The 115343-nt window shown below is 35.2% G+C and carries 100 protein-coding genes and 1 riboswitch (2 of these 101 cut by a window edge); of the genes, 12 read left to right on the top strand and 88 right to left on the bottom strand.

Annotated features, from left to right (window positions below; translation table 11 throughout):
- The 7 genes from trxB to hprK all read right to left on the bottom strand — a co-directional run.
- Positions 1 to 84 carry the 5' portion of a thioredoxin-disulfide reductase gene (trxB, locus tag NST63_RS06545; RefSeq protein WP_058002867.1) on the bottom strand. Its footprint begins 870 nt before the window's first position, so the window shows 84 of its 954 coding nt (coding positions 1-84); the start codon lies at positions 82 to 84; the stop codon falls past the left edge of the window.
- Between the two features lie 150 nt (positions 85 to 234).
- A complete protein-coding gene (locus NST63_RS06540) occupies positions 235 to 1749 on the bottom strand; it encodes a tetratricopeptide repeat protein (protein WP_341041631.1) in 1515 nt (504 codons plus the stop codon).
- Positions 1750 to 1898: 149 nt separating this feature from the next.
- On the bottom strand, positions 1899 to 2423 hold the full coding sequence (locus NST63_RS06535) for an acyltransferase (RefSeq protein ID WP_341041630.1): 525 nt from the start codon (positions 2421 to 2423) through the stop codon (positions 1899 to 1901).
- A complete protein-coding gene (gene ppaX / locus NST63_RS06530; protein ID WP_341041629.1) occupies positions 2423 to 3073 on the bottom strand; it encodes a pyrophosphatase PpaX in 651 nt (216 codons plus the stop codon). The genes NST63_RS06535 and ppaX overlap by 1 nt, the downstream gene beginning before the upstream one ends.
- Positions 3074 to 3377: 304 nt before the next feature.
- Positions 3378 to 4325: a nucleoside recognition domain-containing protein gene (locus tag NST63_RS06525; RefSeq protein WP_212944576.1), complete on the bottom strand. Its 948-nt coding sequence runs from the start codon at positions 4323 to 4325 to the stop codon at positions 3378 to 3380.
- 24 nt (positions 4326 to 4349) lie between these two features.
- The gene (lgt, locus tag NST63_RS06520; protein ID WP_341041627.1) at positions 4350 to 5159 is read right to left on the bottom strand and encodes a prolipoprotein diacylglyceryl transferase; all 810 of its coding nucleotides are present in this window, start codon (positions 5157 to 5159) and stop codon (positions 4350 to 4352) included.
- A gap of 35 nt (positions 5160 to 5194) precedes the next feature.
- Complete coding sequence (gene hprK, locus NST63_RS06515) at positions 5195 to 6133, bottom strand: HPr(Ser) kinase/phosphatase (protein WP_212944578.1); 939 nt, start codon at positions 6131 to 6133, stop codon at positions 5195 to 5197.
- A gap of 394 nt (positions 6134 to 6527) precedes the next feature.
- Between hprK and NST63_RS06510 the strand changes: the two genes are divergently transcribed.
- The gene (locus NST63_RS06510) at positions 6528 to 7223 is read left to right on the top strand and encodes an N-acetylmuramoyl-L-alanine amidase (RefSeq protein WP_212944579.1); all 696 of its coding nucleotides are present in this window, start codon (positions 6528 to 6530) and stop codon (positions 7221 to 7223) included.
- 135 nt (positions 7224 to 7358) lie between these two features.
- Here the strand turns inward: NST63_RS06510 and NST63_RS06505 are convergent, their stop codons facing one another.
- The 21 genes from NST63_RS06505 to allC all read right to left on the bottom strand — a co-directional run bounded on the left by NST63_RS06505 (position 7359) and on the right by allC (position 32961).
- The gene (locus NST63_RS06505) at positions 7359 to 7712 is read right to left on the bottom strand and encodes a phage holin family protein (protein ID WP_071977029.1); all 354 of its coding nucleotides are present in this window, start codon (positions 7710 to 7712) and stop codon (positions 7359 to 7361) included.
- A 176-nt stretch (positions 7713 to 7888) separates the two neighbouring features.
- The gene (locus tag NST63_RS06500; RefSeq protein ID WP_212944580.1) at positions 7889 to 9022 is read right to left on the bottom strand and encodes a DUF4097 family beta strand repeat-containing protein; all 1134 of its coding nucleotides are present in this window, start codon (positions 9020 to 9022) and stop codon (positions 7889 to 7891) included.
- A 20-nt stretch (positions 9023 to 9042) separates the two neighbouring features.
- Positions 9043 to 9357, bottom strand: a complete 315-nt coding sequence (locus NST63_RS06495) for a DUF4870 domain-containing protein (protein WP_058002877.1) — start codon at positions 9355 to 9357, stop codon at positions 9043 to 9045.
- 221 nt (positions 9358 to 9578) lie between these two features.
- A complete protein-coding gene (gene tagH, locus NST63_RS06490; protein WP_212944581.1) occupies positions 9579 to 10379 on the bottom strand; it encodes a teichoic acids export ABC transporter ATP-binding subunit TagH in 801 nt (266 codons plus the stop codon).
- A 20-nt stretch (positions 10380 to 10399) separates the two neighbouring features.
- A complete protein-coding gene (locus tag NST63_RS06485; RefSeq protein ID WP_212944582.1) occupies positions 10400 to 11230 on the bottom strand; it encodes an ABC transporter permease in 831 nt (276 codons plus the stop codon).
- Positions 11231 to 11376: 146 nt separating this feature from the next.
- Positions 11377 to 13494, bottom strand: coding sequence for a CDP-glycerol glycerophosphotransferase family protein (locus NST63_RS06480; protein WP_212944583.1), 2118 nt, complete (start codon positions 13492 to 13494; stop codon positions 11377 to 11379).
- A 91-nt stretch (positions 13495 to 13585) separates the two neighbouring features.
- Entirely contained in the window at positions 13586 to 14683 is a 1098-nt protein-coding gene (locus tag NST63_RS06475; RefSeq protein WP_341041625.1) for a CDP-glycerol glycerophosphotransferase family protein, read from the bottom strand.
- A 67-nt stretch (positions 14684 to 14750) separates the two neighbouring features.
- Positions 14751 to 15149 (bottom strand): glycerol-3-phosphate cytidylyltransferase, encoded by a 399-nt coding sequence (gene tagD, locus NST63_RS06470; protein ID WP_212944585.1) that lies wholly within the window; start codon positions 15147 to 15149, stop codon positions 14751 to 14753.
- Between the two features lie 644 nt (positions 15150 to 15793).
- Positions 15794 to 18661 carry an excinuclease ABC subunit UvrA gene (gene uvrA / locus NST63_RS06465; protein WP_341041624.1) on the bottom strand — a complete coding sequence of 956 codons (2868 nt, stop codon included), beginning with the start codon at positions 18659 to 18661 and terminating at the stop codon, positions 15794 to 15796.
- A 7-nt stretch (positions 18662 to 18668) separates the two neighbouring features.
- A complete protein-coding gene (gene uvrB, locus NST63_RS06460; protein ID WP_071977035.1) occupies positions 18669 to 20648 on the bottom strand; it encodes an excinuclease ABC subunit UvrB in 1980 nt (659 codons plus the stop codon).
- A gap of 361 nt (positions 20649 to 21009) precedes the next feature.
- Complete coding sequence (locus NST63_RS06455) at positions 21010 to 21267, bottom strand: CsbA family protein (RefSeq protein ID WP_071977036.1); 258 nt, start codon at positions 21265 to 21267, stop codon at positions 21010 to 21012.
- Positions 21268 to 21350: 83 nt separating this feature from the next.
- Positions 21351 to 21995: an HD domain-containing protein gene (locus NST63_RS06450; protein ID WP_180212514.1), complete on the bottom strand. Its 645-nt coding sequence runs from the start codon at positions 21993 to 21995 to the stop codon at positions 21351 to 21353.
- Positions 21996 to 22159: 164 nt separating this feature from the next.
- Positions 22160 to 23416, bottom strand: coding sequence for an MFS transporter (locus tag NST63_RS06445; protein WP_212944588.1), 1257 nt, complete (start codon positions 23414 to 23416; stop codon positions 22160 to 22162).
- 597 nt (positions 23417 to 24013) lie between these two features.
- On the bottom strand, positions 24014 to 24391 hold the full coding sequence (locus NST63_RS06440; RefSeq protein WP_341041623.1) for a RidA family protein: 378 nt from the start codon (positions 24389 to 24391) through the stop codon (positions 24014 to 24016).
- A gap of 95 nt (positions 24392 to 24486) precedes the next feature.
- Positions 24487 to 25425 carry a carbamate kinase gene (gene arcC / locus NST63_RS06435; protein WP_212944590.1) on the bottom strand — a complete coding sequence of 313 codons (939 nt, stop codon included), beginning with the start codon at positions 25423 to 25425 and terminating at the stop codon, positions 24487 to 24489.
- 103 nt (positions 25426 to 25528) lie between these two features.
- Positions 25529 to 26803: a YlbE family protein gene (locus tag NST63_RS06430; RefSeq protein ID WP_341041622.1), complete on the bottom strand. Its 1275-nt coding sequence runs from the start codon at positions 26801 to 26803 to the stop codon at positions 25529 to 25531.
- Positions 26804 to 26862: 59 nt separating this feature from the next.
- Complete coding sequence (gene fdrA, locus NST63_RS06425; RefSeq protein WP_341041621.1) at positions 26863 to 28611, bottom strand: acyl-CoA synthetase FdrA; 1749 nt, start codon at positions 28609 to 28611, stop codon at positions 26863 to 26865.
- Between the two features lie 103 nt (positions 28612 to 28714).
- On the bottom strand, positions 28715 to 29764 hold the full coding sequence (gene allD, locus NST63_RS06420) for an ureidoglycolate dehydrogenase (RefSeq protein WP_058002891.1): 1050 nt from the start codon (positions 29762 to 29764) through the stop codon (positions 28715 to 28717).
- Between the two features lie 50 nt (positions 29765 to 29814).
- The gene (allD, locus tag NST63_RS06415; protein WP_058002892.1) at positions 29815 to 30864 is read right to left on the bottom strand and encodes an ureidoglycolate dehydrogenase; all 1050 of its coding nucleotides are present in this window, start codon (positions 30862 to 30864) and stop codon (positions 29815 to 29817) included.
- Positions 30865 to 30889: 25 nt separating this feature from the next.
- Positions 30890 to 31654 (bottom strand): (S)-ureidoglycine aminohydrolase, encoded by a 765-nt coding sequence (gene allE / locus NST63_RS06410; RefSeq protein WP_212944592.1) that lies wholly within the window; start codon positions 31652 to 31654, stop codon positions 30890 to 30892.
- A gap of 44 nt (positions 31655 to 31698) precedes the next feature.
- Entirely contained in the window at positions 31699 to 32961 is a 1263-nt protein-coding gene (allC, locus tag NST63_RS06405; RefSeq protein ID WP_058002998.1) for an allantoate deiminase, read from the bottom strand.
- 395 nt (positions 32962 to 33356) lie between these two features.
- Between allC and NST63_RS06400 the strand changes: the two genes are divergently transcribed.
- Positions 33357 to 34232, top strand: a complete 876-nt coding sequence (locus NST63_RS06400; RefSeq protein ID WP_180212498.1) for an alpha/beta fold hydrolase — start codon at positions 33357 to 33359, stop codon at positions 34230 to 34232.
- 212 nt (positions 34233 to 34444) lie between these two features.
- Here NST63_RS06400 and NST63_RS06395 read toward each other — a convergent pair whose 3' ends face one another.
- Together NST63_RS06395 and NST63_RS06390 are read right to left on the bottom strand one after the other, a co-directional pair.
- Positions 34445 to 35755 carry a uracil/xanthine transporter gene (locus NST63_RS06395; RefSeq protein WP_278891613.1) on the bottom strand — a complete coding sequence of 437 codons (1311 nt, stop codon included), beginning with the start codon at positions 35753 to 35755 and terminating at the stop codon, positions 34445 to 34447.
- Between the two features lie 63 nt (positions 35756 to 35818).
- A complete protein-coding gene (locus tag NST63_RS06390; RefSeq protein ID WP_341041618.1) occupies positions 35819 to 36736 on the bottom strand; it encodes a DUF2877 domain-containing protein in 918 nt (305 codons plus the stop codon).
- 259 nt (positions 36737 to 36995) lie between these two features.
- On the opposite strand from NST63_RS06390, the gene NST63_RS06385 reads away from it, so the two are divergent.
- Entirely contained in the window at positions 36996 to 38639 is a 1644-nt protein-coding gene (locus NST63_RS06385; protein WP_212944595.1) for a PucR family transcriptional regulator, read from the top strand.
- 73 nt (positions 38640 to 38712) lie between these two features.
- Here the strand turns inward: NST63_RS06385 and NST63_RS06380 are convergent, their stop codons facing one another.
- The 16 genes from NST63_RS06380 to NST63_RS06305 all read right to left on the bottom strand — a co-directional run bounded on the left by NST63_RS06380 (position 38713) and on the right by NST63_RS06305 (position 57574).
- A complete protein-coding gene (locus NST63_RS06380) occupies positions 38713 to 40047 on the bottom strand; it encodes an allantoinase (protein WP_341041616.1) in 1335 nt (444 codons plus the stop codon).
- Between the two features lie 130 nt (positions 40048 to 40177).
- Positions 40178 to 41533 (bottom strand): allantoinase AllB, encoded by a 1356-nt coding sequence (allB, locus tag NST63_RS06375; RefSeq protein WP_058002899.1) that lies wholly within the window; start codon positions 41531 to 41533, stop codon positions 40178 to 40180.
- A gap of 226 nt (positions 41534 to 41759) precedes the next feature.
- Positions 41760 to 43157, bottom strand: coding sequence for an NCS1 family transporter (locus NST63_RS06370; RefSeq protein ID WP_212944597.1), 1398 nt, complete (start codon positions 43155 to 43157; stop codon positions 41760 to 41762).
- A gap of 562 nt (positions 43158 to 43719) precedes the next feature.
- Positions 43720 to 45044, bottom strand: a protein-coding gene (locus NST63_RS06365; RefSeq protein ID WP_139254896.1) for an IS3 family transposase whose coding sequence is annotated in 2 segments (ribosomal slippage) — positions 43720 to 44666 and positions 44666 to 45044 — 1326 coding nt in all. Because the reading frame shifts where the segments join, the coding sequence is not laid out codon by codon here.
- A 140-nt stretch (positions 45045 to 45184) separates the two neighbouring features.
- Positions 45185 to 47272, bottom strand: coding sequence for a heavy metal translocating P-type ATPase (locus tag NST63_RS06360; RefSeq protein WP_212944598.1), 2088 nt, complete (start codon positions 47270 to 47272; stop codon positions 45185 to 45187).
- Between the two features lie 142 nt (positions 47273 to 47414).
- Positions 47415 to 47744: an ArsR/SmtB family transcription factor gene (locus NST63_RS06355; protein WP_212944599.1), complete on the bottom strand. Its 330-nt coding sequence runs from the start codon at positions 47742 to 47744 to the stop codon at positions 47415 to 47417.
- Positions 47745 to 48099: 355 nt separating this feature from the next.
- Positions 48100 to 48756: a phosphate signaling complex protein PhoU gene (gene phoU / locus NST63_RS06350; RefSeq protein WP_212944600.1), complete on the bottom strand. Its 657-nt coding sequence runs from the start codon at positions 48754 to 48756 to the stop codon at positions 48100 to 48102.
- Between the two features lie 28 nt (positions 48757 to 48784).
- Positions 48785 to 49570 (bottom strand): phosphate ABC transporter ATP-binding protein PstB, encoded by a 786-nt coding sequence (pstB, locus tag NST63_RS06345; RefSeq protein WP_071977045.1) that lies wholly within the window; start codon positions 49568 to 49570, stop codon positions 48785 to 48787.
- A 69-nt stretch (positions 49571 to 49639) separates the two neighbouring features.
- Positions 49640 to 50467 (bottom strand): phosphate ABC transporter ATP-binding protein PstB, encoded by an 828-nt coding sequence (pstB, locus tag NST63_RS06340; protein ID WP_341041614.1) that lies wholly within the window; start codon positions 50465 to 50467, stop codon positions 49640 to 49642.
- A 17-nt stretch (positions 50468 to 50484) separates the two neighbouring features.
- Positions 50485 to 51369, bottom strand: a complete 885-nt coding sequence (pstA, locus tag NST63_RS06335) for a phosphate ABC transporter permease PstA (RefSeq protein ID WP_212944603.1) — start codon at positions 51367 to 51369, stop codon at positions 50485 to 50487.
- Positions 51369 to 52316, bottom strand: coding sequence for a phosphate ABC transporter permease subunit PstC (pstC, locus tag NST63_RS06330; RefSeq protein WP_242598214.1), 948 nt, complete (start codon positions 52314 to 52316; stop codon positions 51369 to 51371). The genes pstA and pstC overlap by 1 nt, the downstream gene beginning before the upstream one ends.
- A 189-nt stretch (positions 52317 to 52505) precedes the next feature.
- On the bottom strand, positions 52506 to 53417 hold the full coding sequence (locus NST63_RS06325) for a phosphate ABC transporter substrate-binding protein PstS family protein (RefSeq protein ID WP_341041611.1): 912 nt from the start codon (positions 53415 to 53417) through the stop codon (positions 52506 to 52508).
- Positions 53418 to 53613: 196 nt separating this feature from the next.
- Positions 53614 to 54183, bottom strand: coding sequence for a GNAT family N-acetyltransferase (locus NST63_RS06320; protein WP_341041609.1), 570 nt, complete (start codon positions 54181 to 54183; stop codon positions 53614 to 53616).
- A 123-nt stretch (positions 54184 to 54306) separates the two neighbouring features.
- Entirely contained in the window at positions 54307 to 56079 is a 1773-nt protein-coding gene (gene pnpS / locus NST63_RS06315; protein WP_212944606.1) for a two-component system histidine kinase PnpS, read from the bottom strand.
- Positions 56072 to 56779 carry a response regulator transcription factor gene (locus tag NST63_RS06310; RefSeq protein WP_212944607.1) on the bottom strand — a complete coding sequence of 236 codons (708 nt, stop codon included), beginning with the start codon at positions 56777 to 56779 and terminating at the stop codon, positions 56072 to 56074. The genes pnpS and NST63_RS06310 overlap by 8 nt, the downstream gene beginning before the upstream one ends.
- Positions 56780 to 56935: 156 nt before the next feature.
- On the bottom strand, positions 56936 to 57574 hold the full coding sequence (locus tag NST63_RS06305; protein ID WP_341041607.1) for a helix-turn-helix transcriptional regulator: 639 nt from the start codon (positions 57572 to 57574) through the stop codon (positions 56936 to 56938).
- Positions 57575 to 57756: 182 nt separating this feature from the next.
- On the opposite strand from NST63_RS06305, the gene NST63_RS06300 reads away from it, so the two are divergent.
- The gene (locus tag NST63_RS06300) at positions 57757 to 58293 is read left to right on the top strand and encodes an NADPH-dependent FMN reductase (RefSeq protein ID WP_212944608.1); all 537 of its coding nucleotides are present in this window, start codon (positions 57757 to 57759) and stop codon (positions 58291 to 58293) included.
- A gap of 152 nt (positions 58294 to 58445) precedes the next feature.
- Complete coding sequence (locus NST63_RS06295; RefSeq protein WP_058002912.1) at positions 58446 to 58682, top strand: indolepyruvate ferredoxin oxidoreductase subunit alpha; 237 nt, start codon at positions 58446 to 58448, stop codon at positions 58680 to 58682.
- Between the two features lie 140 nt (positions 58683 to 58822).
- Here the strand turns inward: NST63_RS06295 and NST63_RS06290 are convergent, their stop codons facing one another.
- Entirely contained in the window at positions 58823 to 59653 is an 831-nt protein-coding gene (locus NST63_RS06290) for an undecaprenyl-diphosphate phosphatase (RefSeq protein ID WP_058002913.1), read from the bottom strand.
- A gap of 173 nt (positions 59654 to 59826) precedes the next feature.
- On the opposite strand from NST63_RS06290, the gene spoIIP reads away from it, so the two are divergent.
- Positions 59827 to 60945, top strand: a complete 1119-nt coding sequence (gene spoIIP / locus NST63_RS06285) for a stage II sporulation protein P (protein WP_212944610.1) — start codon at positions 59827 to 59829, stop codon at positions 60943 to 60945.
- Between the two features lie 833 nt (positions 60946 to 61778).
- Here spoIIP and NST63_RS06280 read toward each other — a convergent pair.
- Positions 61779 to 62960: a GNAT family N-acetyltransferase gene (locus NST63_RS06280; protein WP_242598243.1), complete on the bottom strand. Its 1182-nt coding sequence runs from the start codon at positions 62958 to 62960 to the stop codon at positions 61779 to 61781.
- A 173-nt stretch (positions 62961 to 63133) separates the two neighbouring features.
- Between NST63_RS06280 and NST63_RS06275 the strand changes: the two genes are divergently transcribed.
- Positions 63134 to 63754 carry a flavin reductase family protein gene (locus NST63_RS06275; RefSeq protein ID WP_212944612.1) on the top strand — a complete coding sequence of 207 codons (621 nt, stop codon included), beginning with the start codon at positions 63134 to 63136 and terminating at the stop codon, positions 63752 to 63754.
- Positions 63755 to 63966: 212 nt separating this feature from the next.
- Here NST63_RS06275 and NST63_RS06270 read toward each other — a convergent pair whose 3' ends face one another.
- Together NST63_RS06270 and NST63_RS06265 are read right to left on the bottom strand one after the other, a co-directional pair.
- The gene (locus NST63_RS06270) at positions 63967 to 64938 is read right to left on the bottom strand and encodes a ring-cleaving dioxygenase (protein ID WP_341041603.1); all 972 of its coding nucleotides are present in this window, start codon (positions 64936 to 64938) and stop codon (positions 63967 to 63969) included.
- A gap of 154 nt (positions 64939 to 65092) precedes the next feature.
- The gene (locus NST63_RS06265) at positions 65093 to 66034 is read right to left on the bottom strand and encodes a nucleoside hydrolase (protein ID WP_212944613.1); all 942 of its coding nucleotides are present in this window, start codon (positions 66032 to 66034) and stop codon (positions 65093 to 65095) included.
- 185 nt (positions 66035 to 66219) lie between these two features.
- On the opposite strand from NST63_RS06265, the gene NST63_RS06260 reads away from it, so the two are divergent.
- Both NST63_RS06260 and NST63_RS06255 read left to right on the top strand, forming a co-directional pair.
- Entirely contained in the window at positions 66220 to 67566 is a 1347-nt protein-coding gene (locus NST63_RS06260) for a TrkH family potassium uptake protein (protein ID WP_212944614.1), read from the top strand.
- Positions 67567 to 67740: 174 nt separating this feature from the next.
- Complete coding sequence (locus NST63_RS06255; protein ID WP_212944615.1) at positions 67741 to 68397, top strand: potassium channel family protein; 657 nt, start codon at positions 67741 to 67743, stop codon at positions 68395 to 68397.
- A gap of 53 nt (positions 68398 to 68450) precedes the next feature.
- On the opposite strand, the gene NST63_RS06250 is transcribed toward NST63_RS06255, so the two are convergent.
- The 20 genes from NST63_RS06250 to NST63_RS06155 all read right to left on the bottom strand — a co-directional run bounded on the left by NST63_RS06250 (position 68451) and on the right by NST63_RS06155 (position 92731).
- Entirely contained in the window at positions 68451 to 69215 is a 765-nt protein-coding gene (locus NST63_RS06250) for a DUF4931 domain-containing protein (protein WP_212944616.1), read from the bottom strand.
- Positions 69216 to 69299: 84 nt separating this feature from the next.
- A complete protein-coding gene (locus NST63_RS06245; RefSeq protein WP_341044155.1) occupies positions 69300 to 70478 on the bottom strand; it encodes a PDZ domain-containing protein in 1179 nt (392 codons plus the stop codon).
- Positions 70479 to 70809: 331 nt separating this feature from the next.
- The gene (locus tag NST63_RS06240; RefSeq protein WP_212944618.1) at positions 70810 to 72264 is read right to left on the bottom strand and encodes a S41 family peptidase; all 1455 of its coding nucleotides are present in this window, start codon (positions 72262 to 72264) and stop codon (positions 70810 to 70812) included.
- 309 nt (positions 72265 to 72573) lie between these two features.
- On the bottom strand, positions 72574 to 73569 hold the full coding sequence (locus NST63_RS06235) for a homoserine dehydrogenase (RefSeq protein WP_212944619.1): 996 nt from the start codon (positions 73567 to 73569) through the stop codon (positions 72574 to 72576).
- A gap of 50 nt (positions 73570 to 73619) precedes the next feature.
- Positions 73620 to 74915 carry an O-acetylhomoserine aminocarboxypropyltransferase/cysteine synthase family protein gene (locus tag NST63_RS06230; protein WP_058002925.1) on the bottom strand — a complete coding sequence of 432 codons (1296 nt, stop codon included), beginning with the start codon at positions 74913 to 74915 and terminating at the stop codon, positions 73620 to 73622.
- 191 nt (positions 74916 to 75106) lie between these two features.
- A riboswitch (SAM riboswitch) is annotated at positions 75107 to 75219 on the bottom strand.
- 193 nt (positions 75220 to 75412) lie between these two features.
- Positions 75413 to 76552 (bottom strand): trans-sulfuration enzyme family protein, encoded by a 1140-nt coding sequence (locus tag NST63_RS06225; RefSeq protein WP_341041599.1) that lies wholly within the window; start codon positions 76550 to 76552, stop codon positions 75413 to 75415.
- A 160-nt stretch (positions 76553 to 76712) separates the two neighbouring features.
- The gene (gene cls, locus NST63_RS06220; protein WP_341041598.1) at positions 76713 to 78158 is read right to left on the bottom strand and encodes a cardiolipin synthase; all 1446 of its coding nucleotides are present in this window, start codon (positions 78156 to 78158) and stop codon (positions 76713 to 76715) included.
- 160 nt (positions 78159 to 78318) lie between these two features.
- Complete coding sequence (locus NST63_RS06215; protein ID WP_078109834.1) at positions 78319 to 79620, bottom strand: murein hydrolase activator EnvC family protein; 1302 nt, start codon at positions 79618 to 79620, stop codon at positions 78319 to 78321.
- Between the two features lie 88 nt (positions 79621 to 79708).
- A complete protein-coding gene (gene ftsX, locus NST63_RS06210) occupies positions 79709 to 80593 on the bottom strand; it encodes a permease-like cell division protein FtsX (RefSeq protein WP_071976514.1) in 885 nt (294 codons plus the stop codon).
- Positions 80583 to 81269 carry a cell division ATP-binding protein FtsE gene (ftsE, locus tag NST63_RS06205; RefSeq protein WP_058002930.1) on the bottom strand — a complete coding sequence of 229 codons (687 nt, stop codon included), beginning with the start codon at positions 81267 to 81269 and terminating at the stop codon, positions 80583 to 80585. Before ftsE ends, ftsX begins: the two co-directional genes overlap by 11 nt.
- Positions 81270 to 81614: 345 nt before the next feature.
- Positions 81615 to 81992, bottom strand: coding sequence for a cytochrome c551 (gene cccB, locus NST63_RS06200; RefSeq protein ID WP_242598216.1), 378 nt, complete (start codon positions 81990 to 81992; stop codon positions 81615 to 81617).
- A gap of 408 nt (positions 81993 to 82400) precedes the next feature.
- Positions 82401 to 83502 (bottom strand): peptide chain release factor 2 gene (gene prfB, locus NST63_RS06195; protein WP_152984724.1). Its coding sequence is split into 2 segments (ribosomal slippage): positions 82401 to 83429 and positions 83431 to 83502, totalling 1101 coding nucleotides; the frame shifts between segments, so codons are not numbered across the junction.
- Positions 83503 to 83581: 79 nt separating this feature from the next.
- Entirely contained in the window at positions 83582 to 86095 is a 2514-nt protein-coding gene (gene secA / locus NST63_RS06190; RefSeq protein WP_078109831.1) for a preprotein translocase subunit SecA, read from the bottom strand.
- A 448-nt stretch (positions 86096 to 86543) separates the two neighbouring features.
- Positions 86544 to 86966 carry a hypothetical protein gene (locus NST63_RS06185; RefSeq protein WP_341041594.1) on the bottom strand — a complete coding sequence of 141 codons (423 nt, stop codon included), beginning with the start codon at positions 86964 to 86966 and terminating at the stop codon, positions 86544 to 86546.
- A 132-nt stretch (positions 86967 to 87098) separates the two neighbouring features.
- Entirely contained in the window at positions 87099 to 87632 is a 534-nt protein-coding gene (locus NST63_RS06180) for a chromate transporter (protein WP_058002934.1), read from the bottom strand.
- Positions 87629 to 88189, bottom strand: coding sequence for a chromate transporter (locus NST63_RS06175; RefSeq protein ID WP_180212482.1), 561 nt, complete (start codon positions 88187 to 88189; stop codon positions 87629 to 87631). The genes NST63_RS06180 and NST63_RS06175 overlap by 4 nt, the downstream gene beginning before the upstream one ends.
- A gap of 134 nt (positions 88190 to 88323) precedes the next feature.
- Positions 88324 to 89928, bottom strand: a complete 1605-nt coding sequence (locus tag NST63_RS06170) for a gamma-glutamyltransferase family protein (RefSeq protein WP_341044154.1) — start codon at positions 89926 to 89928, stop codon at positions 88324 to 88326.
- 454 nt (positions 89929 to 90382) lie between these two features.
- Positions 90383 to 90832 carry an Lrp/AsnC family transcriptional regulator gene (locus NST63_RS06165; protein WP_212944624.1) on the bottom strand — a complete coding sequence of 150 codons (450 nt, stop codon included), beginning with the start codon at positions 90830 to 90832 and terminating at the stop codon, positions 90383 to 90385.
- 144 nt (positions 90833 to 90976) lie between these two features.
- Positions 90977 to 91528, bottom strand: a complete 552-nt coding sequence (hpf, locus tag NST63_RS06160) for a ribosome hibernation-promoting factor, HPF/YfiA family (protein ID WP_212944625.1) — start codon at positions 91526 to 91528, stop codon at positions 90977 to 90979.
- Between the two features lie 204 nt (positions 91529 to 91732).
- On the bottom strand, positions 91733 to 92731 hold the full coding sequence (locus NST63_RS06155) for a phosphotransferase (protein ID WP_180212480.1): 999 nt from the start codon (positions 92729 to 92731) through the stop codon (positions 91733 to 91735).
- A 234-nt stretch (positions 92732 to 92965) separates the two neighbouring features.
- On the opposite strand from NST63_RS06155, the gene NST63_RS06150 reads away from it, so the two are divergent.
- Positions 92966 to 93235 (top strand): hypothetical protein, encoded by a 270-nt coding sequence (locus tag NST63_RS06150; RefSeq protein ID WP_216384749.1) that lies wholly within the window; start codon positions 92966 to 92968, stop codon positions 93233 to 93235.
- A 180-nt stretch (positions 93236 to 93415) separates the two neighbouring features.
- Here the strand turns inward: NST63_RS06150 and NST63_RS06145 are convergent, their stop codons facing one another.
- From NST63_RS06145 to NST63_RS06125, 5 genes are all read right to left on the bottom strand, one after another.
- A complete protein-coding gene (locus NST63_RS06145) occupies positions 93416 to 94714 on the bottom strand; it encodes a globin-coupled sensor protein (protein WP_341041592.1) in 1299 nt (432 codons plus the stop codon).
- 46 nt (positions 94715 to 94760) lie between these two features.
- Positions 94761 to 95042 (bottom strand): late competence development ComFB family protein, encoded by a 282-nt coding sequence (locus tag NST63_RS06140; RefSeq protein WP_180212477.1) that lies wholly within the window; start codon positions 95040 to 95042, stop codon positions 94761 to 94763.
- Positions 95043 to 95161: 119 nt separating this feature from the next.
- On the bottom strand, positions 95162 to 95533 hold the full coding sequence (gene flaG / locus NST63_RS06135) for a flagellar protein FlaG (protein ID WP_212944628.1): 372 nt from the start codon (positions 95531 to 95533) through the stop codon (positions 95162 to 95164).
- A gap of 125 nt (positions 95534 to 95658) precedes the next feature.
- A complete protein-coding gene (locus NST63_RS06130; protein WP_341041591.1) occupies positions 95659 to 97407 on the bottom strand; it encodes a methyl-accepting chemotaxis protein in 1749 nt (582 codons plus the stop codon).
- The gene (locus tag NST63_RS06125) at positions 97404 to 97733 is read right to left on the bottom strand and encodes a hypothetical protein (RefSeq protein WP_212944630.1); all 330 of its coding nucleotides are present in this window, start codon (positions 97731 to 97733) and stop codon (positions 97404 to 97406) included. Before NST63_RS06125 ends, NST63_RS06130 begins: the two co-directional genes overlap by 4 nt.
- 385 nt (positions 97734 to 98118) lie before the next feature.
- On the opposite strand from NST63_RS06125, the gene NST63_RS06120 reads away from it, so the two are divergent.
- Positions 98119 to 98229 (top strand): YjcZ family sporulation protein, encoded by a 111-nt coding sequence (locus tag NST63_RS06120; protein ID WP_071976525.1) that lies wholly within the window; start codon positions 98119 to 98121, stop codon positions 98227 to 98229.
- Between the two features lie 82 nt (positions 98230 to 98311).
- Here NST63_RS06120 and NST63_RS06115 read toward each other — a convergent pair whose 3' ends face one another.
- Both NST63_RS06115 and fdhA read right to left on the bottom strand, forming a co-directional pair.
- The gene (locus NST63_RS06115) at positions 98312 to 99979 is read right to left on the bottom strand and encodes an ATP-binding protein (protein WP_341041590.1); all 1668 of its coding nucleotides are present in this window, start codon (positions 99977 to 99979) and stop codon (positions 98312 to 98314) included.
- 292 nt (positions 99980 to 100271) lie between these two features.
- Positions 100272 to 101486, bottom strand: coding sequence for a formaldehyde dehydrogenase, glutathione-independent (fdhA, locus tag NST63_RS06110; protein WP_058002945.1), 1215 nt, complete (start codon positions 101484 to 101486; stop codon positions 100272 to 100274).
- Between the two features lie 248 nt (positions 101487 to 101734).
- Here fdhA and NST63_RS06105 point away from each other — a divergent pair, with 248 nt between their 5' ends.
- Positions 101735 to 103492, top strand: coding sequence for a sigma-54-dependent Fis family transcriptional regulator (locus tag NST63_RS06105; protein WP_341041589.1), 1758 nt, complete (start codon positions 101735 to 101737; stop codon positions 103490 to 103492).
- A gap of 240 nt (positions 103493 to 103732) precedes the next feature.
- On the opposite strand, the gene NST63_RS06100 is transcribed toward NST63_RS06105, so the two are convergent.
- The 11 genes from NST63_RS06100 to NST63_RS06050 form a co-directional block, all read right to left on the bottom strand.
- Entirely contained in the window at positions 103733 to 104308 is a 576-nt protein-coding gene (locus tag NST63_RS06100; RefSeq protein ID WP_341041588.1) for a hypothetical protein, read from the bottom strand.
- 185 nt (positions 104309 to 104493) lie between these two features.
- Entirely contained in the window at positions 104494 to 104967 is a 474-nt protein-coding gene (locus tag NST63_RS06095; RefSeq protein ID WP_341041587.1) for a hypothetical protein, read from the bottom strand.
- Positions 104968 to 105121: 154 nt separating this feature from the next.
- On the bottom strand, positions 105122 to 105469 hold the full coding sequence (locus tag NST63_RS06090) for a flagellar protein FliT (RefSeq protein WP_212944635.1): 348 nt from the start codon (positions 105467 to 105469) through the stop codon (positions 105122 to 105124).
- A complete protein-coding gene (fliS, locus tag NST63_RS06085; protein ID WP_212944636.1) occupies positions 105469 to 105873 on the bottom strand; it encodes a flagellar export chaperone FliS in 405 nt (134 codons plus the stop codon). Before fliS ends, NST63_RS06090 begins: the two co-directional genes overlap by 1 nt.
- Positions 105874 to 105899: 26 nt before the next feature.
- A complete protein-coding gene (locus NST63_RS06080) occupies positions 105900 to 107375 on the bottom strand; it encodes a flagellar hook-associated protein 2 (protein ID WP_212944637.1) in 1476 nt (491 codons plus the stop codon).
- Between the two features lie 818 nt (positions 107376 to 108193).
- Complete coding sequence (locus tag NST63_RS06075; protein ID WP_212944638.1) at positions 108194 to 109243, bottom strand: DUF1015 family protein; 1050 nt, start codon at positions 109241 to 109243, stop codon at positions 108194 to 108196.
- Between the two features lie 23 nt (positions 109244 to 109266).
- Positions 109267 to 110427, bottom strand: coding sequence for an NAD/NADP octopine/nopaline dehydrogenase family protein (locus tag NST63_RS06070; RefSeq protein ID WP_212944639.1), 1161 nt, complete (start codon positions 110425 to 110427; stop codon positions 109267 to 109269).
- A complete protein-coding gene (locus NST63_RS06065) occupies positions 110424 to 112235 on the bottom strand; it encodes an aminotransferase class I/II-fold pyridoxal phosphate-dependent enzyme (RefSeq protein ID WP_341041584.1) in 1812 nt (603 codons plus the stop codon). Before NST63_RS06065 ends, NST63_RS06070 begins: the two co-directional genes overlap by 4 nt.
- A gap of 53 nt (positions 112236 to 112288) precedes the next feature.
- Positions 112289 to 113761: a hypothetical protein gene (locus tag NST63_RS06060; protein WP_212944641.1), complete on the bottom strand. Its 1473-nt coding sequence runs from the start codon at positions 113759 to 113761 to the stop codon at positions 112289 to 112291.
- Between the two features lie 351 nt (positions 113762 to 114112).
- Positions 114113 to 115177, bottom strand: a complete 1065-nt coding sequence (locus NST63_RS06055) for a glycosyltransferase family 2 protein (RefSeq protein ID WP_251345377.1) — start codon at positions 115175 to 115177, stop codon at positions 114113 to 114115.
- Between the two features lie 39 nt (positions 115178 to 115216).
- Positions 115217 to 115343, bottom strand: partial view of a tetratricopeptide repeat-containing glycosyltransferase family 2 protein gene (locus tag NST63_RS06050; RefSeq protein ID WP_212944643.1) — the final stretch only. The gene runs 1796 nt beyond the window's last position; 127 of the gene's 1923 nt are visible here — the last part of the coding sequence; the start codon falls outside the window, past its right edge; its stop codon occupies positions 115217 to 115219.

Raw genomic sequence — 115343 nt, 5'->3', positions numbered from 1 at the left:
AGCACGAGATGTATAAACAGCTGCGGTCATTCCAGCAGGACCCGCACCAACAATTATAACATCATAAATTTTTTCCTCTGACACAATCAACACTCCTTTTACAATGACAATAACTTAGTAGATGTAGGCAATGGCCTAGTCATAAAAGTTACACGCCTATACACATAGATGGTGATAGCATTCCCTAACTACTTATATCCTATAAGACAATGACGTTTCCGTCCATACATCTGCTTACTGGTAATAAGATCTGATAACTTTTGTATACTTTTGTAAAGTAGATGTTGATATTTTATATTTATTCGAGATTTCTGCTTGTGATTTTTTCTCATTTTTTAACTGGTGCCAAACATATTCTGTTGCAGCAGCAAATGCTTGTTGGTTAGAAAACTCTTGTCCTCTTTTTACCCCTTCGAGGAATATAGAAAACCACATTAGGAATAATCCAGATGAAACTGCACTAATTGGGTGATGGTTTTCATAGAGGATATTTGCAACATGATGTGCTTTAGATATTACTCCATCTGGATCAAATTGATCTTTTAGTTCGGAATCAAGTACATTGGCTAAATAAACCTTTTCCGTTAAAGAAAACTCTTCTAATGATTTAAAGTCAGGATGTCCGATCATCTCTTCTTTACGCTTAGATTTGGATAAAATAAAAATCCCAAATAAACGTTCTTCCATATATTCACTACGCAATTTTTTTATGGTAGAAGTGACATGATCCTCAAAACCTACATCAATTTTTGCTAGGTCATTCCACGGTTCTTGTCCTGCCTTTTCAGGATTTATTTCCACTACTTGTTTCCACGCATTCTTTGCCGTTTGTTCATGGCCAGTATAATGGGCAGACTGGGCTAACCAATAATAGTAACTAGAATCACCATCAAATCCGATTTTTTTCAACTTATTAAGCCATAGATAGGCCTGCTGATATCTCCCAATTAATGCAAATGTTGCACCAAGCTTGTACTGATGCTCTATTAGTATTGGTTGAACTTTTTCTAGACCTTTGAGCAAATCATCCAATTCAATATCTCTTCGCTGGTGATAGAGAAAAACTGCCAAATTGCAAATCCCATGTAAATTACCTGGATTCTTAACAAGGAGATCATCCAATACTTTGGCAGCCATCTCCATTTCACCAAGATAGAAATAGCCTAAAGCTAAATTATTATATGCCGACCAAAAATCTGGGAACTCTTGAATAACTCCCTTAAGAATTTCAACTGCTTTTTGAAAATTGCCTGATTCTAATAATTGCCGTGCTTTATCTTGCTTTAGAATCAATTCATCTTTTATAAAAAAAGAATCTTCGCCATCCTCGTCTTCAGTTCCAATAATATATAATAAATCTTCCGCATCTTCAACAAAATCGCCGTATGGATCGGCCTCTAAATAAGCAGTTACATGCTTATGAGCTTCATTAAATAGCCCAAGCTCAGCATAGTTATTTGCTAAAAAATATAAACACTCTGCCATACTTGGATCCAATTCATCAATAATACGTTTAAATAATTCATTAGATTGTTGATATTCTTCTAACTGCATATAGACCAATCCAAGCTGACAGGCAATCATCGGTTCGTAAGGATCTAAATGGACCGCACGCTCCAAATATTTTTTCGCTCCTGCCAAATCATGGCGATTAAATGCATTTAATCCTTTATTAAAATAATATTCTCCTGTCGGTATGAATGACAGGACTATTCCATTCTCCTGTCTAACCTTTGAGTCTTTTGCCATGATAGTCCCTCACAAATCGTACATAGTTAACTTCTGTAGTATAACATATAAACTAAAAATGATTAACAGGTAAACTAATTAAGTATAATGACAAAACGTTTCTTTCGCCTTTAGCTCAAGAAAACCAAGGAGGATTCCTTTTTAAAAGGTTATCCACCCTGGTTTTCATTTTTTTGACGTTCTATCATTTCTTCTTTTGTATAAATAATCCTCATCGGATTGCCACCAACAAATGAGCCTGAAGGGACATCTTTGTGAACAAGGGTCCCTGCGGAAACGATCGCTCCGTCCCCAATAATAACTCCAGGTAATATCGTTGTATTGGCACCAATCATTACTTCACTGCCTATTTTCACTTCACCTAGACGATATTCTTTTATTAAGTATTCATGGGCAAGAATCGTTGTGTTATAGCCAATCACAGTATTTTTGCCCACTGATATTTTTTCAGGAAACATAACATCCAACATGACCATTAATGCAAATGAAGTTTTATCTCCAATTTTCATTCCCAGGAAGTTTCGATAAAGCCAATTTTTCACAGATAGAAATGGTGTGTATCTTGCAAGTTGTATGATAATAAAATTCTTCACTACCTTTAAGAAAGGAACCGTCTTATATACATGCCATAATGAATTAGCACCAGTAACAGGATAACGGGTTGTCCGTCTCATTAAGCAGTCACTCCAAGAATCTTCAAGAGATCGGCCATTTCGTCTATGATATAATCCGGTTGAAAGCTCTCAATATACTCTCGTCCCTTTACAGACCATGCAACACCGACTGAGGCAGTTCCAGCATTCTTCCCTGCTTCAATATCATGATAATTATCGCCAACCATCATTGCCTCTTGTGGTGTAGAATTCAATAATTTTAAAGCTTTTTCAATTGGTTCCGGATGTGGTTTTTCATGCTCTACTTCATCTAATGAGATGATCACTTTAAAAAACGGATCAAGTTTCATTAGCTTCAAGCCCTTAATAACGGTATCTCTTTTTTTAGTAGATACAATCCCCAATTTATATCCCTTTTTATCCAAGGTTTTAATCGTCTTAAACACACCTTTAAATTCTTTTACCAATGAATCATGATGCTCGATGTTATAGGTACGATATTTTTGAATCATCTCTTCTGTTCGATCTTTGTCTATAGATGAAAAGGTAACAAACAGTGACGGTCCAATAAAAGGAAGAACATCTTCCCTTTTATAACGGTCTGGATAGTAACTATTTAATGTATGTAAAAATGAAGCAATGATTAATTCATTTGTATCGATTAATGTTCCATCTAAATCAAAAAGAATCGTTGTAATATGACTGTTCATAAAAATAATCCTTTCATTTTACTGAACTAAAAATAAAGTACTGCCGAGTGAAACGATCTGAAATTTTGCAGACATTCGTTACGTTACTTTAAAAGACTCCATTCTCAAGCCTAGTTATTTAGGTACATTTTAACTTAGAAATAAGGTTGAAAGTCTGTCCAATGACTTCATTCCACTGAGAAAAAAGCTTGTAAGCCCTCAACCTTTTATACTAGTAACTATACTATACAAAATCAGCCTTTTATAACAAGTGGTTTTTCAATAATCAGCGTACTGAATATCCACTACCATTTTTCTCTTCTATTTAGCTTTCAAGAGCACTAGAAGATTTATTTTTCGCGATCACTCTACGATTCCAAATGAATCCGATAATGACAGTTAAAAGAATCGCAGTAACCAATCGAATAAATAATAATGGTAGTACAGGAATCCCTAATGGAACAAAAATTAATGTATCCTCTACCACTGCATGACAGCCAACTAAAAAAATAAATGCAAGTGTAATATCTTTTTTGCTGACACCATCTTCTTTAACCGCTTGTATCATTACGCCCGCTCCATAGGCCAAGCCAAATAACAAACCCGCAGCTAGCGTAGTGGAAGTGTTTTCCCTCATTCCCAACATGCGTGTAAATGGAGACATTATTTTCGAAAACCATTGTAAAACCTTTAAATCCTTTAAGAGCTGGATTCCTACCATAAGAGGAATGACAATAATTGCTAGTTGATAAACACCTAATGCGGCTTTTTCTAGGGCATGTAACCCAATCTCCAAAATACCCGATAGCTGTTGCTCCTGTGGTGCTATCATTCCATAATGAGCAGTCTGTTGCCCTCCATGCCAGACAAGATTAATAATCATAGCTGAAATAAACGCTAATCCGACCCTAACAAGAATCATAATCCATACCTTTACTCCAACCTTAACGGCGACACTTGATTCAATTAGTAGATTATGAGCAAAGGAAAGCATCACAGCAATTGTAAATACTTCCTTTACTGTAAGTTCCACTGATAAAATCCCAGCTATTCCAGCATAAAGATTCAGAAAGTTTCCTAGAACAAGAGGAATCGCTGCATCACCAGACAATCCAAAAATCCCCATCAAAGGCGAGATTAGTTGAATAATCCAGGGTAGTACCGGGGTGTACTGTAAAATGGCAACGATTAATGTGACTGGAAAAATAATTTTCCCCAATGTCCAAGTTGTTTTAAGTCCTGACAATAAACCAGTTTTGAACGTTTGAACCATTAGCTTCTCTCCAGTGCCTAGTATTTAATCACGATAATGTTCTTTCGACATACCCGTAACCCTTCTACCAATCCATAGAACAAGGGCCGCAGCAATTAAAACGATGGAAATAACTTGAGCAATCCTCAAATTGCTTGTTAACATTAGACTATCAGTACGCATTCCTTCAATAAAGAAACGACCAATCGAATACCAGATGACATAGCTTAAGAAAAGCTCACCTCTTCTTAAATTTACTTTTCTGAGCATGATAAGTAGGATGAACCCCACAATATTCCATATGGATTCATATAAAAAGGTTGGATGATAGTAAGTTCCATCAATATACATTTGATTTATGATAAAATCAGGAAGATGTAAATTTTCAAGAAATGCTCGAGAAACTTCCCCACCATGGGCTTCCTGATTCATAAAATTACCCCAGCGACCAATTGCTTGTCCTAAAATTATACTTGGTGCTGCAATATCTGCTAGCTTCCAAAACGAAACATTTTTTATTCTTGAAAAAATAATTGTCGTCAATATTGCCCCAATCAAAGCACCATGAATGGCTATTCCACCATTCCATATTTTGATAATATCTCCAGGGTGCTGTGAATAATAACTCCATTCAAACAAAACATAATAAATTCTCGCGCAAATAATTGAAATAGGAATGGCCCAAATCAATAGATCAGCAAAAGTATCCTTATTTAAGCCGCGTCTTTCTGATTCTATCATTACTAAATAAAGGCCAAGTGCTATTCCTATACCTATTATAATTCCATACCAATGAACCTCAAGTCCCCCAAGACGGAGGGCAATTGGATTTAATGGCTTGATAGTTGACTCCATATGTAAATCTCCTTCCCTGGTACTTAATACTCCTATTACATTTCTTCACGATCCCCTTCATCGATAATTACATCGGCAAGACGATCAGTAAATTGCTGAGCTGCATTTACGCCCATTCGTTTCAGGCGAAAATTCATAGCTGCCACTTCAATAATAATGGCCAAGTTCCTTCCTGGACGTACTGGAACCGTTAGCTTTGTAATTTCTGTATCGATTATTTTCATTTTCTCCTCATCAAGACCTAAACGATCATAATGCTTACTCTGATCCCAAAGCTCAAGATTAACAACTAAAGTAATTCGTTTATGACTTCTTACTGCCCCAGCACCAAACAATGTCATTACATTAATTATTCCAAGTCCTCTAATCTCCAATAAATGCTCAATCAAGTCAGGAGCATTTCCTACAAGTGTATCGGTATCTTCTTGACGAATTTCTACGCAATCATCAGCTACAAGACGATGACCTCTTTTTACAAGTTCTAAAGCAGCTTCACTTTTACCTACACCACTTTTCCCTGTAATTAATACACCAACCCCATATATATCAACGAGTACGCCATGAACAGCAGTAGTCGGAGCAAGTTTAAATTCAAGATAATTGGTTAAATGACTAGAAAAGCGCGTTGTTTTCTGTGGAGTGCGCATCAGTGGAACAGAGTATTCTTCAGATGCTTCGATCAATTCTTCGGGAATTTCCATCCCTCTTGAGATTATTATTCCTGGAGTAATATCATTACATAATTTCTCAAGGCGAATCCGTCGATCCTCTGGATCTAATTTTTGACAAAACGTAATTTCTGTCATCCCAAGGAGTTGGATTCGATCTGCAGGATAATAATTAAAAAAACCTGCCAATTCTAAACCAGGGCGTGAGATATCACTAGTTGTAATCGGACGATGGATACCTTCTTCTCCACTAATTAACTCTAAATCAAATTTTTTTATAATATCCTCAACACGAACTTTTGCCAAAATGGCTCCTCCTTAATAATTTGAAATAAAAAGAAAAGCATCTTACTCAGCCCATACAAGTAAAAAAGGAAAAGCCGCATTTTATTATTGCCAAGGATTTCTGTATGTTGATTTCCTGATAAAGAGGCTATTTGACCTCGAGCGGCTAGACGATAGAGCTGGTCAGGACTGCATGAATAGTTGAAACTGTATTGAATTTTTTACTTCTTCATCTTATCAAGAAAAAACACATCAAACAGTTTTCTTTATTTTAGCATTATCAACCAACACAACACCACCCTAAATACATGATCATAAAAACAATGGTGTCGAATTAGACGAATGAAACATATATATAGGTAAATTATGAAAGGTTATGGGGAAAAGGAAAATTAGACACAGGGAGGAGACTATGATGAAGATTATGCTAGATGCTGGACATGGTCCAAATACTCCAGGAAAGAGAAGTCCTGATCAATTTAAAGAATTCACTTTTACCAGTTCAGTAGCTGATCACGCAAAAACTTTACTAGAAGCTTATGAAAATGTCACGATTTACTTTGCCCATTCTAAAAATGAGGATATCCCTTTAAAAGAAAGGACAGACAAAGCTAATCGACTGAATGTAAATTGTTATGTCGCCATCCACGCAAATGCCTTTGGAAATGGAACAACGTGGAATGATGCAAACGGAATTGAAACCTATGTTTATTTGTCAAAGCCGAAAGAAGCATTGGAGTTAGCAGAGCGGGTACAAAAAAACCTCGTAATTGCAACTGGTTTGACTAATCGGGGAGTCAAGTCAGCAGATTTTCACGTCCTACGAGAAACAAATATGACTGCTATTCTTGCAGAATGTGGATTTTACACAAATAAAAATGAGTTACAACTAATCAAAACAGACTCCTATCAAAAAACCTGTGCTGAAGCAATAGTCAAAGGAATTGTCGACCAATATAAATTAAAAAAGAAAAAAAAGACAACATCAAATCAAAAAACAAAAACCTTATACAAGGTTCAAATAGGAGCGTATTCAAATAAAAAGAATGCGGAAAAAATTGTAAAGGCCCTTCAAGAAAAAGGGTATGATCCGATCATTGTTAATGATTAAAATATTGAAGCACAATAAATCCAATGATTAGTTTTAAACTTAATCAAGATAGCAACAAGGTTTGAAAAGTGCGTTTATTAAAAAAGGGAGATGTCTTCTAATAGTCACCCCTTTTATAGACATCTCCCTCCATTATCAACGATCATTTTTATCAAAGACAGCTTTTTGAATAATAAGATTCGCAACAGACATAATGACGGCCACTATAAACGCAGTTCCAAAACCATCAAAATCAAATGAGTCACCCATAATTCTATCTGTCATTAATAATGTAAATGTATTTATGACAAACAGAAAAATTCCAAGCGTGAGAATCGTAATAGGAAACGTTAAAATAATTAAAATTGGTCGAACAAGAATATTTAGGATGGATAAAATAAAACTAGCAATGATTGCAGAACCAAAGCTTGAAACTTCAAATCCATCAAAATACCCTGCCATCGCAACAAATAAAAGGGCATTAATTAAAATACCTATTAACCATTTCATCGAACAACAACCTTTTCTTTTCTATGACTTTTTGGATTACATTTACATGCTTGTACATGCACTTATTATTATTCTATGCTAGAAAAATAGATTTATAAATAAAATTTTTAGTGGGAAGTGTCAAAAATATAAAGGGGGCCGACCCCGTATTAGACCCTCCCCCTTACTTAATGATTTTATTCCTTCTCTTCTTTTGTTTCATCTAATTCATTCTTTTGCACATATACTGTACCCGTTCTTGTCTCAGCAAAAAGATGAAGTGGTTTTTCCGTAAGACCTGAACGTTTAAACCTTAATTGCTTCAACATCACCTCTTTTTTCTCCTCTAATACATCCATATTCTCTAATTGTACTTTTACATTACCTAAGTTGGATTTACATTGTCCTTCAATCATTAAATCATCAGAAACATAAACATGAATATTTCCTGATACAGCTTTCATATGCAGAGTATCTGTTTCATTATTATTTAAGACACAGCTTAGATTCCCATTTAATGTTTGAAGATCGACCATATGGTATTTTCCTTCAACATCTATACTTCCATGCATCGTCTCAGCTGTTAATCGATTTGCCTTTGACTCTTGGATTAAAATTTTACCATTTGCTGTTTCCATATCCACTTTATCCGTTTCCACCTGTTTAAGATGGATTTTACCATTAGCCGTTTTTGCACGTAGATCCGTTACTTCTAATGATTCACCTAAAACACTACCGTTAAAAGCACGAATAGACGCTTTCTCATAAGTTGATCGTGGTACATAAACAACAGTGTCTACTTTCATCCATTTAGATTGTGTCGAGAATCGTAATAAACCATTTTCAAGATAGAAAGAGCTATTATCCATAAAGAAAACTCTTGCCTCATCACGGTTATCCTTTCGATAAACCTTCGCTTGGCATTCTACGCGAATGTCTGGTTGATCCCATGCTTTGACTTCCACATGTCCATTTGCAACATCAATATCAATAGTGGAAACTGTTGCATTTGCTTGTTGAAATACATGTGGAAACTCAACCGATTGATTAAACTGAAGATCAATATCCTTAATCTTTTTCATTGCAGAATTAACAAAATCCATGATTTTATCTTTCGCTTCATTAAACTGAGAGGAAAACTTTTCCTCGGAACTTTCATTTGTATTTTGAGACTGCTCTTCAAAATACGTTGTATGTTCTATTTTTTCCGATTCCTTCTGATCCTCTGTCTGTCTCTTGTTTTGGATTGAGTCTAATAGAACCAGAGCTTCTTCCGTTGTTAACTTTCCTTCCTTAACCATCTCAATAATTCGCTTTCTATTCTCTTGCATAAACCATTCCTCCTTAGTCATTAAAGTAATACCTTAACACCTCGATAAATATTCCAAATTACAATAAATAAACTGATGACTCCGAATAGCAGAAAGAAACCAATAAAAAATACAGGAAACCCTCCAATTGATAAAACCCCTATATCAAATAATACTGACAATATAACGATTGGAATAAAAATTACCGGAATAATATGCGAAATGATCGCACTCACTGCATGCCTTTTGACTTCTTTTTCATTACTGACAAAATAGACAATAAGCGGAAAAATAAAACCCGCAAAAAACAGACTAAAATAACATAAAGCAGCAAGTACTTTATTTGTAGAATCCATATTTACCAACTCCAATATTCATGTGACTATTATAAATACGATTATATGCTGCTTTAGTTTCATTAACTTATTCTTTTTTCATTTTCACATGAAAGCTATAAATATTCCTCGGTCTTAAGTTGGAGTTTCCGTAGGTTTATTAATTGATTTTTATTGAGCTAAAGACAAAATGGAGTAGTTCATTTAGGTATTCACCCTCCTAAATAAACTACTCCATCCATTTATTTCGCAGCTAGTTTACTTCGCTTCTCCAATACTAATTGCTTAAAATTCCTTTGCTCTTCTTTCGTCATTGCTTTGTATTCTTTTAGAAATTTTTCATATTGCGGAATGATTTCTTTAATTGTTCCGTATGCCTTTACTTCACCTGCTTCAAGCCAGAGAGCCTTTTGACAAAACTTTTTCACCTGTCCTATTGAATGGCTGATGAAGAAAATTGTTTTTCCTTTTTCCTTAAACTCATTCATTTTATCTAAACATTTATCAGCGAAGGTTTGATCACCTACTGATAATGCTTCATCAATCACAAGAATATCTGGGTCAATATTAACTGAAATGGCAAATCCTAGTCGCGATTTCATTCCACTTGAATAGCTTTTTACTGGTTGGTCGATAAATTTACCGATATCCGCAAAGTCAATTATTTCTGGCATTAATGCACGGATCTCTTTTTTATTAAATCCAAGCATTAAACATTTGAGTTCAATATTTTCTCGCCCTGTTAGTTGATTATTTAAACCAGAATTAATTGCAATTAGGGATGCTTGACCAACAATTTCAATTTTTCCAGAGGTAGGGGGAATAACACCAGTAATCAAATTAGATAAGGTCGATTTCCCCGCTCCATTCACACCAATAACTCCTATGACATCCCCTCGATCAGCTGTAAAGCTGATATTTTGCAGGGCATAGAAATTTTCACCATAACCATCTGGAAAGAGAATATCCAATAGTTTCTCTGAATTTTTTTTATACATTTTGTATTTTTTCACTACATGTTCAAAAACTACGGAATGACTCATTGCTCCATCCCCTTTTTCAATTATAGAAAATCAACAAAACGATCTCTAAATTTAATGTGTAAAATCGAACCTATGAATAGAAGAATAAATATAACCACCCAGAAATAAAGTGTATATTGCCAATGATCAATAGGGTACCAAGATAAACCTAGTATTGAAGCACGATATCCCTCTACTAAATAGTAGATTGGATTAAGCTTCATAATGGTTTGTATGATCGCTGGTTGCATATGGTAAGGTGGCCATAGTATTGGCGATAAATAAATTAAAATTCGTACTGTTGACGTAATAAGCATTTGAAAATCTCTTACAATTGTTGTTAATGTTGATGTAATAAGTGATAGGGTAACTAAAAAAATAACTGTTGCTATTATAAAATACGGTAGCTGTACATAATGAATATTAATAGGGTACCCAAGAAATTGAAACATTACAAGGATGACTCCAAGTAGCATTAAATGTTGATAAAACTTAGCAAATATCACATACGTAGGAATTACACTCATAGGAAAACTCATTTTTGAAATCATTTTAATTCGGGTATAAATGGACTTTGACCCCTGAGTGATTGCCTGATTGACAAAAAACCATACTACAATCCCTGATAACATCCACGGAAAATAGGGAACCCATTCATCGCCCATTTCCACGTTTCCACGTCCGTTACTATGAAAAATACCAAACCCAAATACAAACCAGTAAATGGATATTTGAATCATTGGATTAATAATTTCCCACATTATTCCTAAATAATGATTACGATTCGCACTTTTTAATTCATACACAGACAAACGTCTAACTAAATAAAAGCTTTTTATTTGTTCTTTAATAATAGTGATTATCGAACGCATAAAATAATCCTTCCTACAAATGGTATTAAATCTAAATAAAAGTTCAATCTCTTTTCTGTTCATCATTCTATACTTAGTGGTTCTATATGTAAAAAACGAATCGAAAAGAGATCGATTTCGATTCGTCGTCTATCTATTATAGCATGTTATTTTCCAAATACCGTTTCAACTACTTTTCTCGAGGATTGCCCGCTTTCTAAGTAGCAAAACTTCTGGTAAAAAGGTTCAAATGATGGAGGAAGTGTAAAGCCTTCTGTTTCAACCTTTTTAATTTCAGCAATGACTTCCTCGGTTGTTTTTACAAGTGGACCTGGTGCATTCTGTTCAAAATCAAAATAAAATCCACGGAGCTTATCTCGATAAGATTCTATATCATAGACATAAAAAATCATTGGCCTTCTTAAATTGCCATAATCAAAAAATACAGAGGAATAATCAGTAATTAATAAATCAGCAATTAAATATAATTCCCGTATATCTTCATGATTAGAAAAATCAAAAGCAAATCCTACATAAGGTGACAAATCGAAATTTTCCGCTACTAAATAATGCATACGTAAAATAACGACATAATCTTCCCCAAGTTCATTTCTTAGTAATGATAAATCGAGATCTAAATCAAATTTATATTTTCCTTTGCCATAAAACTGATCATCTCGCCAGGTCGGTGCATATAAAAGAACTTTTTTCTCCAGTGGAATACCGAAACGCTTTTTCAAATCAATCATTGTTTCTTTATTATTACTGTTCAGTAAAAAGTCATTTCTCGGATAGCCTGATTCTATCATTACTTTATCAAATTGAAAGGCTCTCCGGAAAATTTCGGATGAATATTCATTTGGTGAAACAAGGTAATCCCAATTGCTCGCTTCTTTAGTAAAGTTTTCCTTGTATTTTTGTGTAGATGTACCTGGCATATGCACTTCATCCATATCCGATGCCAAACGTTTAAGTGGAGTTCCATGCCATGTTTGTAAGTAAACGGTGTTTTTTGGCTTAGGTATCCATAATGGCATACGGCTATTCGTTACCCAGTATTTCGCTTGCGCGAGAGTAAAGAGCCATTTTACCGAAAATCTTCTAATATACTGAAGATCTCTTCCCTCAAAATTATGAACAAACTTTTTATTTGCACTCCAATACATTTTATAATGCGGATATTTTTCCTTTAAGTACTCATATAGAGCACGTGGATTATCGCTATATTGTTTTCCTAAAAAGCTTTCAAATACAATGACATTCTTTTTTCTTGGAAGATAACCAATCCATTTAAATGCTGTTTGATACATTTTCTTTGTAAGAGGATGACGGCGTATTTGAATGATCTTCCTTCTAATCTTTGATTTGATTTCTTGCTTCAGCTGATAATCCCCAATGGATATAGTCAAATACTTTGCTTTTTTGGAACGGCTTAATCGAATTTTTTTCTTCGCATGATCTGTTTTAATAATATTTAATTGAGCTGCATATTTTTTCTCAGAAACAGGAAATTTTAACGGATTACTGAGGAAGACTTGTGAACGGTTTTCCCCATAATATGTATACTCCACATAGATTTTTAAGGACTGATTCGTGTGAAAATGTCCAAAAAACTTCTTTAGGTCAATATTAATGTTAAAGCCCGCATGATCAAAGTTCCAATCATCATGTCCGTATTTTTCTGTTAAGTCCTTTCTCTCAACCGAATCGGGGACTAAATTTGTTTCAAATTCATCATCATTGCTTTTGATAACTATTTTCTTCTCTAGTTTTTCTCCTAATCTATCTTTATCTGGATAGATGGCAAATCCACTAAGAGAGAGGATTCCTTGCTCTGATAGTTCTGTATGGTCAACATGTGTGATCATTTCTAAATCAGTAAGTTTAATAGACACATTTCCTTTATGGGTTGTGTAGGGAATAAACACTCTTTCTTGTTCAGCATCTACTGAAAAGAGAGTTTCAAGCTCAGAATAATCACTGTGAACTCTAAATTTTTCCTGCTCCCCTTCAGCTAGTGTTCCAACATATAAATCCCAATACAAATCTCCAGTGAAGATTTCTTCTTTTCTAATTCTCCCCACAACTAGTACAAACTGATCCTGTTCACTTATTTTACGTAAGGGGAAGCTTTTCACTTGCTCAGTTTGTCTTTCGATTAAAAGTAAATAGCATTCCTGCATCGTTGCCATTTTTTCAACAGGGACAAGTATTTGTACGACCAATTGATCATCAGCATATCCTAGTTGTTTGAGTGTACATTTAACAGAACTTTGTACATTCATAAATGATGTATACTCCTCTCATAGCTGCGGTAAATTCTTTAACTTTATTTAAATATCATTATCATCATCTGTTCTACGAAATAGCGAATAGTTAATCCAGTTTCCTACAAAGATAATCAACTAAATTTTTACTGGAATAGCCTTCAGAATATTTATTCCATATATTTGAAAACTCTTTGACTCTATTTAAGTCGAATTTATTTTCTTTAATGACATATACCATTTGTTCTGTATTAAAAACGACTGGTCCAGGGACCAAGTCCTCATATTTTCCCCATAAGCCTCTTTCAATTTCATATTGTTCTAAATCGAAAGGATAAAATATCATTGGTTTTCCCAACAATGAAAACTCATATGGGATTGATGAATAGTCAGTAATTAAATAATCAGTAATTAACAGAATATCATTAACATCTTTATAATAAGAAAAATCATATATAAATCCCTTATATAAGTCATAGTCAAAATCAAGCTTTTCTTGTATAGTTGGATGAAGTTTTATTAAAATGACATATTCTTCTCCAAGAGAATGATATAAATAATTGATATCCAAAATTGATTCAAAATGTTTTACATTTCCATCTCTAAAGGTTGGAGCATATAAAATAACCTTTTTATTTTTTAAAAAGGGATGAGAATGCATCCATTCTTTTTTTCTTTTTTCTTGTTCATTTATTTGATAAAAAAAGTCAGTACGAGGAATGCCCGTACGTATAATATGATCTTCAGTTAGCTTAAAAGCCTCCATAAAAATACTAGCCATTAAATCAGAACCTACGACTATTTTATGAAACTGCTGATAAACCTTAGTAAATCTTCTATTAGCAGAATTTGTACGGCTTTTAATTGAATGATCCCTAAACCCAAAAGTTTTAATTGCCCCCGCTGCATGCCATAATTGTATACACTGTGCCTCATCTTTAAATTTTACAGTAGATAAGAATGCAAAATAATTATCAATAATAATAAATTTTGATGTGGCTAAATGATAAATACCTTTCGCCATTTTAAAGACATTTTGATTTTTTAGTAGCAGGGCATCTCCATCTATACGATCTTTCACATCTTCATAACATGATGGTTCACATAAAAAAACGATCTTTAAAGGGACCTTCCTTCTTTTTAGTTCTTCATAAATAAATAAGCTATTTTGACTAAAAGAAACGATAAAGGTTATTTTCTGTTTCAACGGTAACCATTTAAAAAGATTAAATTGGAATTTAAAAAAAATTAAGTACAACCAGATTAATACTTCTCTAACCATTTTTGATAGAAAATAAATCCTTTTTTATTTTGGTTGTAGATATTCCTAATGTTCGTGGTAAATAAACCACCTCACAATGCTCGTTTAAAAAATCAAATTTTCCTTTCCAATCGTCTCCCATAACAAATACATCAACATCATGTGTGTGGACATCTTGCACCTTTTGTTCCCACATGTTTTCTGGAATAACCTCATCCACATAACGAATTGATTCCAAAATTAATTTACGATTTTCATATGAATGGTAAGATTTTTTACTTTTCACATCGTTGAATTCATCTGTAGATAACCCTACGATTAAATAATCTCCTAAATCCTTTGCTCTTTTCAATAAGTTGATATGCCCCCAATGAAGCAAATCAAAGGTTCCATATGTGATGACTTTCCTCATACACGTAACATCTCCCTACTATTTCGGGCAAATTTTTTTAATGCTCTTCTCTAATACTCTATTACTAATTAACTAACTTCTTACTTTAATTTTTATGTTACTATCTCCCACTGATTTAAGTTTAGGATGCTATTCATTCTCCAAATCAGCTTAAATAAGACCTCAAGCCATTTTAGAGAAGTAACATACCTTTTACAAAGTGCCTGAATAAAGCATACATTTCTATTAAACTAGGTAATTCTAAATAGGAAAACTTATTCATTATTATAAATCGAAATGGATTTCCATACAAACTTTATATATTCAATAATTATGCACATTCTTTACTGATTAATATTAACAATGAAAGTATGTCCAAAACATTAAAAATAGATTTCATTTTGATTACAATCTGTCCTTTTTGAGACTGTAATGTTACACAATATTGTATACATAAAAAAAAGATGACATTTCGTCATCTTTTTTTTAATTTGGCTATTTTCTATAGTTTGTAGCTTTTGTAGGAGCCCATTTGCCTTCTTTTACACCAAAAAGGATGATGAGGTCCTAAGAAGTTTGCAGCTCGTTTCTCAGTGAAATGAAAAACGGAGCGATCTTCAATCGTTAGTTATTAGTTAAAACTTTCCTTAAATGAGAAAAGTGACTTAAATATTAACAGTTTCATTAATTTTTTTCTTCATTCTTAGTCGATCTCGATCGAGGATTGGTTTTAAATATTTTCCTGTATAAGATTCAGGAGTTTCAGCGATTTTTTCAGGTGTTCCCGTTCCTACAATGGTACCACCTTTTGCTCCTCCTTCAGGTCCAAGATCAATTAAGTAATCAGCTGTTTTAATAACATCTAGGTTATGTTCAATAACTAGTACGGTATCTCCATTCTCTACAAGTCGTTGTAGTACTTCTAATAATCTTGAAATGTCATCAACATGTAATCCTGTCGTTGGTTCATCTAAAATGTAGAGTGATTTTCCGTTAGATCGACGATGTAGTTCTGAAGCTAATTTCACACGTTGAGCTTCCCCACCAGACAATGTGGTAGCTGGTTGGCCAAGTTGAATATAACCTAATCCTACATCTAAAATAGTCTGTAACTTACGTTTAATTTTCGGGATATTTTCAAAAAACTCAACCGAATCTTCTACAGTCATATTTAATATATCTGCAATATTTTTACCTTTATATTTCACTTCTAATGTTTCTCGATTATAACGTTTACCATGACAGACCTCACATGGAACATACACATCAGGCAGGAAGTGCATTTCAATTTTAATGATCCCATCTCCACGGCATGCTTCGCAGCGACCGCCTTTAACATTAAAACTAAATCTTCCTTTTTTATACCCTCGAATTTTTGCCTCATTTGTTGCAGCAAAGACATCACGGATATCATCAAATACCCCTGTATAGGTGGCAGGGTTTGACCTTGGCGTTCGACCGATTGGGGATTGATCAATATCAATTACCTTTTCCAAATAATCGATTCCTTTAATCTCCTTGTGCTCTCCTGGTTTTGCTTTTGCACGATTCAGCTTTTGTGCTAAAGTCTTATGCAGAACCTCATTAACAAGTGTACTTTTTCCTGAACCGGAAACTCCTGTTACAGCAACAAAACTACCTAATGGAAATTTTACATTTATGTTTTTTAAATTATTTTCCTTGGCACCTTTAATCTCAATGAATCGTCCATCTGGCTTACGTCTTTCAATAGGCAATGGAATAAATTTTTTGCCGGATAAATATTGACCAGTTAAAGAATGAGGATCATTCATCACTTCTTCTGGTGTACCGGCAGAAACAATTTCCCCACCATGTACACCTGCTCCTGGACCAATATCAATTAAATAATCGGCTGCTAGCATAGTATCTTCATCATGCTCAACTACGATTAACGTATTTCCTATATCCCTCATATTTTGAAGTGTTTGTATTAAACGATCATTATCCCTTTGATGCAAGCCAATGGAAGGTTCATCCAAAATATAAAGAACACCAGTTAATCTTGAACCAATTTGCGTAGCCAGACGAATTCGTTGTGCTTCACCGCCCGATAATGTTCCAGCAGCTCTTGATAAAGTGAGGTAATCCAGCCCCACATTGATTAAAAACCCCAGACGCTCACGTATTTCACGGAGAACGAGATTGGCAATTGTACGTTCCTTTTCTGTTAGATCCAACTCTGTAAATAATTTATCTGCATTTTCAATCGATAGCTCAGTCATTTCACCAATATGCATATTGTTTATTTTCACAGCAAGGGTTTCCTCTTTCAATCGGTACCCTTTACATTTTGGACACGCTTGGTGGCCCATATATTTTTCCATTTGCTCACGTATAAAATCCGAACTTGTTTCGCGGTAGCGTCTCTCTACATTTCGAACCACACCCTCGAATTTCACATTACCTTCACGAATCTGACCAAAATCATTTTCATAGCGGAAATAAATGGATTCCTCTCCCGCGCCATATAATATTTTATTCAATTGATGTTCTGGAAGCTCTTTTACCGGCACATCCATATCAATTCCAAAGTGATTACATACTGCTTCTAGAAGTTGGGGATAATATTGCGAACTAACCGGTTCCCAAGGCGCAATGGCATGCTCCTTCAATGAAAGCTCGGGATTTGGAATAATTAACTCACGTTCCACCTCTAATTTTGTTCCAAGTCCATCACAATCTGGGCAAGCACCGAACGGACTATTAAAAGAAAACATTCGTGGCTCTAATTTATCTACGGAAAAACCACAATGTGGACAAGCTAAGTGCTCACTGAATAATAATTCCTCTTCTCCAATCACATCAATGATAACTTTTCCATCAGCCAATTTTAGTGCAGTCTCAAGGGAATCTGCTAAGCGAGAGGCTATTTCCTCTTTTATGACAATCCGATCAATAACGACTTCAATGGAATGTTTTTTATTTTTCTCAAGTGAAATTTCTTCCCCTAAATCAAGCATTTCACCGTCAACCCTTACACGAACAAACCCTTGCTTTTTAATATCTTCTAGCACCTTTACATGGGCTCCTTTTCGTCCAGAAACGATTGGAGCAAGGACTTGAAGCTTTGTTCTTTGCGGATATTCCATAATTCTATCCACCATTTGCTCAATGGTTTGTGAACTGATTTCTATCCCGTGAATCGGACATATCGGTCTCCCAATTCTTGCAAAGAGTAATCGTAAATAATCATATATTTCAGTAACCGTTCCAACCGTGGAACGAGGGTTCCTGCTTGTTGTTTTTTGATCGATGGAAATAGCAGGGGATAAGCCCTCAATGATATCGACATCAGGCTTATCCATTTGTCCTAGAAACTGTCTAGCATAAGCGGATAATGATTCGACATATCTTCTCTGACCTTCTGCATAGATCGTATCGAATGCTAATGAGGATTTTCCAGACCCCGATAAACCGGTTAAAACGACTAATTGATCTCTAGGTATAGTGACATCAATATTTTTTAGATTGTGTGCCCTTGCCCCTTGAACAATAATTTTATCTTGTGCCATATATGTTTCATCCTTCCGCTTTCAGTTCTAATAATGTATCACGAAGTTGTGCTGCTCGTTCAAAGTCGAGGGCTTTTGCCGCTTCCTTCATGTCATGCTCCAACTGCTCGATAAGTTTTTCTTTCTCTTTTTTAGTTAATTTTGGCGTTTTGGCTGTTGCTACATATTCTTCTTGATCCTCTGCTGCTCGTGTTGCCCGAATAACATCACGGATATCCTTCTGGATTGTTTGTGGTGTTATTCCGTGTCGAAGATTATATTCTTCCTGTACTGCTCGACGACGCTTTGTTTCTTCAATCGCTTTTGCCATCGAATCCGTTATCTTGTCAGCATACATAATAACTTGGCCATTGGAATTACGTGCAGCACGGCCAATTGTTTGAATGAGTGAACGCTCTGAGCGCAAAAATCCTTCTTTATCTGCATCTAATATGGTTACTAATGAAACTTCTGGAATATCCAGGCCCTCGCGCAGCAGATTTATTCCAACTAGAACATCATATTTTCCGAGTCGAAGCTCACGAATAATTTCAATTCTCTCTAATGTCTTCACTTCTGAATGAAGATACTGAACCTTTATACCAACTTCCTTTAAATAGTCTGTTAAGTCCTCAGACATCTTTTTCGTTAATGTCGTAATAAGTACTCTTTCATTACGTTTTACCCTCTCATTTATTTCGCCTAATAAATCATCAATCTGTCCTTCGATTGGACGTACCTCAATCGTCGGATCAAGTAAACCTGTAGGACGAATGATTTGTTCAACCATTTCAGGAGTATGATCCAATTCATAGGGACCTGGTGTAGCAGAAACATATACAATTTGATTCACATGGGACTCAAATTCTTCAAACCTTAAAGGTCGATTGTCTAATGCAGAAGGCAAACGAAATCCATGATCAACAAGAACCTGCTTTCTCGCCTGGTCACCATTATACATTCCACGAATTTGTGGAAGGGTTACATGAGATTCATCTACAACAATTAAGAAATCCTCAGGAAAATAGTCTAGTAGCGTATAAGGTGTAGAGCCAGCAGGGCGAAGTGTTAGATGACGTGAATAGTTTTCAATGCCAGAACAAAACCCCATTTCACGCATCATTTCTAAATCATAGTTCGTACGCTGCTCCAGTCTCTGGGCTTCTAGTAATCGATTATTTTCCCTTAATTCCTTTAAGCGCACTTCTAATTCCTTTTCAATGTTCTCAATTGCAACCCGCATTTTCTCTTCTCTTGTGACGAAGTGGGATGCTGGGAAGATGGCTACATGTTCACGTTCTCCAATAATCTCACCTGTTAATGCATCCACTTCACGAATCCGATCTATTTCATCTCCGAAAAATTCTACTCGAATACAATGTTCATCTTTTGAAGCTGGGAAAATTTCTACTACATCGCCTCTAACCCGGAAAGTACCTCGCTGAAACTCAATATCATTCCTTGCAAACTGAATATCTACAAGTTTACGAAGAAGCTGATTGCGTTCGACTTCCATCCCGGTCCGAAGGGAAAGGACCATTTCTCGATATTCCTCTGGATTACCTAAACCATAGATACAGGAAACACTCGCAATAATAATGACATCTTTTCGTTCAAATAGTGAAGAGGTAGCTGAGTGGCGTAATTTATCAATTTCATCATTAATACTTGAGTCTTTTTCAATATAGGTATCCGTTTGTGGGACATACGCTTCCGGTTGGAAGTAATCGTAGTAGCTCACAAAATATTCAACTGCATTATTTGGAAAGAATTCTTTAAACTCACTATATAATTGTCCTGCTAATGTCTTATTATGAGCAATAATTAATGTTGGCTTATTTACTTCTTGTATTACATTAGAAATCGTAAATGTTTTTCCAGTTCCTGTTGCCCCTAATAGGGTCTGATGCTTTTTACCATTATGTATGCCTTCAACAATTTTTCGAATGGCTTCTGGTTGGTCCCCTTGAGGCTTATACTTAGAAACTAATTCAAACTGATCGTTCAATCCTATTCCTCCCATCCTCTTTCCCATAAATCTCCGTATTATTTATACTATTTATTTTACCACAAACAGGTGTTTCTTAACCAGAAAAAAGCGAACAAATTTTCGGTTCGAGAGTTACCACCAATGATAAAATCTTCTTTTTAAGTGAAAATACAGGTAGTTTGTTGCTTATGTAAAAGCCCGGCTACCGGCTTTTACTCCCAATTAAGGATTCTAGCGATTCTTATAGAGATTGCATCTTTTCTCAGTAAAATGAAACATGTAGATCCTCAGTTGATATTTATTAGTTATAACTATACTTAAATAGCAACAATGTGTGAGAAAAGAGCAAAAAAAAAACGTCTAACAATGAGATCATCAATTAAACGTTTTTACTTTCTGATTTTTTGCCCTTATTTTTATTTCGATTCACCATTTTATTGGCATAGTAAAAGCCAATAGTTAATGATGCAGCATCAATAATAAACAATGCCCATGTATGAGTGTAGCCTTTATAGACAGAGGCTACAATTAAGGCAACAGTCAAAATCAAGCCGACAAAATGATTATAAGTGACCCTGGTAAAAAAAACAACGAGAATACCAGGTAAAAAGATAGCTGCAATGATTTTATCTAACACATTCTTTCACCTCTAAGGTTAAAAAATCCTACCTCTATTTTTTTATAAATCGTAAAAAAATACAAGAGGTAGGAAGCAATTTCTTAAGACTCTAAATTGGCTTTAATCAATTTTTTAGTAACCTCATTTAACTCACTATGCTTAATGAATTTTTCATCAAGCATATCTGGTAGTATTTCTTGAAGAAAATATTTAACACTTTCCATTTCTTTAAACTGAAGAATGGTTAATAATGACTCTTCATAAATCTCTTGAAAGAGTGGTTCTGGATTTCCTTTTTGTATTTCTCCAAAAGATTCATAAAGTAAGTCCACTTTATCGGCAACAGATAGTATTTTCCCTTCTAATGTGTCATCCTTACCTTCTTTAAATCGCTCAAGATAGATGTGTTGATATTCTTTTGGAAATTCCTTGAGGATAAAATTTTGGGTCATTTTTTCTTCAACTTGACTAAATAAGTCTCTTAACTCTGCAGATGCATATTTAACAGGCGTTTTTATATCCCCAGTGAAAAGTTCGTTATAGTCATGATTAAGAGCTTTTTCATAGAGAGCCTGCCAATTCACCTGGTTACCTTTTTGCGCCTCTACTGTCCCTAAGAACTGAGCAATCTTTGTAACTTTAAAAGAATGGCTCGCTACAGAATGTTCTTGAAATTTAAATTTACCGGGACAACGATAAATTTTTTCTAAATCAGATAAGCTTTTAAAATATTGATGTACTCCCATATGATCACCTTTTTTCATGCTATCTTAGCTCCTACACCTATCAAAGGAGCATATGCTGTATTTATATTTCGTGAGATTGTATCATAATTTCATAGCCAACTGCAAATCTAAAGGTTCATATTTGAAGCCTAACTTATAATTATTAGTTGAACATCAATACTGTTTTAAACACGGACATTTTTCTTTCCTTCTTTAAAAAACATCATAATGACAAGTCCTAAAATAAGAATGATTACTGCAGAGTAAAAGCCCGAAGCCATACTACCTGTTAGATCTGCGAGCAGACCTGTAAAAAATGGTGCAATGACTGAAGAAAGCATCCCCATAAAGTTATACAGACTAAATGCAACACCATAATTCTTTTGTTTAACATTCTCTGAAACAGCAGCAATTAGGAGTGGATCAAGGGCTATTTTACCAAATAATCCATAGATCACTAATGCAATAATAAGAAGTGGAACACTCTTAACATACACCGTTGCCCATAATGCGATGGCTGCAATCGGAATCAAAATAAATGCAAATGGCTTCTTCTTCCCCCATTTATCAGTTAAATAACTAAATAGCAAAGCACCAGGTATAGCAGTTAATGGTACTAAAGCTGAAATCAGCCCAACTTCACTACCGACAAATCCCCTTTCAGTTAATAAAAATTTCGGAAGCCATGTTACTACAACAGTAAAACCATAGATTGAGCAAAATAGAACTAAAAAGACGACCAATAGATTACGATTCTTTAATAACGAAAAAACCGATACCTTCTCTTCAGATTCAGCAGATCCTATTAGAGGGGCTTTTTTCATATCCTTTTTCTCTTTAACCATTAGTGAAATAAAAATACCGATGAGAACGGTTAGTACTCCAAAAATATAAAAAGGAATTCTCCAGCTCATCCCCATATCCAATACTAATGTACTTGACAGAATAAAGCCCAATGCAATTCCTATCCCTGATCCGCTATTGATGATAGCACTTCCCACTGTTCTATTTTTTGCAGGAATTGCTTCAGAGGATAAGGCAAATTGTGGACCATAATAAGTTGCAGAGGCTAGTCCCGCAACTGCCCTAGCAACTAAAAACCCGGTAAAACCAGCCATTAACCCAGAGATGCCCGTCAATACCCCATATAAAATAAAACCAATTACAAGAAGCTTCTTCCTGCCAAATTTATCACTAAAAGAGCCAGCTGGTATTTGTGCTATTGTATATGTTAAAAAGAAAATACTATTTACCAAACCTAATTGTGAATTGTTAAGATGGTACTCTAGACCAATATTGTCCAAAATTGGATTTAAAAAATACTTATTTGCGTTTATAAACATCCAACCTAACGAAAAGGCAAGTACTACTTTCCACCAATATGGTATTTTAGACTTTGTTTTAACATAATCATCTTTTTTTCTTAATACATCTGTATCCATATTTAGTTCCCCCTTTGAATGTCCTATCACCCTTTATTATAATCGCATATATATCTATATTTTGAATTAAAAGGAAACGAATTACATTAGCTAAATTGGACAATATTCCGGAGAAACTGTTGTTAGATATGTGTGTTTATTCTGATTTTTTATCACTTATAAACAAAGAATTGTTTATAGTAACTATTTTTTTTAAATAAATTCTACTAAACCTAGTTATTAAAACTTCTAGAAGAAAATGGTCTATTTGAAGAGGCTCTTTTCTCAAATATTGTTACTATTTATGTAAAGTTTTAACTAAAAACTACATCTTTCATTTCACTGAGAAATAAAAAAACTGCCTAACACTATTTAGTGTTAAAAGCAGCTTCTGTGGAATTATATATAATTAAGATTTCTAAACTTAGCTATTTTCGTATAGTTTGTTGCTTTTGTAAAAGCCCAGCTGACAGCTTTTACACCCAATAAAAGATTCAACGATTTTTATAAAGTTTGTAGTCTTTTCTTAATGAAAAATAAAGGGTGTAACGATTTTCAGTCGAGGCTATTTCTTAAAAATTCACTTTACTAGCAACAATGTTTAGAAAAGAGCCTTAATTATGATCTTTTTGCAATCATTTCAATTTCAACATCTGCCCCTAAAGGAAGTGCTGATACTGCAACACAGGTTCTTGCAGGAAATGGCTTTGAAAACTGTTTTTCATATACTTCATTCATTGCAGAAAAGTTTTTCATATCGGTTAAATATACATTAACTTTTACAACATCATCTAGAGTTAGGTTTGCCTCTTTTAACACCGCTAATAAATTTTCAAAGCATTGTTCTGTTTGCTCTGCAATATCACTCGGCTTGTTCTCTGTTGAGGCCGTGTTCATTGCCGTTTGTCCGGATAAAAATATGTAATCTCCAGCATCTACCGCGTGTGAATAAGGTCCTGAAGCAACTGTCCCCTTTGCTTGAATTGCCTTTCTCATCATCCTCTTCCTCTCATTATGTATTAAAAAGGCTGCTACCTAGTAACAGCCTTTTTATTTATTTACTGCTTAATGCCTTAATTATAACATTTAAATTATAATGTGACACGTGTACCAGTTTTACCTTCTAATGCATCTTGAAGCTTATCCATTGATGTAATAATGACGTTTTTGCCACCTTTTTTCAAGAATAAAATGGCAGCTTCGATTTTTGGACCCATGCTTCCTTTTGGAAAATGTCCTTCATCCATATAACGAATTGCTTCATCAATTGTCATTTCAAATAAATTTTGTTGTTGAGGTGTACCAAAATGAATCGCTACTTGCTCAACACCTGTTAAAATGAATAAATAATCTGCATTGATTTCTGCAGCTAATAATGCACTTGCAAAGTCTTTGTCGATAACTGCATCTGTACCCTTAAGAGCTCCATTTTCTTCAATGACAGGAATACCGCCACCACCTGCAGTAATAACTGTAATCTCTTTGTCAAGTAAAGCTTCAATTGCTTCTTTTTCAACAATGTGAATTGGTTTTGGAGAAGGAACAACACGTCTATATCCACGACCACTGTCCTCAACAAAAGTAATTTCTTCTGTTTCAAGAATCTTATCCATTTCTTCTTTTGTATAGAATGGGCCAATCGGTTTTGTAGGATTATTGAATGCAGGATCATCCTTAGACACTACTGATTGTGTAACAACTGTTGCAACAGTTTTATTGATGTTACGTTCTTTCATTTTATTTCTAAAAGCTTGTTGAATTAAATAACCTAAATTACCTTGAGTCTCTGCATCTAAAACATCAAGTGGATATTCAGGGATCACAGATTTAGCCATTTCTGTTTTGATTAATGAATTTCCAACCTGTGGACCATTACCATGAGTGATAACAACTGTATTTCCTTGTTCAATTAAACCAAGAACAGGTTCACAGCTTTCATTAATATTTGTTTGTTGTTCTTCAAGAGTACCTTTTTGGCCTTCTTTAATAATGGCATTTCCTCCGATGGCTAGTACAATCTTTTTACTCATAAATGCATCTCCTTGTATAATCATTTGTTGTAATAATCTAAATTTTCAGTTTTTATCATAGGGAGAGGAGCTCAAAAAGCTACCTCCCTTTTGGAAAATTTTATTATTCTGCTTCAATTAAACCTAATTTTACTGCATATGCATCAATTGCTTTTTCAAAGCAAGCTAATGGCGCGCGTACTGTACCTGCACCGATTTGGCCAACTCCAGCTTCTTTATGTGCAATACCAGTGTTGATAATTGGTTCAATACCAGTTTCAACAACTTTTCTTGCATCGATTCCAAGACAAGAACCTTGGAAATCCCAAGTTGGGATAGAGAAGTTAGGGTTATGGTCGATACAAATTTCCATCATATCATTACTTGTGCTAACTGCATCATCCATACCACCAGCACCTACGAAACGTGTAACACCAGGAGCAGCGATCATCGCCATCGCGCCAACACCGAAAGTTTCAGTGATCGCACTGTCACCCATGTCACGGCAAGCCATATCTTGATCGTATCCAGTAAAGAATAAGCCTTGAGGTGTATTAACAGGAGCTGTGAACCATTGATCACCCATACCTGCAATACGAATACCAAATTCGTAACCGTTACGGCACATTGCTGTTACAACCGTACCATGCTGAATTTGTCTTGCTGTATCCATAATTGCTTTACTTGTAGCCATTGCAATATTTAAAAAGAATTGGTCTGTATCAGCTAAGAATTGGATAACATCTTGTTTATCTTTTTCAGTAGTATCCGTTTTTAAAATGTATGGAGCGATGTCTTTAAGGAAAATAAGTGATCCAGCAATGTTACGTTGGTGGAATTCATCACCCATTGTGATTGCTTTAGCGATCATAACGTTAATATTTAATCCGTCACCTTTAACTTTAAGTGCTTTAGAAAGTGTTGGACCAAGAACATCCCTAAACCATCCAAGACGGTTGATTACTTCCTCGGAGTATGCTCCGAAACGAAGAACTGCCCCAATACCTTCATTCATTGTGCAGTATGCTTGATTATCGCCGTCACGATTTTCTACAACAAGAACTGGCATATTTCCTGATGTAATTCCACCCATTGGACCAACAGCATTTACATGGTGGCAAGGAATGAATTCAATTTCTCCATTTTTAAGCATCTCAAATGCTTCGTCTGCATTAGAAGCCCAGCCTTCAAATAATGTAGCACCTACGCATGATCCTTGCATTGGGCTTGTCATGTTTTCCCATTTAATTGGCGGTCCTGCATGAAGTAATACTTTTCCATTTAATTCTTTAATAACAGATTTAGCCGGAACTACATCCACTAAAAATGGTGCGCCTGACACAACTTTATCAATAACCGCTCTATTTGCTTCATCAATTGTTTTAAATTGTCCGTACATTTTGCTTCCTCCTGATTTCAATGTTTGTGTAAAATCGCTTTTTTTCAATCAAAATAAAATTAACGAAGTACACTTAACACTTTGCGTAATCTTGAATTACCTCCAGCAGCTGGGCGCCAGTCGTATTGAACAACTTTACCACCATTTGCTGTAATGGATTCAGTAAATTTCTTTAATCCAACGTTAATTACTCTAGGTTTTTCAGTTAAAAATTGTTCAATTGCTTCAGAAACTGTAATTTCTACTTTTTCAACAGCTTCCTTAACTGGCACGACTTTTTTATCTTTTTCTTCTATTTGAATATTAAGCATAGCTAGAGCTGTGCGAATTGCTTGGTTATTACTGTCTCTTAAGATGACGCCTGCTTCTTCAAGCTTAGCTTTTTGTTCATCTAAACCTTGTGGATCGATGTCAGTACCACAAACAGTTCCTACGAAGTAAATGTTTTTGCCTTTTGCTTTTGCATCTTCTTGGATTTTTTGGATGCCAGGGATTAATGCACCAGCCATATCTTCATGAGAACCGTAACCAAGAACTACATCAAATAAGATAATAGCAGTTGAATCATCTTGTGCTGCTTTTTGGAAGAATTTAATTCTTGTATCAGGGTCGATCATTGGATGTGGTTTACCCTGTGTATAAATATCATCACCTAAGTCAGCTACTTCAAAGCCGTTTGCTTTTAATAGGTATCCATCTTCATGATGATCGCTAGATTCAAGGTTTAAACCTCTGCTGATAAGAGTTGCTGCTTCATATCCAAGAGTACCACCAGAATATAGTCCTTTAATTGTTTTTTGTTCTGGTTTTAAATCTACAGCTGGTACTTCAATGTTAGTTGTATAGTAGTTTGGTTTCACTGCATTTCCTTTAGCAAGATCTACAGAGATTGCTGCTGTTTCTTCTAATGTATTTGCATAGTAGATATTTCCTTCGTGATCATGTGGCTCTTCTCCAAGGAAAATAGCAACAACTGGTTTAGAAACACTTTGAAGTAATTGAACAACCTCATCACGAACTTCTTTTGCAGGTGGCTTAGAAATAAGAGTAATGATTTCTGTTTGTTTGTGTGCCGCTAATGCTCTGATAGCATCTAACATTGTAATCGCACCAATTTTTTCTGAAAGGTCACGACCACCAGTTCCGATTGCGTGGCTAACACCACCGCCTAAACGATCAATTTCTTTTGTAACTTCTTGAATACCAGTACCTGAAGCTCCAACTACTCCAATTTTTCCTTGTTTAACAACGTTTGCGAAAGCTAAAGGAACACCCGAAACAATTTCAGTACCACAGTCAGGACCCATTACAAGTAAACCTTTTTCATGAGCTTTTTCTTTAATACGGCGCTCGTCTTCAATTGATACGTTATCACTGAAAATAAGAACGTGTAGATCATTATCTAATGCTTTTTCTGCTTCTTCAGCAGCATATTGACCAGGAGTTGAAATGATGGCAATGTTAGCATTTGGTAATTCTTTAAGTGCTTTATTCCATGTATTTACAGTTTCAAAATCTTGCTTGCTGCTGCTGATTGCTTGGTTATTTAAATAGTTGTCTACTTCTTCAAGTAATACTTGAACTGTATCTTCAGAATCAGTATCAACTACGATACACATATCATTAGCTGCTGCCTTTTCAAGTTCTTCTGTGTGAAGACCTGCACTTTTAAAGATATCCTTATTTGCAGGTGTCCCCATCATAATTTGTACTTTGTTTACGCCATCCATTGTTGAAATTTTATTTGTAAGAAGCATAAGATTCACTGAATCTTGATATGAATTCTCTTTAATGATCGTTTGAAGCATTATTTCATGCACCTCTTCTTATATTTTTTACTTTAATAATGGAATTAACTCCATAGGAAAAGGGTGGCTACCATAGCAGACCCCCCTTTATTTTTTTCACCTTTTATTTAGCGAAAGGGCTTTTGTGATCATACACATTGTTGTGAATAACATCAGAAATTAAATACTCGTAAATATGGTCAACTATCTCAATACCGTTCTCTTCATAGGCCTTTTCTCTTTCAGCACTTCTTTGTCCAGGATAGGAGACCTGTTTAAAGCCAGAGGCAGGTTTAATATTATTTAAATCCTTCATTGTAGTTGAGATTCCTTCTTGAAAACTTTCAAGACCCACGAAGTATTCAGGGTTAATGACAATATGAAGCTGTCCAAGGTTTCTGTATTCTGTTAAATCGTGATACATAGATGAAACCTTATTTCCAAATGGAAGTCCTAATAAAATACCAGATAATACGTCGACCATCATCATTAGTCCATAACCTTTAGGTCCAGCAATTGGCAGTAAGGCATTTACTTTAAATGGATCGGTTGTCGGTTCTCCGTTACTGTCAACAGCCCATGTATCAGGAATAGGTTCATTTTTCGAACGGGCATGAAGAACTTTCCCCCATGCTTGTACTGTTGTAGCCATATCAAAAGTAATATGCTTTCCATCCTTACCAGGAGCAGCAAAGGCAATTGGATTCGTACCATAGTATGGTTCTGCTCCACCGAAAGGAACAACCATTGGATCAGACTGACATACAGAAATACCGATTAAATTCTCATTTGCAGCTTGTTGTACAAAATAAGAAAGGGCTCCACTATGTCCAATTCTTTTTACTCCTACAATAGCCACTCCGTTTTCCTTTGCCATTTTTATCGCTTCATCCATTGCTAACTTTGCAGCAACATGACCTACACCATTATCTCCATCAAAAATTGCTGTACTTGGACCCGTTTTTTCAAAATGAAAATTCGGTTTATTATTTAATCCACCCTTTGCAATTCTTTCTGCATAATACTCCACTCTCATTGCTCCATGGGAATGAACGCCTCGTGCATCGGCATGGACAAGGACATCGGCTACTCCATCGGCATGTTCAGTTGAAAGTCCTGCTTTATGAAGTTTATTAGCAATTAGTTCCTTTAATTTTTCCTTAGATAACCTCATATTCATTCACCCCTGTTCAAATAGGAAAAAGCTGATTTTTAATTTACGATTTATTTTGCAAATGCACCTTTATGATCATACTGATTGTTATGAACAACATCAGACTTTAAATAGTCAATGATATCATCAACAATTTCGATACCATTTTTACTATATTCTTCAATAATTACGTCATTGTTTTGACCTGGGTAAAGAACCTTAGAGAAACCAGGAGCTGGTTTAATTTGATTTAAGTCTTCCATTGATTGAGAAACATTGTCCTTAAAGTTTTTTATTCCAGTAAAGAACTCAGGATTAATTACAATGTGAAGTTGACCTAATTTGCGATATTCGGATAAGTTCTCATACATAGAAGAAACTTTATTTCCAAATGGTAATCCAAGAAGAATTCCAGATAATACGTCTACCATCATTGCTAGGCCATATCCTTTTGGACCAGCAATTGGTAATAAGGCATTCACATTAAATGGATCCGTTGTCGGTTCGCCATTTTTATCTACTGCCCATGTATCAGGAATTTCTACATTTTTTGAACGAGCATGTAGAATTTTTCCCCAAGCCTGAACAGTTGTTGCCATATCAAGAGTAAGGCTTTTATCATCATTTCCAGGTGCTGCAAAGGCAATTGGATTTGTACCATAATAAGGTTCCGCACCACCGAATGGAACAACCATTGGATCAGATTGGCATACAGAAAAACCAATTACATTTTCTTTTGAAGCTTGATGAGTAAAGTAAGAAATAGCACCACTATGTGAAATATCTCGTACCCCTACAATCGCCACTCCATTTTCCTTTGCCATAGCAATTGCTTCATCCATAGCTAATTTAGCTGCAACATGTCCTGAACCACCATCGCCATGAAAAATACCTGTGCTCGGGCCAGTTTTTTCAAATTTGAAATCAGGATTTGTATTAATTCCACCTTTTGCAATTCTTTCTGCATAGTACTCTACACGCATTGCTCCGTGGGAATGAATACCTCTTTCATCCGCGAATGCTAAAACATCTGCTGTTAATGCTGCATGATCTTCTTTAAGACCAGCTTTTTGAAGTTTATTTTTTATTAAACTTTTTAATTCATCTTTAGTTACTCTCAAACTGAGACACCTCTTCGTTTAATTTTTAAAGGTCCGCATCACGATTGCAGTCTTTAGAGTAAACATATGTTAATGGCTCTCTACCAACTGCATAAGCTGCTTGATGAACATATGGTCCCATAAAAATGTAATCGCCTTTTTTAACTGGAATCCATTCATTATCAAGGTTATACATACCTTCACCAGATAGTAGATATGCACCATGTTCTTGAACATGTGTTTCGATAAATGGATGGCTTGCAGCAGGATCAAAAGATAGAATATGGAAATTCATATCGAAATCTAGTTCCATAGGTAATAGATCTTTAATATGAACATTATGCATATCATCATAATCTCTGTATTCGATATCGTTAGCATGACCAGAAACAACCCATGGCTTGCGTCCTTCTAGTGGTTTATATTTTTGTTTATATAAGAATAAACGAGAATCACCAGCTTCAAGGTTTTCTAAGTACATTTTTACTCCAGGTGGGCAATATACATAGCCGCTTTCTTCAAGAACGAATTCCTCTTCACCAGCTGTTACTTTTACTTTTCCACCAAGGATATAAACAAATGATTCTACATTATCTTGTCCACAGAATCCCTCACTGTTTTTTCCACCTTCGTGCATAGTGATAATATAATCAACAAAGCTTGCACCAAGTTTTGGTGATCCTAAAATAGACATTGAGCAGTTTTCAAAACCAGGAACAACATTATTTACTAAACCTTCTGGTGCAATTAATGCATATAAGCCATGTTTAATAATTGATCTGCTTGAAAGTAAATCCTTTGGATAACCCATTTGTAACATTCTCCTTTGTTTTCGCTATTTTGATTAAATTACTCTTATTCTTTATATCCTAATTCATATAATGAACCAATTAATGCCTTTACACCTTCAGCTAAATCAGCTGGATGTGTATATTCAGCAGGATTATGACTAATCCCTTTAACACTTGGTACGAATAACATTGCTGTTGGAACAAACGGTGCAAAAATTTGTGAGTCATGACCTGCACCACTGTGCATTACCTTATAAGTCAAACCATTTTCCTTACACTGTTTTTCCATCACTTCAACAATTTTCTCATCCATTGGAACAGGATCTGCATCCATCCACATATCGATTTTTGTATCAACTTCGTGATTTTTAGAAATCTCATTCATACGATCAGTAATCTGTTTTGTGAATGAAACAATCGCATCTTTATCCGTATGACGAACATCTATTGTAAAAATTGCTTTTCCAGGTACAACATTAACAATGTTAGGTTGTGCTTCAATTTTACCAACCGTTGCAACAAGAGGATCGCCAACTTCTTTTGCCATGGAAATAATATCAAAGATCATTTGACTTGCAGCAAACACAGCATCTTTTCTATATCCCATTGGAGTTGTTCCTGCATGGTTAGCTTCCCCTGTTACTTCAATAGTAAAACGACGTTGTCCAACAATATTATTAACAACAGCGACAGGAATCTTTTCTGTTTCAAGGACACTACCTTGTTCAACATGAATTTCAACAAATGCTTTCAAATCTTGACGTGCTGGTTTTGTTTCATCTCTGAAACCAAAACCTGCTTCCTTCATCGCTTCGACAAATGGAACACCATCAAAGTCTGCAATCGTTTCAACATCTTCCCGTTTCGCTAATCCAACGATGTTTTTAGATCCCCAGAATGCATAAGGGAATCTGCTTCCTTCTTCTTCAGCCATTGAAACAACTTCAATATTTCGTAATGGTTGACCATATGTTTCTTTCAAGTATTTTAACGCTAAAATACCGGCAATAATTCCATATTGCCCATCATATTTCCCACCATTTTTTACTGTGTCAACATGTGACCCTGTAAGAATTGTCTCATTCGTATTTTTACCTTTTAATGTACCAAACAAATTTCCAATTTCATCAAATCGAGCTTCTAGCCCTTCATTCTCTATCCATTCTTTTAGAGCATGTTGAGCTTCTACCCATTCCTTGGAATAAAGAAGACGCGAAACGCCACCATCTGGATCCTTACCAAACTCCCCAAGCCAATTCAATTTAGCTTCTGCATCTGCGGCAAGTGTATCTAGCTGAGGAACTGTTCCGTTTGTTCCGTCTGTCATTCTCATTCATCCCTTTCCTAGTAATATATGTTGGTTAAATTTGCTAGAACATATCAATGTTCGTATTAAAAAAAATCAGTAAAAAACAATGACTTTGCATAGAAACATTTTCATTGTTTTAAGGAATTAGTAAGTAAGTATTCTTTGTTTTTCATGTATAAACTATACAAGGGAGAAATCATGTATAAATCTGATTAAAACCTTATTCAAGCTTACTCATTTCTTTATTAACCTCATATCTATTGTAAGCGTATCATACCTTGATAGTCTTTATACGATATAGATAAAGTTTATTTATCATTTTGTACATAATAAACAAATGGTACAAATCAATTTTATTATACAATATGAGTAAATAGTTTTTATTCAACCGAGAAAGGAAGATCATCTATAGTATGAACAAAACAACAGTTATATACAAAAGCACCACCCAATTTGAGCTGAAGGGTGATTTCTATACAGCTTCACAAGAAAATCGTCCTGTCATTGTTTATATCCATGGAGGAGGACTTTTTTGGGGTTCAAGGGAAGATTTAAAAAAAGAACAAATTGACTTTTATCATCAAGCTGGTTTCAATATTTTCTCCATTGATTACCGTCTAGCACCTGAAACAAAACTTGCTGAGATTCAACAAGATGTAGCAGATGCACTTTCATGGCTTGAAAATGAGGGAATAGAAAAATTTAATTATGATCCAAATAAAATTGCCGTGATCGGTGGTTCTGCTGGCGGGTATTTAGCTTTATTAGCAGGAACATTCAAAAACAAGCCTAAAGCAATTGTTTCTTTATATGGGTATGGCGATATCACTGGAGATTGGGCTACAAAGCCAAGTCCACATTATCAAAAAATGACCCCTGTTCCAAAAGAGCTTGCACAAATGCTTGTTTCAAATACCGTTATCTCAGAGGGACCTATCCAAAAGCGTTATGCGATTTATATGTATGCTAGACAGAAGGGAACATGGATTGAAGATATAAGCGGAGCTCTTGTTATCCCAGGTGGAAGCTTAGATGAACTTAAACCGTATTGTCCTCTCTACTATTCAGATAGTGATTTCCCTCCTACCTTATTGTTGCATGGCACAATGGATGAGGACGTTCCGTATGAACAATCTGTATTAATGTCCAAAAAATTAAGTAACTCAGGCGGTTCATGCAAACTTATTACAATCCCTGATGGAAAGCATGTATTTGATGAGGATTGGGACAATCCTGTTGTTCAAAAAGCCTTTGAAGAAATCATTTCTTTTTTAAATTCTCATTTATAAAAAGGATGTTTTCGTATAATGTTACTTTTTTAAAATCCTTACTGGCAGCTGTTACACTTAAGTATGCTTTTAGTAGCGTTTTTTTATTGAGTATTTTTTCTCAGTGAAAAAAGGAGTTAACAGTCTTCAACCTACTGTGATTAAAAGAGAAAAAAATAAAGGCCATCTCATAATTGACTATTATGAGATGGCCTTTTCATATATCTAAATATCTATGATGCCATATTTTCACTTTCTGATTGAATCTTTTCAGTTTTTCCGTAGCGATCCCATTTAAATAAATTCTCTAGAATAAGTGATAATATAATCCCTACCATTAAGCCGCTACTTAAAAGTGGACGGATAAAACTAGGAATTGTTTCAAAATAGGATGCAGGTAATGTCATAATAACAATTCCCACAAATAATGGAACAGCAGAACGATAGACATTTAATGTATTAAATTCAATCTGTTTAAAAAATGCAAAGGATGAATTTAATAAAAGTAAATAAGAAACAAATAATACCGCACTACCTATGCTCAATGGCAACTGTGAAAAGAAGTGTCCCACAGGCGGAATTAATCCCATTACTAAAAACATAAATCCACCTAGTACAAAAGGAATTCTTTTGATAATCCCTGTTTGACTTAAAAATCCGATTGAAGACACATATGGTGAGTAAGGCACAAGACCAAATACACCTGCAATAGCTGTGAAAATACCTGTTATTGTAAATGATGTTCGATATTGAGTTTTAGTTGTTTCAGATTTGTACATTTCATCTGTACCCTTTAACGCACCAAATGTATTCGCTGTATTCAATAAACCAGCTAAAACAGTTGTAATAATGATCCCAGTATTCCATGTTGGTTTTCCTAATGGGAATAAATCTAAACTAAATGATGATGCCTCACTTACAGCCGCTTCAGATTTAAAAATAAGAACATAAGCAATCCAACCAATAATAATACCAATTAATAAACCATATTTTCTTATCGCTGGTGGAGCTTTAATACTAACAATAATAACGATAATTGCAATAATAATAGATAATAATGAAATAGATAAATCAATATGTGCACCTTGTGCTTGATTACCAAAAGGAATACCTAGCATTCCTTTTAAGAAGATACCGATCAACTGACAACCAAAAAGAAACATAAATACACCCATAACAGCAGGTTTAAATAAATTTGAAATATGCGGACCTATACCCGTTAATCCAATTATCAACGTCAACACTGCTGAAATGATAATACCAACCGTTAAACTTCCACCCAACTCAGTTAATGACATTCCTTGTGCAATAGCTGTATTACATAAGGTTAAGATTACTCCCCACCAAAGACCAGACTGTCCTTCCATGATTGCTCTTTTATGTCCTAAAAATGCCTGAACAATACACGCAAGACCAGTCACAATGAATGAAAGCTGTAATAGATTAACAATCTTTCCACCAGGTAAGTCAAAAGCCGCTCCTACTGTAATAGGTATGACAACAATGTTAGTAAAAATGAAAAAGAGCCATTGTAAGCCTGATATCCAATTGGATGATTTTAATAATTCTTTTATGATAATCGCCTTCTTTACTTAAAATTTAAAGGCTCATTTCAAAACTAAAGCCTTAATTCCTAATAAAATTCCTAGTAAGGTGTCTGCACCTGATGTATGACCAATTTTTTTCATTTCCTCAACAGCTTGGAAAAATTCAATATCACTTCGCGAATCCATCCCTTTACACATCTGGATAAGATGAGTATGAAATTTAGCATTTGTAGCATATAATAAATACTCATATGCAATATGCGTCGTCCTTTGTCTACCTTTAGCTACTAAATAGCTTTTCAATCGTTCTTGAAACTCACCTTTTGATCCATTAAATGCTGAAAGAAATGCACACACACCTGTTAATACATCGTCCCCACTCGGTGTAAGTCCAAGACCCCTCCCCATCCAATAATCAAATACGGATTCATATTCAGTGGATATCTCACCTTGAATAAGCTGGATTAAACGATTCACTTCATTTATAAATTTACTGCTAGTGACTACTTGCGTTGAGGATAGTAAGTATTGGTTTAGTTCTTGTTTTTCATCAGGGGTTTGTGCCAGACCAGTTTGCCAGTCTGATTGTAGAAATAAATCTGCAATATATCGAAAATGATCAATTATGATTGAATGATTTGTTAAGCAGTCAGAAAACGAATGCTTTGTCCACTTAACTTGCTTCATATCAAGTACTGCTTCATTTGAAAAAATGAGCTTTCCAGATGCAGGATCCCAACGGACAAGCAGTCCATTCTGGATTTGTCTAATCAGCTGTTGTGCATCCATTCGACTTAAGCCAATACCGAAAGGCGCTAATCCATTTTCATAGACACCAACATGTACAAGGCTTTTATCAAACGCGATGTTAAAACTATTGGTAAATACACTATGGATACTACCCTGAGGATTTTGTTCAAGGATTTTATAAACTTCATTGCTCGAAAAACACGCCATCCATTCCATCCTTATCAACACTTCCCTTCCTCATTATCCATTTACCCAATAACAGTAGTATAACATCAAAATAACGAAGCACTAAAACAACATCCGCTTCGTTTTTCCGTCTACACTATCCTTCTAAGATTCTTTAATCCCAGTGTAGTTTTTTTGGTGAAAAAAGTCATTGTTTAAAATGACTAAATTATCACTTGCATTTTAGCTATATTAAACGTATGATAAGTAAGTTAAGCTAGAATTAATTTTGTACAAACTTTAATGTATTTGAGGGATATTCATGAAAACAATGAATGATTTATTTATCTTAGAAGGTATGAAAGAATCAATTGTTTTAGCAGGTCATAGAGGACTTACCCGAAATGTACAGTTTGTTAATATATCAGATACACCTGACATCATTAAGTTTTTAAATAAAGATCACTTACTGTTAACTACTGGCTATGCTTTTAAAGACGATACACAAAAGCTCTGCGAGTTAATAAAACAAATGCATGCATTAAATTGTTCTGGAATAGTCATTAAGATCAATCGTTTCTTAAAGACTTTGCCAGCAGAGGTGAAATTACTAGCCGATGATTTGGCTTTTCCGATTATTGATTTGCATACAGACCATTCATTAGGTGAGGTCTCACGTCATATTTTGAATTATTTAAATGACCATGAAGCAGAGCAACTTTATTATGCTTTACATGTTCAAAAGGAATTTTCAGATATGATGATTAAAGGATATAGTTTAAATGCTCTTGTTGAACAATTAGGTCATTTTTTATTACGTCCAACTCTTTTGCTTAATCATCGTGGAGAAAAGATTGCACAAAGTCATGATTTCCGCAAAGAATCGATGAAGATAATTGAGCAAGAAATAATCGAGATAATTAAAAAGGATTTAGATGCAGCTCGTGAAGGAAATACGTATGCTATTCCTTCTAAGGAAAATCAATCCATCTCTACATTTCCTGTGCAAACAAAGCGTCAGGATAATAGCATGCTAGTAATCATAGATTCTCTAACCTTGCCATATCCTTCTTCACAAATGGCCATTGAACAAGCTGGGAATGTGGTTTCTTTCACAATTATTAAGGAACAGGCTATTGAAGAAAACTCAAGATTATTGAAGAATAACTTTTTCGCCGATTTAATCGAAATGAGAATTCAATCAGATGAGGAAATCATTAGTCGTGGAAATTTTTATGGCTTACAAGAGGATCTGAATAATATATGTATTATTTGTACCGTTGATCCAAAAGGTGAAAATTACGAAACTCTACAACTTTATGAAAAAAAGGTTGGTGAGCTTTATCATAGTATTTACGATAAGCTTGAAGATGAAATTATCGATGCACAAGTAAATGCGACATTATTTACTAAAGAAAAGTACTTTGTTATGATTGTGCAATTTCCTGATATTACCGAGACTGAAATGAAGCATATAACAAAATTTGTTGAAACGGCTCAAAGTCATTTACAAGGAGATTATTCTATTTCATTCGGTGTAAGTAATGCTGTTCACTCTCTAAGGGACATTCCAACTGCTTATCATGAGGCGGTTGAAGCGATTATGAACGGATATGATCTAAATATGTTCGGGTTCATAAACTTCTACCGAACAAGAGAACTTGAGGAATTGCTAAAAATTATTCCGAAGAAGGATTTAAAGGCTCTCTATGAAAATACATTAAAATCATTGGCCTATCCTAAAACGAAGGAAGATCAAGAATTGGTAAAAACCATTCAAGTATATCTTGACTGCCAATGTGAAATTTCGGAAACATCAAGAAAATTATTTATCCACCGTAATACAGTGAAATATCGAATTGAAAAAACAGAAGCTTTACTTAACTGTTCTTTCCGTGACCCTGCCTATTCACTTCGGATTCGAGTCGCTTTAATCATAGGTTCCATTCTCGAAGAATCCGAATGAGTAACTTATACCTTCTAAAACGAAGAGAGGTAGGCTGAGTATTGATTATTCAGCCTACCTCTCTTTTTACATGTTATTTTTCAGCAATAATTTTTCCATTTTCAAACACAATTTGTCCATTCACAATTGTTGTTTTTACTTTTCCTTGATATGTTTTTCCAACATAAGGTGAATGTTGATGACGATAGAATAGATCTTCTTTCTTTAATTCAAAGCTTTCGTTTAAATTCACAATTGTTATATCTGCATCATAATTAGGTGCAATGGTACCTTTATTTTCAAGTTTAAATAATTTTGCAGGATTTGTTGCTGTCAATTCAACAATTTTTTCTAAAGGAAGGTTACGTTTAAAATGGCCTTCAGTCAATAAGATATTTAAAGTAGATTGTGCACCTGAAATTCCGCCCCATCCTTCAAAAAAGTTGCCTTCTATTTCTTTCATTGATGCGGGTGCTGGTGAATGGTCGGAGCCAATGACAGTAATTTCCCCATTAGCTACAGCAGCCCATAAATCTTCAACCTCATCTTCATCTCTTAATGGTGGACAGCATTTTGCTACCCCACCTTTTTCTTCCAAATCTTTTACTGTAAGAGATAAATAATGCGGACAAGTTTCTACTGTCACATCTACACCTCTCAGTTGTGCCTCTTTAATAACTTGTACAACTTTTCTGCTGCTTGCATGAACAATATGAAGCTTACAGCCTGTTGCCTCAGCATAAGAAATTATTCTTCTAACTGCTTCAATTTCAGAAATAATTGGTCTTGATTCAACAAAATCTCTTGCTGATGTCTTTCCTTGGCTTTGCTTCTCTTGAGCAAGTTGATCGCAAATTACTGTACTCTCAGCGTGAACAGCTAAAAGGGAACCAAATGAAGCGATCTCTTTCATTCCTTTATATAGTGTTTCATCATCCGCATTATCAAAATCTGCAATTCCACTCGGTGACATAAATGCTTTAAAACCAATTACACCATTTTCGTGAAGTTCCTTCAAATCTGCAACGTTTTGAGGAACAAGTCCACCCCAGAAACGAGGATTAACAATTGATTTTTCTTTAGCAGCTGCTCGTTTCAACTCTAAGTTTTCTTTATTAATTGTTGGTGGTGTACTATTTAATGGCATATCAAAGAATGTTGTTACTCCCCCAGCTGCCAAACTTTTACTACCAGTTTCCAATCCTTCCCATTCTGTTCGACCAGGTTCATTAAAATGAACATGTGAATCGATTAGGCCTGGGAAAACATGAAGACCTTCCGCCTCAATAACTTTCTTTGCAGTTCCTTCGATTGACTTACCGATAGAAACTTCCGCAATTTTACCATCCTTAATTCCGATATCCCCTTGAGCATTTGAATCAGCTGTCACAATAGTACCATTTTTTATTAATAAATCGAATGTAGCCATTTCCTTTTTCCTCCTTGCTTATTTCTTGAGCAGTCAATCATACAAATGAAACCGCTCCAATCCATGAATAAGGGACTGCATAAAAAGCTAAGGGGTCAGACTTATTAAAAGACTAACCCTTAGACAATTATTATTTTGCTGACATTAGCTTACCAATTGGTTCGCCAACGATTCCTTCTTCTAAATCAAAAACTACATGTCCACGAACAATCGTTTTAGTCACGCGGCAGTCGATTTTTCTTCCTTCGTAAGCACTATGCTTATTTTTATAATATAGATCTTCTCTTTTTACTGTATAAGACTGATTTGGATCAAGTAGGATAATATCTGCATCCTTCGAAACAGCAATCTCACCTTTATTTGGTATGTTGAAACGTTTAGATGGATTTGTTGCAATAAGATCAACAAATTTTTGAACTTCTAGGCCACGCTGTTTCACTGCCAAATCAAACATTAGGTCAACATTATTTTGAGCTCCACTAATTCCGCCCCATGCTTCAAAAATATTTCCTTGCTTCAAATCTTCTGTACATGGAGAGTGGTCTGAAGTTAACCAATCAATATTTCCATTAAGAAGCTCGTCCCATAATTTGGCTTGATCCTTTGCTTTTCTCAATGGTGGTTGACATTTTGCTCTAGGACCGATTTCTTCAACCATTTCAGCAGTCATCGAAAAATAATGTGGGCATGATTCAAGAGTGACGTCCACCCCTTCCGCACGTGCTTTTAGAATCGCCTGTACGGCCTCAGAAGTGCTAATATGCACTAAATGTAATTTACAGCCAGTTTCTTTTGCAAAAAGTAAGGCACGTTGCACGGCTTCAACTTCTGTAAATATTGGTCTAGAGTTAACGTAATCCATTGCAGTTGTTCTTCCCTCACGGACCATTTCCTCCGCAAGTTTAGAAGTTACAGATGGATTCTCTGCATGAATACAAAGTATTTGATCTAACTCTGCTAACTTTTGCATTCCTTTATATAAAGTATAATCATCAACATTTGTAAAGTCTCCAGGAATATCACTTGTTATATCAGATAAGAAGCATTTAAAAGCAAGAACACCTGCATCATCTAGCTCTTGTAACTTATCTAAATTTTCAGGAACAAGTCCACCATAAAAACCGTAGTCTACATAGTTCTGATTTACTGCTGCTTCAAGTTTTAAATCCAAGGCTTCCTTATTAATAGTAGCTGGAAGTGCATTAAGTGGCATTTCAACATAACTTGTTGTACCACCAGCAGCAAGTGCTTTTGATCCAGTCTCAAACCCTTCCCATTCTGTACGACCAGGTTCACTGATATGTACATGTGTATCAATCATTCCAGGCATAACATATTGCCCACTTGCATCAATAATCTCCTTTGCATCCTCTGTAATTTGTTCTGCTATGCAAGAGATTTTTTCATTTTTAACACCTATGTCTACTTTACGTACACCATCGCGAAAAACGACATTTCCATTTTTAATAATTAAATCATATGACATAATTAACTCTCCTTCCTATTTATCATCATTTATTCTTTCCCTAAGTCATTTTGTTTTAGTTTCTTTCTTTGAAGAAAGCTCTTTTCTAATTTTTTGGGATTGAAATCAATTAGAAATTAGAGCCTTGGATATAACTGACTAAAGAAAAAAGATTGCATTGTGGTGATGATAAAAACCATCCACTACAATGCAATCTCTTACTTATAGATTTGATTTTCATCAATCATTAATTCTCAAATATCGTACCTTTTTTAAACTTAGAATTTTTAAATGTAAACTTCATTAATAAGATGTAGGCAATTGCTGCTACCACTGCACCAACTATCCAAGCTAAATCCACTTCTATGAAGGCTGCTGCTGCACCAATGACCATCGCGATTAATGCACAAGGGTTAAATCCAGCAAATTGACCATCTGGCTTATAAATTTCTGCTACATCCACTTTTTGTTTTCTCAAAATATAAAATTCCACTAATAAAATCGCTACTACTGGTCCTAAAAATGCAGAGTAGATCAGTACGAAAAGGTTTAAGCCCTCAGCTGATGAATCCTTTACAAGTTCCCAAGGGAATGCAACTAATGCAAGCAATCCAGTAATGATAGCTGCAGGCTTATATTTCAATTTAGTAAGCAATGTAATAACATATGCTGGAGGAATAATATTGGCAACCATATTTGTTGCAATAACACCAATTACAATAAAGATTGATACAAATACTGTAATATATGAATTATCAACGATAATTGCTAATGCTTTAGCAGGGTTAGTTACTCCTGTTGCTGAAGCAAGCATAGCACCAATTGTAAGAACAAAACCATACGCTACAAAAATAGAAACAAAGTATAAAGTTCCACGTTTTCCATTACTGATACCAGTTTTCAATTCTCTTGAGTAATCTGCTGCACTTAAGAAAATTGCTGCGTAGTTTCCAAGGAATACCATGATAAATCCAAAGAATGGTAAGCCCCAAGAGCCTTTTGTATGAACCCATGTATCGGCAATTGCATCTCTATGTGAAGTTAAAAGAATAACAAACACATATACAAGTGCTAACATAATAATAATCGATGCAAGTGATTCTACCCATTTAATGGCATGGAAGCCAAATAGTGAAAGAACAATTTGTAATAATACCAAGGCTACAAAGCAAATAGCAACATGATCAAAGCTACCATTTGTAGCAATCTTTGCAATTTCATTTAATGCTGTAGCACCAATCCAACTTTGTATTCCATACCAAACGATGGCCGGTATACCACGTAAAAGGGATGAAATGATTGTTCCTTTAATACCAAAAGACATTCTAAGTTGTGCAACATATGGGATACCTGTTTTGTATCCAAGTCTGTCATTTAAAGCAAAAATAGTTGAAATAATAGCGATTGCGATAATACCTGCTAAAAATGTTTGATAAATATTTAGTGTTGCAATTCCAGCTACAACTAAGCTGGCACCTAGAGTCATATTCCCTAAGTTTACTCCATCACCAATCCACATAAATGCATAAGAGATTGGACCTACCGTTCGTTCGTTATTTTTTTTCGGATACAGCGATTCATCTACACCTGGAGCGTGTTCGATCTGTATCTCATTTGAATCATAATTATCTAACTTCGTAGACATTATACACCCTACCCCATTTCTTAATTTTTTCTAACGTGCATTGGCTGACCACCAGTCAATGGTTGTCCATCTAAAAACAATAGATAATAGTATTATGTCCTTTTCTATATGTTTAAGCTCCCGATTTTCCAATGCTTATTTAGGATATTTTGGCAAAATATTCACGTTTTGCCTAAAGAGTTTATTTTACTTCATTTTTGCTGTAAAATGGTATACCCCTTTCAAATTTCTTATTACGTAAACATTTAAGTAATCGAGACCAATACTTAAATTTCTTGACCAATTCCCTTTAATATTTAACAAAAAGAGAAATTTGTCGAAAAAGCGTTTACAGCTCATATAGTTTATTATACCTACACGGTCCATTCAGGTCGTTATTTCATTTAAACAAAAAAGAACAAACCAGTTAGTTAGCATGCATAAACAACTTTTTTATTTTGTGCCTTTTGTACAAGAAGTTGTCGAATTTACCTATGAATTTTCTTCTCCAATAAAAAAAACGCCCTATTAATGTGAACTGCGCCCTAAATTTCGGACAGTTTAATAAAAGTAACCCTGCTATTTAAGCAGCGATTAGATGACTTCGGTATTCTGCCGGAGTCATCTTTTTTAAATTCCATTGTCTTCTTGATGCATTATAGAAAATCATATATTGATTAACTAATTGTTTTAGTTCTTCAAATGTATGAACTTCTTTATAGTCCATTTCATCTTTCATATGTCCAAAGAAGGATTCCATTGGTGCATTATCGATACAGTTCCCTCTACGTGACATAGATTGTTTCAAATTCATCTGTTTCACCCTTTTTTGAAATTCTGGATGCGTGTAATGGAAACCTTGATCAGAGTGTATCATGGCTTCTGGATGTATATTATTCCCTAATTTCTCTTCTAATTTTGCTAGAGTATTGTAAACAATCGACATTTTCAATGTTTGTGATAATTCATATGCCACTATTTCACGTGTAGCGACATCCTTAACACAGGATAGATAGGCTGTTTTTCCTCGATACTTTAAATAGGTAATGTCAGTTAAAAATACTTTTTCCGGCTCGTCTTGTGTAAATTCACGGTTTAATCTATTTGGTAATGTCTTATGTTCTTGAGTAGCTTTTGCAATATTTTTATATGGGTTTGCACGTCGCACTTTCGCAAAGAAATTATACTTGCGCATTAGACGGCGTATTTTCTTTGGGTTCATTGGGTTTTCAAGTAATTCACATACTTTCATATAAAGTCCACGATAGCCAACTTTCCCTTTGAATGCATCATAGATGCACTTTAAAAAGAGATAATCCTCATAATCATTGTTCTCTCGAATGGCATGTTTTTCAGTATTCCGCAGCCATGCATAATAACCACTGCGACTAACATGTGCGACAGTACATAGCTCAGAGACACTATTGATTAGTTGATATTTACGAATTACTTCATTGATGACTGCGTATTTTTCATGTGGAGCTACTTGTGTTTCTTCGCCTTCCTTTCGAGTTCCTCTAGCTTTTTTAGTAATTCAATTTCAGCTTCGAGATAACGAATACGAGCCTCTGCTTTTTCTAGCTTCTTATCAGCGGATAACTCACTAGTTGTTGGTCTTCCCGTACTTCCTTTTCCTCGACGTTCTTCCAAAAAACCATTTTCTCCATATTGATTAAAAGTATTTCTCCAACGCTTCAAAGCTGATTTAGCTTTTTTAGGGCCAATCATTTCAAGATCAAACCCATTTTCTATAAAGATTTGAGTAGGTCCTTTCCCAGCTAAGTTCTCATTTACTGCTTTAATTTTAAATTCAGGTGTATATTGAATCGCTCGGTCAGATACTGAAGCAACATTGGGATTGGCTTCTAATAGTTGACGTTGATGTTCATTAAAATAGATTTTACTCATAAGATAACTCCCGTTCAAATTAATTATGTTAAGTATAACGGGCTTTTCCCATAGAAAAAACCCCGAATAGGGCACTTTTTTTTAAGTGTCTACTATTCGGGGTTCAGTTCAATGTCGAATTAAGGCGATTTTTCTAAAACTTATGCATGATGTTTCTGTTGAATCAAAACTGTCAAACTGATTAGTGTCACTAAAACAGTTGCTCCCATATCAGAAAGAATGGCAATCCATAAGGTTAACCATCCTGGAATAGTTAACAATAAGGCAATTAATTTTAATCCAAGGGCCAATGATATATTTAATTTAATGATGCGATTAACTCGCTTAGAAATTCTAATTGCAGAAGGAAGCTTACCTAAATGGTCTTGCATTAGTACGATATCTGCTGTTTCGATTGCACTATCCGTTCCTTTCCCCATCGCAATTCCTAAATCTGCTGTAGCAAGTGCTGGAGCATCATTAATTCCATCCCCTACCATAGCCACTTTTCCACTTTGAGTGAGCTCTTTAACTTTAGCTACTTTTTCATCTGGCAAAAGTCCAGCAAAGTAATTCGTTAATCCAATTTGTTTAGCCACTTTTTCTGCCGTTTTTTCATGATCACCTGTTAACATAACCGTATGTTTAATTCCTAATTGCTGGAGTTCATCTATAATTACTTTACTTTCCCCACGTATTTCATCCGAAATTCCCATTATTCCAAGAACTTTTTCTTCATTTGCAACCGCCACTAATGTATAGCCGTGATTTTTCATCTCAGAAATTTCTTTCTTTATTTGTTCGGTAAGCGCAGATTGCGGTATTCCTTTTTCATTACCGACAAAATAAATACTCCCATTTACATTAGCAACGATTCCCTGGCCTGATAATGTATTTACATCAGATACCTCATAAATAGAAGCCGAAACTTCCTCAACCTTTTTCATGACCGCTTTTGCTAAAGGATGTGATGAAGCATTTTCTACTGAGCCAGCAACTGATAAAAATTTTTCATCATATTGCTTTATTGCTTCAACTATTGGTTGCCCTTTTGTTAATGTACCTGTCTTATCAAAGGCAATAGTATTAATCTTTCCCAATTGTTCAAGGAACACTCCACCTTTAATAAGAATCCCATTTCTTGCATTGCGCGTAATTCCCGAGACAATTGCAATAGGTGAGGATAAAACTAGTGCACAAGGACATCCAACAATTAACACGGCTAATCCTTGATAAAACCATTTCCCCCAATCTCCTCCTGCAAATAGAGGTGGGATTACCATAACTATAATCGCAATTAATATAATGATAGGTGTGTAATATTTAGCGAAATGATTGATAAACTGCTCAGTTGGAGTCTTTGTTTCTTGTGCCTCTTCCACTAAGTGTAAAATTTTCGCTAATGAGGAATCTTCATAAGACTTTGTAATACTAATTTTAAGAATTCCTTCATTATTAATACTTCCACCATATACTGCTTGGTTTATCGATTTTTCAACCGGTAGAGATTCACCCGTAATTGCCGCTTCATTGACGGAGCTTTTCCCTTCAAGGACAACACCATCTGATGGAATCTTTTCTCCTGGCTTTACTAATACAGTATCACCTGCCCTCAATGATTCAATAGAGACAATTCTTTCTCTTCCCTCCTCGATTAGAAGAGCTTCTTTAGGTGCCACTTTAAGCAAGGATGCCATAGAATTTCTTGCCTTTTCCATTCCCAATCCTTCGAGGAATTCATTGATACCGAATAATATCGCAACGAGGGTTCCTTCTTTCCATTCCCCGATACTGAAAGCGCCTATTAATGCTATCGTCATTAATGTATCAATATTAAATTTTAATCTGAATAAGTTCTTTATCCCTTGAATAAATGTTTGGTACCCACTAATTGCCGCAGCAATAATAAATAGTGCAATCGCTGCCCCCTCACTTGCTTTACCTACAAACATAGCCACAAAGTAGAGAACAGCTGAAATGATAATAAATAGTTTTAATAAACGATTAGAATGGGCATGGGAGTGTGAGTGGGCATGATCATGGCCATCATGATCATCCTTTTGAATTGCTGCTCCATCAGTTGCAAGGATCCTTTCAACTTGTGTTAGTGATATTTCATCATTAACAATAAGCTTGCTTGTATTATATAAAACCCTTGCATCCTCTCCATGCTCAAGCTTCTGTATCTCTTCCTCCATTTCCCTCGCACAATTGGCACAGGAAAGGCCTTGTAATTTATATTCTGCCATTATTATTCCCCCTACCTTTACCATTTGCCATCATGGTTTGTAATTTGTCTAATTCGGCAGCTAGGCTTATAAATCACTACTATTTGAGTATTAATCGGACCTGACTTTCTTATACCCTATCGGAATACTTCTCCCTTTCCCATTAATGATGTCTTGCGTGGCTTATAGTCTGTTTAAGAATGTCCATCACATGGTTATCATCATGGGAATAGTACAATGTCGTTCCTTCTCTTCTATATTTCACTAACCTTAAGTTTTTTAAAAATCGTAGTTGATGTGATACAGTGGTTTGTAGCAAGGAGAGCTTTTCCGCAATTTCATTCACTGAATGCTCCTTGTCTGAAAGTAAATGTAGAATTCTTATACGCGTCGGCTCTGACAATGCCTTAAAGGTTTGTGAAACAATAAATAATGTCTCCTCATCAAGCTCATCATGATCTTGTTCGAACGAAATTTGATTATCTTTCTCCATGCTATCACTCCTATTATATGTCTTATATGCGCATATGTTCATATATTATATTTTTAATTTTACTAAATATTTATTTTCGAATCAAGGGTGATTTTATCATTAGAATGAATATGCGTTTTTTATGAGTAAATTCTATTTTAGAGTATGAATTTGTCCTTCATCACGTTCCTAAAGGACAATTGGGTTGCTTGTTTTATTCTATTTTGTCCTTGAAGTTTATGAAGGACATTTTCCTCTTTAGATCTCCTAAACCTGTCCCTCTAGCAAAAAACCTTCCAGATCATTCAAAGCTGAACTAAGCTACCCAACAAGAAACTACAACAAAAAAACAGACGATTCATCGTCTGTCCGTACCTTATTTATTCAAATCAACTAGCTGGCCGGTTTTTAAATAAACAATCCACTCACAAACATTTGTTACATAATCACCGATTCTTTCCAAATGTTGTGCTACTAAAAGAAAATGAATGGCTTGATGAATTCTTTCCTTGTCTTGTTGCATAATTTCCACCAATTCCAAAAAGATCATTGAAAAATATTTATCAATTTGATCATCCTTTTTGGATACTTCAATGGCCGCCTCCCGATCCAAAGCGATATAGGCGTCTAAGCTTTCACGAACAATTTCTTTGACTAACTCTGCCATTTTCGGGATATCTATTAATGGTTTGAGATACGTTTCGTTTTTTAACCGAATTGTGGCTTTGGCAATACTAACTGCATGATCAGCCATTCGTTCTAAATCCGTTGCTACTTTTAACATAGTAGCAATTCGTCTTAAATCCGTTCCAACTGGTTGTTGTAGTGCAATTAATTCAAAACATTTCGTTTCAATTTCAATTTCATATTCATTGATTTGCTTATCGTCAAGAACAACCTCTAAGGCCAATTCTACATTTTTATCAACTAAAGATTTTACACTTTTGTAGATAGCCTCTTCCACAAGTAATCCCATTGCCATTAATGTCTCATGGAGTTCTGTTAAGCGATCTTCAAACACACGTCTAACCACACTGCTGCCCCCTTTATTCCGTGATTTATTAACCAAATCTCCCTGATATATAATCCTCTGTTTCTTTCTTTTTTGGATTAGTGAAAATCGAATGTGTTTGATCAAATTCGATAATCTCACCGTTTAAGAAAAAGGCCGTATCATCAGAAACACGCGCTGCCTGTTGCATACTATGAGTCACAATGATAATTGTATATTGCTGCTTTAATTCAATAATTAATTGTTCAATTTTGGATGTAGATATAGGATCAAGTGCAGATGCTGGTTCATCCATTAAGATCACATCTGGTTGTATAGCAAGAACACGAGCAATTACAAGTCTTTGCTGCTGTCCACCGGATAACCCCATAGCGGATTTGTGTAATCGATCCTTTACTTCATCCCATAAGGCAGCCTGTCGTAAGCTTTTTTCAACGATTTCATCCTGTATTCCTTTTTTCTTTATTCCATGTATTCGAAGGCCGTATGCTACATTATCATAAATTGACATCGGAAAAGGATTGGGTCGTTGAAACACCATCCCTACTTGTTTACGAAGTTCCACCACATCCATAGTAGGACTGTATATGTCTTGATTGTTATATGAAAGTTGACCTTCTACACGAAATTTTGGAACTAAATCATTCATTCGGTTTAATGTCCGTAAAAAAGTAGATTTTCCGCATCCCGAAGGACCAATTAATGCCGTCACAGTATTCTTTTTCATATCAATGGTAATATCTTTTAGTGCTTGAAACTGATCATAATATACATTTAATGAATGACTCCGAATGATTGTACTTGTTGCTTCTAGTTGCTCGATTGAAATTGCCATGCTTTCATTCACCTGCTTTACAATTTAGTTTGATTCAAGACTCATCTTTTTTACGCACGAATCCCCAACTCATCCGAAATTTCCAGTCACATAATCTTCTGTTTGCTTCTCTTGAGGATTCGTAAAGATTTGTTTCGTCTCGTTGTATTCAACCAAATCCCCCATATAGAAGAATGCTGTTTGATCAGAGATTCTCGCCGCTTGTTGCATATTATGGGTCACAATGACAACGGTAAAATCTTTTTTCAAATCAATGATGAGCTCTTCAATTTTACTAGTCGAGATAGGATCTAAAGCTGAAGCAGGTTCGTCAAGCAATAGGACATCAGGTTCCATAGCTATTGCACGTGCAATACAAAGTCTTTGCTGCTGTCCACCAGATAAAGCTAATGCTGATTTATTTAAGCGATCCTTCACTTCATCCCAAAGGGCTGCTTTTCGTAAGCTTTTTTCAACAATTTCCTGCAATACTTTTTTGTTTTTCTCTCCATGTTGTTTCGGTCCAAACGCCACATTATCAAAGATAGACTTGGCAAACGGATTGGGACGTTGAAACACCATTCCAATGTTTTTTCTAATCTCAAATACATTCACATTGGATTGATTGATATCAAAATCTTTATAGATGATCTTTCCTTCTACACGACAACCCTCAATTTCATCATTCATTCGATTTAAGCTTCGCAAATACGTAGATTTCCCACAACCAGATGGTCCTATAAATGCAGTCACTTGATTTTTATAAATTGGCATAGATATATTCTTTAAGGCTAAATGATTACCGTAGTATACATGTAAATCTTTTGTTTCAAGTGCTGTTACCTTTTTTGTCTTCAATTTATGACTACTCACAGCAATCGCCGTCTTATTCTGCTTTCTTTCCATTGTCGCTTCCATTCTCATCACTCCTTCGATTAAGAGGCAGTCATTCGTTTATAAATGAATTTGCCGATCCAGCGTGCACTTATATTAAAAACTAATATCAATAAAACCAATAAGGCTGAAGTACCGCTTGAAACTTCTTTTACATCAGGCATAAGTCCTTCAGAATTAATTTTCCATATATGCACAGCTAGGGTTTCAGCCGGTCTCATAGGATTAAGCGGTGATGTTGGACTGAATGGATTCCAATTTGAAAAGTCGAGAATTGGCGTACTCATCCCCGCTGTATAAATAAGTGCAGCTGCCTCACCGAACACCCTTCCAGAAGCAAGAATAATTCCTGTAACAATGCCTGGAATAGCAGCTGGAAGAAGAATTTTTTTGATCGTTTCCCATTTCGATATTCCTAATGCTAATCCTGCTTCCCTTTGTGCGTCTGGAACTCCCTGCAAGGAGGTTTCTACGACGCGAACCATTAATGGTAAATTGAAAATGGTTAATACTAGGGCACCCGTTAAGATCGAGAATCCCCATCCCATATAGATAACGAAAAATAAGAATCCAAACAACCCTACAACGATAGAAGGAAGAGAAGATAAAACCTCGATAACCGTTCGCAGAATATCGGTAAATATATTTTTCTTTGCATATTCTGACATATAGATCCCAGCACCCAATGCTAATGGAACACTGATAATCATTGTTAGAACTAACAAGTAAAAGGAATTAAATAATTGTGGTCCAATTCCTCCTCCTGCACGAAATGATTGTGGAGGTGAGGTAATAAATTTCCAGCTAATATGACTAACACCATTGACAAGAATATAACCAAATAATCCTGCTAGAAGTAAGATGATAAATCCAGCAATTGCATAAAAAATAATGGTAGCTAGTCGATCTGCTCGTTTTGCATTCATTAATAAACCCTCCTACGACCTAAGATGCGAATAATGATAATAAAGATGAGTGACATTAGTAAGAGGACTAAGGCTAATGACCATAGTGCATTGTTTTCTGCTTTTCCCATTACTGTATAGCCCATGCCCATCGTTAAAATACTTGTTAAGGTCGAAGCGGGCTCAACTAATGAACTAGGTATAACGGTAGAATTTCCAATGACCATTTGAACAGCTAATGCTTCACCAAATGCACGAGCCATTCCGAAGACGATAGCTGTCAATAAACCAGGTAAGGAAGTTTTTAGAATTACACGATAAATCGTTTGCCATCTTGTCGCGCCTAATGCTAATGATGCCTCCCTAATTTGCATAGGAACTGCCTCAATTGCATCAACGGAAAGACTCGTTATCGTTGGTAAAATCATAATCGTTAACACGATTGTTCCTGCTGCAATTCCAAATCCACTCCCGCCAATATTTTCACGGAGAAAAGGTACCACCACACTTAATCCAACAAATCCATACACAACTGATGGAATTCCGACAAGTAGTTCAATGACCGGCTGTAAAATTTTTTTACCGAATTTTGGAGAGATTTCCGTCATGAAAACTGCGGCACCAATGGCAAGCGGTGCACAAATGATCGCTGCTAGCAATGTCACAGCAAAGGAACCAAAAATAAGAGGTAATGCACCAACGATTGGTCTTCCTAAATCATCTAAAGTACTAGGCTTCCATTGTATTCCTGTAAAAAAATCAATAATACTTGCTTTATTAACTGTAAATGTACTAAAGCCCTTTGAAGCGACGAAATATAAAATGGAAACCGCAATGATAATCATAATTGAAACAGAAGTTAATGTTATCATTCGGCCACGCTGCTCTGTCCATATCTTAGTTGATGAATTCCATTGCTTTTCCGTCATTTTTATATCCTTTAATTCCAAGATACTTTCCCCTTTCAATAAGAAAAGCTCAAGCGCTTTGCTCAGCCCCCACGAGCAAATAATTCGAGAAAAACCTCAAAAGTCTATACGCTGGAGCTTGATATTTAAAACTTTAATCTTTTCCCCTCAATCAAATGAATGAATGAAACTGGGGAGTCTAGAGAATTTCATCCCTTATTAAACGCCCCAGTTTTTTAAACTTATCCCTTATTTATTCGTAATCTTTCCTTCAGCATTACGTTCTACCTTCATCCCTGTAACAGGAATATAACCAAGTTCTGTGATTAAGGAGGATTGAATTTCATCACTTAAAATGAAATCTAAAAATTCTTTTGTTAACCCTGTAGGATCGCCATTTGTGTACATATGCTCATATGCCCAAATTTTCCATTCATTTGTTTCTACATTTGTTGCTGTAGGTTCTACTCCATCTACTTTTAATGGTGTAATAGAATCATTGAAATAAGAGAATGCTAGATAGCTTATTGCTCCCGGTGTTTCACTAACAATTTTTTGTACTGTACCTGATGAGTCTTGTTCTTGTGCTTGTGCAGGTGTCGCACCATCTAATGCAGTTGCTTCAAATACAGCTCTTGTTCCTGAACCCTCTGCACGATTGATTAACACAATTTCTTGGTCTTTGCCGCCAACATCTTTCCAGTTTTTGATTTTTCCTGTAAAAATATCAATTAACTGTTGCTTTGTAATATCTTCAACACCTGCTTCCTTATTCACAACAGGTCCCATTCCAACTACTGCTACTTTATGATCAACTAATTTACTTGCATCTATTCCATCTTTTTCTTCAGCAAAAATATCAGAGTTACCGATATCTACTGCACCTTCACTAATTTGACTGAGTCCTGTTCCACTTCCTCCACCTTGTACATTAATTGTGGAACCTGAATGTTTGCTCATAAACTGATTCGCAGCTTCATCAACTAGTGGTTGTAATGCACTAGATCCAACTGCGGTAATAGAACCTTTAGTGGTTTCTTCTTTTTTATTTCCACCTTCAGCATTTGCTTTTGAATCTGTTTCACTTCCACTACCACATCCTGCTGCGACGATCGCAAACACTAGTAACATACTAAATAAAGCTATGATTCTTTTTCTCATTCAAAAGTGCCCCCTAGTTTTTTAGGTAATTGTTCTTACATGTTTAAGATAATACTAGGGTATTAAGCGGGTATTAATGAAATGTTAAGATATTGTAAAGAGAGTTAGTGAAGAATAAAAAAGGCGTTGGAACTAGACATACTTAACTTTAGAAACTGTATCGAATTTTATGCCTTCTTATCAAAAAAAACACATCTTAAACAGATGTGCTCGGTTGATTCTTATAATAGATTAAAAAGTTGGTCCATTGATGATCCTCATATGAAAACTCTTTTCTCACACATTCAAAAAGGAATCCTGTGCGTTCAGCTAATCGGATAGATGGGTGGTTATCTAAGTTGATATGCAGTTCGATTCTATGAAAATTCAATTTAGAGAAAAACAAATCCGTTGCCGCAGATACGCTTTCTATTGCATATCCGTTTTTCCAAAATTGATTGTGAATAGAGTAGCCCATCATAGCCCACTGAAATTCTCTTCTCATAATAGTCGTTATCTCTACCTTTCCAACATTAACTCCATCTTCTTTGCGAAAAACTCCAAGGATATAGGTTTTATCTTTACTAGCCATCTCTTCAAAACCCTCTATCCAGTTCGTAAACCAAGCTTCTGTGGAGGTTTCTATATTAGACGGACGACCATCATCATATTTATATTGGGACGGCAGTCTTTGGTCGAACTGTGTATACCAATTTGAATAGTCTTCCTTTTTAAATGGGCGAAGAATGAGTCGATTAGTTTTGGTAAACAGAATTGATTCCTGCATCATCTCTCCTCCTAGATGTTTTGCGGATAAATTGAAAATATCGCGGATATCTTGTAATATTCGCGGATAAATTAAAAAATCCGCGGATATTTTTTATATTCCGCGGATTTCATTCAAAGTCCTCTAATTTTGTTTTTTGGGAAGAATAATAGTAAACTCTGTACCTTTCCCTTCTTCACTATCTACTTCAATCGCACCATTATGTGATTCTACTAAATGTTTAACAATTGCTAGTCCGAGTCCTGTCCCACCCGAATTTCGAGATCTTGCTTTATCTACACGATAAAAACGCTCAAATATACGTGGTAAATCCTCTTTTGCTATCCCAATTCCTGAATCTTTTACATGAATCTTAATTTTCTCTTCCTCATCATCCAATTTAATTTCAATTGACCCTTTCTCAGGTGTGTAGGTAATTGCATTAGCAATTAAGTTCAAAATGATTTGGCGGAGACGATCTTTTTCTGCATCAATGATTACCGAATCTTCTTCTGGAAGGGTGATCGCTAGCTGTTTTTTATTAAGTTCCTCTTGCATCGTTTCTACCGTTTCATAGATAACCTTGATGACATCTAATGGCTCAGGATGGAACGGAATCTGATGTTGCTCGATTTTAGATAGATGTAGAATATCAGTAATCAAACGATGAAGTCGTTCACTTTCATCGTGAATAATTGTTAAAAATGATTTCGTTACCTCAGGATCATGCATGGCACCATCAAGTAATGTTTCAGAAAATCCTTTTAGAGAAGTTATTGGAGTTTTTAGTTCATGCGAAACATTGGCAACAAACTCACTTCTTATTTTTTCAAGTCTACGAATTTCCGTAATATCATGAAGCACAGTAATAACCCCTTTAATATCACCATTAACTCCAACATATGGAGCAATATGTGTATCAAGAATTCTTTCTGTTGGGAAATACATATGTACTTCATCATGGATACTCGTTACTTCTTTCAATGAGCGGTCAATTAACTGACTAAGTCCAAAGCTTTTCCCTGCTTCAATATGTAGCTTTCCTGTCAATTGTTCAGCACTTGTTCCAATAATTTTCTCCATTGCGGGATTGACTAATGCAATTCGACCTGTTGGTTGGATAAGCATGACGCCACTCACCATATTTTCTAAAACCCCTGTTAGTTTTTGTTGATTCTCCCTAATTTCCTCCATTTGGTGCTGTAAACTTTTTGCAAGAGTATTGATCGCGATTGCTAATTGATCAAGTTCGCCTTTTGTTTTTGCACGGACCCTACTACTATAATCCTTTTCCGTCAAACGACTAGCTACTTGAATAATATCCTCAATAGGTCTCGTTATCCCTTTAGATAAGCGAATAGCAATAAAAGTTGCCAAAATTAGTGTAATTCCTAGTGCTATCCCAAGACTTACCCATAGTTTTTGAATTGCATGATCGATATTTTGTAAGGTAAAAGCAACTCTGATCACCCCAAAAATCTGATGCTGATCTTTTATTGGAGTAGCGACATACATCATATTATAGCCAAGGGTCTGGCTATAGCGAATTGACTCTGCCTTCTTTTTATGACCTTTTATCAGTTGCTTGAACTCTGGACGATTCGCATGATTCTCCATATTTTCAGGATTATCTTCTGAATCTGCAAGCACCTTTCCATCGATATCAATGACTGTAATTCTCGGTTGATTTTCTGCATAAAAACTTTCAATCTTTTTTTGTAAACTGTTCGTATCTTCGTTTAAAGAGTTCGTATTAATAAATTCAGAAACAATATGTGCATCTTGAAATAATTGATTTCGCGTCATATCCATATATGTATTTTTCATCATATCGGCAATAAAAAAACCGATAGCAATAAGAACGATAAATAAAAGGATAAAAAATCGAAGGGAAATTTTCAGCCACAGCTTATTCATTTTTAGGTCCTTCCATTTTATAACCAAACCCACGAATCGTTTTAATATATTGTGGCTGTTTCGTATCCTCTTCTATTTTTTCACGGAGATGACTGATATGAACATCAACAATTCTAGTATCCCCAGCATAATCATAATTCCACACAGAATCTAAAAGTTGATCACGACTTAATACCTTCCCGCGATGACTCGACAAATAATGTAATAATTCAAATTCTTTAGGAGTTAATTCTAGTTTTTCTTTATTGAAATAGGCTTCAAATTGTTCAGGGAACACCTCTAAGTTTCCAATTGTTAGTGATTTATCTTCCTGCGAGCTTGTTTCTCCAGCATCCTGGGTCCGTCTTAATATTGCTTTCACTCTTGCAATAACTTCTCTAGGACTGAATGGTTTTGTTAAATAATCATCCGCTCCCAATTCCAGACCTAAGATTTTATCAAATTCATCATCTTTAGCTGTCAGCATTAAAATTGGTGTATTAATTTTATCTTGACGTAGCCTTTTACAAATTTCCATCCCATCCATTTGAGGGAGCATGAGATCTAAGACAATTATGTCAGGTGATTGATTAGAGGCCATTTCATAGCCTTCTTTCCCATCAGAAGCTGTCATTACAGAAAAACCGGCTTGTTCCAAGTTGAATTTTAATAGCGTTACAATTGATGGCTCATCATCTACGACTAAAATCTTCTTCACCACAATTTCTCCTTCCAAAACCAACCCTTTTTTCCTAATCATACATGGAAGGACAAACACTGTCGAGGTGTCCACAACAATTATTCAGTTTTTTAAGTAGGCTCTTTTCACAACTTTTTAGAAAAAAATGAATAGGACGCAGAAAAGAGCATTAACTATTTATTCATGATTGTCCGCCACCTTGATGAGGTATTTACAGTGGTCACCGCCTTTTGACATACAGCAGACTTGCTCAATTTCATCTGTTTGTAAGACCTTTTGGAATAAGCTTTGCTCACATGAACAGGCTTTTGGATATTTTCTGGCAACCTCAAAAATAGGACAATTATACTCAATTAATTCATATACGCCGTCTTCCTTTTCCTCCCAGTCAACCATATATCCATTTTCATTTTGAATTTTCGCTAATTCTGCCACTCGATCCTTTAAATCGTTTTGTTCAATACGCGCTTTATATTTTGCTTCCATTCGAGTTTCCCGATTTTGAAACAATACATCGATCATTTCTGGCCCATTCATTGCTTCAATATCCTCCAAAAATTCAACAGTCATATTGGAATAACTTTTTGGAAAATGTCCTTCACCAATTTTCGTTAATGAATACAATTGAACAGGTCTTCCCATATTTTTGCGAATTGTTTCGGACTGAATCATACGTTCATTCTCTAAGTTATTTAAATGTCGTCTAACTGCCATCCCTGTAATTTCAAGATGTGTTTCTAAGTCAACAACACTCATCTTTTTATATCTTTTCAACAAATGTAAAATCTCATCTTTGGTTGAAGCTGTTTTTTTCAACTTTTTTCACCTCTCAATGCCAATCAATTTTTTTCGTTGTACGAAATAAAAGATTCTGATATATTTATTATAACAACATTTTATACAAAAATATATAAAAAGTGTACACAAACGAATGACATTGCATATTTTATTATAAGCAATGTGACTACATAATTTTATTTATAATTGAGGAGATTAACATGAAGCTACTTGGAATCTCTGGAACAATTTCAGGAACTAGAACACGGTTAGTCGTAGAAAAGATTCTCGATTCAGCGAAAGAGCAATTTCCTGAAATTGAAACAGAATGTTTAGACCTAGGTAAATATGATATTCAATTTTGTGATGGCCGTGATCCTGCATCATACACAGGAGACACAAAAAAAGTGATAGATATCGTGAAAGATGCTGATATGTATATCATTGCCACACCCATTTATCAAGCTTCGATGACTGGAGCTTTAAAAAATTTATTTGATCTAGTGCCTGTTTCTGCCTTTCATGGCAAAGTCATCGGATTTGCTGCAACAGGTGGAACCTATCAGCATTTTCTAGTGATTGAAAATCAATTAAAACCAATTGCTGGTTTCTTCCGTTCCTACGTTACACCTAACTATGTTTATGTGCATAATGATCATTTTAATGAGAATAATGAAATCATTGATGAAACGATTATCGAACGAATCAATGGACTCGCTAATCAAGTCGTCTTTATGCAAAAATCATTAAACAATTAATAGAAATGATCAATATAAACTAAAATTCTTATTGATTCATTCGAAAACAAACTTTTCATATGATAAAATATAACATAAAGAAATGAACCAAGGGGTTTCTAAAAAGTACTTTTCAGACAGTCCCCATTGGTAAAAAAGGTGGTTAATGTAACATGGCTTATGTTATTACATTCCCTTGTCAAGGGGAAAAGGCAGCTGAATGTGTAGAAGTTTGCCCAGTCGACTGTATTGCTGAAGGAAAAGATCAATTTTATATTGATCCTGATATTTGCATCGATTGCGGTGCTTGCCAAGCTGTATGTCCAGTTGATGCTATTTTTCATGAAGAAGAATTGCTTGACGAAGACATGGAATACTTTGAAAAAGCCCGTAAATTCTTTACTTCATGATAAAAAACGTCCAATGATGGACGTTTTTTATTTTTTGGCTCTTTTCTCAAATATAGTTGCTATTTAGGTAATGTTTAGATAGTAAAAGCGAACATTAAGCTTTTACATTAGCAACATAATTTTGAGCTCTGAATGTACGTTTATAAAAATACGAAATAAATCACAATGGCAAGAATGATTCGATAGATTGCAAATGGAATCAATTTTATTTTATTAATAAGCTTTAAGAAGAAACGAATCGCTAATAAAGCGAAAATAAATGCACTAATAAAGCCTACAATAAAAAATGGTATAGAAGCCGATGTAATATATTCCCAATTTTTTAGCAATGATATAAAGCTAGCTCCTGCCATGATAGGAACAGCCATAATAAAAGTAAAGTCGGAAGCAGCACGATGGTTAAGTCCTAGTAATACCCCCCCAGAGATGGTTGAACCTGATCGCGAAAAACCAGGCCATAAGGCAATACATTGAAATAAACCAATAATAAATGCTTGAGTATAGGTCATTTGATCAACAGTTTCTACTTTTGGCTTACGTGGACGAACCAAGTCAGCAACAATCATTAAAATAGCCCCTGCAAATAATCCGATTACTACCGTATTCACGGAAAATAAATGTTCATCTATGTAATCATCAAAAAGAAATCCAAGTACTCCCGCAGGAATTAAACCGACAATGACCTGAGATAATTTCAGGCGTTGGCCCCTTTGTTGTTCTACCGTTACATTTTTCTTTAAGCCTAACAAGTTTAAAAACCTGTCCCAAAAGACTACAACAGCCGCTAAAATTGATCCTAATTGAATCACTACTTTAAACGTATTTGCTATTTCCTGTGAGAATAATTCCTTTGATTTTAAAAGAAGATCATCGACAATAATCATATGTCCTGTAGATGATACTGGAGCAAATTCGGTTAACCCCTCTACCAATCCAAGAACAAAAGCTACAAAAGATTCCCATAAATGCAAATTATTCTACCTCCTTCAACTTTTTTTATTTTACCATCCTTATAAAGAAAAAATAATCTATTTTTTCTTTTCTTATCTAATTCTCTTTTTTTATTCTATTAATTTCGATAAAAACATATAAATTTATGGATATGATTATGCTAATTTTTTATCAATAGATGTGAGGTGGATGGATGAAATTGAGATTATCGTTCCTTATACCTTTCCTACTAGTAACTGGGATTCTAGTTGTTTCTAGCCTATTAACCTCTTTCGGCAGTAAATTATTCACTTCCACCTATGTCAGTCAATCCATCAAAAACTTTGCACCCGAAAACTTTATTTACTTAATGGGCATGGAGTTTTCACAGGTTTCAGATGTTTTACCTGCGAAAAGTAAACCTCCAAAAGTATCAACCATCGTTTTCAAAGCAGCTACTAATTTAAAACCAGGGGATATTCGAAGTTTATTAGGTAGAGAGTTACCTGGATTTTACGCATATGATGCTGAAATTATTTACGCCGGAAATGGAGCCGATTATACAAACTTGCCTGTTGAATCTTCTCCCCCACTTGAGGAATTGTTAAAGGAAAATGAAATTAATGAAGACAAAATCATTACAGAGGAAACACCAGAAGAGACAGAAAAACCTGATCAAACAACCAATGGAAGAAAGGTAGTTTATATTTATCACACCCACAGTTACGAATCCTTTAAGCCATTATTAAAAAACGGGGCCGTTTCAAGCAATAATGAAAAAGTGAATGTTATTGCTGTGGGATCTAAGCTTGCTGAGGAACTAGAGAAGCGAGGTATAGGTGTACTCCATGATAAAACAAATATGGCTGAACTGCTAAATGCTAAAGGATTAAAAACGAATGCCGCCTATAATGTATCAAGAACGATTGTCGCTTCAGCTTTAGCAAAAAATACAGATATAACAAACATTATCGATATTCACAGGGATTCCCAAGGACGAGAACTTACTACGACAACGATCAATGGAAAATCCTATGCGAGAATCTCTCTAGTTCTTGGCAAGGAAGTGCAAAACTATGAAAAAAATCGTAGTTTCGCCCTTGAATTCAAAAAGAAAATGGAAGCAAAATATCCTGGTCTTATCTTCCATATCTTTTCTAAAGGATTTGATGAAGGAAATGGAAAATACAATCAAGATCTTGCCTCACAAGCTATGTTATTTGAAATTGGTGGAGTAGACAATACATTAGATGAATTATATCGATCTGCCGAAGCACTAGCAGATGTATACAGTGAAATTTATTGGCAAGCAGAAAAGGTAATGGCACAATAACTCAGCGACATTTCCGTGATGATCAACATATAGGAGTGGAAATTTGAAGTCCATAGAAAATGACTGCTACTGATAGACAAAACAGGTCCAGGGGGAAACGAAGAGTTCGGTAACTATTGTGGGCGATTAGTGACCATTTTTTGGGGAAACTCGTGGTCTCGGTAACCTTTGAGGGCCTTTGGTGACCCATTTTGGGGAATACTCCTTTCCTCGGTAACCATTGTGGGCCTTTAGTGACCCATTGGGTGGAAAACTCTTGTTCTCGGTAACCATTGAGTACCATTGATGACCCTTTGGGCGGAATACTCCTTTCTTCGGTAACTATTGTGGGCGATTAGTTACCCTTTTTTGGGGAAACTCGTGGTCTCGGTAACCATTGTGGACCTTTAGTGACCCATTGGGTGGAAAACTCGTGTTCTCGGTAACCATTGAGTACCATTGATGACCCTTTGGGCGGAATACTTCTTTCCTCGGTAACCTTTGTGGGCCATTAGTGACCCATTGGGTGGAAAACTCGTGTTCCCGGTAACCTTTGTGGGCCTTTAGTGACCCATTGGGTGGAAAACTCGTGTTCACAGTAACCTTTGAGTACCATTGATGACCCTTTGGGTGGAATACTCCTTTCCTCGGTAACCATTAAGGGCGATTAGTGACCCTTTGGGCGGAATACTCGTGGTCTCGGTAACTATTTAATGCCATTGATGCCCAATTTGAAGGTAAACTCGTTTCCACAGTAACAAATAAATATTATAAAACTAAAAAAAAGCCTGCTAAACTATTGAACGAATATCTCGCTCTTCGTTTTTCTAGCAGGCTTTTTTTCTATCGTCTAATTAAAAGAAATCCATTAGATTGGGTTTTACCTTTGGGAGTAACTCTTCTAATTTAAGAATTTCTTCTTTATTTCCTTTTATTGCTCCAATATCTATGAGCTCCTGCGCCGATTTATAACGGAATAATAAAGCTGTAAAATGATTAATGGTTAAGCAACTGCAACTCATTTCTTGTTGCTCTATATGTGGTGAATAGGAAATTGTTGATTGATTGCTTAACGTATATGTTCCTGTATTCCAAGGAGCATTTTCGTCGATGATTTGGAATGAGACAGATTCATGATTGGTTGGTTGAAAAGGATAAACGTTTAAAAATTCTTGTACATCAATAATTCTTGCCATTCCATAGGTTAAACGATGTACTTTCATATCAGGATTAGCTAGAGTAAATAAAAACGGGTCTGTTTCATATGTATTCATTTCTATCTCTGTCACCATCGAATCATGTTGACAAATGAAATTCCAAAGTCCAACTCTAGCCTCATGTTGAGTCGTAACGAATTCCCTAATTTCCATTTTTGAATTAGCTACTTGATATAAAATATATCCAAGAGGCTCATGGTCTAGATTATAGTAAATCGCTACATTCCTATCATTAATTATTGTATCTTTCCACCTATTTTCATCACGAGCAAACATACCAATAAACCCTTGTGCATATTCATCATAGATCTTTTCTACATCTCTAGTATAATTTGTCTTTGTGAATCGCTTGATATATCCAGGAACTTCATTTTGTTTAATCAAATCTGCCTTGGAAAAATGAATTTTAATATAATTCGAGAAGGTCTCCCACCCAAATTTTCGATAAAAACCAATAGAAAATGGATGGAGATATGAAACAAGTTGACCCTTTTCTTTCATTTCAGCTAAGGAATGCGTAAGAAGTTCACGTATATAACCATTTCTTCTGTACTCTGGATAAGTGGCAACATTTGCAATTCCACCCATCCTTATTTTTTGACCATTTAACCAAATATGAAATGGACGAATATGTATTTTTGCTGCTAATATTTCATCCTCATACATACCGTATATATCATGATCCATATATGACTCTATTTTTTTCTCTGCTTCTTCTTCTGAAATTTGAAATTGAAAAGCATACTCTGATAATTGTAGTGCCTCTCTAAATTGACTTGGTTGTAGTTTCGTGATATTCAGGTTTATCGCCCCTATCATCAAGAATTTTCCCTCTATTTAAATTATATAGAAAACAGGTCATTAATTGAAGTTTTTCAATCACTATTTCGCAACAAAGTTCGTAAATAGAAAAACATCCATATTTCGATGATATTTGTAATTTTTTCATATTACTATTACCTTTGAGTCGATAATAAGGAGAGAAAAGAATAATGATAAACAAGCAATTGCCAAAATCAAGAATCATACATCCTAAAATTTTATATTATGGTACACCTGTTATCTTAATGAACACCTTAAATGAGGATGGTTCAACAAATATTAGTCCCCTATCCTCCTCTTGGGCATTAGGAGACTCACTGATCATTGGGATTTCAATCGAAGGGAAGGCATTTGAAAATTTACAAAAATGTTCTGAATGTGTGATCAACATACCTCATCCAGAACTATGGAAAAATGTCGAAGCACTTGCACCATACACTGGCAAAAAAGATGTCCCAGCAGAAAAGAAGGAACTGGGTTTTACATTTGAAAAAGATAAATTTCAAGCAGGACAATTTACTTCGATCCCATCTGTTTCGGTTCAACCTAGTAGAATTGCAGAATGCCCTATTCAAATTGAAGCAGAAATGAAACATTTCCGTATTCCAGAGGAAACACCCTTTTTTGCAATCGTAGAGACACGAGCCATACATGTACATGCTCATGAAAATATTATGAAAGGAGATGGGAATCATATAGATCCTAAAAGCTGGAGCCCACTCATCTATAATTTCCGGCATTATTTTGGACTAAGTGAAGAAAAAGGGAAATCCTATCGTTCTGAAACATAATAGCAAGGTTAAGCCCTAACTTTGTAAAGAAATTCGGATCTTTGTTTTCCCATAAAGGAAAGTTGGCCTTAGAACTCTCCAAAGAAAATTCGTACTTTGATTTTCCCATAAAGGAAAGTTGGCCTTATAACTTTCCAAAGAAAATTCGGATCTTTGATTTCCGAAAATGCAATATTAAAAAAAGGGGGACTCCCCCCTTTTTTGAAAAAAATTTATTGTTTTGTTTGAAGCGGTTTTAATTCCGCCTCAATTTCATTTCGTTTTGGTTCTAAGAATGGCGGTAATGCCAATGATTCCCCTAAATGTTCGATGTCTTCATCTGTTGCAAATCCTGGTCCGTCTGTTGCAAGCTCAAAAAGAATCCGATTAGGTTCTCTAAAATAAAGAGATTTAAAGTAGAACCTATCAACAAATCCAGAGTTTACCATTTGTTCATTCTGTACTTTTTGTATCCAATGATGTAGTTCATCCTCATTATCTACACGGAAGGCAACATGGTGGACACCGCCACGTCCTAATCTTTCCCGAGGTAAATCATTTCTTTCCTCGATATGGACTTCCGCTCCAGTACCACCCTCGCCGGTTTCGTATACGATAATATCACTTTGACCTGGAATAGGTGATGGATAATGACCTTTTTTATGAAATCCTAGAATCTCTGTAAGAGTGGTTATCGTTTGCTTTGCATCTGGTACCGTTAATTTAACCGGACCTAAACCAGTGATGCCAAACTCCTGCGGCACTGGGCTTTTTTCCCACGGTTTGCCACTTTCAACTCCTGTATTCTTTTCATCAGAGATAAGCGCCATTCGCTGCCCTTCAAAATCCTTAAAACGTAAGGTTTGGCGATTAAAGACTTCTGTAATTTCCTCGTGCTCTACATTCAGTTCTTCAAATCTCTTTTTCCAAAACGTTATTGCACGATCATTTTTAACCCTTAAGGATATCTCCGAAATACTGTTATTCCCATCGTGGTTTCTTGCAGCATGTGGAATTTCAAAGTATGTTAATTCGGTGCCAGCACTCCCTTTTTCATCACCATAAAATAAATGATAGACAGAGGGATTATCTTGATTAACCGTTTTCTTAATTAAGCGCATACCGAGTACTTTTGTATAGAAATGAAGATTTTCCTGAGCATTTGCAGTAATCGCGGAAACATGATGAATTCCTTTTAATTGCATAATACACACTCCTTTTTATATAATATCTATGATTTTATTATTTAGTTTACAAATATCTTGAATTAAAGATAATTAAAAAACTCTTACTTGTCAAGTGAATTGAATGAAAAAACTACTACTAATTGTCTATACAACCTGTAGTAGTTTTTTTCACCTATGCCATAAAAACAGAAGTAAAGTTCTCAATAAACTTTGGAATATCCACTTCCATTCCAATCCAATCAAGGGTTTCCTTCGGCTGCGGGTCCGGTTTTGGTCGGAAGTCAGCAATGCTCTTTCCTCTAGCTGCACCAAATTGTTCAATAGTTACTCTTCTAGGTAAGTATTTTACAAGAGCCGGATTAACCAGGGCACTAATGGTTAATACATCATGTAGCGGTGCAGCCTGTATACCAGGTACATTCTTCTTATACGCATTCAAATAATAATCGTATGCAGGTTTGATAATAGGTTTAAAAGCTGATCGGCTATTTTGTGCTAGATAATCAATCGTTTCAGGTGGGATAATTGCTTTATTTGTGATGTTTAATGGATGCAAAAAAATGTTTCTTCCTTTTTCCATGACTTGATACGCAGCAATAGGGTCAGAATAAAAATTAGCTTCTGCCTCAGCAGTAACATTGCCAGGAACAAGAAAGGCACCACCCATGATATAAAATGCATTTACCGTCTGATAAGCATCATCTCCATAAATAATAAAGGGTAAAGCAACATCTGTCTGTCTCCCTATTCCAATAATAATAAGCTTATTAGGATACGCATCAATAATTTCAATTATTTTATCAATGTCAAAAATCGTGACTTCGCCAAATTCCTTTGGAGGATTAATCGGTCCTAATCCTTCTTGACCGTGAATTTCAGGATAATACTTAGCAATTTCTCCCGATAATGGACCAGATGATCCAGCTATAATAGGGATATCCTCTCTTCCTGCCAAGTGTAATAAATATGCGGTGTTTGTCATTGATTGTTCCTTTGTTATATTCCCGTATCCACTCACAACTCCTACAACATTTATTTCAGGATGTTGCAATGCATACATTAAGGCAAAGGAATCATCTACCCCTGAATCTACAAACATCAACACGTTATACATGTACATCTCTCCTTTAATGGCCTTCATTATATTGTATGAAGGTAATTAGCCTTAGAACCTACCAAACAAATCTTAACCACTCCAAGTTGTAGATAATCAAGAGCAAATTAGTTATTACTTTATCAAATGAATAATTGCCCTCTTCTTGAATTAAACTAAATGGAGATCAAAGGAAGGATTTTACCATGATTAATCAACTCTATAGAAATTTAAAACTAACGCCCCCGAAGATTTTAATACTTGGATTCGCCATTATCATTCTTATAGGTACTTTACTACTCTCCTTGTCTGTTTCAACTACGGATCATCGTGGACTTAGCTGGTTAAATGCATTATTTACTGCGACGTCTGCAACTTGTGTAACCGGACTTGTTGTTGTAGATACAGGGACTACCTTTTCATTATTTGGACAGATTGTCATTCTATCCTTAATTCAAATTGGTGGCCTTGGTTTTATGACCTTCGCGACATTATTTGCTTTATTAATCGGGAGAAAAATTTCTCTTAAGGAGCGATTATTATTACAAGAGGCATTTAATGTTGTCTCTCCGCAAGGTGTAGTACGGTTAGTAAAAACAGTCTTCCTTTTTACTGTATTAACAGAGGGATTAGGGGCCATTCTATTATCTATTCGTTTTTCCTTTGATATGCCTATTTCGCGGGCAATTTATTATGGGATATTCCATTCCATCTCTAATTTTAATAATGCCGGCTTTGACCTATTTGGTGAGTTTCGTAGCCTAACCGGATATGTTGAAGACCCTGTTGTTACCCTTGTAATTTCCTCCTTAATCATTTTAGGCGGAATTGGATTTATCGTTGTTCATGATTTTCTTGAACACAAATCCTTTCAAAAGTTTTCTTTACATAGCAAAGTTGTGCTATGTACCACTTTCTCTCTGATCATTTTAGGAACGATCTTTATTTTTTGGTTAGAATTTCATAATCAAAAAACGCTAGGACCCTTATCTTTTTCTGGAAAAGTATTAGCCTCACTTTTCCAATCGGTAACAGCTCGTACAGCGGGAGCAAATACATTAAGTATTGGAGATTTATCTGATTCCACTATATTTCTAATCATCATACTAATGTTTATCGGTGCGTCTCCAGGCTCAACAGGTGGAGGAATTAAAACCACTACCTTCGTCACCTTATTAGGTGCAGCATGGTCACAAGTAAAAGGGAAACAAGATGTTGTATTCTTTCAGCAACGATTAGTTCCGACGATGATTTATAAAGCCATTACCGTTTCGTTAATTGGTTTTATCGTTGTCATTCTTGTTACTATGATTCTTTCTATTACTGAAGCTGAAACCAACTTTCTTGTTATTCTTTTCGAAGCAACATCTGCATTCGGAACTGTGGGACTTTCAATGGGTCTTACTCCAGATCTCTCCATATTCGGCAAAATTCTTATAGCCTTAACAATGTTTATCGGCCGTTTAGGGCCATTAACGATTGCAATCGCTTTAACCCATAAACAAGACAAAGAGTTCTATCGTTATCCAAAAGGAAGGTTTATGATTGGTTGATTTTTTTGGATATTTTTTACAAATAGCTATCGGCTGTTTCACTAAAAAAAAGCTGCAGTCTCCATAAGAATCGCTTGAATCCTTTATTAGGTGTAAAAGTCGCCAGTTGGGCTTTTACAAATGCAACAAACTATACAAAAACAGCTATATATTTTTAATTAGGTGGGAAATTTTATGCCAAAACAATACGCAGTGATCGGACTTGGAAGATTCGGATCAGCCATTGCACAGGCACTTTATTCAGCAAATAATGAAGTTCTTGGCATCGATATTAATGAAGATCGAATTGATGAGCATCAAGACATTGTCAGCCATGCCATTATTGCAGATTCAACGGAAGAGTTAAGCATGCGTAACATTGGAATACGAAATTTTGATACGGTTATTGTCTCGATTGGCGATAATATGCAAGCAAGTATATTAACTGTCGTAATCTTACATGAACTAGGTGTTAAGCATATCGTTGCAAAGGCTCTTAATAAGCATCATGGAATTGTTTTATCAAAGGTTGGGGCAACTGAGGTCGTCTATCCAGATCGAGATATGGCATTACGAATTGCTCACAAACTAATGACTCCAAATATTATCGATTATATCGAACTATCAGAGGAATACAGTATTGAAGAAGTAAAGATACCAGATGCATTAGTAGGACAATCACTTATCGCCCTTGACATCCGTGCTAAATATAATGTCAACATCATTGCTATCCGACATGCTAATGGGAAAATGGCAATCACCCCAGAGCCAAATTACCAATTAAAGCTACATGACATAATCATTGTGATTGGAAAAAACAATGATATAAAACGAATGGCAAAGTTTAAATAACCCTTTATCTTAATAATACAAATAAGTCCTATACTATTTATTAAGCATAGGACTTATAATTTATAGATGCTTTTTATTCGGTCTACAATTTCATCTAAATTACTTGCGACCTGTGGTATCGAATACCCTACAAATAGAGGAGGAGTAATGTATCTAGGGATAATTTTACAAGCTATCTGCCCATCTATTTGATAGAAAAAAAGATTGTAGCTTTCACATTTAAAATGATTATGATGAAGAATGTAATGTACGGCTAATTGAATATAATCCGCCATGATCTGCAAATCTTTAAGATCGTGCAATAAAACATTATATTCAAAAAAGCCCATTCTTGGTTTGCTTGAGAGATTGAACTCTACACTTGATTGACTTGCTATTTCAATCCCCATAAAATCAGCTTTATTTATATTATGTTGATAATTGATATTCCGAAGTCCAACAATTTGCATATGGGGATGTCGAATCGTCCCTCCTGATAACGGACCATGATTTTTGAAGAATATAACAGAAGTGTATTTTCCGCTATTTACCATCTCCAACCAATGATGAACACCAAAATCTATCAATTGATAAAGATGTTCTTTCGTATATAAAGATAGATCCGATTGACATTGGTCTGTTTCAATTAATACTGTTTGAAAAGTATCCTTTAGTGTTGCATATTTATTTTTCAATAAAATGATCGTATCTTGTTGTGCTAGAATGTTTTCTAGCTGATCCACCTGACAAAAGGGGCATTGTGTCTCATGATTATTTATTGTTTTTGGCTTTTGTGAACCTATATTTTGTAGAAATTCTAAGTGTGTAAACTGACTCATACTCCACCTCAAAATTATTTAATGACATAAAGGGAACCATATCAGATTGACATGGTTCCTTTGAGAAAATGATAGAAAATAAGGCTAAGATGCTTCATTGCCATTCCACTTTTTCTTATCCTCAATTGTTAATATCCCTAGCTCATGATGATCTCCCTCAAATAACGCACCTTGAACAAAGCGTATTTCTCCGTTCACATCAAAAACTTCTAATTTACAATACGCACGATTTTTTTGAAGAGCTTTATAAAACTCATCCTTATTAAGTGTTATTTGTCCATTGCATTTATAAATAATCTCTCCCATTTGCAGCCCTAATTTCTCGGCTGGTGAAAAAGGAATAATGGCTAATACCATAAGCCCTTTTTTCTGAGGAGTGAAATAATAGGTTGCTGAATTTTCGCGGACTCGATGACGGTAAGAAATCCATCCTCTTCCTATTATCGCAATAATAACAGCTGCAATGGAAAAGATAGACCACCACATACCAGCTATTGCAATTGCTAAAGCAATAATCCCAAGCCATATAACATTCATACCAATCCGCTTAACCGCTATTTGTGGTAATGTGCTTTGGATTTGTTGTTGGAAGCCAACAGCAAATGGGATAAGAATGAGTGAATAGGATGTAGTACCAAAGTCAAAGGTCGGCCACCATTCAAAAGGAGCAGTCATAGGCCCAACAGGAAGGAAGCAAAAAACCGGTATCAACCATATTCTTTTTACTTGATGTGCTCCTACCGTTAATCCACGACGACTTTCTCGAAGAATTGGTGAAAATTTCTTTGTTCCATTCCGAACCATTTGAATCCCTTCAACAATCAGCAGTATACCAAGTATTACAATAAATCCTGACAAACTACTGTCTGATGGATGTTCAGATAATATTGGAATATCCCAATTCATTTCGCTAGCTAAAAATAATAGGATAAACGAAAAACCAATGGTAAATGCAGAAGATAGATAGCGAAAATTTCCAATAAGGCTAAGTACGATGGTTATAATAGCAAGTACAGCAATCATTGAAAAAGAGATAACAAAACCACTGCTAATCGTAATCAAAGATACAATTAATCCTATTAATAAACCTGCTGGTAATAGATAGCGCAATTCTTGATATATATCATATACACGAATATGGAAATCATTCCGTTCTTTTTTTACTCGAACAATCCCTGCAAGAATAGCCAAAAAGATCGAATAATAGAAGATCGGATGAAGAAAGAACTTCCCTATTCCTTTTAGGATTTCAATTAACCACACCTGACTCAATTTCTTCCACCACCTTACCAAGTACAATCTATTATTCTTATTTTAGCAGATTGTTCGCATAAAACCTATGATCAGTTTTATATTAAAGCTCTTTTCCTAAACATTATTGCTATTTTAGGTTAATCATTAACTAATGAATATAGGTTGAAGACTAACCCCTCCATTTCATTGTAAAATCCATAAAGTTGAATGAGTATTACTAGGTTTAAATATCGCTAGGAGGGCTTTACTAAAACAACAACCTATATTCGATTGATCGGTTTGGTGGTTAAGAAATGTATAACTGGTTTTATCTCCTTCAAAATAAATAGATACATAGAGATTATTGAAAGTATTTTAATGCAACTTGTAATTGAAGATCATTTTTTTCATCCTTAATTGCTGAGATAATTTCTTCTTCTAGTCGCTGAGCTGTTTTCACATCAAGCTCTCCTGTTGCAGGTAGGTTTACTTGATTCTGAAAGGCTCTTACTGCTGTTTTTGTTTTTTGATTATAATAACCATCACTACGCCCCGGTGAATATCCGAGACCATCAAGCATTTTCTGTGCAATTTTAACTTGCTCATTATTCATATCAGGCTTCAATGTTTGCTCAACCTCTAATGGATGAATATAAAAATAATCTGGTTGTTTCATTTCGATTGTAGGTTGAATTCCCTTATGATGAATCCAATTTCCGTTTGGTGTGAGCCATTTATACATTGTTAATTTTATTGTGCTTCCATCTCCCATTGGAACAGCATCCTGAACTGTTCCTTTTCCAAATGTTTTTTCACCAATTAATGTATACCCTTCTGCTTCCTTCAATGCTCCTGCAAGAATTTCCGATGCTGATGCACTCCCCTCATCTACGAGGACAGCAATCGAATACGGTTTACTTTTCTCCAGGTTTGAGTAGTAGGGTAGCTTCTCACCATCACGCTGTTGGATTTGATAATAAGGCTTTTGACTCGTTACAAGTGTATCTAAAATCTCTTGAACACTAAGCAAAAGCCCTCCCGGATTTCCTCTTACATCAATAATTAATCCTTTCATATTTTGTTTTTCAAGTTTTTTTAATTCTCTTTTAAAATCTTTTGCGGTATCTTTGGAAAACTGCGTGATCTCAATGTAACCAATCGGTTTATTCCCTTCATACTTTATACTTGCAAATACTGTTTCCATCGGGATTTCATCACGCTTCACCTTAAATTGAAGGGCTTTACTAACTCCTTCCCTCTTAATATCAAGCGTTACTGTCGTTCCTTTTTTTCCGCGAATCTTTGTTGTAGCTTGATACAAATCTAGACCTTCAATACTTTCCCCGTCAATTTTGATAATTTCATCTCTCGGTTTTAACCCCGACTTTTCTGCAGGGGAATTTTTATATGGGGAAACAATTAGGATTTTTCCATCCTTTGCGGTTACCTCTGCTCCAATTCCTTCAAATGAAGATTCTAATGTTTGATTGAATTTAGAAGCTGTTTTGGCATCCATATATATCGAGTATGGATCATCTAAAGTACTCACCATACCTTGAATTGCCCCTTCAACTAGTTGTTGATCATCCACTTCCTCAACATAAGAACCTTTGATGAGATTATATGCTTGGGCGATTTTCGCTAAATCTGGAAGGGATTGACCCTTGCTATTTGTAGATTCCAGAAAATGCTCGTCCTTTGATTGATCATTTATTTGAACATCCTCTGCTTCAAACCATTTCATTCCGACATATGTTCCACTTGCACCTGTTATTAATGCACCTGAGACCATCACTGCCATCCATTTCCGTTTCATAAGCGTCCCCCTCTCTTAAAAAGCATGCTGACGGATCCTTCCGCTAAGGGAGTAAGATTGGTTCCGCATAGTTTGTAAGCCTATTCTTCAATATATGTGAGAAAAGGACGAGTTATGAAACTTTCATAACGAGGATATTAAACAAATCCAGTCGTGCACCTTAATCAGCCCTCGACAAGTACACATATTCTTAAATTCAACAACTACATTATTGGTTTCTTGATCTCAGAGGTGGGCTAGGCGATAGATAAAAAGTATTTCTATATGGTTGTCATTTCCTAAACAAAAAAACTGGCGAACTCGCCAGTTTTACATTTGAAATGCAGGGATTTTCTCCTGTAACTGTTGATGTTGGACTATTTCAGCAAAGTCCTCAATCATTGCACTCGCTGTAGGCATTTTCCCAGCTCCAGGTCCTTGTAATGTAATATTTCCAACCAAGCTTGCTTCTAGTGCAATGGCATTTTCGACACCTTCAATCGAGTACAGTGGGTGATTACTGTCAACAATAATCGGCTTTACAGATGCTTTTATCCGTTGACCTTCTTTATAAATCTCCGCAATATGCTTATATCTTTGACCATGATGCTCTTTTTCTTCTATTTGCTGCTGGGAAATCGAAGTGATTCCTTCAATTTTCACTTCAGACCAGCATGGCTGTTCACCAAATACAAGTTGACTTAATATCATTAATTTACAAAAGGCATCTTTACCACTAATATCATTCGTCGGGTCAGCCTCCGCATAGCCTTTTTGCTGTGCTAAATGAAGAGCTGCCTCGAATGACAATTTGTTCTCTCTCATTTTTGTCAAAATAAAATTTGAGGTGCCATTTAGTATCCCTTGAACCTTTGTAATTCGATTAACTTGCAGCAATCGTTGGATAGTTCTTATAATTGGAACCCCACCAGCCGTTGTTGCTTCAAATGCAAGTTTTACATTCTGTTGCTTTGCTTTATGAATTAATTCCTGCCCATATTTTGCAAACATGACCTTATTAGCTGTGATCACATGGATGCCCTTATCAATTGCCTGCTTCAAATACGTGTAACCTGGCTCCTCTCCAACAATCGCTTCAAAAACTACATCCAAATCACGTATATTAAGAATCTCTTCGAAATCTGTTGTGACAAGTATATTCGACTCAATGTCTCTCTTTTTATTTTTATCCCGAATCAATACCGCAACAATTTCCACCCTTACTCCCAGCAGTTCATTAAGCTGCTGTTGATGGGAGTGTATCGCAGTATATACACCTTCACCAACCGTTCCAAAACCTAAAAGCGCTGCCTTTATGACTGACATTAAGAAATCCCCCTTATTCACCTGACCGACTGTGCAAAAATCTACTATTTCTATACTGTGACACTTGTTGCTTTTACAATCGCTTGATCTAAATCTGCTGTTAAATCTTCTACTGCTTCCAAGCCGACCGATAGGCGAATCAGTTCCTCTGTTACACCTGTTAGTTTAAGATCCTCGGCATTAAGCTGTTGATGGGTAGTAGATGCAGGATGGATAATTAAAGATTTTGCATCCCCCACATTTGCAACATGAGACCATAATTTTATCTCATCGATGACTTTTCTTCCTACTTCCCGACCACCTTTAATCCCAAAGTTGACAATTGAACCAAAACCACCTTTGAAATATTTAGTTGCAAGCTCATATGAAGGATGTTCCTCTAGTCCTGTATAATTAACCCAAGCAACGGCAGGATGATCTTGTAAAAACTGGGCAATCTTCAATGCATTTTCATTATGCTTTTGGACACGTAGATGCAATGTTTCAAGACCTTGTAATAATAAGAATGCACTATCAGGACTTAAGCTAGCACCGAAATCACGCAATAACTGCACACGAAGTTTTGTGGCAAATGCTGCTTGAGGCACGTCAATGCCATATCGAAGGCCATGATAGCTTTCATCCGGCTCTTTAAAATAAGGGAATTTATCACTATTCCAATCAAATTTACCACCATCAATCACGACACCGCCGATTGTCGTTCCATGTCCGCCAATCCATTTAGTAGCGGAATGAACAACAATATCAGCACCCCATTTTATTGGATTAGAAAGATATGGTGTTCCGAAGGTATTATCTATGATCAACGGGATTCCATTTTCATGGGCAACATTAGCTACTGCCTCAACATCTAAGACATGTAAGCTTGGATTGCCAATAATTTCTGCAAAAAGAGCTTTCGTTTTTGGAGTGATTGCTTCCCGAAAATTTTCCGGATCAGTTGCATCAACAAATTTCACTTGAATCCCATATCTAGGCAGCGTCGTTGCAAAGAGATTAAATGTCCCACCATAAAGATTTCCAGCAGCGATAATTTCATCTCCTGCACTAGCAATATTTAAAATAGAAAAAGCAATGGCCGCCATCCCTGATGAAAGTGCGACAGCTGCTGTTCCCCCTTCCAAAAGGGCAATACGCTGCTCAAATACATCAACCGTTGGATTGCCAATTCTTGTATAAATATAGCCAGGTTGTTCAAGGGCAAATAACCCTTGGGCATGATCTGTATCTTTAAAAACATAGGATGTCGTCTTATAAACAGGAACGGCCCGTGAACCTGTGGTTGGATCAGGTTGCTGTCCCCCATGAAGTAATAACGTTTCCGGTTGATAGTTTTCATTCGTCATTTTGAATTCCTCCTAGATCTTTTTTATTATTCAGGTGAGGCTAAATAACATTCATTGGCTAATAACATTAAGCCGCTTAAACTAGGTAAGGTTCATTGAGTAATTCCTCTGTTGTGGGATTTGAGAAGTATGGAATGAGGGGAAACAAAAAACCCTCTTCATAAGAAGAGGGCTTATTATATCAGTTCCTCCCCTTATCTTTCAGATCTAATTGATCTGTAGGAATTAGCACCTTTTCAAGCACGAATGCTTGAAGGTTGCCGGGCTTCAAAGGGCCTAGTCCCTCCGCCGCTCACGATAAGAGTGATTATTAAATTTAGAAAATTTTAAATTGCTCTTGTTTTGCATTATAAAAGATGGATGAATAGTTCGTCAACCTTTTTTCTATTAAAAAAACTTTTTAGTGGATTTTTCTTTCATCCCTTTAAAACAGCCGCTAAGTGAAAAAGCATGACTTTTTATCAAAGTAGCAAACGATACTAAACTTTTTACCAATCTTATAATGCGGCTTCTATCGCACACTCAAATTGCTTAATAATATCTGCTGAATCTTCTATTCCTACCGAAATACGAATGACCCACTGATTGATTCCTATGCTTTCTTGCTCCTCTAAAGTAAGACTACGATGAGATGTTCCAAACGGATAGGATACAGTTGTTTCCACTCCTGCTAATGTGGGAACAAGTTTTACCCAACCTAAAGAGGAAAAAAACTGATGAATATCTACAGCTTCTCCTAATTCAATGGTAACTATCGCACCATTTCCCTTACTTGAAAGATTTTCTGGATAGTAAACTTTTTTTACATTAGAATGATTCGTTAGGCTTTCTGCTAACAGTTGAGCATTGGATGCTTGGCGCTCCATTCTTAATGCAAGTGTTTTTAACCCTCTATTAGTAAGCCATGCTTCAAAGGGACTTAAATTTGTACCCAAATTAACTACCTTTTGCCTTGCTTTTGCCATCAATGCTTCTGTTCCAACGACTACACCAGCGGTTACATCACTGTGCCCACCTATATATTTCGTTGCGCTATGAGCCACAATATCCACTCCGTCGATAAACGGCTGCAATAAATATGGAGTTGCGAATGTATTATCTACCATTGTACAAAGCTGAAATTCCTTTGCGATTCGAACCAATTCAGTCACGTCTTCTATCCGTAAAAATGGGTTGGTCACTGTTTCAGAATAAAGAAGCTTTGTATTCGATTGAATCGCCTTTCGAATTGTTGAAGCATCTTTAAAAGGGATAAATGTGGTTTCAATTCCAAGTTCGTTTAATTCATGTTTTAATAAATGATGGGTTCCGCCATATATATCATCTGCCGCAACAATATGATCGCCAGCAGAGGCTACAGCTAATATCCCTGCTAAAATAGCGGAGAGTCCTGAGGATGTAGCAACACCATCAGGAGCACCTTCTAATCTTGCAACAGCTTGTCCTAATTCATCTGTATTCGGGTTACCAGTCCGAGAGTAGAGATATGGAATATTCCCATGATAAAACTCTTCTAATTCCTCCAATGATTGAAACGTAAATGCAGAGGTCTGATATATTGGTGTTGTTTTACTATGTATATTCGATGTATTTATTAAAGAATTATGTACAATTGCTGTTTCAAATGATTTTCCCATTCAATTAGCACCCCATATCCATTTAGTTAAATAGTTAAGAAACTATCACTAAAATTAAAATATTTTAAATTGTACGCCTTCCGTACACTTTTGTCAAAATAAGTTTGCAGACAATAAAAAGAGGGTTGCCTATATCTCGGGCAACCCTCTTTTCGTAACGTTATAAAATCGGAGATAATAATCTAGAAATGGACTCCTTAAAACGAATCCATTTCGGACGTAATAGATATTCTTCTAATGTTAATTCCTTTGATTTTCCCATATCATCCATGTATATTTTTTCGAGTTTCTTTGAAATATGATGACTATATAAAAATGCATTAACCTCAAAATTTAAACGGAAACTTCGATTATCAATATTTGCTGTTCCGACGGTTGCAATTTTCCCATCGACCACTAACATTTTCGCATGAATAAATCCATTATCATAAATATAAACCTTTGCACCAGTTTTCAATAGCTCACCTACATAGGAATAGGTAGCCCAATACACAAACATATGATCCGGCTTATTAGGGATCATTAACCTTACATCGACACCAGATAGAATAGCAATTTTTATTGCATTTAATAAACTATCATCGGGGATAAAGTAAGGTGTTTGCATGAAAATATACTTTTTGGCAGAATTGATCATTTTAATATAACCATTTTTAATTTGTTCCCATTCTGAATCAGGACCACTAGATACAATTTGAACATCTGTGTAACCAATGGAAGGAATGTCCGGGAAATATCTTTCCTCATACCTGATTTCTTTTGATGAAGCTTGATTCCAATCAAGAATAAAGCGTGTTTGCATAGCATATACAGCTTTTCCGGTAATTTTCAAATGAGTATCACGCCAATATCCAAATCGCTTATTTAAACCTAAATATTCATCACCAATATTAAAACCACCGATATAACCAATATTTCCATCAATAATGGCTAACTTTCTATGATTGCGAAAATTTACTCGCAAATTAAGCATCGGGATTTTAGCTGGGAAGAATGAAGCGACTTGGCCCCCTGCATCGATTAGTGACTTAAAGAATTTACGCGGTAGTCTTCTTGAGCCCATATCGTCATAAACGAAACGAACAGTTACCCCCTCTTTCGCCTTAATCGTCAGCAGTTCTACGAGCTTCTGACCTAATAAATCATCACGAACGATGTAGTAGAGTAGATGGATATGATCCTTTGCCTTTCTTATATCCTCAAAAAGCGATTGAAATTTGTCATCCCCATCAATAAAAATTTCTACATCATTGTCATGGGACATAACCGCATCATCATTAACAAGAAGCATATAAACAAGTTCTTTATATTGAACAGTACGTTCATCATGGAAAGGAAATTTATTATTTCTGAGCATATCTATTTGGCGCTGAGATATTTCTTTTATCCCAATTTTCTCCTGATCTTTCCAATAAAAAATTCTTCTTCTGCTTAAATTTTGTCCAAAAATTAAATATATAATAAATCCAGCAACAGGTATGAAAAGTAAAACTAACAACCACGCCCAAGTTGCCCCTATATTTCTCCGTTCTAGAAATATAACGATACCTGATAAAATAAAATTTAAAATGAAGAAGAATGCTAACAAAATCGTAAGAATTGTCATCCTGAACTCCTTTAACAAGATCCCATATTTCTCGAATAAATAAACTCACCAGTATCATACCATATAAAGTTATCTCAGGCACCATTTACACATTTAATAAGTTTTTATACATGTATTATACATAAAAAAGCCACATCATTATTGATGTGACTTTTAATCTTTAGAAGCTGATATAGTTTCTAGGGTTAACTGCATTTGAGTGGGATGCTGTCCATGGACCGACATAGAATTCAAAATGTAAATGTTGGCCATAGGCTTGTCCAGTACTTCCCATGTATCCGATGATTTGTCCTTTATGAACAGGAGTTGAATCCCCAACAAGACGCGAACTCATATGTGCATAAACCGTTGTGTAAATTTGTCCATTAACTGAGTGCGTAATAAAGATAGCATTCCCGTAGCTTGAAGAAAAGTATGATCTTGTAACTACTCCATCACCTGCTGCGACAATTGGAACAGTGCCTCCCTTAGCAATATCAATCCCAGAATGGAATCCATCTGCATCAAAGGAACGATTACCAAATTCCGAAGAAATATATCCTTGTGCAGGTCTCATAAATGAACCAGATGAAACCGGTGGTGTATCTGAGGAACTACCTCCACCAGAATAAGAGTGCTGACTCTGCTGCTGCTGTCTTTGTCTTTGTCTTTGTTTTTCAAGTCTCTCTTGTTCTGCGATTCGATCTTTTTCTAATTTTATCGCCTTTTCAATTGCAGATTTTTGCGCTGATAAAATCGATTGCTCTTCTTCTAAAGAGAGTTTATCATTTTCAAGCTGCTTCTTTTGCTTGCCAAGCTCTTTCATAATTTGATTCTTACGAGCTTTTTGTTGATTCATTTCAATCTTCATTGATTGTAATTTAGCTTGCATTTCTTCAAGGGTTTTTAGCTTCTTCTCAACATCTGCTTGTTTCTTCTCTAATTCAGCCTGATCTTTTTTCTGTTCTTCAATAATTTGTTTATCCGCATTTACTAATGTCGTAACAGCAGACATTCGATCTAATAAATCGGCAAAACTGTCTGATCCTAAAATCACATCTAAAAAGTTAACGGAACTTCCACCATTTGTCTGAATGGCACGAGCACGTTGATCTAATAATTGATTTCTTTCTTCGATTCGTTTTTTCAAGACACTGATTTCTGTTTTTAATTTGTCAATAGCTTGTTGAGCTTCTTTAATTTGTTGTTGTTTTTCTTGAATTTGCTCATCTGTAGTCGCAATTTTAATATCTAATGAGGCTAATTCATTTTCTAGTGTATTTTGCTTACCTTGTATTTCCTTAATGCCTTCATCTTTTTCATTAATATCAGATTTAATCGTTGAGCTTTTCGATTCAACATTCTTTTTTTGATTCTGTAAGTCTGATAGTTTCGAAGCAAATGCATCCGATTGGTAAGCGAGTACACTGCCAATTCCAAGAACAGATGCTAAAGTAATTGAAAGTAGTGAACGTCTCTTCAACCTTAATCCCCCTTAAAAAATTTCTATATATGTATATCTAGACTGTCTGAAGTAATGCTTAACAGACAGTCTATAAAAATGGTCTATTTTATATTTTTAAGAAACGACGAATGGACATCGTACTTCCCCAAATACCAATTAAAATCCCCATCAATAAGAGTAAACCAGTAACTTCAAATACGAATGGACTGAAATCCAGGATTTGTATTAATTGACTTTGTAACCTTGGTGCTAAGAAACTATGCAAGTAGTAATAGCCAACAGTAATAATGAGAATTGGCAGAATAGAACCAATAACACCTAACCACAGACCTTCCATTAAAAATGGCCAGCGTATAAACCAATTGGTTGCCCCTACTAATTTCATAATCTCAATTTCTTTTCGTCTAGCAAAAATGGTAATTTTAATCGTATTTGAAATAAGGAACATAGCTGTAAATAGTAAACCAATTACAAGAACTAGTCCAACATTTCTACTAATTTTTAAGACATTAAATAGTTTTTCAACTTTCCCTTCGCCATATTTGGCTGATTCCACATGATCAAATTTCTCTATTTGCTTCGCCACGGATGGCGTATCTGTAGGTTTCTTCGTTTTTACGATAAATACGTCATACAGAGGATTCTTTTGCTCAAAAAGCTCCATATCTTTCCCCATCGTCTTAATTAAGCTTTGAAGTTCCTCTTCTTTGGATGAAAATTTAACAGACTCTACTTGGCTTAAATTTTCAATTTTTTGTTTAAGGGCTTCTTGATCCTGTGCTTTTGCCGTTAAGTCGATATGAACTCGAACTTCTACATCATTTTCAATATCAGAAGCAATTTTATTCATATTCATCATAATGACGAAGAATACGCCTACTAGTAAAAGTGTTATAGTCACCGCACTGGCTGATGCAAACATCATCCACCCATTACGTCCTAAGCTCTTAAAACTCTCACGAAGATGCCGCCCGGCCGTTCTAGCTTTCATAACCGTAATCCCCCCGTTGTTCATCGCGGACAATGCGACCGCCCTCAATGGCAATCACTCGGTGTCTGATCGTATTCACGATTTCCCGATTATGTGTCGCCATTACTACAGTTGTCCCACGCGAGTTAATTTCTTGTAGTATGTTCATGATTTCCCATGATGTTTCAGGATCGAGGTTTCCGGTAGGTTCATCTGCAATAACCACTTGAGGAGTATTGATAATTGAACGTGCAATCGACACCCTCTGCTGCTCTCCTCCAGATAATTCTGTTGGCAGCATTCTTGCTTTATGTTTCAAGCCAACTAAGTTTAAAACATCCATTACTCGTTTTTTTATTTTACTTTGCTGCTCTTCAATTACCTCAAGTGCAAACGCTACATTTTCGAAAACAGTCAGTGTAGGTAAAAGCTTAAAGTCTTGGAATACAACACCTATTTGCCGACGGAAATAAGGTATACGACTATTTTTTAATTTACTTAAATTAACTCCGCTTACAACGATGCTTCCTTCTGTCGCTTTTTCCTCACGATACATCATTTTTATAAAGGTAGACTTGCCTGCTCCACTAGGTCCAACGACATAGACGAATTCTCCCTGTTTAATTTGGATATTCAAATTATTAGCGGCAATAATCCCATTTGGATATTTTTTATATACATTTTGCATTTCAATCATTTAATCACCTATACTTTGCGGATGTTTACAGTAGATATCCACTTTTATTTTGCCATAATATTAGTAAAAACGTCATCTTTCGCAGTTCAATCGAATACTGACGGATCCTATCGAATTTAATCACAAACCTATTATAACATCATAAACCCCAATGTTAATGGTAAATTATATTACATTTATATTTCAGAGCTTGATTTTTCTATAAAAATTATACCTAATTCTTTCAAAAGTTCGCTATTTTTCTCAAAGAAAAATTAGTAAAAAAGTTCTATAATTTCCGATATTTTAGTCTAAGCAAAAAAAAAACCTGATGACGAGTTTCGACATCAGGTTTTTAAGAGTGTTTTATTTTTTAGATGCTAACCATCCGGCAACTGCATCGGCATCATCGCCAGAAAGAAGTCCACCAGGCATTACACCTTGATCACCTTTTTTACCATTCTTAATAATGTTAAGAATTTCATCTTTACTATATTTTGATCCAACCTTTGTTAAATTAGGACCAACTCCACCTTCAAGGTTTCCACCATGACAGCTTGCACAGTTTTGGCTAAAGAGCTTTTCAGCATCTCCAGCATTCGCTGTATCGGTTGTTGTCTTTTCATTTGTTGTTGTGTCATTATTCTTTGTTGTGTCTTTGTTATTATCCTTGTCAGTACCACAAGCAGCCAACCCGAATGCTAGTGTAAAAATCATAACAATTCCTAGTAGTTTTTTGACCACTTCATTCAACCTCCTTGATTTTTGGAAAATAAATCCTATACTTTTACTATATACCTTCCTATTAGCTTTTGAAACCTTTTCCCTTTAGCTAATATGATGCCAAACCGTGACAAATGCAGTGATCACAAGGTTTTCGCTAATTGTATCAACTTTATGAACTCTCTTTGAGAACCACAACAATGTCAGATATCCCTCTATTTTTAATTTTTTACAGATTGACTAAGCTTTGATAATACTATCATGCGCTAACCCTGCACAAAAAGAGTCCACTAAAACCTTTATGATGATAGTTTTATCATACGGGGGTTGTTTTTATTCAAGATTATTTAGAAATAAAGTAAAAATGAAAGATTTTGTTCACACAAATAAACAAATCCTTCACCTAAAAAGGCAAAGGATTTTTATGAATTAAGATATACGTGAACGTAAATAAGCATTGATGAAATTATCAAGGTCACCGTCCATAACTGCCTGAACATTACCAACCTCTGTATTCGTACGATGATCCTTCACCATTGAATATGGATGGAAAACATAGGATCTAATTTGACTTCCCCAACCAATTTCTTTTTGCTCACCACGAATTTCTGCAAGTGCTTTTTCTTTTTCTTCAATTTCGCGTTGATATAATTTTGCTTTTAGCATTTTCATTGCTTGCTCACGGTTTTTAATTTGTGAACGTTCAGATTGACATGTAACAACTACTCCTGTAGGAATATGTGTTATACGTACAGCCGAATCAGTAGTGTTAATGTGCTGTCCTCCAGCACCGCTCGCACGATACGTATCAATTTTAATATCTTCCGTACGAATGTCGATTTCGATTTCATCGTCAAATTCGGGCATTACTTCACAGGACACAAATGATGTATGGCGACGTCCAGACGAATCAAAAGGAGAAATTCTTACAAGGCGATGGACTCCTTTTTCCGCTTTTAAATAACCATAAGCATTATGTCCTTTTATTAATAATGTGACACTTTTAATACCTGCTTCATCACCAGGTAAGTAATCCAATGTTTCCACTTTAAAGCCTTTTTTCTCTCCCCAGCGGGTATACATACGAAGAAGCATAGAACCCCAATCCTGTGATTCTGTCCCTCCGGCACCTGGATGAAGCTCTAATATCGCATTATTTTTATCATATGGTTCACTTAGTAATAGCTGAAGCTCAAATTGATTCAAACGGTCAACTAAATTCGTTAATTCTGTTTCCAATTCTTTAAACAGCTCAGGATCATTTTCTTCTTTCACAAGGTCATGTGTTAATTCGAGATTTTCTTGTATATCAAGTAGATCCTTATATTCATTAACCATATCTTTGAGACCATTTGCCTCATTAATTATTGATTGTGCTCCTTGCTGATCATTCCAAAAATCTGGTTCAAGCATTCTTTCATCGAGTTCTGCAATCCGTGCCTCTTTGTTTTCTAAGTCAAAGAGACCCCCTAAAGTCCGCTAGTTTTTTAGCTGTATTTTCAAGTTCAGATCTTATTTCAAATAATTCCATTTTTTATCACCTCAGAAGTAAATTACATAGGACAGGTATGTTTCACCTGTCCCGTTGATATATAGTTCAATAATTATAGTTACGCGTTTTTCCCATGGCATTGTTTATATTTCTTACCGCTGCCACATGGACAAGGATCGTTTCGCCCGACATTAACAGTTTTCTTAATTGGCTTTTTCTTCACCGTTTCCCCGTCTTCTTTCGGGTTAACAGCTTGCCCTTTAGCGACTTCCTCACGTTGAAGATTATTGCGAATTTCCGCTTTCATTACATAGCGAGCCGTATCATCTTCAATCGCAGCAACCATGTTTTCAAACATCGCAAAGCCTTCACTTTGATATTCGCGTAATGGGTCAACCTGTCCATATGCACGTAAATGAATCCCTTGTCTTAAATGATCCATTGCATCAATATGATCAATCCATTTTGAATCCACTGCACGTAACAGAATAACCTTTTCAAACTCACGCATTTGTTCAGGCGTTAATGACTCTTCCTTCTCATCATAACGAGCTTTCACCTTTTCCATAATGAGATCGACCATTTCCTCAGGATCTTTACGACGTAATTGTTCAATGGTTATATCACCTTCTTGTAAAAGATTCGCATTGACGAAATCAATTATTCCTTGAAGATTCCAATTATCTTCATCTTCATTGCTTGGTGTATACAATTGGACATTACGTTCGATAACCGACAAGATCATTTTTTCAACGATTTCACGTAAATCCTCAGAATTTAAGACTTCATTCCGTTGATTATAAATAATCTCACGTTGCTGTCTTAATACATCATCATATTGTAGTAACTGTTTCCGTGAGTCAAAGTTATTACCTTCTACACGTTTTTGGGCAGATTCAACCGCTCTAGAAACCATCTTACTTTGAATCGGTTGTGAGTCATCCATACCTAAACGCTGCATCATGTTTTTCATATTATCAGATCCGAAGCGACGCATTAATTCATCTTCCATGGAAAGATAGAATTGGGTAACCCCTGGATCTCCTTGACGACCTGAACGTCCACGCAACTGATTATCGATCCGGCGGGATTCATGGCGCTCTGTACCAATTACAGCAAGACCACCAAGCTCTTTTATGCCTTCACCAAGCTTAATATCGGTTCCACGACCAGCCATATTGGTAGCTATCGTTACAGCGCCTTTTTGCCCTGCCTCTGCAATGATTTCTGCTTCACGCTCATGGTTCTTCGCATTTAATACATTATGACGGATCCCTTTTTTCGTTAATAGCTTCGAAATCAATTCCGATGTTTCAATAGCAACCGTACCGACAAGAATCGGTTGGCCCTTTTTATGTCGTTCATGAATATCCTCGACAACTGCCCGGAATTTCCCTTCCATGCTTGCATAAATTAAATCGGGTCTGTCATCACGAGCAATCGGCTTATTCGTTGGAATGACGATAACTCTCATATTATAAATGTTGCGGAATTCCTCTTCCTCTGTTTTAGCTGTACCTGTCATACCTGCAAGCTTTTCATACATACGGAAGTAGTTTTGGAAGGTAATCGTAGCCATTGTCATACTTTCATTTTGAATTTCAACAGCTTCTTTCGCTTCGATTGCTTGGTGCAAGCCATCACTAAAGCGTCGACCTTTCATCATACGACCAGTGAATTGATCGACAATCACAATCTCACCATCTTGAACGACATAATCAACATCTAAATGCATACTCACATTTGCCTTTAATGCTTGATTAATATGATGGTTAAGTGTTACATGTGAAATATCAAAAAGATTTTCAATTCCAAAGGCACGTTCAGCTTTATTCATACCTTCTTCAGTTAATTGAACACTTTTTGTTTTTTCATCATAGGTGTAGTCTTCTTCTTTTTTTAATGTACGGACGAAAGCATTTGCTTGAATATACAATGAAGTAGACTTTTGTGCCTGCCCGGAAATAATCAGCGGTGTTCTCGCTTCATCGATTAAGATCGAGTCGACCTCATCAATTACTGCGAAATGCAATGGACGCTGTACACGCTGCTCTTTATAAAGAACCATATTATCACGTAGATAATCAAAGCCTAATTCATTATTTGTACCATACGTAATATCTGCTGCATAGGCTTCTTGCTTTTCTTCACTTGACATACTGTTCAGGTTTAAGCCAACCGTTAATCCTAGGAATTCATATAATTCACCCATCTCAGTAGCATCACGGCTCGCTAAATATTCGTTCACGGTTACAACGTGAACTCCTTTTCCAGATAGAGCATTTAAATAAACAGGCATTGTTGCAGTTAAGGTTTTACCTTCCCCTGTCTTCATCTCAGAGATATTTCCTTCATGTAAGGAAATCCCCCCCATTAATTGCACATGGTATGGATAAAGTCCAAGCACACGACGTGCACCTTCACGAACTACAGCAAAGGCTTCAGTTAATAAATCATCTAATGTTTCTCCGTTTTGATAGCGTTGTTTAAATTCTTCTGTTTTTTCTCTTAGTTGGTCATCTGACAGCTTTTCCATATCGGAGGCTAACTCTTCAATTTGTTGTGCCATCTTATCAAGACGTTTGATTTCACGTTTATTTGCATCAAAAACTTTTTCTAAAAAAGCAACCATTTAGTAAACGCTCCTTTATATCTAAAATGTAAGGGATTTTTAATGTTAAATATATATGTAGATTTTTACTAACATATCTACAGTTTCCTTTTTGAATAAATCCTCTTACAATGCATCCAAATTTTTATACTAATTGAATTTTACCATTGTCTCCTATAAAGTGACAACTTATCAGCGAAAATGAACAATGATGTTCTTAGCTCTCAGTACTCAAAACCTTTGAAAAATGGATAGTATTCACTAATTTGAAAGGACCATTTCATCTTCGTAGATGTCAATCTGAGATAGAATCAAGAGAATCGAGTAGAAACGACTCGACGATAAAGGAGAAGAAATAGAAATATGCTAGCAGTGGCTGCTAATACTTGTCTGAGGACTTTATTATCGTTATAAATAGAAAGGGGATGCTGAACCTAACGATCAGACATCCCCATCCACTTACATTCACTTATTTTTGTAATTCGATGCTTTTTAAAATATTTTGTCCATCTTCATTTGCAATGTATTCAAAAGTAATTTTGTCACCACTTTTGAACTGATCAAGATTTACATTTGATTCTAAAGTATCAAGAACTAATACTGCATCTGCAGTTTCCACTTCAATGGAGTGACCATCAGCTTGTCCATTGTATGTACCTTCAGCCTTCACAATGTTTTCATCAGAAGTGCCTTCTGTTTTTGATGAATTTTCTTCGGTTGTTGTTTGATTTTCATTGGTTGAATCTTCTTTATTCGTCACTTGATCTTGTTCTGCTGAAGTTTCTTCTTTTGTAGTTTCTTTTTCCTTACTTGAATCACTACTAGTTGTTGTTCCACAAGCAGCTAATGACAAAATAAGTAAACATCCTACTAAAATCTTCAAAAATTTCATTACACTTCACCCCATAGTTGTAGTCACCTCTAATCATACCAACCATAGAAAAATATTTAAAGACTTTTATGGTAATAGGCACCATTTACTCATCTTCTTACAACTTTATTCAAAGAAAATGATTAAATGGTGTCAGGAACCTAGGAAGATTGCCCCATACACGAGAGCACCACAGATAACATAGACAGGACTAATTTTCCACTTTTCTAGTAATAGCAGACTGACCCCTCCAAGGAAGACCGTATGAAAAATCCCGATGCCTTCATAGGAACTGGAAAAAAAGTCGATGGTCATGACTCCTAATAACACAGCAATAGCTGGCCGCACAAGCTTTGTCATGTTTTTTACTTTAGGAGATTCCTTAAATTTCAGTAACAAGCCTAAAAGGATAATCAATAATAGAATGGATGGGGCAACCGATGCGAATAATCCGACGAAAGCTCCGAAAATTCCGCCTTGCTGATAGCCGATAAATCCAGCTAATTTCGTTGCAATTGGGCCCGGCAATGCATTACCTAGTGCAACCATTTCACTAAATTCATGAACAGTGAACCAGCCATAGCGATCGACAACTTCATGCTCAAGAAGCGGGATCGATGCTGGTCCACCACCATACCCTAAAAAGTTAGCCATAAAATTTGCGACAAAAATTTTCCAATAGATCATGATGCCTTCACCTGCTTATCTTTCTGTTTCTGACGAGAAAATAAAGCAGCTACCAACAGTCCTACAATTAAAATAGCAGGATGCAAGCCAAGTATTTGCATGATAATGATACTAATCACAAGAACGATTATCGTAGATATCCATCCCATAGAGTTTTTGGATTTTTTGATAAAATCCCATGTTAATGCCCCCAACATGACGCCTGCTATTGGGACGACTGCTCGCGACATCCCTTGAACCCATGGCTTATCATTGTATGCATGTAAGACCGTTAATAAAATGATCATCAAAATAACGGTTGGAATCACTGTAGCAATGACCGCGCTCATCATTCCCCAAAAACCAGCAACTCTCCAGCCAATATATCCAGACATTTTTGTATTAATTGGTCCAGGCAATGTGTTTGCAAGCGCAAGAATATCTGAAAAATCCTCATCATTCATCCATTTATAGTTTTCAACTACTTCCCTATGCATCAATGGAATGGCCGAAAGACCTCCGCCATATCCAAGCATTCCTGCTCGAAAAAACGCAATAAATATATCCCAATATACCAAAACAAATCACAATCCTTTAAACTTATTAAAACTAAAATAAAGAATAAAAAGTATACGAACATTCTTTATAAAAGTTATTATCTATCCATTAGATTAATCCTCTTCATAAAAACATTGTATATTATAGCATTGTTTTACCATGCTGCGATTGCACCATCTGTCCTTGATTCCGTTCCACCTATTAATACTCCCGTTTGAGGATTCCGCCAAATAATTTGACCACGACCGAAACCACCAGTATCAGACGCTACTTGAATCTGATGCCCTTTTCTAATTAACGCTTGAACAAGATGATTGGGAAAATGAGGCTCAACCATCACTTTTTTCCCATCCACCCATTGCCAACGAGGAGCATCTAATGCTGCCTGAGGATTTAAATGAAAATCGACTGTACTCATCACTACTTGAAAATGCCCTTGTGGCTGCATGAATCCACCCATAACTCCGAACGGGCCAATCGCCTCATTCCCTTTTGTCAAGAAGCCTGGAATAATTGTATGATAGCATTTCTTTCCCGGAAGTAAGGCATTAGCATGTGCCCGTTCAAGAGAAAAATCGAACCCCCGATTTTGAAGACCAATCCCTGTTCCAGGTATGACAATACCGGAGCCAAATCCCATATAATTGCTTTGTATAAAGCTAACCATATTGCCTTCAGCGTCAGCCGTCGCTAAATATACTGTTCCACCACTTGGCTGCTGGACAGGCTCAGGTGTGATCGCCTTATCATTAATTCGTAAACGATTGATATGTGCAAATTCATCAGACAATAAATAGTCGGCTGAAATTTTCATATGCTTTTGATCTGTAATTACTTCCTTCGCTTCTGTAAATGCTAGTTTTATTGCTTCTATTTGTTTATGATACGTATCTATCGTATCTTTTTCAGTAAAATCAAAGCCACTAACAATGTTTAATGCCATTAAAGCAAGTAAGCCTTGCCCATTGGGAGGAATTTCCCACACATCATAGCCCCGATAATTCGTTGAAATGGGATCTACCCATTCTGCTCGATAATTCTCTAAATCCTCTTTTGTTAAGAAACCATCATATTTTTGAATAAACTCTACGATTTTTTCAGCAAGTTCACCTCGATAAAAACTTTCGGCATTCGTTTCGGCAATGGATGTTAAAGTGGCAGCGTGGCCAGGCGAACTCCACATCTCACCAATGTCTGGAGCTTTCCCATTTGGAGCAAACGTGTCAAACCAAGGGTTAAACTGTTCCCCTTTTAAAGCTTCCTTAAAACGTGCATATGCCAATTTCCAATACTTCCCTAAAACTGGTGTTAAAGGAAACCCTTCCTTGGCATAACGAATGGCTGGAGAAAACAGTTCTTTAAATGGTAATTTCCCGAATCTTTTTGAAAGCTCTATCCATGCAGATGGGACACCAGGCACAGTAATCGGGATAACCCCAAACTTTGGCATCCGCTCATATCCTTTAGCTTTGACAGCTTCAATCGAGATAGCTGCTGGTGCCGGGCCACTGCCATTTAGGCCATATAATTGACCATTCACCCACACAAGGGCAAAGGCATCCCCTCCAATTCCATTTGATGTAGGCTCTACTACTGTTAATGCAGCAGCAGTTGCAATCGCTGCATCAATCGCATTGCCTCCCTTTTGAAGAATTTCAAGGCCTGCCTGTGCTCCTAAAGGCTGTGAAGTTGCCACCATTCCTTTTCTTGCAAAAACAGTATTTCGAATTGATGAGTACGGTTGATAAAGATGATCCATTTTCACTTATCCCACTCCCATAAAACCGTTGGTTTTCATTTACATTCGATTATTAATTCTTGTATATGGTTAACAAACGTAATTTTATCACTTAATTATGATTATATAGAAAATTGAATCTAAACTCCATATGATTTGACTATTTTCTAAAAGTCTCTTATCTCAAACATTGTTGCTAATTAAGTAAAGTTATAACGAATAAATAGCAACTGAGTATGGCTACATGTATTCGTTAGGTAAAATCCTAACGAATACATATAAGTTAAAGACCATATATCCCGATTTCACTTTAGTAAGAGCTGCAAAAATTCCATAAGAACCGCCTTAGCTTTGGTTTGGTGTAAAGGCTATAAATAAAGAAAGAAGCAACATACTTTATACTCTTATTCGTACTTTCATTTAAGTCATAGTATGAACACAAAAAAATGCCAGGAGCTAGTTTCCTGGCATCATTCTATAATTTAAGCCCGCTACGACTTTTAAATCTTCTCAAGAGGATATTGCTTTCAACCCGAGTGATTCCTTGTAATCCGTATAATTCATTATTGATAAAATTTTCTAAGCTTGAAAAATCATCTACAAGGACATGCATATGAAGAGTGCTTGGTCCTGTCATTTGATAACAGCTAGCTACACTTGGGTTTTCAGCGAGCTTTTGCGCTACTTCTACTAAGAAGGCAGGTTCACAATCCACTTCAAAAAAGGCCGAAACATGTTTCCCTACTTTTTCAGAGTTAATAACGGCAGTAAACTTTTCAATTACCCCATTGTTCATTAATTGATTGACTCGCTCCCTAACTGCAACCCTAGATAAATTTAATTGCTTCCCAATATCTGCATAGGACATTCGACCATTATCAGTTAATAACTCCATGATCTTTCGGTCGGTATCATCGATCTTCATCTTCCCACCACTTTATTTCAATTTCTTGCAAGCTTTATATTCTTTATCTTATCGTCTAATAAAGGCTCTCTGAATAGGAAAAGGGGGCAGACCCCATACCACAATATATTGAAGTGATACATAGGGCCAGCCCCATACGACAGTTTACTTCGTTTCGATAAGACCATACTTTCCGTCTTTTCGACGATAAACAATATTCGTTTGATTCGTATCTGCATCTGTAAAGACAAAGAAGTTATGACCTAGCATATTCATTTGCAGAACCGCTTCTTCACTGTCCATTGGTTTGAGATCGAATTGTTTCGTTCTAACAACCTCAAGATCCCCATCATCCTCTACATCATTTTGAGGACTTCCATTTGTTGCAAAGAATTCCTTTGTATTCCCTTTTTCACGGAACTTGCGATTTACTTTTGTTTTATGCTTGCGGATTTGGCGTTCTAATTTATCAACAATCAAATCAATCGCTGCATACATATCATTATTTATTTCTTCCGCTCTTAAGACTAATTGCGGTAGAGGAATGGTTATTTCAACTTTTGCCGTTTTATCTTGATATACTTTTAAATTTACATGTACATTTGCTTCAGGTACTTCGATAAAGTATCGTTCAAGCTTACTTACCTTTTTCTCGGTATAATCCCGAATTGCTGGAGTTACCTCAATGTTTTCCCCACGAATGTTGTAGTTCATCATATGGAATCCTCCTTGTCATTTGGCTGCATTTTCCCTCAGCTTGTCTTTCAATGCTGAGTGTAAAATGATGCCTTATAATTAAAGCTATGTTTATATATTTCTATTATACCCGTCCAAATTCCTGCTTAAAACGAAAGATTTTTTTGTCGAATTTGTCATATTCGAAAAAGATTGTCGAATCGTTTATTTTTTTGTCATAATTGATCACATAAAAGATACATCTACAATAGCTACTTCATTTTCAATTCTTTCCCTTATTTCCTTTAGCCAATGCAAAACACGTTCGTTTCGATCTTCTGGTGCTACTTTTTTATTAAAAACAGCATATAAATCAATATCCCGCAGTTTTAAGAATAATGGCAGCGTTGTAAGCCATTCTCTTGTAAGCTGATTTTCTTCATCATAGCCATCAAGGAAGGCATGCAAGAATTTTTGTGCGAACTGATTACGTTCCTCTCTTGTTCCATAAAAATGCTTTGAATTTGTTGCATAGTATAACGGAATGGCTATATCAGAAACAAAGTATTGATAGCTGGCATCATCGAAATCAAATACCTGAATTATTTCTCCATCGTAAAAAAAATTACCATGATGAATATCCGTATGTATTAGTCCAAAGCTATTTCGTTCTTTCGGAAGTTCTTTTATGTTATCAATAACTTTGTTTACCTTCCCTAGAAGCAGCGCGTCTTCTCCAGTATAATATTTATCTAAATCAAGAAGATCATTTTCATCCCATTGGGCTCGTTGAACAATTTCTGGTGTTCGTACATAATCCTTCGTATATTTATGGATCCTACCAATCGTTTTTCCCCATTTGTAAAATAATTTTTCATTGAACGATGGACCATCAACTTTAACCGGTTGACCTAATGCCTTTTCAAACAAGCTGGCAAAGAAATAACTTTGATTAGCTTCGAACGCTTCGACTGTATTGCCGGCTGGAGAAGTAATTACATTAGGTATCTTAATCCCACAAATACATAAATATTGAATCCAATCAAGTTCAGATTCCAATTCTTCCTTCGAACGATGAGAATGATGGGTCACCCGAAGAATCTTTGGTGTATGATTCTGATCATATACTTCAAAAACGTAATTTTCAAAATCGCCAAGCTTTTGGTAATCAGGTGTAAGATTAAACCTTTTTAGGATTTCCGTCAAAACGGTTTCAGTGAATTGCATATCAACCAATCGTTCCATATACCTTCCCCCAAAAATAAATCTAATTTTGAAAATTATAGCATATTACTCTATACTTTTCTGTATTTTTTGAAAACCCTTCCAATCACTTTATGAAAGAAGATAAGCTTTTTAGAAAATAGAAATTTTTTCATTATTAAATGGGACATTTACCCAGTCCATTTTCTAACCACTTTCATACTATTTAGGGAATATGTAATAAAAATTCAAAGAGAAAAAAGAGGAGGAAATTTGATGAACCCTGAATATTATCAAATCCCAAATTGGAATGTGGACTTGGATCAAAGGCAGTTTGGACGGCCATTTTTCGGAAGGCCATTTTTTGGAAGACCTTTTTTTGGTAGACCTTTTTTCGGTAGACCTTTTTTCGGTAGACCCTTTTTTGGAGGGCCATTTTTCGGAGGATTTCTCGGAGGTCTAGCAACCACAGCTTTATTAGGACCTGCACTTTATGGTGGTTATCCATATGGATATGGGTATGGCTATCCTGGATATTACTGGTAAGAAATATATTTGTAAATAAAAGGCTCTTTTTTTAGACACGTTTAAGCCTTTATTAGGATAAACGTCGGTAATAGGGACTTACCAAAAGCAACCAACTAGACGAAAACACCCAAATAAAAGAGGGAACGAGGTTCATTGCGCCTCATTCCCTCTTTTCGCTGATTGCTTAACTAATGCTGCTTAAAATTTTTGAGAAAGCTTCATTAAATCCTCCGATGAACCGGAAATTTGCTCCATTAGCTTCGTAACTTGATGAATAATGTCAGATGTTTGCGTTAATTCTGCCTTCGTCACACCACTTTGGTGTTTATTTTTCTCAGCAGCTTGAAGTATCTTTTCAAAAAATACATCCATATTGGAAATTTCTTTTGAGCTTTCTTGGGTCAAATGAGATACCTCTTCAACTGATGAAGTTACATCTTCAATCTGGCTATTAATTCCTTCGATTAATGTTGAAACATTACCGATGGATTTTTTAGTTTCTTCCGCTAGCTTTCTAACCTCGTCAGCAACAACGGAAAATCCTCTGCCATATTCTCCTGCTCTTGCTGATTCAATTGCTGCATTTAAAGCCAGTAAATTCGTTTGTTCAGCAATACTCGTAATAATCGAAATAATTGAATGCACCTGTTCTGAAGCCTTTTTTAAATCTTTCACTCGATCATTAATCGTTCTTGTGCTCGTTTCGATATTATTAATTAATTGCTGCTCTTGATGTAATTTGTCCTTACTGCTATTCGCTTCATTTTCCATTATATTTGCAATTTCTACATTTTCATTGGCTACTGCAAGCATATCAACAGATTGTTGGTTTAATTGTGTCATAAACTCATTTGTTCGATCTGAGAAATTTGACAATGTTTCAGAAACATCGGCAATTTTTTGCTCTATTAAGATTCTCTCTTCCTCATGCTTTTTCCGAAATCTACGAAACTCTTTTTCATATGCCTCAAGGACAATTTGTTGTTCAAAATTAAGGAGTTTAGAAATACTTTTAATGATCTCAATCACTTCAGCTTTTGAATCAATATTTTCTTCCACAATCTCAATTAAGGAATAAAATAAATTTTGAAAGGCACCTAGATACCATTTAGGTTCTAGGCCGATTTGAAGGTGGATAATCGCAATTTTAATTCTTTTTTCAACAAATTCCTGATTTATCTTCCCTTCAAACATTTCACAAATATGTCGTCTTAATGTTTGACTCAATCGCTCGATGCTGCTGTATTGATTAATGATTTCAAAAAGATTTGGCTGTTGTCCTAATGCTTTATAAAAATCGTCCACTATTTTATCGATATTTTGATCTACGAAAGTCTTAATTGATGCAATGGCGCGAATATCTTCCTTTGTAAAATGAATCATTTCCATTTGCTTCATTAACTCTTGATCTGACAAATCTAAAGATATTGACACTGGTAATCTATCTTGTTGTTTAACTGTACTCTTGCTGTTTTCTGTTTTTTTAAACCAACTCATAGGCTCCCCCTAGTATGTAAACAATTCGAATTGCTGCTTTTTTTACTTAGTCTACTCGATTCGAACAACGTTGATTTTTTGAAACTGTTTCTGCTGCTTGAAACAAAATGCTAATAATGTTCGCCGCGCCTTGACGGTCAGCAGTATAATAGGCGCGAACAATAGGACTTGCTCCTTCATTTACAATATATTTAGGTGGTAAATGATTTAATGACAAAGCCATAACATCATCAATACAGCGTTCACAGGTGCAAGGTAATCTTAATTGTTCCATATGCTCCATAAGTGCATTACGGACAATTTCCTCCATTACATTAAAAATAGGCATAATAATAACCTCCACAAGGAAATTTTGGTTGTACTAAACAACAAATTTCCCTCTAAAAAATCACCTCATGAAAGGGCTGTCTGAAATGCAAAAAGTCAGACAGCCCTTTTCTTCCGATATCAAATCTTTTTATCTACCATAATACCGAGAAATTCAGTCATCGCTGCATACATATCAAGCATTTTCTTAGAAGGAATTTCCTTCACCACTTCTTGTGTGGAATCGTCGACGACTGTAACATAATACTCATTTAATTTATCATGAAACTCAAATTTCAAATGAGTATTCGATGCAGAAACAAATTCGTTCATGCTATCTACTACTTTTTCTAACTTTGCTTTATCTTTTTCATTTACATTTGTTTCTGGATTTCCCCCATCTTTTTTCTGCAATGGAACCGGTTCTAATGCATGATCATTTTTCATTTCTCCACGAGTGGAATTGGATATCGTTGAAATCGGTTGAACCTGTCCCCCTATACGGTCCATCATCTTTACCTCTCCCTTTTGAATATTCTATCATTAATATCGGCAGAGAATTGGAAAAGTTTAGCTTAAGGGACAGAGGGTCGGTTCTCTTGTCCCATCGGGACGTCGGAACCGTCCCCCTGTCCCTTTTATAGTTGATATTTTTGAATGGTGTGGTTTAATTCTTCACTTAATTTACTTAGATTTTCTGCAAGTGTTGCACTGTTTTCCATTGCATTCATTTGTTCGTCGACAGATGCCGTGATTTCCTCTGCAGAAGCTGCCGATTGTTGTGAAACGGCTGCTATGTTTTGGATGGCTCCAGTGATTTCTTCACTTTTAGCTGTTATGGTTTCAATTTCTTTACTTAAATATTTAATTGCTTTCACCGTTCTAGAAACAGTTGAATGGATATGCTCGAATTCATTTTCCGTTTTCTCCACTACTTCATTCATTTGTTGCGAATGCTGAATTGTGTTTGACATGGCCATTACGGTTGATTCGGTTTCCTTCTCAATTTCAGCAATCATTTGTTGAATTTCCATCGTTGCTTGGTTAGATCCTTCTGCAAGCTTCCTTACCTCTTGAGCAACAACCGCAAAGCCTTTTCCATGTTCTCCAGCCCTTGCTGCCTCAATACTTGCATTTAATGCTAATAAATTCGTTTGTTCAGAAATGCCATTGATGGTCTTCGTAATGCTAGAAATGTTTTGAATTTTATTATATAGATTCGTAATTCCAACACTAATTTCATCTGATGCCTTAACGGATTCATCATTTGATTTTCTTAATAACTCAACCATCTTCATGCCATTAGATGCTGCTTCTTCAGAAATATCGGTCGTACTCTTCATCAGATGGTGATGTTCATTCATTTTCTCAATGGATTCAGTTAGTAATTCTATATTTTTACTTGTATCTTCAGTATCAGCAGCCTGAGCAACCATTCCATTCGTAATTTCTCCAAGTGCATGTCCAACTTCTTCACCACTTGCTGATGTTTCTTCAGATATGGCCGATAAATTGGTTGCAGAATCTACTAAGTTCGTACTTAATCCTTGTAATTGTTTGACCATGGCTTTTAATTCCATGACCATTTTATTAAATGAAGAACTTAGATGTCCTAGTTCATCAGAGGATTCAGGGAGTTTTTCTATGTTTAAATTTCCGTTAGCAATTTCCAAAGAAGCATCGGAGATTTTTTCAAGCAATCTAAATTTCTTTCTTGCTACAGTGTAGAAAATACCTAAGCAGATTACTGAAATACCTACACAAAGGATGATGGTTAACCATTTCATCATATGTAAAGAATCATAGAATTCATCTGTATATGCCCCAATCCCAATATTCCAATCCCAAGGTTCGAAATAAGTCATATACGAGATTTTTTCACGAGCTGTATCTTCACCTGGATTTTTCCAATCATATATATAAAAATGATCCTTTTCATTTTCAGCTTGTGCAGCCTTAATTAAATGATCACGAGTTTCAACTGAGGTTTTTGATGTATCATTCGTACCAATTGGTGTTAGTGGATTTAAACTAACCTCACGATTTGATTTTAGAGCAAAAATATATCCATTCTTTTTGTAAACAAATGGAGATTGTGAAAAATTATAGTTTAATTTGCCATCTTCTACTTTTGGTCCATTTAAAATTTCCCTAGCTTTTTCCTGTGCCTCTTCTAAAGTGAGAGACCCCTCTTTAACTGCATTGTTTAAAGCCTCTAATGTAGCCATTGATGTATTAACTAAGTGTTGTAAATCTAATTTCCCACTCGCAATAAGTTCCTTTTTAGCAAAAGTATAATTCACCACGCCAATGGTCGTACTAATAATGACCGTCATAACTAAAATGGCAAATAATAATTTCACCGAAATTTTATTTAGTGTTTTCACTTGAATCCCTTCTTTTCTTTATAAGCTAAAATACCTGATAGTATATATGTCATATATGAACTCACATCTGACTGTCTCGCATTAATCATTGTAAGCATATGTATTAACTCGACAATTTCCTTTCGTTTTAAGTTTTCTAGTAGGACATCTACCACTTGACCTTTTGTCAATTTGATTAAAGTTTCTTCATTTAATTGTATCGTCATATTTCTAATAGAGTTTAGATAGTGATTCAACATTTGTTTCACTTGATTATGACTGAGACAAATTTCCGAATAAAGACTTTCAAAACTTTCATTTGGTACTAGACCATATTCTATGGCCATGATCATCAGTTCCTTTCAATTCTCTAACTATATAATTTTTTGCATAAAAAAAGACCATCCATATGATGAATAAGTCGTTCCCTAAAGACCTTTCTCCTACTCCATACGTTTAACTTTATTAATACTTAACTTACTAAATATTAAATACTTAACTTCCAATTTCACATTATACTCCCTCTAATGAATAAAATTGTTAATGTCTGAAAAATGAATTTCGTGAATCCGCTTACAACTTTCGACTTTTTTCGCTAAAAACCGACTTTGTTGCATCTCCTTATTAGCATCCTTTAACACTTTACCGCATTGGGGGTCAGACCCCCTATATAATTTTCTTTTAACCAAATTGGGTCATATACATAAAATAATCTGAATGGGAGGTGTTTTTATGAGTGAGGTTGTAGCTGGTGGTGGACTTGGTGCCGGATTTGCTTTAATTGTTGTGTTGTTTATTTTACTTATCATTATTGGGGCTTCTTTTGTTGGAGGCATATATTAACTATAGGAAAAAAGATGAAGGCCGCAACAATGGCGGCCTTTTTATTCTGTTTTATCATCCTTTTACAACCCGTTATCCCTAATTATAAAGGAAGGGTTAGTACAATCTTTGTCCCTTTATTTTCTTCACTTTCGATCGTAACAGTTCCTTTATGATTTTCAATAATTTTTTTACTTACCATAAATCCAAGTCCTGTTCCTTTTTCCTTCGTAGTATAGAAGGGCTGTCCTAATTTATCTAGTACATTACTTGGGATGCCGCAGCCATCATCGATAAAGCTAATCAGAACCTTTTCATCCTCTTTCTTTTCTAACCGAATAACAAGCTTCCCTCCTTCAGCCATTGCCTCAATCGCGTTTTTTATAAAATTAATACAGACCTGTTTAATTTGATTTTCTTCACATTTGATAAATAATTCTTCCGTTTCAAATTCAGTTATCATGAGAACACTATTCATATTTGCTTGGGCATCCATTAAAACGATAACATCATTTAGCAACATACATAGATTAATCGAAACAAGATTCACCTCTTGTGGTTTTGCAAGTAATAATAATTCACTAAGTATCGTTTCGATCCTTTCTATTTCTGATAGAATAATGTCATAATAAGTATTATTCTCCAATGTATCAGATTGAAGAAGTTGAAAAAAACCTTTTATTGACGTAATAGGATTACGGATTTCATGAGCAATCCCTGCCGCAAGTTCACCAGCGATTGAAAGTTGTTCACTTCTAATTAATAGCTCCTGTGCCTGTTTCTTCTCACTGATATCCTTAATGATGACTGCCCAACCATCATTATAATTTTCTGCATTCAATAAAGGAAAACATGATACCAACACATGAATCAAGTGACCATCCTTCGTATATCTTACTGTTTCATACTCATCAATCTTTTCTCCACGTAATGTAAAGCTCCTATTTCTATAAAATTCGAACTTTCGGTCTTCTGGAAGAATAGGTAACTCTGTTGCATTTAATCCTAATATGCTCTCTCGAGACCACCCAAAGGTTTTTTCAAACGCTAGATTGACTGAGATGACTCGATCAGAATGATCATAGATAATGACAGGATCGAAATTATTGGTAATAAAGGATTGTAATTGATGCTTCGTTGCCTTTAATTTATTAGCTGTTTTATTATGTATTTCTTGAACCGATAAGGACGAATCGACCATCCCACCCATTTTATATAATGTTGACTTAACCAATTCACTATCTGTCATGAGATACTCATGACTTCTTTGTAATTTATTTTGAAGCGATGCTGTAACATACTGACCGTCGTAGGCACAAACAGAGATAATTCCTGATTTCTCTATATTTTGATCCGAAACATATTCATAGTGTTCAAGCTTTAAATGATCAACCCCCTGTCCCAGCCATTCAACATGTGCCCATGTGCGAATAGGAATTCCTTCTTCAAAAAAAGGGGCCAACAGGCGATTAAAATGACGAATAATACTATCACAATGAAAATCTCCGTGTAATCGATAAAACTCAGCATTATTCACATAATGTAAAAATGACAAATCGTCCGATTGAAGTATTTCTTTTAAACGATGAACAATAAGATTATAGCGTTCATCATTATCAATTAATAATAGTTGATTCCCTTGCTTATACCCCGTTAAAATATATGAAATTGCATTTTTCAAATAGCCATCCAATGAATCATACATATATAAAATATGCCCATGGTTCGAAATTTCTGCCAGTTGTGTTAATTGCAAAATTCTCTCTTTCATTGCACACCCCTCAAACCGTTGAAAAATTATCATTCTAGTACTTAAGCAATAAAAGATTCACCAGTCATAACGATACCATTATTATACAATAAACCTCTACGCTGTCGTGTATTATCATTCGCTTTTCTAAATAATTTAATATAATTGGGACAATGGACCGGATCTTATGTCCCAATTTCCCCACAAAAAATAAGCCTCCAAAAATAATCGGAGGCTTATTTTAATGAGGTTTTTCTACACTTTTTGTTCTCATAGTAGAAAACTTTAATGACTTGTCGGACGCTTCACCAACTTATTTCACAAGCCCATGTGGATCAATGACATATTTTCTAGATGCACCTTGATCAAATTCCTGATATCCCCTAGGAGCATCGTCTAAGGAAATAACTGTTGCATTCACAGCCTTTGCAATTTGGGCTCTACCACTAAGAATCGCGGACATTAAATCACGATGATATCTCATGACTGGGGTTTGCCCTGTTACAAATGTATGTGCTTTTGCCCAGCCTAATCCAAGACGGACTTTTAACGTTCCAATTTTGGCATCCTCATCAATACCACCAGGATCACCGGTTACATAAAGACCTGGAATTCCAAGCCTTCCCCCTGCACGTGTCACTTGCATAATCGAATTTAGTACGGTTGCAGGGGCTTCCCCAGCATTGGCACCATGTCCGGATGCTTCAAACCCTACACAGTCAACAGCACAATCCACTTCTGGAATTCCAAGTATCTGCTCAATTTGTTCTCCAAGATCAGTATGTTCACGCAGGTTAACCGTTTCACATCCAAAGCTTTTCGCCTGTGCTAAACGTTCTGCATTTAAATCACCAACAATGACAACAGCTGCTCCTAATAATTGCGCTGAATGAGCAGCAGCCAAACCAACTGGTCCCGCTCCAGCAATATATACAGTCGAACCTGGTTTCACTCCAGCACTTACTGCACCATGATAGCCTGTTGGGAATATATCGGAAAGCATCGTTAAATCTCTAATTTTCTCCATTGCTTGATCCTTATCAGGGAACTTTAATAATTGGAAGTCAGCATAAGGCACCATTACATATTCAGATTGCCCTCCTACCCAACCGCCCATATCTACATAACCATAAGCAGAGCCCGGACGATCTGGATTTACATTTTCACAAATATGGGTTGACCCCTCTTTACAGCTACGACACCGTCCACAAGCAATATTAAATGGCACCGATACAAGATCACCCTTTTTAATAAATTCCACATCACTACCTACCTCAATGACTTCTCCTGTAATTTCATGTCCAAGCACTAAGCCAGTAGGGGCTGTTGTTCTCCCGCGGACCATATGCTGATCACTACCACAAATATTTGTCGTTACAACCTTTAAAATCACTCCATGATTACATTTGCGTCCTACATTTAACGGATTCACCCCAGGTCCATCCCTTAACACTAAATCAGGAAAACCAATATCCTGTACCTCAACTTTCCCAGGTCCCATATATGCCACTGCTCTGTTTCCAACCATTTAGCTTCCTCCCCTTTTTTATAAATAATGTATTGCTCGTTCTATTAATAAGCAATTTCCATGCCAACTTATAAAAGCAGGAATTTTCGGCAAACTTTATTGCTCAACCAAACGATATGTCCTAAACATCAACAAATATTGTCCTAAATTAGTACAGGATGAAAGACATGCGCAATTTTTTAGTGCATCTTAAACGATGAAAGCTAATATATTTCAGTAAAAGCTATTTGATAAAGGAGGAAAAAATAATGTCACCTCTACGTATGATGGATCCCAAAGAGTTAATCAACCAGTCCTGGAGACGCTGTCAAGAATATGGGCTCGACCCTAATGGACCTATGAATAATCAGCTTTTAACCGGAATCGACTTGGAAAAAGCTCTCGCAAAAAATCAATTCCTACTTGACCAGACCACACCTTTATTGGAAAAGCTGTACAAAACCCTTCCGAACAAGGGATTAGTGACTGTCATCGTAGATCGGAATGGAATCATTATTCAAAAAGCAGGAAAATTAGAATTAGATGTTGCTTTCAACTATATGGAGGTTGGCGCAAACTGGTCGGAGGAAATAAAAGGGACAAATGCTATTGGTCTTGCCCTACATGAAAAAAGATTAGTCACCACCCACGCAGAGCATCACTTCTTTGTCAAAAACCATATTCTTACCTGTGCGGCAAGCCCCATTTATTCTCCAAGTGGTGAGTTTATTGGTGCGATTAATATTAGTGCACGCAAGGAGGATTTTCACCCATCGATGATTGCATTAGTTAGTATGATGGCTGAATCAGTGTATAATCGCTTAATTCTTGAGCAGGCAAATCAAGAAAAACTGTTAGCTACGAAGGAATTAGAACTAACGACAAATTATTATCCCTTCCCGCTCATAACTCTCGACCACGAACGAAGAATCATACGTGCAAACCATGCAACTCATAGGCTCCTTGGGAAGGATTGTCTTGGAAAAGAGTTCTACCATAAGGAGGGACAGGCAATCGGGGTGATCTCTGATCAAGCAAATCAATCTGCGCGCTCCATTGTTTCATTACATACAACTAGAAAAAAGGATTCACAGCTTTATTCAACAGCAGAAATTATCGGCAGTAGTCCGCAAATCACAAAAATAAAAAAAATAATTAACAAAGCAGCCTTTACAGACTATCCAGTCATCATTTACGGCGAAAGTGGGACAGGCAAAGAATTAGTTGCTCAAGCATTGCACACATCAAGCCCTCGTAAATCGCAGCCATTTATAGCAGTTAATTGTAGTGCTATCCCTGAAAGTTTAATAGAAAGTGAACTCTTTGGGTATGAACGAGGGGCATTTACAGGTGCAAATCGAGAAGGTGGACCAGGGAAATTCGAAGCAGCCAACGGAGGTACCCTTTTCCTTGATGAAATTGGTGACATGTCCAAAAAAGCACAGGCAGCCTTACTCCGCGTATTACAAGAAAAAAAGGTCACTCGCATTGGTGGAATAAAGGAGAAAACCATTGACACCAGAATCATCGCTGCAACAAATAAAAACTTACGTGAAGAGGTTCAGGCAGGACGATTTAGAGAGGATTTGTATTACCGTTTAAAAGGCATCTTCATCACACTTCCCCCATTAAGGGAAAGATCTGACATCCTCGAACTAACCGACCATTTACTATTACAACTTAATCACCCTTTTCTTCAACTAACAAATGAAGCAAAAGAAAAGCTCCGATCCTACCATTGGCCGGGAAATATTCGCGAATTACACAGTGTTCTCATGCAAGCCGCTTTTCTGATAGAAGGAAATGAAATCGGTGTAGAGGATTTACAATTTATAAATGAGTATGAACAAAAAAGCGAATCAACATATTCATTTGAGCCACCCCCTCCTCTGATCAACACTGAAAGGGAGGCCATTAAAACAGCTTTACATGCTACTGAATGGAATATCAGCAAAGCTGCGAGTTTGTTGAAAATAAGTAGAAATACCTTGTATTTAAAAATAAAAAAGTATCAGTTGAAACCGTGATAACCTAGAGATTGCAGACATATTCTATGCAAAAAAATATATATGATTAGTTACTCTATCAAACATAAATGATCATAGGATCTATTAAAAATTATCGGCTACCGCTTAGAGATGGTTTAACAACTTAAAAGAATCCAAGTAGCCGCTTTCTTTGATTATCTAAAAGCGTGTGATACCATGGAGCTTTTGACGAGCTATATTCGATAATTTATTGAAGTACAGTTTTTAGAGAGTCCTATTTTATCTAAAATCTATTTTCTCCATCAATAAATTTAGCTCAGCTTCTAATGATGTACCATTGTTCTTTTTTGTAATCTCGAAGGGTTTTTTATATAGACAGGCATATTTCAAAGCTAAAAATCCATCGATAGGAAATGTATAACCTTGCCATTCTTGTCGATATCCCAAAATCCCCCGTTGTTTAATCACCCGATCCAACTCTTTGACCACACATAAAACAAATTCATCAAAATTACATTTTGCTTCTAATACTTTTCTAATTAATTTAGAATCTCCTTTTCTATCAATAATCGGGTTTTGCTCTTCTGTAATCTTAATTTCTAAGTCTTCAAAATCACGCTTGAATTCCCAACGCAGCAAATATGGGCCTGTCTCCCACGTAATCCCTCCATTTATTTTGTGAAACGCGCCTTCTTTCCAGCTTAACTTACATAAAGGATGGATTGATGCCAAATAAGAAACAAAATCACCAAGCGCATCCGAATGAAAGGTCGGAGAAATTTCAATCCTATCCTTCCCCATCTCTAACACACAAGTTGCATTCCCACTTTTTATATAGTCATATGAAAACTTCAAAATGATCACCTCTATCTTTTTTGATAGTATTCTTACTATATATTTCTTTCGATCATAATTAAATCCTTCAGGGATTATTATGTTAGGGAATTATGCAAATTTCATCGTAAATATGAAAGTCGAAAAAATAGGTATCCGTCACCTTTGTTCCTCCATAATCGAAAGCTGGGACATGAAACCTGACCCTAGTGTCCCAGCTTAACCTTCTTCTCTAATTTAGTAATAATTTTGTAAAAGCCGATCAAAATCAACAACAAGATAGGATCCATAAAACAGGAATACCAGAACTTCCACCACCCATAATGAAAATATCCCCATGGTGGTGGTAGATTGACTAGCATTTCATAAAGTAATAAAAGTATGGTCCAAATGATAATATACAATGCCTTCCCTTTCATTGATCTACCAAAAGGAAAATACTCTAAAAACAAAACATTGATTGGGGGAATTAAAAGGGTGTAAGCGGGAAACGCTAAATAATCAATCCCCTGTGTCAAATACCAATAACCATGATATTTTAAATCGATAAATGTATCGAAGAGTAATTGTAAAGAGATTGTGAAAAGCCAGATATGGACAATTTTATTTGCTGACATCTCTTTAACGTACTTATATGCGATAATATTGAAGACGATAGTAGAAGTGTATAGTAAGAACATTTTTAGCCTCGGAGTGGTTTTAGGTTAGTTATTTGTAAATTTTTGGAGGATTATTCGTTTAAAGATATCTTTCTGAAATTATTTTTAGTCTAGAACAAATAAATCTCAATTACACAAAAAAGGATAACTCGTTTGAACGATGTTATCCTTTTTTCTATTTTCTTTTATCGTAAAAATAACCATCTGTCTGCATGTTTTGATAGGGATTAATATATTTATTCATGGATGTTTTTGTTTTGGATAACTGTGCCATATTGCCTTGAATACTTTGTTTTTCTTTTTCTAATAGCTGTTTCAATGTTTTTTCCATTTGTACAAGCTTTGCACCAAAATGTTTTTCTTCATCTGAAAATGGTGGTTGAATCTTTAATAGGGTCTGTTCTCTTTTATTTAATAAATCATTTATCAAAGTGATTGCCTCATCACGATTATTTTGGCTAATATTTCGAAGAGTAGATATCAATTCATCAGTTAACTGATAGTAAACCTGAAAAAATTTCATTATGCTTGACCATCATTAGAAGCATATTTTTTCTGACGATTTAGTTGGATTACCTGTTTCCAAGTATCACGAAATTCTGTAACTAGTTCTTCAACCTCTTCAAGAATGGAAACATCACTTCTAATATTCGCCTCAATTAATCGACGATTAATATAATCATAAAGAGACATCATGTTCTTTGATATAGGATATTCCATTTTTAATGTAACCATTAATTCTTGAATAATATTTTGTGATTTTTGAATATATAGATTTTTATCCCCTATATTTTTATTTTCAATAGCTTTTTTTGCATGTTTAACAAATTTAATGCATCCGTCATAAAGCATAAGGGTTAATTCACCTGGTGATGCAGTTACAGTTGTATTATTTTTATACGTTTGATAAGGATTATTTATTGACATTATCAATACCCTTTCTATAATTATCCTCAACTAAAAAATTGCATTAAATATGCTGATTGGGAATTGGCTTTTTGTATTGCCTGTTCCATCGCTGTAAATTGTCGATAATAGCGACTTTCAATATCTACTAATTTACTTTTTAAGGAATCCATTTGATCATTTACATTATTCAATAATCTTCCAATGGAAAAAGTATTATTTACACTAGAATCTTTCCCCGCTTTTTTTTCAATGCTTTCCATTGTTGACTTTAATGAATCACGTAATCTTTGACCAAGACCTTTCTCTGCGGTTGTATCTCCTTTTTTTGCGAACAATGAATAAACTCCATTCGGATCCTTTGAAATAGCCTCTTTTAACTTATCCATATCGATTTCTAACTTACCACCATCTAAATAATTCTTAGTGGTAGATATCCCAATTTCCGCCAATTGATTGATACCTGATAGTCCAGAAACTGGAGAATACAAGTTTGTACGCATTTTTGTTAAACTAGAGGAAAGTACTGAATCACCTCTAAGAGTTCCGCTTTTAGCTTTTTCCTCCCATAGTTCTATATCTTTTTCTTCCATTGCTTTCCTTTGTTCACTAGTTAATGGCTGATAGTCTCGATATTTTTTTTCTGTCAGTTTTGTGTTTAATTTTTCTACTAATTTATTATATTCATCAACAAATTTTACAATTGTATCAGCAATAGCATCAACATCTGGTTTAGAGTTAAATGTTACTTCCTTATTTGGATCTGCTTGTTTCAATGTAATTTCAAATCCATTGATAGTAAAAGTATTCGACGTTCTTGTTGTCTCAATTCCATTGTATTCAATTAAAGCATTCGTTCCCTTGGTAGAAACAGCTTCACTTCCTGTAAGTTTTAAATTTGAAAATAAATCACCTGATACATCAGTCAATGTAATGGATTCTGCTCCAGTATTTTTAGAAGTAGCAGAAAGCTTACCAGTTTGAGAATCAAAAAACATGGACACACCCGTTTTCTGATTAACCTGACTCATGACATCATTCAATGTAGCGGTCGAAGGATCGAATTCAAGCTCCTTCTCCTCTAGCTCACCTTTTGAATTAATGGCCTGTACTTTTATTTTTTGAGTCCCTGACATACCTGGAAACAATTGATCTAATGTTTTAGATGAGTCAGTTACACCTGTAGAACCACTAACTACTCTACTAGCTGTAGCAAGGCTTTTAACCTTAATACTACCGGAAAAATCAACAGTTGAATTTTTGTTATTAATAGAAATCATATTAGGATCAGAGATATTTACTGATTTTTTAATATATGTACTTTGCTTCATTACTACATCAAATAGCATTTTATCCAAGTTAAACATCATTGTGTTAATTTCTCGAAAGTCATCCCTTTGCCATTCCATAGTTTGCTTCTTTTGCTCCAATTTATCAAGTGGAACTCTTTCAGCTTTCATTAGGTTTTCTACGATTGAATCGATATCCATTCCGCTAGCTAAACCACTGATTCTCATTACCATAGGGTTTGTCACTCCTTTTATTCTATTTAATACACCTATGAAATAATTAATTTAAAAAGCCTATTTATATATTATTTTCTATACTTTATATCGACTAACTATGAATAAAGTTTAATAAATACTTTAAACTCACAGTTAACATTAACTTTATTTCAAAATTTCAATTAGAAATCACATAAAAAAATCGTCAATTAATAGCGAAAACACCTCCTGTCCATTTTTTTCCTACGATTAACCAAAAAAATTATTCAAGTACTACTAAAAATTGAAAACATTTACTAAACCATTGGACTAAGAAAGTGAAATATGACGTTAGTTTATTTTATGGATTTTTAGGTTTAATTCTGGGGGAATAAACTGTATAAAAAAAAGGGTTTTCACTTTAGGAAACAAAAACCCCAACGTTATATACTTAGCATTCAAAAGGAAAACAATATGATGAAGTTCAAATACATTTATAACAGCTATTAATAGAGTACCTCCTAATTTGGACACAGAAATCCAATTTAGAGAGCATTTTTAAGTAAATTAGAAAAAAGTTAAGTCTATTTAAATGAAGGTAAGGAATATAGAAGTTCTTTAATATACTTTTTAGTACCTCAAGAATTCCCCAGTGGAGTGCTGCACTTTTAGTATCTTTACTCATATCCATCCCAAAAACATCATTTAGCTCATTACCTATTAAAATCTTTATCAAATTATCTGAATAAAAATTCTGTTTAATTTTATGTTTAGATAGGGGCCAACCTTCATTTTGAATGATGTATGAAACCCCAGACCAACTTGATTTAAAAAGTCAGATATTAATATGCTTTGAATTATTTATACTGTTTAAATATTAAAAACGATGGAAATTTAGGTGAAAAAAATGTTGATTTTGGTGGCATAATACAATTCTTATTTGCACACTCCACAAATTCTTCTTTTCCTATCGGAAATGTTTCAATTATTACATCCTTTTTCGAAGATATTTCTTTGTATTTAATTAATTCACCATTGGATAAATATCTAAGACTTCCTGTATCAAAAATACGAAAAGCCTGCGAAATTATTTGCGTATTTAACCTATAAATGTCATTATTCCAAAATGCATCCGAATTTAAATCAATAAGATTAACAACAAACTTCTCTTTATCATATCCTATACGGATTTTGCCTTTGGATAATGGAGTATCTCCTGACAAAACTTCAAATCTACTATAAATAAAATCCTTAGCCTTTTCAAACAACTGTGCATCAACATTTGGTATGATCCTGTGGATTGGCTGAATATCCAGATAATCCAAACTAATTAAACATGAGAAAACTGAATTCTTAAAAGTTGATAACGAAGTTGTATATAATCGGTGGTGCCCATCGGCCACATACATATGTTCTTCATCTAAAAATTCTTCTGTTATCTTAGTGGCTTCTTCCCCACAAAACACATAAATCACAAAATCCTCACTTAGACTAAATCTATCTTTGTACTGTAACCTATCAATATACGATTTATAGTCTATTTTTTTTCTATGACCAAGTAAAATGGGAGCAGCCTCACAATTATATCCATGAAGATTGCTTAGCATCCCTTGGACTGTATCTGGTAAAACTAACTCATGACACTTAATTCTGCCAGAGTCATATTCCTTAATTGATAAATCTGCAATTAGGCCGTATACATTTTTATATTTAAAAACATACACTGCATCATCGAAGCCCCTAATCGACTGTGCATTTAAAATTTCCTTTTCCTGTATTGTAAGAAACAAGGTCCTTTCATCTAATGAAATTTTATTATCTTTAATATTAACCAAATTAATAAATTCGGAGTCATATAATTTACCACTAATATTAATAAATGATTTTTCAATTAAATCAATTCTCATATATCCACCAACTTAAATCTATTTCACATATAATATTTAATAATGTCCTCAATTGATTTTAGGCCATAATTTTGAGGTAACGGTAAATCTACTAAATCAACTCCATTAAATTCGCCATCCCTATAATATGAAACTCCTGCAATCTTCTCATACCACCAGAGAACTTTATTAATAGCTGGTGTATCTATTCCGACAACATCACAAAAGCCTTTTATAATACAGAGACCATAAGGAAAATCCTCAAGAAAATAACGCGATTGAAAGTCAGGGATATAACCTCTTTCAGCTTTTAACATAGGGCTTTTTATTCCTTTAAAAGCAGGTATATTACTAATTTTATCAGTCAACATTTCAGGAGTCTTTGATTCATAATGTTCTTTTAACGATTTAACACCTGTCAAATCAAGCCCCTTCAGCTTGCTACACAATTTCTGTAGCTCCTCATCACATGCAATTAGCATTCGAGAAGATTCATTCGTCCATTCTTCATAAAAATCAATTATCCTATCCCAATACAAATCCCCATGGTAATCATGAAACAAAGAATAAAGTCTAGTTGTATGAAGGATAGGATTAGACGGGGTGAGGGTAATATTTAAATAGTTAGGAAGAGGATTGCATGCTAAATCAAGCAACCCTTCCATTACTGAACATACTTCTGTTGTTCTCTCAGAAGGAATTGCAGCAATATGTACCTCTCTTTTTTTTCCTAAATCATAAACAGATTTTCCATATTCTTTGACTCTTGAGATACCATGTACTCTTTGAAAACCAAAAAGTGTACATCCAGTTTCTGCAATTTCCTTTGCATAAAATTCAATACCACCATTTCCTGGCATTACACCAACCCATGTCTTTGGCTTTATAAATGGTTTTATTTTTAAAAAAATACTTAGGAAAATATTTGAGGGAACTGTAAAAAGAATAATGTCTGCGTCTCCAATAACCTCTTGGGGCTTATTCGAAATTAAATCAATTTTTCCAGAGTATTTGACACTATTGTCAATAGAACAAACATCTATAACATCGTTCCATTTTTCAGGACTGGAAGTAAATAGTCTAACTGACACATTACTTTTTGATCCAATATCCCCCAGTAAAAGAGAACCGATATTTCCACCACCAACAATACATACGTTGAGTTGTTTAGATTTACTAAATTGATTTTGTTTTTCGTTTATCACTCTAACACCGTCTTTAAAGCATTAATCAGTTGCTCATTTTCCTCAGGACGTTTCACAGCTATTCGAATATATTCACCATTAAACCCATTTTTTGAAGATAAGTCTTTAATTAATAAATTATACTGATCTAGCAGCTTCCCTGTCAGTTCTATTGCTGAATAACCTCCAAGTACTTCACACATCACATAATTGGCCTGTGATGGAATAACCCGTAAATGACAAATAGCTGAGAGTTTTTCTATATACTCTCTTCTTACTTCTTTGAACTGTCTCATAGCATCTTCATAATCACTCTTATACTTCTCAAAAATTTGCATATAGAATTCTCCAAAGGAATTAATATTCCAAATAGCAACATCACTTTTTATAAAATTAATTATTTCTCGATTAGAAGAAGCAAGAACCCCTAAACGTAAACCCGGTACTCCATAGGATTTTGAAATACTCTTAATAACTATTAGATTTGGATAGGCAATTAATATTTCTTCATTTAAAAGAGTAGCATTCTCCTCTTCTGAGAAATCAACAAAAGATTCATCCACAATAAAAGTAATCTCTCTATTTTTTGCCCATGCTGCAATTTTTAAGATATCTTCTTTTTTGATGTAGTTACCAGACGGATTATCTGGATTGATTAATAACAAAACGGAAATGCCCTTATCTATATAAAAATCCATCAAATTTTCAGCTGTATAAGAATAATTGCAGTTTTCAGGATAGTATGGAATGATATTTTCAGGTCGTTTTCTATTTGGATATTCCTCAAATGTTGGAAAAGGTATTCCAATTTTCCCAGGTAATCTTTCCATTAATGACTTAATAAGTTCAGTTGCTCCATTTCCAATAACCACATGATCTTTTTTTATTCCAAAATACTTAGCAGCTAAAAGGCTATTAACCTCCATTCCTGATGGATAATCGCAAATTAAACGTTCAAAATTAGCTTTTATTTCGTCTAGTAATTTTGGTGTGGGATAAAATGGGTTAACAAGATAGCAAAAATCAATTAGGTCCGGATATCTCCAATACCCTCCATATCTTCTTTGTATTCTTTTTAATTTATCCTCAGTAGATGTTGTAAATATGGATTCTGCTATATCAAGATCCTGTACATCATCTATTTCATACCAAGATTCATCACTAAGAATAGTTGCTTTTATCTCTGGCTTGTCCAACAGTGTTATTACTTTTAATACTTGTTCATAATATTCATTATCCCCAAGTGCTTTACTGTATGCCTCTAAAAAAGGTACATAATGAGTTGTGGAAAACTCTTTACTAAACTTATATATATTTACAGTTTTATAGTAACTTTGAATTTCTTCAAATTTAAAATGATCTTTATCCAAAAAACTTAATATGTTATTTTCTTTATCTAAAGTTACTACAGTACCATCCATCCAACTTTCATATTTGTCAACTAAAGCTAAACTTGGATATGGATTATCTACTATTTTGTATAATACTGAGTCATCAAAAATAAGGTCTGACTCTAATAAGAGAGTAGCCTCCTCTAATAAATACTTTCTTGCCAAATATAGAGAATAAATATTATTCGTCTGACTGTAGTTTTCATTGTTTACATAAATAATAGGAGTACTGACATTTAATGACGAAATGTATTCAATCAATTCTTCACTTTTATAACCAACAACAACTATTATTCTAGAAAGACCATGTGAATCTAATTGTCGAAGCATCCTTTCAATAAGGGTTACGCCATTTACTTTCACCATACATTTTGTATTATTATACGTTAATTCTTTTAAACGTTTTCCCATACCTGCAGCTAAAATGATAGCTTGCACTTTTCTCATCCTTTCTTACTAGCTTATTCATAGAATCCTCTGCCAAAATAATATTAATTTGAAATTTTTAATACCTCATTTTTGATCGCTAAGTATATTTTCTTTCCAGATGTTCCATCGGGATTAATATAGAGCTTTTTCGCAATTCCTTTACGATTTTTAGCTAAAGGATCATACCCTTTTGAAAACTTTTTAACTAATTCGAACCAAGGTTCAGAACGATCCATGACATAATAAAAGACATTAGGAGGGAGTAATGAATTTTCAGGCATATTTTCTCCCCAATATAAAACTTTCTTTTCAGTCAATAAATATGCATTAAGAAGAGATCCCTCTTTAGAAATTATAACGTCAGCAGCTACTAATGCCGGGAAGTAGCTATCTGTTTCATCAAAAATAATATCTTTATACAACGGATCTTCTTTAATAGACGTTCTAGTCAGGTTCTGATAGTATTCAAAAAAGAAAGGGACATATTTTAAAATGGAAGTTTTAGTAAGCGGATGTGGTCGCCAAATAATAATAGAATTTTCAATAAATCTTGGTATATTAAAAATATCTATTAAGTGTTCTAAAGCTTTAAATGGCTGGTTAGCAAAATAAAGACACCCGGTATCCACTAGATAAACTGTTTTCCCATTAATTTTTTCCTTCCATTCTATAGGATAATCAATTTCCTTGCTTAATGCATTTATCATAGCGTCAAGTTTAGGAGAACCTGCAACAAGAATTTTATCTATTGAAATTCCTTCTCTAATTGCTTTTTCCTTTTCAACATCATTTATCAAAATAATTTTATCTATATTTTTTATTGATGGATTACTATATGGATAGAAGCCTTCACCTTTCTTGTGAGAAATAAAAGAGGAAATATAGTATGGGACATAAACAAGCATATCCGTATACTTCTTCAAATTAAAAGTGAAATATTCTTTGTATACACGAGTAAGAGTATTATATTGATCATAAATATTATGGATAAAAATAATATCCGGCTGCTCTTCCTCTAAAATATATTCACTATAATGTGTTATAGGAATATCAGCTGGAAAATGCTCTCCCTCATAAGTAGGTATCGCCCCATTCTTAGAGAGTTGATAGTAAGGAATGGGAACAACACGTGCCTCACAATTTTCATCCTCTACAGCGGACTCATACACAGATGCAAGACTATCCCACATCGATGCTTTATAGGGAAAAAAGACAACTTTTAACTTCGTTTTAACCTCTTCATTAAATAATACTTTTAGTGAAAAAACCTGATTAATTAAATCTGTAATAAAATTTTCATTAAAAAGAGTATCATTACTTAACAAATTTTCAAAAGATTTTTCGATAATTTGCAGCTGTTCAACAGTCTTTTTTGGCTTAATTTCTTCACGATCCAATTGTATAGAAATTGCCTCCAAAGCAGCCAAACAATCATAAATAGCATTTTCAGGATTCTGTAAGTTATTAAGTACACCAAGCATTTCAGATACTGTTTCAAGTAACTCAGAAATCTTCTTTTTTCTTCTTAAAAACATTAAAGTTAGCCTCTTTTCTCTGTTTAACTTCAACTTATAATAAGTTTATCGAATTTACTCGTTATATGTATAAGGTAGGTCAATTGGGCGTTCAACTAAACTACCATTTTGATAATCTGTTCAATATTATTTAGTGAATTTTCAACTGACGCTTCATAATTCATCCTTATTATAAATAAGTTGGATGTCATATCCGGGTTTATTGCACATTATCTATGTATGTCCACTCATACTACCCTGAAAAAGTGTGGAAGACACGCCTTGCATTTTTCATTCTATATTTAGGCATCAACCATAATAAGAAGATTTCTAAAAATGATAGTTTAAAACTATTAATAACTCGAATAAAAACTACGCTAAATTCAACATTTCTAAACGTTTAGTGGCCTGTTGATAACCTTGATCATGAGACATAATATAATATTCTTTTGCTTTAGTTATATTCCCCGTCACTTCATAGAAAACCCCTAAATTATATGGTGCTAAACAACTACTGGTTCCAATAACATACTCTGAATGAAGATTATCTTTTAGGTCTATACACGTTAAAAAGCTACTCTCTATATTGTTTAGATATTGATCCGCAATAGAGGGGTTTTTTAAGCAATACTCTAAATAGAATAGCCCTTTCGCAAAATGGAAATCGGAAACATTTTTTAATGTTTCTTCATTTTGTTTTATTATTTGTAATACTTCTTTTTTGTTACATTCTTTTCCGCAGTTAATTAACTCAACTATCAATTCATTATAAAAAGATACATTTTTGGAAGTTAAATGATAGGCCTGAAGTAGGAAATAAAACGATTTCTCATAACGTTTATTGATTCTAAGTTCTTTTCCCAGTTGAAACATGTAGTATGTATCGTTTGGATTTTTTTGTATTTCCTTTAATAAAAGAGGGATATTTCTTTCACTTTTATTTGTTTCATAATAGCCACTATGCCCCACTATAAAATCCATGTCCATTCTAGGTAATTGGGTTTCAAGTTGTTCATGAATGGCACCGTTATACCTCACATTACAAGGAAAAAATCTGGAAACATATGCTTTTGATATGTATTCCAAATTATCCTTTTTATAGTTGCTATTAATTTGCAGACGTCCTATTTTATTTTTAGATATTACTCTTTTTAATTCGTCTCTTGATCCATCTATTACATATTCATCCGCATCCAAAACTAATATATACTCTCCAGATGCATTATCGATAGAATAATTGCGAGCGAGAGAAAAATCGTTACACCAATCAAAATGAAATAATTTTACATTAGGCAACTTTTTAATAATGTTCAACGTATCATCAGTTGAACCCGTATCGACAATCACAATTTCATCCACTAGCTCTTTTACACTATCTATACATCTTTTGATATTTCTTTCTTCGTTTTTCACAATCATTGCCAATGATATTTTCAAATGACCACTACCTTCTTACTCCCAATAATACTTAAGAGGTTATAACATCAGTTCCATTAAATAACAACTTCCCTTAAACACTTCACTAGCCTTTTTATAAATTGATTCAACTAGGATCGAATCCTTAGAATGCTCCAAAATATAAGTGTAAAATCTAAAATCAGTT

The organism is Heyndrickxia sp. FSL W8-0496 (assembly GCF_038007825.1).
GTDB lineage: Bacteria > Bacillota > Bacilli > Bacillales > Bacillaceae_C > Heyndrickxia > Heyndrickxia oleronia.
The sequence above is the reverse complement of the archived record's forward strand: the minus strand, read 5'-3'. Positions and strand labels throughout refer to the sequence as shown.

Excerpts from the sequence above, each read along its gene's own strand:
- NST63_RS06540 (WP_341041631.1), bottom strand. The coding sequence starts at position 1,749 with ATGGCAAAAGACTCAAAGGTTAGACAGGAGAATGGAATAGTCCTGTCA.
- NST63_RS06535 (WP_341041630.1), bottom strand. The coding sequence starts at position 2,423 with ATGAGACGGACAACCCGTTATCCTGTTACTGGTGCTAATTCATTATGG.
- ppaX (WP_341041629.1), bottom strand. The coding sequence starts at position 3,073 with ATGAACAGTCATATTACAACGATTCTTTTTGATTTAGATGGAACATTA.
- NST63_RS06525 (WP_212944576.1), bottom strand. The coding sequence starts at position 4,325 with ATGGTTCAAACGTTCAAAACTGGTTTATTGTCAGGACTTAAAACAACT.
- lgt (WP_341041627.1), bottom strand. The coding sequence starts at position 5,159 with ATGGAGTCAACTATCAAGCCATTAAATCCAATTGCCCTCCGTCTTGGG.
- NST63_RS06510 (WP_212944579.1), top strand. The coding sequence starts at position 6,528 with ATGAAGATTATGCTAGATGCTGGACATGGTCCAAATACTCCAGGAAAG.
- NST63_RS06505 (WP_071977029.1), bottom strand. The coding sequence starts at position 7,712 with ATGAAATGGTTAATAGGTATTTTAATTAATGCCCTTTTATTTGTTGCG.
- NST63_RS06500 (WP_212944580.1), bottom strand. The coding sequence starts at position 9,022 with ATGCAAGAGAATAGAAAGCGAATTATTGAGATGGTTAAGGAAGGAAAG.
- NST63_RS06495 (WP_058002877.1), bottom strand. The coding sequence starts at position 9,357 with ATGGATTCTACAAATAAAGTACTTGCTGCTTTATGTTATTTTAGTCTG.
- tagH (WP_212944581.1), bottom strand. The coding sequence starts at position 10,379 with ATGAGTCATTCCGTAGTTTTTGAACATGTAGTGAAAAAATACAAAATG.
- NST63_RS06485 (WP_212944582.1), bottom strand. The coding sequence starts at position 11,230 with ATGCGTTCGATAATCACTATTATTAAAGAACAAATAAAAAGCTTTTAT.
- NST63_RS06480 (WP_212944583.1), bottom strand. The coding sequence starts at position 13,494 with ATGAATGTACAAAGTTCTGTTAAATGTACACTCAAACAACTAGGATAT.
- tagD (WP_212944585.1), bottom strand. The coding sequence starts at position 15,149 with ATGAGGAAAGTCATCACATATGGAACCTTTGATTTGCTTCATTGGGGG.
- uvrA (WP_341041624.1), bottom strand. The coding sequence starts at position 18,661 with ATGGCACAAGATAAAATTATTGTTCAAGGGGCAAGGGCACACAATCTA.
- NST63_RS06450 (WP_180212514.1), bottom strand. The coding sequence starts at position 21,995 with ATGGGAGTACATCAATATTTTAAAAGCTTATCTGATTTAGAAAAAATT.
- NST63_RS06445 (WP_212944588.1), bottom strand. The coding sequence starts at position 23,416 with ATGGATACAGATGTATTAAGAAAAAAAGATGATTATGTTAAAACAAAG.
- NST63_RS06440 (WP_341041623.1), bottom strand. The coding sequence starts at position 24,391 with ATGAGAAAGGCAATTCAAGCAAAGGGGACAGTTGCTTCAGGACCTTAT.
- arcC (WP_212944590.1), bottom strand. The coding sequence starts at position 25,425 with ATGAGTAAAAAGATTGTACTAGCCATCGGAGGAAATGCCATTATTAAA.
- NST63_RS06430 (WP_341041622.1), bottom strand. The coding sequence starts at position 26,803 with ATGTACGGACAATTTAAAACAATTGATGAAGCAAATAGAGCGGTTATT.
- fdrA (WP_341041621.1), bottom strand. The coding sequence starts at position 28,611 with ATGCTTCAAACGATCATTAAAGAGAATTCATATCAAGATTCAGTGAAT.
- allD (WP_058002891.1), bottom strand. The coding sequence starts at position 29,764 with ATGAGGTTATCTAAGGAAAAATTAAAGGAACTAATTGCTAATAAACTT.
- allE (WP_212944592.1), bottom strand. The coding sequence starts at position 31,654 with ATGGGTTATCCAAAGGATTTACTTTCAAGCAGATCAATTATTAAACAT.
- allC (WP_058002998.1), bottom strand. The coding sequence starts at position 32,961 with ATGACAGACGGAACAAACGGAACAGTTCCTCAGCTAGATACACTTGCC.
- NST63_RS06400 (WP_180212498.1), top strand. The coding sequence starts at position 33,357 with ATGAACAAAACAACAGTTATATACAAAAGCACCACCCAATTTGAGCTG.
- NST63_RS06385 (WP_212944595.1), top strand. The coding sequence starts at position 36,996 with ATGAAAACAATGAATGATTTATTTATCTTAGAAGGTATGAAAGAATCA.
- NST63_RS06380 (WP_341041616.1), bottom strand. The coding sequence starts at position 40,047 with ATGGCTACATTCGATTTATTAATAAAAAATGGTACTATTGTGACAGCT.
- allB (WP_058002899.1), bottom strand. The coding sequence starts at position 41,533 with ATGTCATATGATTTAATTATTAAAAATGGAAATGTCGTTTTTCGCGAT.
- NST63_RS06370 (WP_212944597.1), bottom strand. The coding sequence starts at position 43,157 with ATGTCTACGAAGTTAGATAATTATGATTCAAATGAGATACAGATCGAA.
- NST63_RS06360 (WP_212944598.1), bottom strand. The coding sequence starts at position 47,272 with ATGGCAGAATATAAATTACAAGGCCTTTCCTGTGCCAATTGTGCGAGG.
- NST63_RS06355 (WP_212944599.1), bottom strand. The coding sequence starts at position 47,744 with ATGGAGAAAGATAATCAAATTTCGTTCGAACAAGATCATGATGAGCTT.
- pstB (WP_071977045.1), bottom strand. The coding sequence starts at position 49,570 with ATGGCAATTTCAATCGAGCAACTAGAAGCAACAAGTACAATCATTCGG.
- pstB (WP_341041614.1), bottom strand. The coding sequence starts at position 50,467 with ATGGAAGCGACAATGGAAAGAAAGCAGAATAAGACGGCGATTGCTGTG.
- pstA (WP_212944603.1), bottom strand. The coding sequence starts at position 51,369 with ATGAATGCAAAACGAGCAGATCGACTAGCTACCATTATTTTTTATGCA.
- NST63_RS06325 (WP_341041611.1), bottom strand. The coding sequence starts at position 53,417 with ATGAGAAAAAGAATCATAGCTTTATTTAGTATGTTACTAGTGTTTGCG.
- NST63_RS06320 (WP_341041609.1), bottom strand. The coding sequence starts at position 54,183 with ATGCAGGAATCAATTCTGTTTACCAAAACTAATCGACTCATTCTTCGC.
- pnpS (WP_212944606.1), bottom strand. The coding sequence starts at position 56,079 with ATGAATAAGCTGTGGCTGAAAATTTCCCTTCGATTTTTTATCCTTTTA.
- NST63_RS06300 (WP_212944608.1), top strand. The coding sequence starts at position 57,757 with ATGAAGCTACTTGGAATCTCTGGAACAATTTCAGGAACTAGAACACGG.
- NST63_RS06295 (WP_058002912.1), top strand. The coding sequence starts at position 58,446 with ATGGCTTATGTTATTACATTCCCTTGTCAAGGGGAAAAGGCAGCTGAA.
- spoIIP (WP_212944610.1), top strand. The coding sequence starts at position 59,827 with ATGAAATTGAGATTATCGTTCCTTATACCTTTCCTACTAGTAACTGGG.
- NST63_RS06280 (WP_242598243.1), bottom strand. The coding sequence starts at position 62,960 with ATGATAGGGGCGATAAACCTGAATATCACGAAACTACAACCAAGTCAA.
- NST63_RS06275 (WP_212944612.1), top strand. The coding sequence starts at position 63,134 with ATGATAAACAAGCAATTGCCAAAATCAAGAATCATACATCCTAAAATT.
- NST63_RS06270 (WP_341041603.1), bottom strand. The coding sequence starts at position 64,938 with ATGCAATTAAAAGGAATTCATCATGTTTCCGCGATTACTGCAAATGCT.
- NST63_RS06265 (WP_212944613.1), bottom strand. The coding sequence starts at position 66,034 with ATGTATAACGTGTTGATGTTTGTAGATTCAGGGGTAGATGATTCCTTT.
- NST63_RS06260 (WP_212944614.1), top strand. The coding sequence starts at position 66,220 with ATGATTAATCAACTCTATAGAAATTTAAAACTAACGCCCCCGAAGATT.
- NST63_RS06255 (WP_212944615.1), top strand. The coding sequence starts at position 67,741 with ATGCCAAAACAATACGCAGTGATCGGACTTGGAAGATTCGGATCAGCC.
- NST63_RS06250 (WP_212944616.1), bottom strand. The coding sequence starts at position 69,215 with ATGAGTCAGTTTACACACTTAGAATTTCTACAAAATATAGGTTCACAA.
- NST63_RS06240 (WP_212944618.1), bottom strand. The coding sequence starts at position 72,264 with ATGAAACGGAAATGGATGGCAGTGATGGTCTCAGGTGCATTAATAACA.
- NST63_RS06235 (WP_212944619.1), bottom strand. The coding sequence starts at position 73,569 with ATGTCAGTCATAAAGGCAGCGCTTTTAGGTTTTGGAACGGTTGGTGAA.
- NST63_RS06230 (WP_058002925.1), bottom strand. The coding sequence starts at position 74,915 with ATGACGAATGAAAACTATCAACCGGAAACGTTATTACTTCATGGGGGA.
- NST63_RS06225 (WP_341041599.1), bottom strand. The coding sequence starts at position 76,552 with ATGGGAAAATCATTTGAAACAGCAATTGTACATAATTCTTTAATAAAT.
- cls (WP_341041598.1), bottom strand. The coding sequence starts at position 78,158 with ATGACAATTCTTACGATTTTGTTAGCATTCTTCTTCATTTTAAATTTT.
- ftsX (WP_071976514.1), bottom strand. The coding sequence starts at position 80,593 with ATGAAAGCTAGAACGGCCGGGCGGCATCTTCGTGAGAGTTTTAAGAGC.
- ftsE (WP_058002930.1), bottom strand. The coding sequence starts at position 81,269 with ATGATTGAAATGCAAAATGTATATAAAAAATATCCAAATGGGATTATT.
- secA (WP_078109831.1), bottom strand. The coding sequence starts at position 86,095 with ATGGTTGCTTTTTTAGAAAAAGTTTTTGATGCAAATAAACGTGAAATC.
- NST63_RS06185 (WP_341041594.1), bottom strand. The coding sequence starts at position 86,966 with ATGAAATTTTTGAAGATTTTAGTAGGATGTTTACTTATTTTGTCATTA.
- NST63_RS06180 (WP_058002934.1), bottom strand. The coding sequence starts at position 87,632 with ATGATCTATTGGAAAATTTTTGTCGCAAATTTTATGGCTAACTTTTTA.
- NST63_RS06170 (WP_341044154.1), bottom strand. The coding sequence starts at position 89,928 with ATGGATCATCTTTATCAACCGTACTCATCAATTCGAAATACTGTTTTT.
- NST63_RS06165 (WP_212944624.1), bottom strand. The coding sequence starts at position 90,832 with ATGAAGATCGATGATACCGACCGAAAGATCATGGAGTTATTAACTGAT.
- hpf (WP_212944625.1), bottom strand. The coding sequence starts at position 91,528 with ATGATGAACTACAACATTCGTGGGGAAAACATTGAGGTAACTCCAGCA.
- NST63_RS06155 (WP_180212480.1), bottom strand. The coding sequence starts at position 92,731 with ATGGAACGATTGGTTGATATGCAATTCACTGAAACCGTTTTGACGGAA.
- NST63_RS06150 (WP_216384749.1), top strand. The coding sequence starts at position 92,966 with ATGAACCCTGAATATTATCAAATCCCAAATTGGAATGTGGACTTGGAT.
- NST63_RS06145 (WP_341041592.1), bottom strand. The coding sequence starts at position 94,714 with ATGAGTTGGTTTAAAAAAACAGAAAACAGCAAGAGTACAGTTAAACAA.
- NST63_RS06140 (WP_180212477.1), bottom strand. The coding sequence starts at position 95,042 with ATGCCTATTTTTAATGTAATGGAGGAAATTGTCCGTAATGCACTTATG.
- flaG (WP_212944628.1), bottom strand. The coding sequence starts at position 95,533 with ATGATGGACCGTATAGGGGGACAGGTTCAACCGATTTCAACGATATCC.
- NST63_RS06125 (WP_212944630.1), bottom strand. The coding sequence starts at position 97,733 with ATGGCCATAGAATATGGTCTAGTACCAAATGAAAGTTTTGAAAGTCTT.
- NST63_RS06120 (WP_071976525.1), top strand. The coding sequence starts at position 98,119 with ATGAGTGAGGTTGTAGCTGGTGGTGGACTTGGTGCCGGATTTGCTTTA.
- NST63_RS06115 (WP_341041590.1), bottom strand. The coding sequence starts at position 99,979 with ATGAAAGAGAGAATTTTGCAATTAACACAACTGGCAGAAATTTCGAAC.
- fdhA (WP_058002945.1), bottom strand. The coding sequence starts at position 101,486 with ATGGTTGGAAACAGAGCAGTGGCATATATGGGACCTGGGAAAGTTGAG.
- NST63_RS06105 (WP_341041589.1), top strand. The coding sequence starts at position 101,735 with ATGTCACCTCTACGTATGATGGATCCCAAAGAGTTAATCAACCAGTCC.
- NST63_RS06095 (WP_341041587.1), bottom strand. The coding sequence starts at position 104,967 with ATGTTCTTACTATACACTTCTACTATCGTCTTCAATATTATCGCATAT.
- NST63_RS06090 (WP_212944635.1), bottom strand. The coding sequence starts at position 105,469 with ATGAAATTTTTTCAGGTTTACTATCAGTTAACTGATGAATTGATATCT.
- fliS (WP_212944636.1), bottom strand. The coding sequence starts at position 105,873 with ATGTCAATAAATAATCCTTATCAAACGTATAAAAATAATACAACTGTA.
- NST63_RS06080 (WP_212944637.1), bottom strand. The coding sequence starts at position 107,375 with ATGGTAATGAGAATCAGTGGTTTAGCTAGCGGAATGGATATCGATTCA.
- NST63_RS06075 (WP_212944638.1), bottom strand. The coding sequence starts at position 109,243 with ATGAGAATTGATTTAATTGAAAAATCATTTATTAATATTAGTGGTAAA.
- NST63_RS06060 (WP_212944641.1), bottom strand. The coding sequence starts at position 113,761 with ATGTTTTTAAGAAGAAAAAAGAAGATTTCTGAGTTACTTGAAACAGTA.